Here is a 111,144-nt window from a genome sequence, read left to right as displayed (position 1 = left end):
GTATTGACCTGGTTGAAGGCGCCGACCGACATCATCAGCTCACCGAAGGTCAGGCCGCCGGAGAAATAGGCAGGGGCAGCGACGATGATCGGGATAACGATGACCAGCCAGCCATAGCCGGCAGAGACCCAGGTGAGATTGGTATTCGCCATCGTCAGCCGCTTCAGGACGGCGAGAACGGTACTGATATCGATATTGATGCGCTGGCGCTCGTTTTCCTCGCCCTTGGCAACGGTGATCGCCGGCATGTTCTCGTTTGCATGCATCAGCGAGAAACGTAGCTCGGCTTCCTTCGAGAAGCGCTCGGCATTGATCGGCACCAGCTTGCGGCCGACGATCTGGCTGAGGATCGATGCCGAGGCGGCATAGAAGACCGCCGCCCAGACCATGTAGCCGGGGATGGCGAAGGAATAGGTGCTGAAGTGGAAGACAAAGCCGCTCGACAGTTCCCAGAGAACGCCGATGAAGCTGACGAGCAGGATGGTGGACTGGATGAGGCCAAGAACGAGGCCGGTGGTGCTTTCCGCCAGGTTGCGCGCGTCTTCATGCAGGCGCTGGTCGGGATTGACGCCGATCAGGCCGCTCGAGGCCAGCCGAAGGGCTCGCTTGCGCTTCAGCCATTGATCGACGAGATCGCGTGTCAGGCCCTCGCGCATGTAGAGCGCGGTCATCTGGTTCAGCCATGCCTGGCCGACATTGAGCAGCAGGAGAGAGCCGGCGATCAGGCCGAAGACCTGCAGCTGGCGGAAGAATTCGGTGACATCGCGCCGCTGCAGCGAATCGTAGAAGGGGGCATTCCAGCGGTTCAGGACCACCTGGCCATAGGCCGTCGCCAGGATGACGGCGAGCAGAATCGCCGCGAGCGACAGGATCTTGCCGCGCACCTTGGAGGCCCAGAAAGCCTGAAACATCAATTTAAGGCGGTAGCCGAGGCTCAGGTCATATCCGACCCGGTCTTGCCGCTGACCGCCAGCCGCGCCTTTGGCGTCGTCCGTCATCACGCATTCCCGTACAGCATCGCCCCTGATTAACATGGTAGCGCGCACTGTCCATCAACAGATTCTACCAGTCATTAATGCGTGAGTTACCTTGCGCCAAGGCGCCACATGCGAATCCTCATTGATTCGCGCCGCTGTCAGCGCTATCTAGGAGACCTCGTGGTGATTTGGCCGGCCGGCTTGCAGCCACGTTAAATAAGTCGCTAAAGGGCCGCGTGCGGACCGGTAGCGATTCTTTCGTTGCCGGTTTTTTATTTGCCGGTTGTTCTGTTCGATCGAGTGAATGCGATGCCCATCAAGATTCCTGACACGCTCCCCGCTTTCGAAACCCTCGTTCAGGAGGGGGTTCGGGTGATGACCGAAACGATGGCTATCCGCCAGGATATCCGTCCGCTGCAGATCGGGCTTCTCAATCTCATGCCGAACAAGATCAAGACCGAGGTGCAGATGGCGCGCCTCGTCGGCGCCTCGCCGCTGCAGGTCGAGTTCTCGCTGGTGCGCATCGGCAATCACAAGGCCAAGAACACCTCCGAAGACCATCTGCTCGCCTTCTACCAGACCTGGGAAGAAGTGAAGCACCGCAAATTCGACGGTTTCATCATCACCGGCGCGCCGATCGAGCTGATGCCCTATGAAGACGTCACCTATTGGAAGGAGATGCAGGACATCTTTGAATGGACGCGCACCAACGTGCATTCGACGATGAATGTCTGCTGGGGCGCCATGGCGGCGATCTATCATTTCCACGGTGTTCCGAAGCACGAGCTGACGGAAAAGGCGTTCGGCGTCTATCGCCACAAGAACCTAAAACCCTCTTCCGTCTATCTCAACGGTTTCTCCGACAATTTCGAAATCCCGGTCTCCCGCTGGACCGAGGTTCGCCGCGCCGATATCGAAAAGGCATCGGGTCTGGAAATCCTGATGGAATCGAACGAGATGGGCGTCTGCCTCGTTCAGGAAGAAGCGGCCAAGCGGCTCTATATCTTCAATCACGTCGAATATGACTCGACGTCATTGTCGGACGAGTATTTCCGCGACGTGAATGCCGGCGTGCCGATCAAGATGCCGCATAACTATTTCCCGCATAACGATCCAGCCCTTCAGCCGCAGAACCGATGGCGCAGCCACGCGCATCTGCTCTTCGGCAACTGGATCAATGAAATCTACCAGACGACGCCCTACGAGCTCAGCGAGATCGGGACGAAAATCTGAGGGCTTATCAATCTGTTGACGTTGCGCCGCTGGCCTTGATGCCGCGGCGCTTCTTTTTTGCCTTTGGCAGTTGCGGTTCGCGGAAAATGGGGGCAGGTTCGCTGCCGGAAAGCGAACAGATTTCAGGACGATGGATAGATGGCTGAACAGCTGAAGCGAGAAGTTTTCGGAACGACGAAGGATGGCGAGACCGTCTATCGCGTCGAGATCAAGGGCGGCGGTCTGACGGCCAAGATCATGACCTGGGGCGCGGTCATCCAGGATCTGCGGCTCGATGGCCATGAGGCTCCGCTGTTGCTCGGCTTCGACAATTTCGCCGACTATCCGGCCTATTCCTCCTATTTCGGCGCGACGCCCGGCCGCTGCGCCAACCGTATCGGCGGCGGCAAGTTCACGCTCGACGGCAAGGCTCACCAACTGGAACTCAACGAGAAGGGTGTATCGCATCTGCATGGCGGCAGCGACAATATCGCCAAGCGCAACTGGACGATCGTCGAGCATGATGTTGATCGCGTCGTGCTGAAGATCGTCGATCCCGATGGCCGCGCCGGCTATCCCGGTAATTGCACGATCCAGGCGACATACCGGGTCCATGGCAACGGCGAGTTCTCGATCGTCTATGAATCGACCTCGGATCAGCCGACGCTCGCCAATGTCTGCCAGCACGCCTATTTCAATCTCGATGGCCGCGACGATGCACTCGGCCACGACATCATGATCGCCGCCGACCATTATCTGCCGACCGACGAGCGGCAGATCCCGACCGGCGAGCTGCGCCCGGTCGACGGCACCGCCTTCGACTTCCGCGAAATGACCTCGATGAAGCGTTTCGAGGGCTCCGAGCAGGCGCTCTACGACCATAATTTCTGCCTGTCGAAGGATCGTGTCGCCAAGCGCTCTGTCGTGCTGGCGCGTAGCGTCAATTCCGGCGTGTCGCTGGAAGTACGCACGACCGAGCCCGGCGTGCAGTTCTATGCCGGCTTCAAGCTCAATGTCGCGGTGCCGGGTCTCGATGGCCGCAAGTATGGCCCGTTTGCCGGTTTCTGCCTGGAAACGCAGGTCTGGCCCGATGCGATCAATCACGAGGGCTTCCCCAATGCCGTGCTGCGGCCGGGTGAGGTGCTGCGTCAGGAAACGGACTACATCTTCAGCAAGAGCTAAGCCACTTCACTATCGCCGTTTTCGAAACCCTCGTGACCCCGTCACGAGGGTTTTGTGTTTTCGGCGTAGATTCATCTTGAAGAGTGGTTCTAAATAGGTTCTAATCACTTTCCATGGATAGAACCAGTCTGATAGCAGAGCTGAATGCGCGCGGACTGCGCGACGAGGCGTCCACCGGCCCGCTTTACAAGCGGCTGGCGCTGGCCTTGACCGGTCTCATTCAGGAAGGACTCCTGAAGCCCGGCGCGGCATTGCCCGGCGAACGTGATCTTGCCGAAGCGCTGAAGCTCGGCCGTGTCACCGTCAGAACCGCCTATCGCGACCTGATGTCATCGGGTGCGCTGGAATCGCGCCATGGCAGCGGCACGTTCGTCTCGGCGCGGGTCGAACGCATGGAGCAGCCGCTCTGGCGTCTCTCCTCCTTCTCGGCCGATATGCGCTCGCGCGGGCGTTCGCCCGCTGCAAAAATTCTGTCGAGACAGATCAACCAGCCCTCGCCGGAAGAATCCTTTCTCCTAGGTCTCAGTCAGGATGAGCCTGTGCTGCGGCTTGACCGACTGCGCCTGGCCGATGGCCTGCCGCTCGCGATCGAGCGCGCGGTCGTTCCGGTGAAATTCGTCGGCGAGCATGCCGGTGGCGAGGGATCGCTTTACGATGCGCTGGCTGCCAGCGGACACAAGCCGGTGCGGGCGCTGCAGCGTCTGACGGCGGTGACGCTCGACCCTTCTTCGGCCGCGATGCTGAACGTCAAGGCCGGTGCGCCTGCGCTGCTGATCGAGCGGATTTCCCGCCTGGAAGACCAGCGCGTCGTTGAATATACCCGCTCGCACTATCGTGGCGATGCATATGATTTTGTTGCAGAATTGAGAATTGGAGATGAGCTATGAGTGAGAACAAGTCGCTGATGTTGCAGGAGGCGGGTCAATCGCCGGACGTGGTGGCGACCCTCCTCGAAAAGGAAAAGCCGGCATTCGCGGAGATCGCCAAGCTGTTCTCCTCGGCCCGGCCGAGCGTGGTGACGACGGCAGCGCGCGGGTCCTCCGACCATGCCGCGACCTTCTTCAAATATCTTTTCGAGATCAGCTGCGGCGTACCGGTCGCATCGGTCGGTCCGTCGATCGCTTCGGTCTATGGCGCGCCGCTGCATCTGAAGGGTGGCATTCACTTCACGGTTTCGCAGTCGGGCGCCAGCCCTGACATCGTCGCCCTGCAGGAAGCAGCCAAGAAGGGTGGCGCAACGACGATCGCCGTCGTCAACGTCACCGACAGCCCGCTCGGCAATCAGGCCGATATCGTGCTTGGCCTGAATGCCGGACCCGAGAAGAGCGTCGCAGCGACCAAGTCGTTCATCGCTTCCGTTGCCGCACTGGCTGGTGTTACCGCTGCAATCGGCGGCAAGACCGATCTTCAGGCTGCCCTGCAGAAGCTTCCGGAGGCGCTGTCTGCGACTTCCGGCATCGATACTGCCGCTGCCGAAGACGTGCTCTTCAACGCGAGCTCGCTCTATACGGCAGGCCGCGGTCCGGCTTTCGCGATTGCGCTCGAAGCCGCGCTCAAGGCCAAGGAAACCTCCGGCCTGCATGCCGAGGCTTTCTCGCTTGCCGAGTTGATGCACGGCCCTATGCGCCTCGTGCAGCCGGGCTTCCCGATCGTTGCCTTCGCGCCTGATGATGCCGCCTATGCCAATAACGTCCAGGCGCTGGAGCGCCTGCAGAAGCTCGGCGCGACGACGGTTCCGTTCTCGGCGCAGCCGCTTGCCGGCGTCAACCTGCGTGTGCCGACGACAGGCAACGGTCTGCTCGATCCGCTCGTCTCGCTCCTCGTCTACTATCGCCTGATCGAGTCTGTTACCCGCCGCAAGGGTTTTGATCCTGACAAGCCGGCAAACCTGCTCAAGGTCACGGAGACCGTCTGATGTCCCGGAAGATTTTCACCGGCGCGCGCATCTTCGATGGCGAGCGCTTTCATGACGAGCGGGCGCTCATCGTTTCCGATGGGCGCATCGAGACGATCGCTGCGCTCAACGATCTGCCCGAAGGCGAGCGGATCGTGCTCGACGGCGGCGTTCTCTCCGCCGGGTTCATCGACGCGCAGGTGAATGGCGGCGGCGGCCGGATGCTGAATGACGAGCCTTCGGCTGGCTCGATGTATATCATCGCCGACGGTCACCGCCGTTACGGCACGACGGCGCTGCTGCCGACGCTGATCACCGATACGGCCGATGCGACCAAAGCGGCGATCGAGGCAGCCAAGGACGCCGTGAAGACCAACCGCGGCGTCGCCGGTCTGCATCTGGAAGGCCCGCATCTGGCGCCGGCCCGCAAGGGTGCGCATCTCGCCTCGCTGATGCGGCCGGTCGAAGACAGCGACGTCAAGGCGTTCATCGCGGCACGCGAGGCGATCGGTACGCTGCTGGTTACCATGGCGGCGGAGCAGGTTTCCGTGAAGCAGGTGCAGGAACTCGCCGAAGCAGGCGTCACCGTCAGCATCGGCCATTCCGACTGCACCAGCGAGCAGGCCGAAGAGCGTTTCGATGCCGGTGCCCGCGGCGTCACGCATCTCTTCAACGCCATGAGCCAGATGGGCCATCGCGCACCTGGCCTCGTCGGCGCGGCGATCGATCATCCGGCGACCTGGTGCGGCGTGATTGCCGACGGTCACCATGTCGATCCGAAGGCCCTGCGCACGGCGCTTCGTGCCAAGCGCGGCGAGGGCAAGCTGTTTCTGGTCAGCGATGCGATGTCGCTTGTCGGTTCCGACAAGGATAGCTTCACGCTGAATGGCCGCACGGTCCATCGCGAGAGCGGCAGCTTCTGCTCCAAGGTGGTTCTGGCCGACGGCACGCTGGCCGGCTCGGACGTCGATATGGCCTCCAGCATCCGCTACTGCACGACCTATCTCGACCTGACGCTGGCGGAAGCGCTGAGGATGGCGACACTCTATCCGGCCCGCTTCCTGCGCCTCGAAGGCTATGGACAGCTTCTGCCGGGATACCGCGCCGATGTGGTCCACCTCAACGACAAGACCGAAGTGACGGCGGCCTGGATCTTGGGCGAGAGGAAGTAGCGATGACGGCGATTACCGACGCCTATTTCTCCAACCTGATCGCCCGTCTCGGCAAGCTGCAGTCCGCTCTTGACGATCCGATGCAACAGGCTGCGGCGGCTATTCTGGACGCGGCACGCCATGACCGGCGCGTCTATGTCTTCGGCACCGGCCATTCGCATATGCTGGCCGAAGAGGTCCATTACCGCGCAGGTGGTCTCGCCTTTACCGTGCCCGTTCTCGTCGGTTCGGCAATGCTGCATGAGGGGGCTGTCATCAGCTCGGTCTACGAGCGGACGCAGGGTCTGGTGCGGCCGGTTCTGGAGCGATACGGCATGCAATCCGGCGACGTGATCATCATCGCGTCAAACTCGGGCGTGAATGCCGCACCGATAGAGGCGGCGGATTATGGCCATGAGATCGGCGCCAAGGTGATCGCCATCACCTCGGTCGAGTATTCGAGCGCCATTGCCAATGGCCGCCGCCGCCTGGCCGACGTCGCCGATATCGTCCTCGACAACGGCTTGCCACCCGGCGATGCGGTGATCGAGATCGAAGGCAGCGGCCTGAAGGTCGGCCCGGTTTCGACGGCGATCGGTGTGACGGTTCTCAATGCCATCTTCGCCGAGGTCGCCTCGGAGCTCGCGAAAGCCGGCGATGCGCCTGTCTATCTCAGCGCCAACATGCCAGGTGCCGCCGATGTCAATCAGCGGCTGGTCAAGCGCTACCGGCCGCGCAATCCGCATCTCTGAAACGAAAAAAGCCGGCGTCTTCGCCGGCTTTTTTGTTCGGTCCCTGAGGGCCAATCAGTTCTTGGCGCGCTCGACGTAGGAATTGTCTTCCGTCGCGATGACGACGCGGGTGCCGGCATCGATATGCGGCGGAACCATCGTGCGAACGCCGTTCGAGAGCATTGCCGGCTTGTAGGACGAAGAGGCCGTCTGACCCTTGACGACTGGCTCGGTCTCGGTGATTTCCAGCGTGACGTGACGCGGCAGCTCGAGCGCCAGCGGGATCCCTTCGTGAATCGACAGGATGCAGGTCATGCCTTCCTGCAGATAGGCCTTCTGGTCACCCATCGTTTCGACATCGACGACGACCTGGTCATAGGTCTGCGGGTTCATGAAGTGGAAGCCTTCGCCGTCTTCATAGAGGAACTGGAAGTTGACGTCTTCGACGAAAGCGCGCTCGACCTGTTCGGTCGTGCGCCAGCGCTCGGACACCTTCACGCCATCGACGATGCGGCGCATGTCAACCTGCGTGACCGGCGTGCCCTTGCCCGGGTGGAAGTTGTTGGCAGTGAGAACGACGTAGAGCTTGCCTTCCACTTCGAGAACGTTGCCCTTGCGGACGGAGGAGGCGATGACCTTGACCATAAGACTTCCTTGTAACTCAGGCTTCGGCGTCGTAGAGGACTGTCGCAATAGCCCCGGAGACGCGATTGATTTTCCTTTGGGGCGGCAACTAACGTAAAATCCGGTGAAAAGCCAGCCCTCGCGTTGGTCCTTGCAGTGAAGAAGCGGAGAATGACCCTGACGAGCGCCAAAGCCTCGCCCTGGTGGACGCCTGATGTTCATGCGGATCGCCGCCCGTTCCTGATCGGGCGCAATGCGATCCAGGCGGCTCTGCGTCTTTACTTCGCCAAAGAAGACTTCATCGAAGTCGATACATCGGCTCTACAGGTCTCCCCCGGCAACGAGGCGCATCTTCATGCCTTCGCGACGGAAGCGCTGACGACCGACGGGCAGCCCGCACCTTTCTATCTGCACACGTCGCCGGAATTTGCCTGCAAGAAGCTGCTCTCGGCCGGCGAGCAGCGCATTGCCTGCTTCGCGCATGTCTATCGCAACCGCGAGCGCGGGCCGCTGCACCACCCTGAATTCACCATGCTGGAATGGTACCGGGCGGGCGAGAGCTACGAGACGCTGATGATGGACTGCGTGCGGATGGCCGCGCTCGCTGCCGAGACCGTCAAGGCATCCAAGCTCACCTATCGCGGCGCCGAGGCCGATCCCTTTGCCGGGCCGGAACGGATTTCCGTTGCCGAGGCTTTCGATCGCTACGCCGGCATCGATCTGCTCGCCTCCGTCGCCACCGATGGTTCGACCGATCGCGAGCATCTGGCGGCCGAGTTGCGCCGCAACGGCCTGCGCGTTGCAGAGGACGATGGCTGGGCCGATCTCTTCAGCCGGGCGCTGGTCGAAAAGATCGAGCCGCATCTCGGCTTCGGCCGCATCACCATTCTCGACGAATATCCGGTTTCGGAAGCTGCATTGGCGCGACCCTCGGCCGGCGATCCCAGGGTTGCCGAGCGCTTCGAGGTCTATGCCTGCGGAGTCGAGCTCGCCAATGGTTTCGGCGAACTGACCAACGCTGCCGAGCAGCGCCGCCGTTTCGAGATCGAGATGGCCGAGAAGGCGCGCATCTATGGCGAGCGCTATCCGCTGGACGAGGATTTTCTCGACGCGTTGCAGATCATGCCGGAGGCAAGCGGTATCGCGCTCGGCTTCGACCGGCTGGTGATGCTGGCGACGGGTGCCACGCGCATTGATCAGGTGCTCTGGGCGCCTGTCGCGGAGTATGGCCGATGAATATCGTCCGGCCGATCAAGAGCGTCGATGACCTGTCGAACGCCGGCCTGATCGCCGAGGGCGACCGGTTGGCCCTCGAAGAGGTCGCGGCCCGCTATGCGATCGCGCTGACGCCTTCAGTCGCGGCGTTGATCGATCGCGATGATCCGGCCGATCCGATCGCGCGCCAGTTCGTACCTGTCGGCGACGAATTGCGGATTCTGCCGGAAGAGCGCGCCGACCCGATCGGCGATATCGCGCATAGCCCTGTCGAGGGCATCGTCCATCGCTATCCGGATCGCGTGCTGCTGAAGGCCGTGCATGTCTGCCCGGTCTATTGCCGCTTCTGCTTCCGCCGCGAAATGGTCGGCCCTCAGGGACTGGGCACGCTGGAGCCGGAGGCGATGAAGGCCGCCTTCGATTATATCCGCCAGCACGATGAAATCTGGGAAGTCATTCTGACGGGTGGCGATCCGCTGATCCTGTCGCCGCGGCGCCTCGAAGAGATCATGCGGGAACTGGCGACGATCGATTACGTCAAGATCGTCCGTTTCCATACCCGCGTTCCGGTCGTCGAGCCGCGCAAGATCGATGCGGCGCTGATTGCGGCGCTGAAGGCGAGTGGCAAGACCGTCTATGTCGCGCTGCATGCGAACCATCCGCGTGAATTCACCGACGAGGCCCGCGCTGCCTGCGCCCGCCTCGTCGATGCCGGGATCGTCATGATCAGCCAGTCGGTGCTGCTGAAGGGTGTCAACGACGATCCGGCCGTGCTTGCCGACCTGATGAAGCGGTTCGTCGAGAACCGCATCAAGCCCTATTACCTGCATCATCCCGATCTCGCGCCGGGCACCAGCCATTTCCGGCTCTCGATCGAAGAGGGCCAAAAGATCGTCGCCGCCTTGCGCGGGCGCATCTCCGGGCTCTGCCAGCCGGCCTATATTCTCGATATCCCCGGCGGCCACGGCAAGACGGTGATCTCGGAGAGCGGGTTGCGCAAGACGGCGGACGGCTGCTTTTCGGTCTCGGATTATCGCGGCGGCGAACACGTCTATCCGCCGGTGGGTTGACGGTTTTGCGTTTCATTTCTGCACTGCAGGCTTGAACGCCAATTTCGGGTATTTCGGCAGATCGTTACCGCAAACCGCTGAAATCAAATATAAAACATCGACCGCTTTCGAATATCCGATAAAACTTTAAGTATGAACCTTGCTCATATTTAACCAGACCAATTAGCGGAATGTTGTTTTTTCCGGCCTAAAAGAACGCTCATGATTTAGGCGATGACTGCCTGCTCAGGATCATGACAATCTTGGAGATGCTAGGATGAACACGACAATCCGCGACCTTATAGCCAAGTTCGGCAAGCTTCCGGTGGCGGTCGACCAGATCGCCGATGATGCCGATCTCTATGCGGCGGGTCTTACGTCCTTCGCCTCCGTGCAGCTGATGCTGGGCATCGAAGAAGCCTTCGACATCGAGTTCCCCGACAATCTGCTCAACCGCAAATCCTTCGCCAGCATTTCGGCGATCGAGAAGACCGTCGATCAGATCAAGGATAGCCGGAAGGTCGCCTGATGAACTTCCAGGTCAAGATTGCCGAAGAGAGTTTTGCGGCACGGGCCGCGCGCGTCGCCGAGATCGCTGCCAAGCACGCCGATACGGTCGATGCGGAAGGCCGCTTCCCGCGCGAAGCTGTCGATGCGATGAAGGCTGAGCGGTTGCTCGGCATCCAGGTCCCCCGCCATCTCGGTGGCGAGGGTGCGACGACGACCGAAATCGCCGAACTCTGCTCCATTCTTGGCCAGGCCTGTGCCGCAAGCGCCATGGTCTTCGCCATGCATCACATCAAGCTTTCGAGCCTGGTGGAACACGGCACCGAAAGCGAATGGCATGCGGGCTTCATGCAGCGGCTTGCTGCCGAACAGCTGCTGATCGCCTCGGCGACGACGGAAGGCGGCATCGGCGGCAACCTGCGCAACAGCATCTGCGCCATCGAGGTCTGCGACGGTATCTGCCGCCTCGAAAAGGACGCGACCGTCATCTCTTACGGCTCGCATGCCGATGCGATCCTGATTACCTCGCGCAGCAATCCGGAAGCCGCCTCCTCCGACCAGGTTCTGACGGCTTTCACCAAGGATCAGTACACGATCGAGCGGACCCACGTCTGGAACACGCTCGGCATGCGCGGCACCTGCTCGGACGGTTTCCTGTTCAAGGGCGAGGCGCCGGCGGTCCAGATCCTGCCGAAGCCGTTTGCCGAGATCGCGGCGCAGTCGATGCTTGCCTCCTCGCACCTCCTCTGGAGCGGCGTCTGGTATGGTATCGCCGTCGATGCTGTCTCGCGCGCTCAATCTTTCGTGCGCGCTGCTGCGCGCAAATCTCCAGGCGCCCCGCCCCCAGGCGCGCTGCGGCTCGCGGAAGTTTCCAACCTTCTGCAGATGGTCAAGTCCAATGTCGTTGCGGGCCTCAAGGCCTATGAGGACGCCAAGGCCGATCCCGACAAGCTGTCGTCGATGGGCTTTGCCGTCGCCATGAACAACGTGAAGATCGCCTCGTCGGAAACGATCCTGGAGATCGTCAACCACGTCATGCTGATCTGCGGCATCATGGGCTACAAGAACGGCACGCCCTTCAGCGTCGGCCGCCATCTGCGAGACGCGCATTCCGCGCAGCTCATGATCTCGAATGACCGCATCCTCGGCAACACGTCGAGCATGCTTCTCGTCCACAAGCAGGACACTAGCCTACTGGGGTGACTCACATGGATATGCAGACCTCGTTTCTGGACCGGCTTTTCGAATCCGGCCTGCTGATCGATACCGGCGTTGATGGTCTTTACGGCCGCAGCGGCCAGTTCGAAGACGTGATCACCGCCTTCGAGCGGCTGATCGACAAGTTCGGTGGCGCCGATGGCGCGGAGGCGATGCGCTTTCCGCCGGGCATGAACCGGGCGATCTTTGAAAAGAGCGGCTACATGAAGAGCTTCCCGCAGCTGGCCGGTACCGTGCACAGCTTCTGCGGCGCCGAGCTCGACCACATGAACCTGCTGCAATGCATGGAAGTCGGTGACGACTGGACCAAGGGCCAGGAAGCGACCGAAATCGTGCTGACGCCGGCAGCCTGCTATCCGCTTTATCCGACGATCGCCAAGCGCGGCAATCTGCCGGCCAATGGCGGTCTCTACGATCTGCAGTCCTACTGCTTCCGACACGAGCCTTCCAAGGATCCGGCACGCCAGCAGCTGTTTCGCATGCGCGAATATGTCTGCATGGGCACGGAAGCCAACGTGACGGAATTCCGCCAGCGCTGGATGGATCGCGGCGTTGAGATGATGAAGCAGGTCGGCCTCGACGTCGTCATCGATGTCGCCAACGACCCGTTCTTCGGCCGCGCCGGCAAGATGATGGTCAACAACCAGCGTGACCAGAATCTTAAGTTCGAGCTGCTGATCCCGATCACCTCGACCGCCAATCCAACGGCCTGCATGAGCTTCAACTACCATCAGGACTCGTTTGGTCTGAAGTGGGGCCTGAACCTCGAAGACGGCAGCGTCGCGCATACGGCCTGCGTCGGCTTCGGTCTTGAACGCATCGCGCTCGCGCTCTTCCATCACCACGGTCTCGACGTGAAGGAATGGCCTGAAAACGTTCGCAAGGCGCTCTGGGGCTGAGATCTCGGATGAACGCCGTCTTTCCAGCCATCCGTCCCGATGGCTACGCCAGGCATGCGCTCCATTCCAGTGAGCGCATGTGGCCTGAAACCAATTGCTACATCGATCTCTGGATCGAGGTGCTGAACGCGCTTCGCCTGCCGCCGGAAGCCATGCTCGGCTTCACGATGACGCAGGATTTCGAAGGCGACCAGTTCACCTTCTTCAAGGTGCCGCTCGAGGATCTCGAAGCGCTGTTCGGCATCCGCGTCAGCGAGCTGGCGATTTTCGATGCGGTGGAAAGCCATATCCAGACGCAGATCGGCCGGGGCCGTCTCTGCCTGATCGAGATGGATTCCTATTTCATGCCCGATACCCAGGGCACCGCCTATCGCACCGAACACGGCAAGACGACCGTAGCGATCAACCGCTTGGACATGGCGGCAAAGCGCGTCGAATACTTCCACAATGCCGGCTTCTTCTCGCTCGAAGGCGAGGATTTCGACGGGCTGTTCCAGCTGCATCTGACGGAAGCCGATGCGCCGTTCCTGCCCTATACGGAATTTGCGAAATTTCCGGCGATGCTTCCCGGCGATGCCGATATCCGCAAGGTTTCCGGCGAGCTATTCCGCAAGCATTTTGCGCGCCGCCCTTCCACAAATCCGATACGGGCCTTCGCTTCGGTTTTCCCGCAGCAGGTCGAGGCGGTTGCCGAGCGTCCCTTCGGCTTCTTCCACAAATATGCGTTCAACACGCTGCGCCAGTTCGGCGCCAATTTCGAGCTCGCAGCCGATCATCTTGCCTGGCTGGCACCCGGCCGCTTCGCCGATGCCGAAACTAGCGCGAGGCAAATTTCCGAGACTGCAAAATCGGTGCAGTTCCAGCTGGCACGCGCCGTCACCCGCAAGAAATTCGAGCCGTTGCAGACCGCGCTTGATCCGGCTGCCGATGCATGGGATTCCATGATGGCTTCGATTTCCGAGCGGTTGTGACACCGGAGAGTTGAGCATGCGGGGGAGGTTGGCAAGCGTCGCGGCAGAGGAAGTTCTGCTTTCGGAAGGATGGAACCTCGTCCTGACCGAGCCGGATGCCTATGCGACGCCGCACGATATTCCGCCGACATCGCAGTTCATCGCCGCACCGGTGCCCGGTACGGTCGCGGCTGCACTCGAAAAGGCCGGACTGTTCGACCGCGAAAATCCGCAGCCGCTGAACACCCGCGATGCCTGGTATGTCTGCCGCCTGTTCGATGCAGAGCCGGGCGACTGGATACTTCGGCTCGAAGGGCTGGCGACGCTCTGCCATGTGTTCGTCAACGGCAAGGAGATGCTGTTTTCGGAGAGCATGTTCACCGCGCACGAGATTCCGGTGACACTCTCTGGCGGCGACGAGCTCGCGCTTTGCTTCCGCGCCCTTGCGCCGAAGCTTACCGAGCCCGGACCGCGGGCCCGCTGGCGCCCGCAGATGATCACGCCCGCCGGCCTCAAGAATGTCCGTACTACCGTTCTCGGCCACATGCCCGGCTGGTGCCCGGAAATTCACGCCGTCGGCCCCTGGCGGGCGATTTCGTTGGTGCGCGGCGGCCCGGTCTCGATCGACAATGTCTCGATCCGCACGGTTCTTGACGAGGATGGCGCCGGGCGCCTCAGCGTGTCGCTATACTGCGATGCCGAGGAGCCGGTGCTGCAGCTGCGCTGCGGCGAGCATGAAGCGTCCTTCGAGAAGGTTGGCGCCAACCATTATTCGGCGATCCTGAAGATCCCCGACGTGACGGCCTGGTGGCCGCATACGCATGGCACGCCGCATCTCTATGAGCTGGCGCTTGTCTCCGACGGGATCGCATATCCGCTCGACAAGACCGGTTTCCGGCGGATCGAGCTGGATCGGGGTGTCGATGGCGATGGTTTTGGTCTTGTCATCAACGGCGAGCGGGTGTTCTGCCGCGGGGCGGTCTGGACGACGGCCGATATCGTGCGGCTTCCTGGAGATCGCAGCGCCTACGAGCCGTTCCTGCGGCTTGCGGCGGAAGCCGGTATGAACATGATCCGCATCGGCGGCACGATGGCCTACGAGACGCCGGAGTTTTTCGCGCTATGCGACGAGCTCGGCCTGCTCGTCTGGCAGGATTTCATGTTCGCCAATTTCGACTATCCGCGAAACGACAAGGCTTTTGCCGGTCATGTCCATACCGAGGTTGAAGGATTCCTGCATGGCGTCCAGGCATCGCCGTCGCTCGCCATCCTCTGCGGCGGCAGCGAAGTGCACCAGCAGGCGGCGATGCTCGGCCTGCCGCGCGAATTCTGGGGTGGCCCGGTGACTGACGAGGTGATCCCGGCGATTGCCTCGCGCCTGCGGCCCGATGTTCCCTATGTGCCGAATTCGCCCTATGGCGGTGCGATGCCGTTTTCGCCGAATGCAGGGGTGACCCACTATTACGGTGTCGGCGCCTATATGCGCCCGCTTGAGGACGCGCGCCGGGCGGATGTGCGTTTTGCCGCCGAGAGCCTCGCCTTCGCACATGTTCCGCAGCAATCGACGCTGCAGCGGCATCTCGATGTTCCCGCCGTCCACAGCCCGCTCTGGAAGGCGCGAGTGCCCCGTGATCGCGGCGCTTCCTGGGATTTCGAGGATGTGCGCGATTTCTATCTCGGCCTTCTCTACGACACCGATCCGGCCAAACTTCGCCGCGAGAACCCGGAGCGCTATCTCGAGCTCTCCCGCGCCGTCACCGGAGAGGTGCTGACCGAGACCTTTGCCGAATGGCGCCGCACCGGTTCGCGCTGCGACGGTGCGCTTGTCTGGACACTGCAGGACCTGCTCCCCGGCCCGGGCTGGGGCGTGATCGATTCCACCGGTGAGCCCAAGCCGGTCTGGCATGCGATGCGCCGTGCCTTCCAACCGCTGCAGGTGCTGCTGACCGACGAAGGCACCAACGGGCTCGACATTCACGTCATCAACGAGACCGCAGCCGATCTTGCGGCCGAACTCGAGATCATCAGCTTCCGTGACGGCCGGCAGCAGGCGGCGAGCGGTAGCCACAGCCTGGCGCTTACAGCACGAAGCAAGCAGAAGATCGCCGCGACCGAGCTTTTCGGCGCTTTCTTCGACACGACCTACGCCTTCCGCTTTGGGCCGCCGTCGCATGACGTCACGGTCGCGCGGCTTCGCTCCGTCGATGGCGAATTGCTGGGCGAAGCGTTTCATTTCCCGCTCGGTCGCGCCAAGGCCTGCCATGACGCCAGCATCGACGTCAGGCTCGTCGAGGACGCGGGCCATTGGGCGGTCGATCTGACGACCGATCGCTTTGCGCAGTCGGTGCATGTCGAAGCCGCAGCTTACCGTCCGTCGGACGACTGGTTTCATCTCGCGCCGGGCATCCAGCGGCGCATTCGTTTGACGCCGATGACGGCAGACGCGGGCGAGCCTCAGGGCGAGGTGCTCTGCGCTGGAAACATGCGCCGGTTTGCCTTCAGCGCCGGTGGTTAAGGACAAGATGTCGATCCGATCGCTTTACCGTGCCTTTCGCTCCCATGTTCTGCAGCGGCTGATCCCGAAATCGCGTGTTGCGTTCGATCCGGCGCGTCCGGTCGAAGTCGCCGGCTATCTCTCGATGATGGCAGGTGTGGGTGAGTCGGCGCGGCTCTGTGCCGACGCCCTGGTCTCGGCGGGACGGACGATTTCGCTGCGCGATGTCAGCACTCATGCTGGCGAGGGCTCGTCGGTCGAGTGGACGGCGGTTGCGCAGTCTTCGGCGAAGCCCGGCACCCGCATCTGGCACCTCAATCCGCCGATGCTGCCGCGCGCCGTGCTCAGCACCGGTCTCGGCGAATTCGCGCGTGCTTACAATATCGGCTACTGGGCCTGGGAACTGGAAGTCGTTCCTGCCGAATGGCGCAATGGTGCGCGCTATGTGAATGCCGTCTTCGTACCCTCCGAATTCACCCGCAAGGCGATCGCGCCGTTGACGTCGGCGCCCGTCATCGTCGTGCCGCATCCGGTGACAGAGAAGCCCGCTGCCGACGGCATGCGCGCAAAGTTCGGGATCGAGGACGATGCCTTCCTCGTCAGCTTCATCTTCAGCGCGGGATCGTCGATCAACCGGAAGAACCCGCAGGCGGTGATCGACGCCTTCAAGCTTTTCCAGGCGCGATGCCCGAAGGCATTCCTGCTGATGAAGGGCAGCGGCGATCCGGCGAAGGATGCCGGATTGGCAGCCCTTTATCGCTCCGCCGAGGGCAATAGCCGGATTCGGATCGTTACCGACAAGCTGGCGAGCAGTCAGATCAACGGGCTGATCCGAGATTCGGATGCCTATATCTCGCTGCACCGTTCGGAAGGCTTCGGTCTCACCGTTGCCGAGGCGATCATCCACAATACGCCTGTCGTGAGCACGGGCTGGTCGGGCACAGTGGATTTCTGCGATCCTGATAATACCTGGAACGTCGCGCCTTCGCTCATCCCGGTCGTCGATACGCATCCGGAGTTTGCGGCACTTGACGGTGCTGTCTGGGCCGATCCACCGCCTGAAATCGCTGCCGGATATCTTGAACAGATTTATGCCGATCCGGAAACCGCCAAGGCGAAAGCGGCGCGGGCGAAGCGCTTCCTGATCGCTTATCTTGAGGCCAATACCTACGAGAAAGCGCTGCAAACACTGGCGAGCGCTGCCCGTTAACCGAAAACTTCGGGCCTTATTTAACGGTTTCACTTTAGGAATGGCTGAGAAAGCAACGGAACGGGACTGATGTCGAACGGGATCATAGCAAATTCGGTGATGAACGCTGCGGCCGGCATGCTGCTGCTTGCCACCGGCTTCGCCTCGTCGATCATCACCGCGCGCCTGCTCGGCCCCGAGGCGAACGGCATCGTTGCCTTCTCGCTGTGGCTCGTCGTCACCGGCGCTTCGATTGCCGAACTCGGCTCCAGCATCACGCTGCTGAAAACCCTGCCGCAGCTCAGCACCCAGGGTTATGACAGCAGGAGGCGCATGGGCTTTGCGTCGATCCTCGTGACCTTCATGGTATTCTCGACGGTGGTGCTGCTTGGGCTCTATGCGATCTTCTTCCTGTCGTCGGAGGAGATGCATTGGGCCGAGACCGCGCCGTCAGTGGCACTCGTTACCGGCGCGCTGTTCTTCATCCAGGCGATCGGCTCCTTCGTCAAATTCTACCTGATCGGCGAAAAGCGGCTCGGAGACTTCTTCAAGCTGACGGTCGGCGTCTCGATCCTGCAGCTCGGCGGCGTTGCCATTGGTGCCGTCCTGCATGGCGTCGAGGGGGTGCTGATCGGTTATGCGCTCGGCCAGCTGGTGTTCTTCGTCGCGACTATGCCGATCCTCTTCGCCAAGCGGGACAAATGCGGCATCGCCTTCGGCGCGCTGGCCTCGTCCTCGGTGATCATCTCGACGCAGTTCCTGATCGATTCCGTCTTCATCAACCGCCTCGAACTGCTGTTCCTGCAGCAGTTTTGGTCGGTCGAGATGGTCGGCTACTATGCGATCGGCCTGTCGGTCGCCAATATCGCCCTGCAGCTGCCGATCCAGATGACCGGCAGCCTGCTGCCCTATTATTCCGAGCAGCGCCACAGCAGCAAGGATGCCACGCTTCCCGTCGAAGTCTTCGCCGCCGTCACCCGCAGCATGGCCTATATCATCCTGCCGATGAGCTTCGGGCTTGCCGCCATCTCGGGCGTGCTCGTTGTCAGCGTCTTCGGTGAGGCCTTCCGCCCGAGCGGTCCCGTCGTCATGCTGCTGGCGCTCGCCGCACCCGCCTACACCTTCATGCAGATCCTCAGCCTCTACCTCCTGTCGATGGACCGGGTGCGCGATCGCCTGAAGACCAGTGTGATTGGTGGCCTTGTGATGGTAGGCGGTTGTTTACTCCTGGTGCCTAGTTTTGCGGCGGAAGGTGCGGCGCTCGTTCGCATCGGCGTTTTTGTCGTGATGTGCGTGATCATGATCAAACAGACCGGATTTGGCAGTCAGCTGTCGACCCTCTATGTCAGCCTCGCGAAGGTGACGGCCGCCGCAGTCCTCTGCGCGATGGCAGCGCTTGCCGTGCTTGAAGTCTTCCATAATCCGGTTGGGCTCGTCCTCGCGATAATCGCCGGTGGCATTGCCTACCTGCTGGCGCTGAAGTTCCTCAAGGTCATTCCGCGGCAGGATGCGCTGGTCATCCGCTCGATCCTCGGCAAGGTTCCCTCGGCGTTGCGTGGCCACGCGCTGAAGGCCGCACAGTTCATCGCGCCGCTGCCACCTGAAAAGGACGGCGAAGCTTCTGCCGCAGCGGTTCAGGAGCCCGCGGAAGGTGCCGGCCGTAGCGCTGCATTTCCGGTTGCCTTCGACGGAACGATCGGGCTGTTCATGCCCGAGAATCCTGCCGTCACCAAGCGTTCCTCGGCTGTGCTCTTCGTCAGCCCCTGGGGCTTCGAGGAAATGTGCAGCCGCAAGTTCTATCGCGTGGCCGCCGAGCATCTTTCGGATATCGGCGTTCCCAGCCTGCGTTTCGACTATCTCGGCACCGGCGATGCGCTCGATTTCGGCAGCGAGCCGGCGACGCTGGCAAGCTGGGAGAAATCGATCCGCGCAGCGGCAGAGGAGCTGAAGTCGCTCAGCGGCTGCGACCAGATCATTCTGGCAGCTCAGGGCATCGGCGCAGCACTCGTGCAGCGCATCGGCGCGACGATACCCGGTGTCAGCGGCGTCGCGCTTCTTGCTCCCGTATTGAGCGGCCGCGGGTATCTCCGCGAACTCAACATGTGGGCGAAGATCATTCACGCCGATCTCGGCCTCAGCAAGGAACACGCGCCCGCCGATCAGGTGACGATCGCCGGTCTGTTCATGCCGGAAGCGATCGCCGCCGAAATCCGCAAGCTCAATCTGACCACTCCGGAAAGCATTGCCGCGGCCAAGTATGTTCTCTTCGAGCATCCATCGCGCGCCGGTGATTCCGCCTTTGCCGAAGCCTTGAGAGCCCTTGGCGCCAGCGTCGATGAGAAGGTGTTCGAAGGCTACGAGGAACTGGCGACCAATCCACTGTTTGCCAAGACGCCGATGGCCGTCGTCGCGGAGCTTGCCCGCTGGATCGAAGCGAACACCGTTCCCGATGCCACTGCCGCCAACTCGGTCGTTCCAGCCGAAAACCAGATCCTGCGCGGTGACGGTTTCGAGGAGATACCGGTTCGCTTCGGCGATCATCATCATCTCGTCGGCGTTCTCAGCCGCCCGATCGGTGAGTCCCAGGGCAATTCGGTGATGTTCCTGACCACCGCCTATGACCGTCATGCCGGCTGGGGCCGGACGATCGTCGATATGGCGCGTGATCTCGCCCGCCAGGGTGTCACGTCGCTGCGCTTCGATTCAGCCAATGTCGGCGACAGCGTTCCGCGCCCGGATGCGCCCGATCAGATTCTCTATTCAGCCACCCAGATCGAAGACGCCGTCTCGGCGCTCGATCTTCTGGAGGCGCATGTGCCGGGGCCGGTCATGGTCGCCGGGCGCTGCAGCGGCGGCTATGTCGCTTTCCGCGCCGGGATTGCCGACGAGCGCCTGAAGGCCGTCGTCTCGATCAATCCCTTCGTCTATTACTGGGATCCGGCGGTCCAGGTTGCCAAGGAGCACGTCGTTTCGGTGCCGCGCAGCGTCGATGACTACAGCCAGCGCCTGATGAATATCGAAACGCTGAAACGGCTGTTCCGCGGCCAGGTCGACGTGAAGGCCGCGTTCCAGAATTTCTTCATCGCCGTCGGCCGCCGCGTCTCCTACCGCTTCGCGCCGCTGATCGAGCTTCTGCCGCACAAGGGTCATGTCGCCCGCGAGGTGAAGCATGCCTTTGCCTCCTTCGGTAAGCGTAATGTGCCGCTGACGCTGATCTACAGCGAAGCCGATGTCGGCCTCGATCACATGTATTTCCACTTCGGCCCGGGTGGCCGCAAGCTGCAGCGCTATCCGAATGTGCGCCTCGTTATGCTTCAGGACGCCGACCATAACCTGACGCCGCTGGAATCGCGCCGGATCGTTCTGGAAGAGATCGCCAAGCTGGCGAAAGCTTAAGCGCTAGCTTTGAAAGCCGGGATGCCGAGCGACCGGTAGAGCTCGATATAGAGCCCGGCGACATGATCCCAGGAATAGGGGCGAGCTGCAGCTATCAGCGCTTCACGCATGGCAGATGGATTTGCAGAGATCGCATCGAATGCCGCGCCGATCGCATCGGCTGCTTTCCCGGCATCGCTGAAATCCGTGATCGTTACCGGTGCCTGACGTTCTGCGAGGGCGCGGTAGGCGGCATTACCGTTTAGAACGGGATAGAGCCCGGCGCTCATGGCCTCTAGTGCGACGAGGCCGAAGCCTTCGTATTCCGAGGCGGAGGCGAAGAGCGAGGCGCCCGAGACCAGTGCCCGGATGGCCTCGTTGTCGATGCCGACATGCAGGCCGACCGATTGGTCGAGATTGCGCGCGATGATTTCGGCGCGCAGATCGCCGGCCTTGAGATCGGATTCGGAGCCGACGATATCCAGATGCCAGCCGGGGTCGCGAGCTGTCAGCACTTGCATCGCGTCGAGGAGATGATCCAGACGCTTGTTTACCGAGAAGCGGCCGATGGTGACGATCCGGCGAAGCGGTACGCGCGACGCGCTATCGGCGAACTTGCCGATATCGACGCCGTTCTCGATCAGCACCGTATTCGGGGCGATCTGCGAGAACTGGGCGATATCCGAGGTGCTGCAGCCAATGACGCGGCGATAGTTCATGGCCGAGAGGCGCGTCAGTGTCTGGAACCAGACCTTCTTCAGTGCGGCATATTTCTGCGTATGGAAGAAGCCGCCATGGGTGGTCACCACCATCGGCTTGCGATGGAGAATCCGGCCGACCGCCAGCGCATCGAAGAAGAAGTCGATGGCGTGAACATGCACGAGATCGGCATCGCCGAGATGGCTGAAGACCTGTGGGGCGATCGGGTAGCGCGTGCTGCCGGACCAGGGAATGCGGACGACCTCGATACCGTCGATGGTTTCGCGCGGTGGCAGCTTGCGGTCGCGGGCCGTGAAGAGCGTATCGAGCGTTACTACGCGGACGCGGAAGCCGCGTCTTGCGGTTTCACGCGCCAGATTGGCGACGACGTCTTCGAGGCCGCCGCGGTTCGGCAGGAACTGGCGCACGACATGGACGATCAGCGGCGCGTTTGTCCTCTGCGCATTCGTGGTCATGCCTGCCGTTGCTTCCAAAGCGATACTCCTGACCCCGCGCGGCCATATAGCCGGACGAAATACCCGATCGCCTTAAGGCCGGGTTTACGGTGCGGCGCGCGGCTGGAAATCTTGCGAAGACGGTTAATCGCCAGATGGCTCAGAAAGCCTTGAAGGTCAGTGTCGTCAGCGAGCGGACGATGCCCGGGATATTGGCGATGTTGTCGTTGATGAACTTGCCGATATCCTGGCCTTCTTCGATATAGACCTTCAGCAGCAGATCGTAATCGCCGCTGGTCGAATAGAGCTCAGAAACACGTTCCGTCTGGTAGATGGCGTCGGCGACTTCGTAGGTCTTGCCGGGGGCGCACTGGAGCTGGACGAAAATGGGCTTCATGGGACTTTCCTGCGGATCGGATGCTGTTGGCGCGCATAATGCGCGAAAGCTCTCCCTGGATGCAAGCTCAAGACTTGGCTTCTGCCTCTATCCACTCGCGAAAGGCAGCAAGCGGGGCGTAATCGGCGCGTTCGGAGGGGTAGGCGAGATAGTAGGAGTCGCGGCTTTCGATCTCCCGGTCGATCGCGGCGACGAGATCTCCGCGCTTCAGTTCGTCCTGGATCAGGAAGGTCGGCAGCAAGGCGACGCCGAGGCCGGCGACGGCAGCCTGTGCTGCGGTGGCGAACTGGTCGAACAGCATGCCGTGAAGGCTCTGGAAGGCGACGCCGTTTTCGGCAAACCAGATCTCCCAGGCGTCCGGCCGTGTCGTCAGATGCAGCAGCGGCAGGTCCAGCAGGTCCTCGGGCTTGCTGATCGCATGCTCCCTCAGAAACTGCGGGCTGCAGGCCGGAACCGTCTTCTCCGACATCAGAAAGGTCAGCTCGGCACCCGGCCAGTGCGGGTGGCCGAAATGGATCGCGGCATCGATGGCATCGAGACGGAAATCGAAGGAGGAGAGCCGGGTAACGAGATTGATCGTGACGCCCGGGTTGTTGCGCAGGAAGCCCCCCAGCCGCGGCGCCAGCCAGCGTGTGCCGAAAGTTGGCAGGATCGCCAGATTGAGAGTGCCGCCATGCGGGTTGGCCCGCAGGTTCAAAGAGGCGCTGGAAATGCGGCGCAACGCTTCCCGGATTTCTCGCGCGTAGCTGTCTCCCGCCAATGTCAGTCTGACGGTCTGGCGTTCGCGCAGGAACAGTTCGACGCCGAGCTGTTCTTCGAGTGCCTTGATCTGCCGGCTGACGGCGCTCTGGGTGAGGTCCAACTCGCGAGCTGCAGCGGTGACGCTGCCGGTGCGGGCTACCGCTTCGAAGGCGGCAAGCAGGGAGATCGATGGCAGAAAACGGCGTGATGCGAGCATATCTCATTCCATTTCAGAATGACCTGTTTCCGAAACGTCGATATTCACTCCAATAAGCGCTTTGTAAAGAATGGTTTGCCGCAAATTTGGAATGAACTGGCGCTGCGAAAGCCCCACCGTCAGACGCTTTCGCAGGCCGTCCGGTAGCGGTAGATTAACGGCGATTTTGCCTTGGGATGGAACAACCGATGTTGAATGATCCGCGCTCGCACGGGCTCTGGGAAAAGACCGCTCCGCAACCGCCTGTCACCGCGCCGCTTCAGGGCGCAGTCGAGGCTGATGTGGTGATCGTCGGCGGCGGCTATACCGGCATCTCCTCCGGCCTGCATCTGGCGGAAGCCGGGACGAAGGTCGTTCTGCTCGAAGCCAAGGAGATCGGCTTCGGCGGTGCCGGCCGCAATGTCGGCCTGATCAATGCCGGCATGTGGGTGATGCCCGATGATCTTCCCGGCGTTCTCGGCGAGGTCTATGGCGAGCGGCTGCTCGATATGCTCGGCAATGCGCCGCGTCTGGTCATGGAGCTGATCGACAAGCATGGGATCGCCTGCGAGCTCGAAAAGAACGGCACGCTGCATTGCGCCGTCGGCGCCGAAGGCCTCAAGGAGATCGAGGACCGGGCGGAGCAATGGGGCAGGCGCGGCGCGCCGGTGACCTTGCTCGACGCGGCGGAAACCGCCCGCCGAATCGGCAGCGACGCCTATGCGGGAGCGCTGCTCGACATGCGCGCCGGCACGCTGCATCCGCTCGCCTATGCGCGCGGGCTGGCGCATGCTGCCGTCAAGGCCGGCGTCTCGCTGCACACGGCAAGTCCGGTGACCGCCACCGAGCGCAAGGGCGCCAAATGGTTGGTGAAGACGGAAAGGGGGTCTGTTACCGCCGACTGGATCATCGTCGCCACCGACGCTTACAGCACCGGCCCCTGGGCGCAGGTGCGCACCGAGCAGGTCCATCTTCCCTATTTCAATCTCGCCACCACGCCACTCAGCGACAATCTGCGCAAGTCGATCCTGCCCGGTCGCGAAGGTGTCTGGGATACCAAGGAGATCCTGTCGTCCTTCCGCATGGACCAGGCCGGCCGCCTCGTCTTCGGCAGCGTCGGTGCGCTGCGCAATACCGGTATTTCGGTCCACAAAAACTGGGCGAAGCGCTCGCTGCGGAAACTCTTCCCGCAGATCGGCGAGGTCGAGTTCGAATGCGAGTGGTACGGCAAGATCGGGATGACCGACAATGCCCTGCCGCGCTTTCACAAGTTTGCCGAAAACGTCGTCGGCTTTTCCGGCTATAATGGCCGCGGCATTGCGCCGGGCACGGTCTTCGGGCGTACGCTGGCGCAGCATATTCTCGGCCAGATCAGCGAGGCCGAGCTGCCGCTGCCGCTGACCGACCCACGCGAGCCGGGGTTCCGGGCAATCAAGGAAATGTGGTACGAAGCCGGCGCCCAGGTTGCCCACTTCGCCGATGCACGTTTTTAAGAACAAGAAGGTTGGAAACACATGACCATCGCTAGCCTCGATCTCGCAGCCGAAACGAAGAAGCTGCTTTCCGAACTCGGCGTTGACGCCGCCCGCTATATCGGTGGCACGCTGCGCGTCACCTCGCCCGTCACCGGCAAGGAAATCGGTGCACTGAAGGAAGATAGCGTTGCCGACGCCAAGAAGGCGATCGATGCGGCGCACAAGGCCTTTGCCGAATGGCGCGCCATTCCGGCACCGAAGCGCGGCGAGCTCGTCCGCTTGCTCGGAGAAGAGCTGCGCGCCGCCAAGGGCGCGCTGGGCCGTCTCGTCTCGATCGAAGTCGGCAAGATCACGTCCGAAGGTCTCGGCGAAGTTCAGGAAATGATCGATATCTGCGATTTCGCCGTCGGACTTTCCCGTCAGCTTTACGGCCTGACGATTGCCACCGAGCGCTCTGAGCACCGCATGATGGAAAGCTGGCATCCGCTCGGCGTCGTCGGCATCATCTCGGCCTTCAACTTCCCGGTTGCCGTCTGGTCGTGGAATGCCGCGCTGGCGCTGGTCTGCGGCAATGCAACGGTCTGGAAGCCGTCCGAAAAGACGCCGCTGACGGCGCTTGCGACGCAGGCACTGTTCGAGCGGGCGCTGAAGCGCTTCGTCGCTGAAGGCGGCAAGGCGCCGGCAAATCTCTCGACGCTGCTGATCGGCGGCCGCGATGTCGGCGAAGTCCTCGTTGACCATCCCAAGGTGCCACTCGTTTCGGCAACCGGCTCGACCGCCATGGGCCGCGCCGTCGGTCCGCGCCTGTCACAGCGTTTCGCCCGCGCCATCCTCGAACTCGGCGGCAACAATGCCGCAATCATCTGCCCGACGGCCGATCTCGACCTGACGCTGCGCGGTGTCGCCTTCTCGGCAATGGGTACGGCCGGCCAGCGCTGCACGACGCTGCGCCGCCTCTTCGTGCATGACAGCGTCTACGACAAGCTCGTTCCGCGTCTGCAGAAAGCCTACGGCTCGGTCACCATCGGCAACCCGCTGGAAAACGGCACGCTGGTCGGTCCGCTGATCGACAAGGCGGCCTTCGACAAGATGCAGTCGGCACTTTCTGCAGCCAAGTCGGAGGGCGGCAAGGTCACCGGTGGCGAGCGCGTCGAAAACGGTGCCGGCGAAGCCTTCTACGTTCGCCCGGCCCTGGTCGAGATGCCGTCGCAGACGGGTCCTGTCGTTGACGAGACCTTCGCGCCGATCCTCTATGTCATGAAGTACAGCGATTTCGACGATGTGCTCGAGCTGCACAATGCCGTGCCGCAGGGTCTCTCCTCGTCGATCTTCACCAACGACATGCGCGAAGCGGAAACCTTCGTCTCCGCCCGCGGTTCGGATTGCGGCATCGCCAACGTCAATCTCGGCCCGTCCGGTGCCGAAATCGGCGGTGCTTTCGGTGGCGAGAAGGAAACCGGCGGCGGCCGTGAATCCGGTTCGGATGCATGGAGGGCCTATATGCGCCGCGCGACCAACACCATCAATTACGGCAAGACCCTGCCGCTCGCACAGGGCGTCAAGTTCGACGTCGAATAAGGGCGCTTGCATTGCAGCATCGGGGGCGATGACGTAACACCGTCATCGCCCCTTTTGTTTATTCCAAGGTCCTTCCCATGCATCTGACGCTTGCCGCCGCCGAAACGCTCGTTCTCGACGCGTTGAAACGCAATGGCGTCGAGGAGGGCAATGCGCAGTCCGTGGCGCGGGCGCTTGTTGCGGCGGAAGCTGCCGGGCAAAGCGGGCACGGGCTTCGCCGCGCCGTGGCCTACGCCATGCAGGCGAAATCCGGGAAGGTCGATGGCGTCGCCAAGCCGATCCTCTACCAACCCTATCCGTCCGTTATCCAGATCGATGCCTGCCATGGATATGCCTATCCGGCGCTCGATCTCGCCGTTCCTGCCCTGACCGAAATGGCCCGGTCGCAGGGTATCGCCATGGCAGCGATCCGGCGCTCGCATCATGCCGGCGTTCTGGCGCTGACGGTCGAGCGTTTTGCTGAGGCTGGCCTCGTTGCGATCATGGTTGCCAATGCTACGGCGGCGATGGCGGCCTGGGGTGGGCGCAAGCCGCTGTTCGGCACCAACCCGATTGCCTTTGCTGCGCCTGTAACGGGACAGGACCCTGTGGTCATCGACCTTGCGCTGTCGCGCGTGGCGCGCGGCAAGATCATGGCGGCGCGGCAGAAGGGTGTGCCGATCCCCGCCGACTGGGCCTTCGACCGCGATGGCCAGCCGACGACGGATGCGGTTGCGGCACTCGATGGCACGATGGTGCCCTCGGGCGAGGCCAAAGGCGCTGCCCTTGCGATGATGGTCGAAATCCTGGCTGCGCCGCTGACGGGCGCCAACTTCTCCTATGAATCGACTTCGCTGTTCGACGACAAAGGTGCTGCTCCCGGCCTCGGGCAGATGATCATCGTCATCAATCCGGAAGCGGGTGGTGGTGCCTTTGCGGCGGCCCGGCTGACCGAACTTGCCAATGAAATTTCCTCGGATCCGGGGGTGCGGTTGCCCGGCAGGCGCGGGCTGACGGCGCGGCGCGCTGCGATCGAAAACGGCATCGATGTCGAGGATGATGTCGTCGATGCGATCCTCGCGGTATAGAATCGTTCTAAACCTGATGAAGAATTTCAAGTATTTGTGATCATCCCGCGGTGAAGCAAACTTGAAAATTGGAGTCAGGAAAAATATAGGGGGCGCGCATCACCCCACCCCCAGGGGAGATATTGCCATGGAGGGCATCATGAAGAATTCCATTACGCGCCGTTCCGCGTTCGCGCTGGCTGCGTCTCTTCTCGCTGCAACATCGCTCGCATCAGGCGCCAGCGCGCAGGACGAAGGCATCGTCGTCTATAACGCCCAGCACGAAAGCCTCGGCCGCGAGTGGATCGATGCCTTCACCAAGGAGACCGGCATCAAGGTCACCATTCGCCAGGGCAGCGACATGCAGTTCGCCAACCAGATCATCCAGGAAGGCGACGCCTCCCCGGCAGACGTATTCCTGACGGAAAATTCCCCGGCCATGACGCTGGTCGACGGCGCAGGCCTCTTCGCACCCGTCGATAAGGAAACGCTCAATCAGGTTCCGGCCGAGTACCGCCCGTCCGACGGCATGTGGACCGGCATTGCGGCCCGCTCGACCGTCTTTGCTTATGACAAGCGCAAGCTGACCGAAGACAAGCTGCCGAAGTCGATGCTCGATCTCGCCGATCCGGCCTGGAAGGGCCGTTGGGGCGCTGCTCCTGCCGGTGCCGACTTCCAGGCCATCGTCAGCGCGCTGCTGCAGCTGAAGGGCGAGGAAGCAACCGCGGCCTGGCTCAAGGGCCTCAAGGACAACGCGACGCCTTACAAGGGCAACAGCGTTGCGATGAAGGCGGTCAATGCTGGCGAAGTCGAAGGCGCGATCATCTACCACTACTACTGGTTCGGCGATCAGGCGAAGACGGCTGAAAACAGCGCCAATGTCGGCCTGCACTATTTCAAGAACCAGGATCCGGGCGCATTCGTCTCGATCTCCGGCGGCGGCGTTCTGAAGTCGACGCAGCACATGAAGGAAGCCCAGGCATTCCTGAAGTTCATCGCCGGCAAGGCCGGTCAGGCGATCCTGAAGAACGGCACCTCCTATGAATATGCCGTCAGCGGCGATTCCAACGACAAGCTCGTTCCGCTCAAGGATCTGAACGCACCGAAGGTCGAAGCCTCGGAACTGAACAGCAAGAAGGTCGTCGAAATGATGACCGCTGCGGGCCTGATCTAAGCCCATCTGCCGCAGGCGGATGGAGTCAAAACTATTGCTTTTGGCTCAAGAAAACCTTAGGGCATGACCAATCATGGCAACCGCTTCCTGACGAGGCGGTTGCCTTCCTTTTTCAGCGTCACAAAGGCGTCGGCCTTGCTGCAAGACAACAGATCGCTCGTGACCGGCCTTGCCGGCAATGAAGCGCCGGTCAGCACAATTGGTTCCCTGCGCGGGCGCATGCCGCACGCTTCCGTCGTCGTCTTCGCAACCATCGTCGCGCTCTTCAGCCTCGTGCCGCTCGGCTTCATCGCCTGGATCACCTACGATGTCGGCTGGGAAACGGTGAAGGCGCTCGTCTTCCGCCCGCGCGTCGGCGAGCTGATGATCAACACGGTGTTCCTGGAAGCGCTGACGGTTCCGCTGTCGATCGTGCTTGCGGTAACGCTGGCCTGGCTGACGGAACGGACCGACATCCCCTTTGCGCGCCTCTGGTCGTGGCTTGCGGTCGCGCCGCTCGCCGTTCCCGCCTTCGTTCACAGCTATGCCTGGATCAGCCTGGTGCCCGGCATGCGCGGGCTGCAGAGCGGCGTTTTCGTCTCGGTGCTTGCCTATTATCCCTTCCTATATCTGCCGGTCGCAGCGGCGCTTCGCCGTCTCGATCCGGCGATCGAGGATGCCGCCGCTTCGCTCGGGCTCGGCCCCTGGCGGGTATTCTTCCGCACGATCCTGCCGCAGCTCAGGCTGGCGATCTGCGGCGGTTCGCTGCTGATCGCGCTGCATCTGCTGTCGGAATACGGGCTCTATGTGATGATCCGCTTCGACACGTTTGCAACGGCGATCGTCGACCAGTTCCAGTCCGCCTATAACAGCCCGGCCGCCAATATGCTCGGCGGCGTGCTCGTTGCCTGCTGCCTGTTTCTGCTCGGGCTGGAAATTCTCGTTCGTGGCAACGAGCGCTATGCCCGCGTCGGCTCCGGTTCGGCGCGCCCGGCAGACCGGCGCAGGCTCGGATGGTTCACCATTCCGGCGGTGCTGCTGCCCATCGCGGTTGCAGTGCTGACGCTCGGCGTTCCCCTGGTGACGCTCGGGCGCTGGCTCTATCTCGGCGGCGCCGAGATCTGGCGGCTGGATACGGTTGGCAATGCGTTCATTCAGACCATCATTCTTGCCGTCGCAGGCGGTGTGCTGACGACGATTGCCGCGGTGCCGATGGCCTGGCTCTCGGTGCGCGCGCCGGGCCGCTTCCAGCGCTTCCTTGAAGCCTGCCACTATTATGTCGGCTCGCTGCCTGGCGTCGTCGTGGCGCTGGCGCTGGTGACGATCACCGTGCGGCTGGTGCTGCCGCTCTACCAGACCTTCGCGACGCTGACCGTCGCCTATGTTCTGCTATTCCTGCCGCGCGCCATGGTCGGCCTGCGCGCCAGCATTGCGCAGGCGCCGGTCGAGCTCGAACGTGCCGCCATGGGCCTTGGCCGGACGCCCTCGCAGGCCGTGCGCCAGATCACCATGCGGCTTGCAGCACCCGGTTTTGCCGCCAGCGTGGCGCTCGTGGCGCTCGGGATCACCAACGAGCTGACGGCAACGCTGATGCTCTCGCCGAATGGCGTCGAAACGCTGTCGACGAAATTCTGGTCGCTGACCAGCGAGATCGATTACGTGTCGGCGGCGCCTTACGCGGTGATGATGATCATCCTGTCGCTGCCGTTGACGCTGCTTCTTTATTCCCAATCGAAACGGACTGCCGGACAATGACGCTGCTCACGATTCAATCCGCAAGCAAGCGCTATGGTCCGGTCACCGCGCTGGATAATGTGTCGCTGGATGTGCCTGCCGGGAGCCGCACCGCCGTCGTCGGACCATCGGGCTCCGGCAAGACGACGCTGCTGCGGCTGATTGCCGGCTTCGAGCGGCCGGATCAGGGCAGGGTCGTGCTGAATGGCGAGACGCTTGCCGATGGCCCGGCAATTGTTCCCGCCCACAAGCGCGGCATTGGCATCGTCTCACAGGACGGAGCGCTGTTTCCGCATCTGAGCGTCGCCGAGAATATCGGCTTCGGTTTCGAGCGCGGCGCAATGGACCGCGAGAAGCGGATCGTCGAGCTTCTCGATATGGTTGAGCTCGATCGCAACATGCTGACGCGCCGTCCGCATCAGCTCTCCGGCGGCCAGCAGCAGCGCGTGGCGCTTGCCCGGGCGCTTGGCCGCAAGCCGCGGCTGATGCTGCTCGACGAGCCGTTCTCGGCGCTTGATACAGGTCTTCGCGAAAACATGCGCAAGGCCGTGTCGCGCGTTCTGCAGGCCGCCGGTATCACCACGATCCTCGTGACCCACGATCAGGGCGAGGCGCTCTCTTTCGCCGATCAGGTCGCAGTGCTGCGGGATGGGAAGCTGGTGCAGTCAGGTTCGCCGCAGAAGCTCTATCTGCAGCCGAAGGATCGCGAGACTGCGCTGTTCCTCGGCGATGCCGTGATGCTGCCTGCGGTCATCCGCAACGGTTTTGCGGATTGTGCGCTTGGCCGGGTCGCCGTCGATGGCGATCATCAGGGCAAGGCCGAGATCATGCTGCGGCCGGAACAGATCCGCGTCGTTCCTGACGACAGCAAGCCCGCCTATCATGGCCGGGTGGTTGAGGTGGAATTCGGGGGCGCGACCTGCACCGTTGCCGTCTCGCTGGAGGGCGTGCAGCTGCCGCCGATCCTGATCAAGACTTCGAGCGTCGCGCTGCCGGAAACTGGCGACCGTGTCCGCCTGGACATCGCCGGCCGCGCGCATGTCTTCTCGGCGCGCTAGGCCGTCTTGCGATCGGCTTCTTCGCCCTGCTCCAGCCAGCCGCCGGTGAAGCCGGCGCGTTCGAGGCCAAGGCGAATGACCGGCGATTGCCGCATCAGGCTCCAGATAAAATCCGAACGGTCGTTCTCAATGGTCATCACCAGCAGACCCTGATCGATGCCGACGCAGCGGTCGTCCACCCAGCCTTCGGGACGTCTGGTCTTCACCGTCGGATTGAAGCCACCGGGGAAGCGTCCCTCGTAGGTGAGGTCAGGATAGGTCTCGAGTAGCGCCTTTGTGCCATCAAGTGCTGCCTGCCGGTCAAAGGGGAGCGATGCCAGGGCAGCCCAGGGCGCGATCGTTCCATCATCGGGGCCGAGCGGGGCGCCGCGGGCCGCATAGCCCAACACCTTCGGATGGCGTCCGCCGCGCATATGGCGGCTCGGCGGTGGGCCGTCGGAGGCGGAGAGGCCCCAGACATCCTTGTTATAGCCGACGAAATGACCGGGATTGCGCACGGCGTAATCGCGCTGGACGGCGATCGAGACCTGCGTATTGCGGAAATAGTCCCAGTCGCGGGCTGCCATCGGGCGGTCCTGGATGCCGCGGAAATCGATCCAGGCATGCGAGAAGAAATGGATGAAGAGCGGGCCGGCATAGAGATAGGCCTGTTCCCCAAAGAGCATCCATGAATAGCTCGAGGTAAAGGCGTCGTAGCTCGACTGCGGGATCGGGTGCGTCGGCGAGGCGAGCGCCAGCGTATAGAGCAGTACGGCCTCGTCGTAACCCTGCCAGCGCCAGTGCAGGAAGCCGCTGGCGGGCTTCCAGCCCATGCAGATTGTCTCGCCCTTGTTGAGAGCCCAGTGCCAGTCGATACGCTCGTAGATGACCTTAACGAGGTCGCGGATTTCCTGCTCGTCGCCATCGGCGCGATCGAAATAGGCCGAAGCCGTCAGCATGCCGGCGACGAGCAGGGTCGTATCGATGGTCGACAGCTCGCTGTTCCAGGCGCGGTGGCCGGTATCCATGTGCAGGAAGTGATAATAGAAGCCGCGATAGCCGCTTGCGTGCCGCTCCCGGCCTTGATGGCTTCCGGCAAAGAAGCGAAGCGTCGTCAGAGTGCGTTCGATGGCGCCCGCCCGAGTCATCCAGCCACGCTCGACGCCTACGGTATAGGACGACAGCGCAAAGCCGACGGCGGCGATGCTGCAAGGTACGCCCTCGATCGAGGTGTCGGCAACAAGCCCGTTATCGGGATTGGTATGTTTCAGGAAGTAGTTGAAGGCGGATTCTTGCAGCCTGTCGATCAGCGCAGCATCCGTGTCGTCGAGTCGTTGCAGCATGCTCAAACCATTCGTTTTCGCCCCTGCTTCAACATGGCTATGCGTTGCGTGCAAATCAAACCTTTTTGAAAAGCGCGCAAATTCGATGATACTGCGGCCGGAAAGGCGGAAACGACAAAACACAGGCCGGAGCGTGCTGTCTGTATTCTAGATCTCTAGGGAGAAACTGGAGCGGGCGAAGGGGTTCGAACCCTCGACCCCAACCTTGGCAAGGTTGTGCTCTACCACTGAGCTACACCCGCTCATAATCCCGTCGGCCTGTGGTAGTTGTGAGGACCGTGGGCGCCACCTTGCGGCGACGGGCGCTATATCGCCCAAACGATTTTCAAATGCAACAGGGAAATGACGGAAAGCCGAAGAAAAATTCCAAGCTGTTGAAATGATTTCCGAAAACGCCGCAAATCTGCGCGAAAGCGTCGATCATGCGCATTGCCAAAGCCGACGTCCGGACTTAATCAAAGCGCCTGCCCGCAATTTTCATGAGATGGATGCCGCGATGACCGATACCAAACCGAAGACCCGCGACGAACTTTTCGCCTTTCTGGACAGCCTCGGCATCAAACATTCCACCAAGGATCATGCACCCGTCTTCACGGTCGCCGAATCGGTGTCGCTGCGTGATGAAATTCCGGGCGGGCACACGAAGAATCTTTTCGTGAAGGACAAGAAGGACCAGTTTTTCCTGCTGACCGTCGAGGAGCATGCCTCTGTCGATCTCAAGACGGTGCACATGCTGATCGGTGCGGCGAGCAAGGTCTCCTTCGGCAAGCCCGAGAAGCTGATGGAATATCTCGGCGTCATTCCCGGCTCGGTTACGGCCTTCGGCGCGATCAACGATACCGGCCACAACGTGACCTTCGTTCTCGATGCGGATCTGATGAACGACGAGATCATCAACTGCCATCCGCTGTCGAACGACGCGACGACCTCTATATCAAGTGCCGATCTCGTCCGTTTCATGGAAGCGACGGGTCACAAGCCGCTTGTCTTGAAAGTCACGGCCTGACATACGATTTTAACGCTAGAAAAAAGGCCGGGCACGACCGGCGTGGCGGGAGATACCTATGAGCGGCAACGACAACCCCTACAGCACGTCCTACGGCACGATGTCGGCAACGGCGACCTATGGCGGCGCACAGCAGCCTGCGGCGGCTCCGGCAGCAGCCGGTAGCTATATCAAGGACACGACGACGGCGAATTTCACCAAGGATGTCATCGAGGATTCGCGCAACCAGCCGGTTCTCGTCGATTTCTGGGCGCCCTGGTGCGGTCCGTGCAAGCAGCTGACGCCGGTGCTCGAAAAGGTCGTCAACGAGGCCCAGGGCCGCGTCAAGCTCGTGAAGATGAACATCGACGATCATCCGTCGATCGCTGGCCAGCTCGGCATCCAGTCGATCCCCGCCGTCATCGCCTTTGTCGGCGGCCGTCCGGCTGATGGTTTCATGGGCGCCGTTCCGGAAAGCCAGGTTCGCCAGTTCATCGATCGGCTCGCCGGTCCGGCAGGCGCCGATCAGGCAGCCGAGATTGAAGCCGTTCTCGAAGAGGCCGCCGGGCTTCTGGTGTCGGGCGACGTCAATGGCGCCGCGCAGCTCTATGGCGCCGTCATGCAGGCCGATCCGGAGAATGCCAAGGCGCTCGCCGGCATGGCTGAATGCATGATCGCCGCCAATCAGCACGAGCGTGCCCGCGAAGCGCTCATCGATCTGCCGGAAGAGCTTTCGAAGGATGCCGCCATCCAGGCCGTTCTCAAGAAGCTCGACCAGATCGAAGAAGCCCGCAAGCTTGGCGATCCCTTTGCGCTGGAACAGCAGCTTTCGGGCAATCCTGACGACCACGAAGCGCGGATGAAGCTTGCCAAGATCCGCAATGTCGAGGGACGCCGCGACGAAGCTGCTGAACATCTCCTGACCATCATGCGCAAGGACCGCACCTTCGACGACGACGGCGCTCGCCGCCAGTTGCTGCAGTTCTTTGAGGTCTGGGGCTTCAAGGATCCGGCCACCGTTGCCGCACGCCGCAAGCTTTCGGCGATGCTGTTCTCGTAACTTGATGCGGGTGCCCTTGCGTTTTTGAGCGGGGGCACCACATTCAGTTGAATGGCAGGGGCTCCGATTTTTCCTGCTTGAAGAATGCGGGACGAAATTTCATGCAAGTCGGGAATGCGAGATATTTGAAACCCGGTGATCTGCCGGACACGATCGCTGTTTTCCCCCTGACCGGCGCTCTCCTCCTGCCGACCGGGCAGCTTCCCTTAAACATTTTCGAGCCGCGCTATTTGGCGATGTTCGATGCCGCCATGGCTGGAAACCGGCTGATTGGCATGGTGCAGCCGGCCCTTGGCGATAGCGACGAAAAGATGCCGGATTGCAATCTGGCGCCCGTCGGCTGCCTTGGCCGCATCACCTCTTTCGCCGAAACGGGCGATGGCCGCTATATCGTATCGCTGACGGGCATCTGCCGTTTCAGGCTGATCGGCGAGAAGGTGAGCCACGACCCGTTCCGCACCTTCCGTATCGCTCCGTTCATTTCCGATCTTTCGGCACGTGATGAGGAAGACGCGGTCGATCGCGCCGCCCTGCTTTCGGCTTTCCGCGCCTATCTCGATGCGAACAAGCTGGAGGCGGATTGGGAGAGTGTCGAGCGGGCAAGCAACCTGACGCTCGTCAATTCGCTCGCCATGATGTCGCCCTTCGGCCCTGCGGAAAAGCAGGCTCTGCTGGAAGCGCCCGATCTCAAGACACGCGCTGAGACGCTGATCGCCATTACCGAAATCGTGCTGGCGCGCGTCTTCGGTGACTCTGATACGGTTTTGCAGTAAGTCCTGAGAGATGGACGAAAAACTCAGCCGCGTTGATCCGAAGCTCCTGGAACTCCTCGTCTGCCCCCTGACCAAGGGGCGGCTGACCTATGACCGCGACCATAACGAGCTCGTCTCCGAGAAAGGGCGGCTCGCCTACCCGATCCGTGACGGTATTCCGATCATGCTGGTGTCTGAGGCTAGGCGGCTGGACGACTAGATCGCCTCGCCCGCCAATAGCCGCGGATTGCCCTTTGCCGTCGTTCCGGCGGCCTGGCCGATGAAGAAGGACTTCAGGCCCGGCAGACGATCGACGATGCCGAGGCCGACGTCGCGGGCGATGCGGATCGGCGTCACGTCGTTCGAAAACAGACGGTTCAGCACGTCGGTCGTAACACCCATGCGGAACGTGTCAAAACGGCGCCATGTCTGGTAGCGCTCCAGGATATTGATCGAGCCGATATCGAGGCCGAGACGGTCGGCTTCGACGATGGTTTCGGCGAGCGCCGCCACATCCTTGAAGCCGAGATTGAGGCCCTGGCCCGAGATCGGGTGAATGCCGTGGGCAGCGTCGCCGGCAAGCGCGAGGCGCGGGGCGACGAAGGAGCGCGCCAATGTCAGGCCGAGCGGGAAGGCGCGCTTGGCGCCGATCACCTTGAGGGCGCCGAGCTTGTGGCCGAAGCGGCGTTCCAGTTCCTCTTCGAAAATCAGATCGTCACCGGCAACCAGCCGGTTTGCATCGCTGGTGCGTTCGGTCCAGACCAGCGACGAACGGTTGTTGGTGAGCGGCAGGATGGCAAACGGGCCGGAGGGCAGGAAATGCTCCTCGGCGCAGCCATTGTGCGGCCGCTCGTGCTCGACGGTGGCGACAATGCCGGACTGGCCGTAATCCCAGCTGACCGTCTTGATACCGGCAAAGTCGCGCAGCTTGGAGCGCACGCCGTCGCACGCGACCACGAGACGTGCTTCGATGGCACTGCCATCGGAGAGTTCGGCGGTCGCGTGGTTTTCACCGCTGCTCAGTCCCGTTGCGCTCAGGCCATGGCGGATTTCGATGCCCAGCCGCTCGCAGACGCCGCGCAATTCGCGTACCATGACGGCGTTCGGGATCATGTGGGCGAAGGGGCGGCCTTCCTCGATCTCGCCGTCGAAGGTTAGGAAAACGGGGCGTACCGGATCCGATGTCTTGGAATCGGTGACGATCATCTTGGTGATCGGCTGCGCCTCGGTGCGGATATTCTCCCAGATGCCGAAGACTTCCAGCATCTTGGCCGCGGCGGCGATGATGGCCGAAGCGCGCATGTCCTTTTGCCAGACGTGCTCGGGTGCGGCCTCGACGACGGCGACATCAAGATGCGGCGCAGCCTGCTTGACCGCCACCGCCGCGGAAAGGCCCACATAGCCTCCGCCAACAACCAGCATATCAAGCATCGCTTACTCCTCAGCCTTGTGAATACAATCGTGATCTATATAGATCATCGCTCCCTTACTTCCTACTGCCGGGGGCAAGCAAATGACCGGAGCTGCGGCAAAACTGACCGCCATGGAAACCCTTCTTGCGACGCTCGACCTCGAACCGATCGAGATCGACATTTTTCGCGGCCGCAGTCCCCAAGTCGGCTGGCAGCGGGTGTTCGGCGGCCAGGTGATCGGGCAGGCGCTGATGGCGGCGCAGCGGACGATCGAGGCGGGGCGGATCGTGCATTCGCTGCATGCCTATTTCATGCGTCCTGGCGATCCCTCGGTGCCGATCATCTATCAGGTCGAGCGTATCCGCGACGGCTCCAGCTTCAATACCCGCCGTGTCGTCGCCATCCAGCATGGCAAGGCTATCTTTGCGCTATCCTGCTCATTCCAGATCGAGGAACCCGGTTTCGACCATCAAGCCGCGATGCCGGATGTGCCGCCTCCGGAGAAGCTTCTCGGCGAGCAGCAGATCAAGGACCAGTATCTGGCGCACGCACCGGCGGCGATCCGCAAATACTGGGAGCGTGAACGGCCGATCGAAATCCGGCCGGTATCGCTGAAGCACTATTTCTCCAACGAGAAGCTGGAGCCGCGCCAGGATGTCTGGGTGCGCGCCACGGGTCCCGTTCCCGATGACCGGCTCTATCAGGCGGCGGTGCTTGCCTATCTCTCGGATATGACGCTGCTCGATACCTCGCTCTATGCGCATGGCACGTCGATTTTCGATCAGACCCTGCAGGTCGCCAGCCTCGACCATTCGATGTGGTTCCACAGGCCGGACAAACTGGACGATTGGCTGCTCTATACCCAGGATAGCCCGTCTGCTTCGGGTGCTCGCGGGCTGACGCGCGGTAGCCTGTTTACGCGCTCGGGTGTTCTGATTGCGTCGGTCGCCCAGGAGGGTTTGATTCGGAAAAAGGCAGATGAATAAATAATGTGCATATTTGTGTTTTTGCGCATTTTTTAAGCTGCAATTGCTTCGTTAGATGCCTCATAATTGGCATCCTCTGATATCATCTTTACTTTTCAATAACTTATAACGCGCCTCGAATCTGGCACGCCCCTTGAATGTATATCCCCGGTCGCTGGTCGTGAACGTCAGCGGCAAGGAGAGTCGGCTCCGTGCCGAGGATAACGAAGGATGGGAAACCAGATGAAAATTGTGATGGCCATTATCAAGCCGTTCAAGCTCGATGAGGTGCGCGAAGCCCTCACCGCGATCGGCATCCAGGGCCTGACCGTGACCGAAGTTAAGGGCTACGGGCGCCAAAAGGGACATACCGAAATCTATCGCGGCACTGAATATGCGGTCAGCTTCCTGCCGAAGCTCAAGATCGAAATCGCTGTTGCCACCGAGATCGTCGACAAGGCGGTCGAAGCCATCGCGTCGTCGGCCAAGACCGGCCAGATCGGCGACGGCAAGATCTTTGTCTACTCGATCGACCATGCCGTCCGCATCCGCACCGGCGAAACCGATACCGAAGCGCTCTAAGAACCGCTGAGCAAGGAGCTTTATACCAATGTCAATTTCGAAGTTTTCCTCCACTTTTGCGCGGCTCGGCGCTGCGTCGGCTGCGCTTCTCGCGCCGGTCGCCGCTTTCGCACAGGATGCGGCAACGACGGCCGCTCCGGCAGCTGCCGCTGCAGCACCGGTTGCTGACAAGGGCGATACCGCCTTCATGTTCATTTCTACGCTGCTGGTTCTCTTCATGATCCTACCGGGTCTCGCCCTGTTCTACGGCGGTCTCGTTCGCGCCAAGAACATGCTCTCGGTTCTCATGCAGTGCACGATGGTTGCTGCAGTTCTGATGCTCATCTGGGTCATCTATGGCTATTCCTTCGCCTTCGGCGGCTCGGACAGCCCGTATTGGGGCGGCACGGCGAAGATGTTCTTTGCCGGCGTCACCAAGGATTCGACGGCTGCGACCTTCTCGCAGGGCGTTGTCATTCCTGAGTTCATCTTCGCGATGTTCCAGATGACCTTCGCAGCCATCACGCCTGCCCTGATCGTCGGCGCCTTCGCCGAACGCATCAAGTTCTCGGCAGTCGTTCTCTTCTGCGCGCTCTGGGCAACCTTCGTCTACTTCCCGATCGCTCACATGGTCTGGGATGCCAACGGCATGCTCTTCAAGATGGGCGCGCTCGACTTCGCAGGCGGCACGGTCGTTCACATCAACGCCGGCGTTGCCGGTCTGATCGGCGCGATCATGGTCGGCAAGCGTACCGGCTACGGCAAGGACATGATGGCTCCGCATTCGATGACGCTGACCATGGTCGGTGCATCCATGCTCTGGTTCGGCTGGTTCGGTTTCAACGCCGGCTCCAACCTGGAAGCTTCCGGTGGCGCCATGCTCGCAACGGTCAACACCTTCGTTGCAACCGCTGCTGCCGTCATCTCCTGGGCGATCGTTGAAAGCCTGACGCGCGGCAAGGCATCCATGCTCGGCGGCGCTTCCGGTATGGTCGCTGGTCTCGTTGCCATCACGCCTGCTGCCGGCATCGTCGGCCCGATGGGAGCGATCGTCATGGGTCTGATCGTTTCGCCGCTTTGCTACTTCTTCGTCTCCGTCGTGAAGAACAAGTTCGGCTACGACGATACGGCTGACGTGTTCGGCGTTCACGGCGTCGGCGGCATGTTCGGTGCCGTTGCTACCGGCATCTTCGCCAGCGCTTCGCTCGGCGGCGTCGGTTACGCAGAAGGCGTAACGATGGGCGGTCAGGTCATGACCCAGATCACGGCTATTGCCACCACCATCGTATGGTGCGGCGTCGGCTCGGCGATCCTCTACAAGGTCGTCGACCTCATCGTCGGCCTGCGTGTTGCAGTCGAAGCCGAACGCGAAGGTCTCGACCTCGCAACCCACGGCGAAGCTGCTTACCACTCGTAATCAAGGGATTGCGGCGCCCGGAAACAAAGGGCGCCGCTGAATGGCCCGTCGCGGCCTAGCGAAACGCCTAGACCGCATTTTGGCCCGGACCTTCCAAGGTTCGGGCCCTTTTATTTTGAAGCTGCTAATCCTGCCTGTCATGGTTAACACCGCTTTAACCGTCCTCTGATTAGGTGGAGCGGACGCATTCTGCGTGGATGGCGCGAGGGCGATTCGCGCCGCAGCAAATGGACGGGTAGGTTACATGGCAAGAAGCACGTCGCCGGCGATCGATAGCCGGCCGGACCGTTTCTCCCTTTCGGGGTTCCTGTTCAGGCAGGCGCAGGCTCTTCTGGGCTTTGCGATCTTCCTGATGCTGGCGCTTGCCGTCGCAGCGCTGGCAACCTGGAATGTCGCCGATCCGAGCTATTCCTATGCCACCGGCAATGCCCCCACCAACATACTCGGCTATAGCGGCGCCGCCTTCGCCGATATCGCCATGCAGTTCTTCGGCCTCGCCAGCGTCATCGCCCTGCTGCCGGTCGTCGCCTGGGCGCTCTCCCTGATCTCCGGCCGCCATATCAGCCGCATTCCGGCCCGTGGCGGTGCATGGGCCCTGGGTTCCGTGCTGTCCTCCGCGGTTGTCGGCTGTTTCCCGCCGCCGCTCACCTGGCCGATCCCGAACGGTATCGGCGGCGTCGTCGGCGACATGATCCTGCGCTTTCCGGCGCTCTTCGTCGGCGCCTATCCGACGGGCACCTTCGCAACCGCTGTCGGCTGCGTCTTCGCCATTCCGACGGTCTGGATGATGTTGTTTGCTGCCGGTCTCGTCGGCCGTACCGAAGAGGATGAGGACTTCGCCGAAGAATACGCTGCCGCGACGCCTTCGAAGGCGCGCTCGGTCGGCGAAGCCGATGAGGACGATGGCGACGACGAGGGTGGCTGGCTTGCCTTTGGAGCGCTGACGCATGCCTGGTACATGAGCCAGGCGCGCATGCGCCGCATCTTCGGCATGGGTCCGCGCAAGCGCCGCCAGAGCGATTTCGAATCGCCTTACGATTTCAACGACGACGAGTTCGGCAAGCTCAACGAACCGGTTCGCGCCAAGGCGCCCGCCGGCCGCGGCGAGCGCATGGACCCGTCGATGGAGATGGGTGCAGGCTCGCAGCGCCGCGTCGTTTCCGCGCCGTCGATCTCGCTCAACGATGACGATGATGACGCGCCGTTTGATACGGACATGCCGCCGCGTCCCGCCGACATCCTGCCTGACGATGATGAAGATGCCTGGATGATGCGCGCTCCGGCGCGCTCCAACGGTGGTAAGCCGGAGCCGCGCGTCACTCCCGCTGCGTCCCGCCCCAAGCCGGGTGCCCGCGTCGATCGTGAATCGCAGGGCAGCTTCATTCGCCCCGAAGGCTTCCAGCTGCCGCCGATGCATCTTTTGGCGGAGCCGAAGAATGTCGTGCGCGACTCCTCGCTCTCGGCCGATGCGCTGGAGCAGAATGCCCGCATGCTGGAAGGCGTGCTCGAAGATTTCGGCGTCAAGGGCGAGATCATCCATGTTCGCCCCGGTCCGGTCGTCACGCTGTACGAGCTGGAGCCGGCTCCCGGCATCAAGTCGTCGCGCGTCATCGGTCTTGCCGACGATATCGCCCGCTCGATGAGTGCGATCGCCGCCCGCGTCGCCGTCGTTCCCGGCCGCAACGCGATCGGCATCGAACTGCCGAACTCGACCCGCGAAACCGTTTACCTGCGCGAGCTCATCGCATCGCGCGACTTCGAGGGATCCAAGGCGAAGCTCGCCATGGCGCTCGGCAAGACGATCGGCGGCGAAGCCGTCATCGCCGACCTCGCGAAGATGCCGCATCTGCTTGTTGCCGGTACCACCGGTTCGGGTAAGTCGGTCGCCATCAATACGATGATCCTGTCGCTGCTCTATCGGATGACTCCGGAGCAGTGCCGCCTGATCATGATCGACCCGAAGATGCTCGAACTCTCCGTCTACGACGGCATTCCGCATCTGCTCTCGCCTGTCGTCACCGATCCGAAGAAGGCCGTCGTGGCGCTCAAGTGGACCGTCCGCGAGATGGAGGAGCGCTACAAGAAGATGTCGAAGATCGGCGTGCGCAACATCGACGGCTTCAACGCCCGCGTCGAGCAGGCGCTTGCCAAGGGCGAGCAGATTTCGCGCACCGTCCAGACCGGTTTCGACCGCCACACCGGCGAGGCGATGTACGAGACGGAAGAATTCGATCTGCAGCCGATGCCCTATATCGTCGTCATCATCGACGAAATGGCCGACCTGATGATGGTTGCCGGCAAGGATATCGAAGGCGCCGTTCAGCGTCTGGCGCAGATGGCGCGTGCCGCAGGTATCCACGTCATCATGGCAACGCAGCGTCCGTCGGTCGACGTCATCACCGGTACGATCAAGGCAAACTTCCCGACCCGCATCTCGTTCCAGGTCACCTCGAAGATCGACAGCCGCACGATCCTTGGCGAACAGGGCGCCGAGCAGCTGCTCGGTATGGGCGACATGCTCTACATGGCCGGTGGTGGCCGTATCCAGCGCGTCCATGGTCCGTTCGTGGCCGATATGGAAGTCGAAGAGATCGTCTCCTTCCTGAAGACCCAGGGCGCGCCGCAATATCTCGACGCCATTACTGCTGACGACGATGAAGACGACGATTACGGCGGCGGCCCGGCCGGCACCTCCAATCTTGCCGATTCCGACGATCCCTATGATCAGGCGGTGGCCGTCGTCCTCCGTGATGGCAAGGCCTCGACCTCCTATATCCAGCGCCGTCTCGGCATTGGCTATAACCGTGCCGCATCGCTGATCGAGCGCATGGAGAAGGAAGGGGTTGTCGGTCCGGCCAACCATGCCGGTAAACGCGAGATTCTCGTTCCGACCGAAGGTGATATACTCGATCGCTAGAGGCCGAAAAAAATCTTTCGAGGCAACAACTTCACGGAAACCTGATCGCCTCGAAAACGTTACCTGCTTCAGCCATGCTTCTGCGCCATGAAGACGCCGCCTTTCGGCAGCAAGCAGGTCGCATAAAGGAGACTTAGATGAACAACTCCGATTCCTTCCTCGAAGGCTTTTCGCTGACGCGCCGCCATATGCTGGGCGCGATGGCGCTGGTGGCTGCGTCTGCGGCCCTGCCGGTCAATGTCTTCGCTCAGGCTGCTGCCGGAGGTTCGGCGACGGCTCAGGCGATTGCCGACCACTTCTCGAGCGTCGGCACCATGCAGGGCGAGTTCGTGCAGTTCGGACCGCGGGGCGAACAGACCGGCGGCAAGTTCTTCATCCAGCGCCCGGGCAAGCTGCGCTTCAACTACGACGACCCGTCGCCGATCCGCGTGATCGCTGATGGAAAGAACGTTGCCGTGGGCAACCTGAAGCTCAAGACCTGGAACCTCTATCCGCTGTCGAAGACGCCTCTTAGCCTGCTGCTGGCACAGAAGATCAATCTGAACGACGGCTCGGTAAAGAGCGTCAAGGAAGAGTCCGACCTGACGACGATCGCGCTCGGCAACAACACGGTGTTCGGCAATTCGACGATCACCATGATGTTCGATCCGAAGACCTACGATCTGCGTCAGTGGACGATCACCGACAATCAGGGCAAGGACACCTCCGTCATGGTGTTCAACGTCAAGACCGGCGTGCAGTTCGACGACAAGGTCTTCAAGGTGCCCTACGAGAGCATCCCGGGCACTGCCGCCTATCGCGACTGATCCTGCCTTCCGCGGTTTCTGGAAACGCCCGGCTTCGTCCGGGCGTTTTTGTTTGCGGCCCGTTTCCTATGGCGCCGCTTTGCTCTAAAGCCTCTGCGACCCCCCTGATGAAAGGCATTGGCATGAGCTTCTCGATCACGACCTGGAACATCAATTCCGTGCGGCTGCGCATGCCGATCGTCGAGAAGTTCCTGATGAAGCATCAGCCGGATATTCTCTGCCTGCAGGAAACCAAGGTTCCGAACGAGCTCTTCCCGCTCGCGCCTCTGCGTGCGATGGGCTACGAGCACATCATCATCCACGGGCAGAAGGGCTATCATGGGGTGGCGATCGCCTCGCGCATTCCGCTGACCGAGGATCACAGTTTCGATTACGGCAGCGTCGGCCATGCCCGCCACATCTCGGCAATCTTCGAGCGCGGCGGCCGCCGTGTGCGCCTGCATAACTTCTACGTTCCGGCAGGTGGTGACGAGCCGGATCCGGCGATCAATCCGAAATTCGAGCACAAGCTGAATTTCATCGAGGAGATGAAGCTCTTGAAGGCGGAAGCCGAGGTGAATACTTCGGCCATCCTCGTCGGCGATCTCAACATCGCGCCGCTGGAGCACGATGTCTGGTCGCACAAGCAGCTCTTGAAGATCGTCAGTCATACGCCCGTTGAAACAGAGGGGCTGCTCGAAGTCATCAAGCGGGGCGCCTGGCTCGATCTCATGCGCCAGCATGTGCCTGCCAACGAGAAGCTCTACACGTGGTGGAGCTACCGCGCCAAGGATTGGGAAGCGGCCGACAAGGGCCGCCGCCTCGACCATATCTGGTCGTCCTCCGATCTCGGTCCGCTGCTGCAGCGCGTCGAGATTCTCAAGGAAGCGCGCGGGTGGGAGAAGCCCTCCGACCACGTGCCCGTCACGGCGTATTTCAATCTCTGATCAGGAGAAGCGATGCAGCTGTGCCGCCGCCCGGGCGGCAAGCTCCGAGATGTTGTCGCGGATGCGGTTTTCGATCAGCTTGGCGGCTTCCGGATATTCCTCGATGAGGCGATGGAACAGCGCGCGGGTGATGCGGATGATGCCGGTATCCTCGCGCGCGACAGCCGTATATTTGCGCTCGACGAGCGTCACAAGCGCAAGTTCGGACAAGAGCGTGCCCGGTCCGGCGACACGCTGCACCCGGTGGTGCCCATCCTTGTCCATCACCGTCAGCTCAAGCGCACCGCTGGTGACGACATAGGCGCTCTCCGCCGGAGAGCCCTCGCGGAACAGCATCTGGCCGGTCGAGATGATGCGGCGGTCGGCGCCGAAGGCCACCAACCGCAGCTGGTCGTCGGACATGCCGTTGAACAGCGGCAGCTGCGAGAGCGTGTGAATGTCGTCGGTCAGCGCCATCTGCGCATCTGCCTCACGGTATGATCTTGTAGCCGCCGTTCTCGGTGACGAGGATTTCGGCGTTGGAGGGGTCGCGCTCGATCTTCTGGCGCAGACGGTAGACGTGGGTTTCGAGCGTATGCGTCGTCACGCCGGAATTGTAGCCCCAGACCTCCTCGAGCAGCACGTCGCGGGTCACGACCTTCTGTTCGGCGCGGTAGAGATAGCGGATGATCGCCGCTTCCTTTTCCGTCAGGCGGATCTTCTGGCCGTTTTCGGCAGTCAGCAGCTTCTGGCTCGGCTTGAAGAGATAGGGGCCGACCGTGAAGGTCGCGTCTTCGCTCTGCTCGTGCTGACGCAGCTGCACGCGGATGCGGGCGAGCAGGACGGCGAAGCGGAAGGGCTTGGTGACATAGTCGTTGGCGCCGGCCTCAAGGCCGAGGATCGTATCGGAATCCGTATCGTGACCGGTCAGCATGATGATCGGCGCCTTGAAGCCGCCCTTGCGGAGCAGCTTGACGGCCTCGCGGCCATCCATGTCGGGCAGGCCCACGTCCATGATCAGGAGGTCCACAGGCGCGCTGCGCGCCGCCTGCACACCCTTGCCAGCGGTCGATTCCTGGAGAACCGTGAACTCCTCATAGAGCGACAGCTGCTCCGTCAGGGTTTCGCGGAGGTCGTCATCGTCATCCACCAGTAGAATGGTGCGTGCAGTCATGCGGGTCTGTTCCTCAGGTTCCGTCTTACAAGTCCTACGCCAAATTCGACGATTGGCAAAGAGCACAAGACGCGCGGTTGCGGGGCTCGGATCGATATGATTTCATCGAACATCCAAGCAAAACAAAAACATGTGAGAATAATGGAAAAAACAAGGCAGAGAGCGCCGAAGCGCATCTCCACCATCCTTGTAAGGCCTCAACCGGGAAAAAAGAGCCGGGCGCTGGTGCAATGCGGGCCTATCGTCGTGCCTGCGGCGATCGGCCGGACGGGCCGCAGCATCCTCAAGCGCGAGGGCGATGGGGCAACACCTGTCGCGGCGATGAAGCTACTTTACGGCTTCCGGCGAGGCGAGCGCCCGCAGCGGCTCACAACGCCGCTTGCGCTTTCGCGGATCCGTAGCGGTATGCTCTGGTGCGACCAAGCTGAGAACGCCAACTATAACCGGCTGGTCAAGGCGCCCTTCAAGCCGAGCCACGAGGAGCTGAAGCGCAAGGACGGGCTCTACGATGTCTGCCTGGTCATGGACTGGAATGTCTCGTCCCGGGCGCGTCATCGCGGCTCGGCGATCTTCTTCCACCTGATCCGCCCGGGCTACCAGCCGACGGATGGCTGTGTCGCCGTCAAACCGCAGGACATGCGCCGGATGCTTCCCCACATGCGCAAGGGGACGGTCGTCCGGGTTCTCTGAATCTCAAGGGGTGATAATTTTTCGCCGCCGTCCTATATGGCTTGTCGACGTCGCGCTGCCTGGCGCGCCGGCTTTCAAACTGACGGAGACATATTGTGGCCAATCAACCCATCATTACTTTCCATGACGGACATTCCATCCCGCAGGTCGGCCTCGGCGTCTGGCAGACGCCGCAGGATATCGCCGCGCCGACAGTGCTGAAGGCGCTGGAAGCCGGCTACCGCCACATCGATACGGCATCCGGATACGACAACGAGCAGGGTGTCGGCGAAGGCTTCCGTTCCTCCGGTCTCGACCGCAAGGACGTGTTCATCACCACCAAGCTGCGCAACACCGATCAGGGCTACGACAATACGCTGCGCGCCTTCGACGGCAGCCTGAAGAAGCTCGGCATGGACTATGTCGATCTCTACCTCGTGCACTGGCCCTCGCCGCATCGCGGCCTCTACCGCGAGACCTGGAAGGCTTTCGTGAAGATCAAGGAAGAGGGCCGGGCGCGCTCGATCGGCGTTTCGAACTTCTATCCCGATCATCTGGAGCACATCATCGGCGATACCGGCGTCGTACCGGTGATCAACCAGATCGAGCTGCATCCCGACTTCCAGCAGAAGGCGGCGCAGGAAGCGCACCAGAAGCTCAATATCGTCACCGAATCCTGGAGCCCGCTCGGCCAGGGCAAGTTCATCGCCAACCCGGTGATCGGCACCATCGCCAAGAAGCATGGCAAGACGCCGGCGCAGGTGATCATCCGCTGGCATATCGATACCGGCCTCGTGGTCATCCCGAAGTCGGTGACTCCCTCGCGCATCGAAGAAAACTTCGAGGTCTTCGATTTCAAGCTGGATGCGGACGATATGGCCGCGATTGCCAAGCTCGACGACAAGGGTGCGCGTATGGGTCCGGATCCATATACGGCGACGTTCTGATCAAAATAAAAAGGGCGGCTCGAGGCCGCCCTTTTCATATCTTGACGCTAGACGCTCAGTTCCATTCGCGGATATCGACGAAGTGGCCGGCAATCGCCGCAGCAGCGGCCATGGCGGGCGACACGAGGTGCGTGCGGCCCTTGAAGCCCTGGCGGCCCTCGAAGTTGCGGTTCGAGGTCGAGGCGCAGCGCTCGCCCGGCTTCAGGCGGTCGTCGTTCATGGCGAGGCACATCGAGCAACCCGGCTCACGCCAGTCGAAGCCGGCGGCCTTGAAGATCTTGTCCAGGCCTTCCTTCTCGGCCTGTTCCTTCACGAGGCCGGAGCCCGGAACGATCATGGCGTTGACGGTGGAAGCAACAGTCTTGCCTTCGACGACCTTGGCGACTTCACGCAGGTCTTCGATGCGGCCGTTGGTGCAGGAGCCGATGAAGACACGATCGATGCTGATATCGGTGATCGGCGTACCGGGCTTCAGGCCCATATAGTCGAGCGCGCGCCACTTGGAGGTGCGCTTGGTCTCGTCCTGAATATCATCAGGGTTCGGAACGATACCCTGAACCGAGATGACGTCCTCGGGCGAGGAGCCCCAGGAGACGATCGGCGGCAGTTCGGCGGCGTTGAGCTTGACGATGCGGTCGTAATGCGCGCCTTCGTCGGTCTTCAGCGTCTTCCAGTAGGCGATCGCCTGTTCCAGCGCTTCGCCCTTCGGCGCGCGCGGCTTGTCCTTCAGATATTCGAAGGTGATCTCGTCAGGCGCGATCAGGCCGGCGCGGGCGCCGCCTTCGATCGACATGTTGCAGATCGTCATGCGGCCTTCCATCGACAGCGCGCGGATCGCTTCGCCGGCATATTCGATGACGTAGCCGGTGCCGCCTGCGGTGCCGATTTCGCCGATGATGGCGAGAACGATGTCCTTGGCGGTGACGCCTGCCGGAAGCTGGCCATCGACCTGCACCAGCATGTTCTTTGCCTTCTTCTGGATCAGGGTCTGGGTGGCGAGAACGTGCTCGACTTCAGACGTGCCGATACCATGGGCGAGCGAACCGAAGGCGCCATGCGTCGAGGTGTGGCTGTCGCCGCATACGATCGTCATGCCCGGCAGGGTGAAGCCCTGCTCCGGTCCGATGATGTGGACGATGCCCTGACGCTTGTCGTTCTCGGAGTAATACTCGACGCCGAATTCGGCAGCGTTGATGGCGAGCTGCTCGACCTGGATACGGCTTTCCTCGTTCTTGATGCCGAGGTGGCGATCCGGCGAGGTCGGAACGTTGTGGTCGACCACCGCCAGCGTCTTCTCTGGCGCGCGAACCTTGCGGTTCGTCATGCGCAGGCCTTCGAAAGCCTGCGGAGAGGTGACTTCGTGGACCAGATGGCGGTCGATGTAGAGAAGACAGGTGCCGTCAGCCTGTTCGTCAACCAGGTGATCGTCCCAGATCTTGTCGTAAAGGGTACGCGGTGCGCTCATGGCAGTTCAATCCGTGTTTGGATGCAATGGAAAAAGGGAAATGGCGGCAAGGCCCGCCGGCCGGCGTCGATCAGCGAAGTCGGCTGTTGAGCGCACCGGAAACGGACGCAAAGAAGCGTGCGGGCAGGCGGTAATGGTCCTGCAGCACGAAGATATGCGCGCCAATGCACTTGAACTTGCTTTCCATGGCGCTGGATATAGCGATTTTTCCGCGTGTCGGCAATTCGAATCGTGAGGCGGCCTAGCGGCCCCTTGTCCGGCGCATGCGCATCTCCACCCGCCGCAGCGCCAGAGAAAGGCCGATCGTCAGGATCAGGTAGATGTAGGTGACGATCGAATAGGTCTCGAAGAAGCGGAATGAGCCTGACGCATAGACCTTGCCCATCTGCGTGATGTCGGAGACGCCGAGCACGGAAACCAGCGAACTGTCCTTCACCATAGAGACGAAATCGTTGGAGAGCGGCGGGAAGATCACCTTGATCGCCTGCGGGAAGACGACCAGCCGGAAGCGGTGGTAGCGCGACAGGCCGAGCGCCTTGGCGGCCTCGATCTGGCCGTGATCGACCGACTGGATGCCTGCCCTGAAGACCTCGGCGATGAACGAGGAATAGCCGATCATCAGCGCAATGATCGCCCGCCACATCAGCGACAGGTCACGCACGAGAATAGGCTCGGCGGCGCCGGCTTTGACGAGCGGCGTGATCAGGAAATTATAGGCGGCAACGATTCCAGGCGCGCCGACGAAGGCGACGTAGAAGAGCAGCACCAGCATCGGGATGCCGCGGATGACCTCGATATAAAAGCGCGAGATCTGCCTGAGGACGACGCTGTCCGACAGCCCGAGGAGGGCGATGCCGAGGCCGAGCGCCGTCGCCAGCGCGAAGGCGACGACGGTGACGAAGACCGTTACCCAGACGCCGTTGACGACGGTCTGGAAGACCTGCGCATAGATGCCGTTGGTGACGATGACGATGGCGAGAACGATGCCGATAACGGCAAGGGCGACCAGCCACCAGGGATAGTCGCCCTTCTCGGATCGCGGGGATGGGTGTGGCGCCATCTGCGATGATCCGGAATTACTGACCCATCTTGTAGTCGAGGAACCACTTCTTGTTCAGGGCGTCGAGCGTGCCGTCGGCCTTCAGGCTGGCAATTGCCGCATTGACGGGCGCAACGAGATCGGAACCCTTCGGGAAGATGAAGCCGAAATCCTCCGTGCCGAGCGGGCCACCGATGACCTTCAGCGTGCCGTTCGAGGCATCGACATAGCCCTTTGCAGCAACGCCATCGGTCAGGACGGTGTCGACGTCGCCGGTCTTCAGGGCCTGGACGGTGGCGCCGAAGGTTTCGAACAGCTTGATGCGCGGGTTCTGTTCGTTGCCGTCGAGGATTTCGTAGACGGCGGTGTAGAAGGGTGAGGTGCCGGGCTGGGCGCCGACCAGGCCGTCCTTGAAGGCGCCAAAGGTCTTGCCGTCGCTGAAGCGGCTCTCATCGGCGCGAACCAGCATGAACTGCTGCGAGCGCATATAGGGGTCGGAGAAGTCGACCTTGGCCTTGCGGTCGTCCTTGATGGTGATGCCGGTCATGCCGATGTTATACTGATTGTCGGAGACGGCCTGGATCATCGCGTCCCAGCTGGTGTTCTGGTACTCGACCTTGAAGTTCAGCCGCTTGGCGATCTCGTTCATCGCATCATATTCCCAGCCGATCTGCTTGCCGGACTTCGGGTCGACGAACTGCAGCGGCGGATAGGCGTTCTCGGTGACGACGACGACGGTCTTGCCGCCGAGATCGGGCAGGGTGTCGGCGACGGCCGCGAGCGGCGAGAGCGTAAGAGCGGCAAAGCCTGCGAGAATGGTGCGGCGGAAAAGCATGCTGAAAAGTCCCCGGAAAAATGTAGCTGGCGAAAACTGTCATAGAAGAGAAGGCGATGGCAAGAGCGGTGAACTTGCAGTTGCTGCCTTAAAACAGAAAAGGCGGCCCGAAGACCGCCTTTTCATGCAATGATTTTGCTTCGCAGAACTTATTCTGCTGCCGGCTCAGCGGCGGCTGCTGCTTCTGCGGCTGCCTTTGCTTCAGCGGCTTCTGCTGCTGCCTTTTCGGCGGCGAGAGCCTGTGCTGCTGCAATCTTTTCAGCTTCGATGCGTGCCTTTTCCTCGGCAACTGCAGCGCGCTCGGCTTCGTTCAGCTTGCGGGCGCGGGTGCCGGTGTTCTCGACGATACGAGCCGACTTACCGCGACGATCGCGCAGGTAGTAAAGCTTGGCGCGACGGACCTTACCGCGGCGAACGATTTCAACGCTTTCGACAGCCGGGGAGTAAACCGGGAATACGCGCTCGACGCCTTCGCCGTAGGAGATCTTGCGAACCGTGAAGTTCTCCTGGAGGCCGCCGCCGGAGCGAGCGATGCAAACGCCTTCGTAGGCCTGTACGCGGGTACGGTTGCCTTCCTTGACGCGGACGTTAACGCGGACGGTGTCGCCCGGGGAAAATTCCGGGAGCGTGCGCTGGGCTTCGATCTTGGCGACCTGTTCGGCCTCAAGCTGCTGGATGATGTTCATGACTCAACCTCATTGTTGGTTCAACAGCCAGAGCGCTCTGAACGATCTATCCTTGGTCGAGCCTCAGATATATGCCGGTGAAGGCAGGAGCGAATTCGTCTGTTTTTCTTTGCTTGGCTGATGGGAGTTTTCCCATTCCGGGCGTGCGCATACCCTATTACGCAGACCTTGTCACCCCTCTCCGCCGGAAAATCCGCAATGCCGGGCGGTTCGCTGCGCTTCTCCGCGCGATCATGGCTGCGACTTCAGCGATTAATTATTTGTCGAATGCCTAATTTAGGAGCAGATTCTGATTCGGGCCAAATCATGACCCGTGGGAATTTGGAGGGGAATGAATGTCGATAAGCAATCCATCGCCTTCGTTGTATAACGAGGACCTGGCGCCTGCAGAGGAGAGGAAGTGGGGCGCCTTCAGTATCTTCAACGTCTGGACGTCCGACGTCCATAGTCTTTGGGGTTATTATCTCGCCGCCAGTCTGTTCCTGCTCTGCGGCAGTTTCATCAACTTCGTGATTGCGATCGGCATCGGCTCGCTGGTCATCTTCTTCCTCATGAGCCTTGTCGGCAATGCCGGCGTCAAGACGGGCGTGCCTTTCCCGGTTCTCGCGCGCGCCTCCTTCGGCACGTTCGGCGCCAACCTCCCGGCGCTGGTGCGCGCGGTCGTCGCCTGCTTCTGGTACGGCGCGCAGACGGCGGCGGCATCCGGCGCCATCGTTGCGCTTCTCATCCGCAACGACAGCATCCTCGCCTTCCACCAGAACAGTCATATGCTCGGCCACTCGACGCTCGAGGTGATCTGCTACGTGATCATCTGGGGGCTGCAGCTGCTGATCATCCAGCGCGGCATGGAAACCGTACGCAAGTTCCAGGATTGGGCAGGCCCTGCCGTCTGGATCATGATGCTCATTCTTGCCGTCTATCTCGTCACCAAGGCCGGCACCTTCTCCTTCGGCAGCGAAATCCCGCGCGACGTGCTGATCGAAAAGACCAAGGACGCAGGCATTTCCTATGAGCCCGGATCTTTCCCGGCGCTTGCCGCGGTAGCTGCGACTTGGATCACCTATTTCGCAGCGCTCTATCTGAACTTCTGCGACTTCTCGCGCTATGCCAAGGACACGAAGACCTTGCGCAAGGGCAATCTTTGGGGCTTGCCGATCAACCTTCTCGCCTTCTGCCTCGTCGCAGGCGTCACGACCACGGCTGCCTTCACCGTTTACGGCGAAGTGCTGCTGCATCCGGAAGCGATCTCGGCGAAGTTCGACAGCTGGTTCCTGGCGCTGCTTGCTGCTCTGACGTTCGCCGTCGCAACGCTCGGCATCAATGTCGTGGCCAATTTCGTTTCGCCGGCCTTCGATTTCTCGAATGTCTTCCCGCGGCAGATCAGCTTCAAGCGAGGCGGCTATATCGCGGCTCTGATCGCGTTGGTACTTTATCCGTTCGCGCCGTGGGAGACCGGCGCGGCGCATTTCGTCAACTTCATCGGTTCGACGATGGGGCCGATCTTCGGGATCATGATGGTCGACTACTATCTGATCCGGAAGGGCGAGCTTGATGTTGCTGCGCTCTACCAGGAGAACGGCGAGTTCCGGTTCCAGAACGGCTGGCACACGAACGCCTTCATCGCCTTCATTGTCGGTATGGTGTTCTCGTCGATCCTGCCGACCTTCACCTCGATCCTGCCGGATTGGTGGGGAACCTATGGCTGGTTCTTCGGCGTCGGCATCGGCGGCCTGGTCTATTATGTGCTGCGCATGAGCACGCGCGGTTCGGCCGTCGGCGCCGCCACCTGACATATGATGCGCCCGGTTCTGCGGGCGCCTATTCTTCCAAGAGGTCGGGCCGTCGTTTCCTGGTCAGGGCGACGGCCTGTTCATGCCGCCACTTCTCGATGGCGCCGTGATTGCCTGAGGTCAGAACCCCGGGGATTTCCCGGCCTTCCCATTCCTGCGGACGGGTATAATGCGGATGCTCCAGCAGGCCGCCCTCGAAGCTTTCATGCAGGCCGGAGAGATCGTTACCCATGACGCCGGGCAGGATGCGGACGATCGCGTCCAGGACGGTCAGCGCAGCGGGTTCGCCGCCTGATAGCACGTAATCGCCGATCGAGACCTCTTCCAGTTCACGCGCATCGATGACGCGCTGATCGACGCCTTCGAAGCGGCCGCAGACGATGATGACGCCGTCGCCCCCAGCGAGTTCGCGAACGCGCTTCTGCGTCAGCGGCTTGCCGCGCGGGCTCATCAGCAGGCGGGGGCGATTGTCGTTTTCCGAGACCGTATCGATGGCGCGTGCGAGAACATCGGGCTTCAGCACCATGCCTGCGCCGCCGCCGGCCGGAGTATCGTCGACGGTGCGATGCTTGTCGGTGGTGAAATCGCGGATCTGCACGGCGTCCAGCGACCACTGCCCGCGCTCCATCGCCTTGCCTGACAGCGAGAAGCCGAGATGGCCCGGAAACATCTCCGGATAGAGGGTGAGCACGGTTGCCCGGAAGGCCATGACTTACTTCTTTTTCTTCGGCTTGCCGGAGGCGAGCTTGGAGATGTCCTCGGGATCGTCGACGAGACCCGCAGCCATCGGATCGATGCGGATCGTGCCGCCTTCAAGATCGATCTCAAGTACCGATGCCTCGGAGAACGGAATCAGCACGGGACGCTTGCCCGGACCCTTGAGCTCCAGAAGATCGCCGGCACCGAAATCGAAGACGCCGGTGATCGTGCCATAGCTGACGCCCTTGTCGTCGAGCGCTTCCAGCCCCTCGAGATCGGCATAGAAGAATTCGTCTTCCTCGAGCTCGTCGTCGGGGAGATTGTCGCGCTCGATATAGAGTTCGAGACCGTTCAGCGCTTCGGCGGCATTGCGGTCGTTGACGCCGCGGAAGCGGACGACGACCATATTCTTCATTTCGCGCAATTCGAGGACCTCGAAGACGCGGCCATCGAGGCTGTGCAGGTGGCCGTAATCGCCGAGCGCGGTCGCATCAGCGGTGTAGGGCTTGACGCGGACTTCGCCGCGGATGCCCTGCGCGCCGCCGATCGTGCCCATCAGCACCGGGTTTTCAAGCTTTATCATGGTGTCCTTCGTCCGAATGCCGGCATCGATCCGAGTTCACGCTTCTCATAAACGAAGTGCACCGGATTGAAAACGAAAACGGGCGGCATGTCGCCATGCCGCCCGCCCCATAAGGAAATTCTTCTGGGATTATTCTGCGGAAGCTGCAGCTTCAGCGGCGTCGGCAGCCTTCTGAGCCTTTTCAGCAGCGCGCTCCTGAGCCTTCTTGCCCGGCTTTGCCTTTTCCGGGTTGCTCTTGGCGTCGCGCTTTGCGAGGCCGGCTTCGTTGAGGAAGCGGAGAACGCGGTCGGTCGGCTGTGCGCCCTGCTCAAGCCAATGCTTGATACGGTCGTTGTTCAGCTTGATGCGGCCGTCGTTGTCCTTGGCCAGCATCGGGTTCCAGGAACCGAGGTTCTCGAGGAAACGGCCATCGCGCGGCGAACGGGCGTCGGCGAGAACGATGTGGTAGTACGGGCGCTTCTTGGAACCACCGCGTGCGAGACGAATTTTCAGTGCCATGTTCTTTACTCCTTAGGCTTTCTTAGACCGCTTCGTGAGGCGGTTTGTTCACTTTGCTGCGGCGTGGTCCGCAGCGATCTGCTCATGATGCCGGATGACTTCCGTGATGACGAAGTTCAGGAACTTCTCGGCGAAATCCGGATCCAGATTGGCATCCTTCGCCAGGCGGCGAAGGCGTTCGATCTGGTATTCTTCGCGCGCCGGATCGGCCGGCGGCAGCTGGTACTTGGCCTTGAGCACGCCGACCTCTTTGGTGCAGCGGAAGCGTTCGGCCAGGATATGGACGAGTGCCGCGTCGATATTGTCGATCGACTGGCGGTAACCCGAAAGCTGGGCTTTGACGTCTGGATCAATCATGGGGCAGGCGATCCTCTCACTTCTTCTTCGGCAAACCGGGAAGGCCCGGGAAACCACCGCCGAGTCCCGGCAGCTTGGCGCCACCGAGCCCGGGCAAACCACCCGGCATTCCGCCGAGACCGGGCATGCCCCCGCCCGGCTTTCCAAGACCCGCAGCTTCGGCCTGCTTCTGGAGCGCTTCCAGCTGCTTCGGGTCGATGTTCGAGAGGTCGGGCATGCCGCCCATTCCGCCCATGCCGCCAAGACCCATCTTGCCGGCAAGGCCGCCCATCATCTGCTTCATCAGGCCGCCCTTACCCTTGCCGCCCATCATCTTCATCATGTCCGCCATCTGGCGGTGCATTTTCAGAAGCTTGTTGATGTCGGAGGCGTCGGTGCCGGAGCCGGCGGCGATGCGCTTCTTGCGGGAATGCTTGAGCATGTCGGGGTTGGCGCGCTCGGCCTTGGTCATCGAGGAGATGATCGCCAGCTGGCGGCCGAACAGGCTGTCGTTCAGACCGGCCGACGCCATCTTGTCCTTCATGCCGGCCATGCCGGGCATCATGCTCATGATGCCGCCCATGCCGCCCATCTTCTGCATCTGGCGCAGCTGATCGGCGAGGTCGTTCAGGTCGAACTTGCCCTTGGCCATCTTGGCGGCCATGGCAGCCGCCTTCTCGGCGTCGATGTTTTCGGCGGCTCGCTCAACCAGCGAAACGATGTCGCCCATGCCGAGGATGCGGTCGGCGATACGGCGGGGATGGAATTCCTCGAGCTCGCCCATGCGTTCGCCGACACCGATGAGCTTGATCGGCTTGCCGGTGACGGCGCGCATCGAGAGCGCTGCGCCGCCGCGGCCATCGCCGTCCATGCGGGTCAGAACGAGGCCGGTGATGCCGACGCGTTCGTCGAAGTTGCGCGCCAGATTGACGGCGTCCTGACCGGTCAAGCTATCCGCGACCAGCAGGATTTCATGCGGGTTCGACTTCTTCTTGATGTCGGCCATTTCGACCATCAAGGGCTCGTCGATATGCGTACGGCCGGCCGTGTCGAGAATGACGACGTCATGGCCGCCGAGCTTGGCAGCCTGAACGGCGCGTGCGGCAATATCGGTCGGCGACTGGCCGGCGATGACAGGCAGCGTATCGACGCCGGTCTGGACGCCGAGCTGGCGCAATTGTTCCTGGGCTGCCGGGCGGCGCGTATCCAGCGACGCCATCAGCACCTTTTTCTTCTCGCGGTCGGTGAGCCGCTTGGCGATCTTTGCCGAAGTCGTCGTCTTACCGGAGCCCTGTAGACCGACCATCATGATGACGACGGGCGCTACGGCATGAAGATCGACGCCCACGCCTTCGCCGCCGAGCATCTCGATCAGCTCGTCATGGACGATCTTGACGACCATCTGGCCGGGCTTGATCGACTTCAGGATCTCGGCGCCGACGGCCTTTTCGCGAACACGGTCGGTGAAGCCACGGACGACTTCGAGCGAAACGTCGGCTTCCAGAAGAGCACGGCGAACCTCGCGCAGCGCAGCGGAAACATCGGCTTCCGAAAGCGCGCCACGGCCTGTCAGTCCATTGAGAATGGATCCAAGACGGTCCTGGAGGTTTTCAAACATCGGCTCTTCCTTGTGATTTCCGGGATGACGGAAACCTTGTGCTTTTCCTTGACGAAAACAAGACGCAAAGCCAAAAAGCACCCGAGGGCGCATCGCGCTGTCGGGTGTGGACCTCCGGGATCAGGGTCCCGGTCGGCGGCTCGGAGTCATGTCGCTCGTCGCAGAATTGAGGCGCGGTAAACAGGAAAGCGGCCTGAAAGTCAAGCCGGAGCGGGCAAATTCGCGCTTCCGGTCCTTCTCAAGCCACGCGTCCGATCCCAAATGCATCATCCCGCCACGAGAGTCCATTCGCTCATGCCCGACGCCAAGATGCCCAATCCCTATTATCAGGGGCCGGTTTCAGATCATTTCGACGGTACCCACTTCTTCAATCCCAATGGGATTGAACCGCTTGGCTTTCGTGAACTGATGCGCTGGCAGTTCGGCGGCGGGCGGTTTCGCTGGCCGAAGGTGGTGCAGAGCCCGTTTCCGTCCGCCAAGCCTTCAGGACGTCTCAGCGGCGAGGATTTGCGGGTGACCATGGTTGGCCACGCGACGATGCTGATCCAGGTCGCGGGCCTCAATATACTGACGGATCCTGTCTGGTCGGATCGCGCCAGCCCATTCTCCTTCGCCGGGCCGCGGCGGGTTTCGCCGCCGGGCATCCGTTTCGAGGATTTGCCGCCGATCGATATCGTGCTCGTCTCGCACAATCACTACGACCATCTCGATATCAGGACGCTGAAGAGGCTGTTCGAGGAGCATGGTCCGCATTTCATAACCCCGCTCGGCAACGATACGATCATTCATCGCGCCATTCCCGATGCGAAAATCTCGGATATGGATTGGGGCGACCAGCTTTCCTATTGGGACGGCGTAGCTATCAATGCCGAGCCTTGCCATCACTGGTCGGCGCGCGGCACGCGTGACCGGCGCATGGCGCTCTGGGCCGCTTTCGTCATCTCGACGCCCGCAGGCAAGATCTATCATGTCGGCGATACCGGCTTTCACGAAGGCATCAACTACAAGGCGGCGCGGGAAAAGCATGGCGGCTTACGCCTCGCGATCCTGCCGTTCGGCGCCTACGAGCCGCGCTGGTTCATGAAAGGGCAGCACCAGAACCCGGAAGAGGCGGTGGCGGGCATGGAACTCTGTAATGCCGACTATGTTGCCGGGCACCATTTCGCCACCTTCCAGCTGACCAACGAGGCGATCGATGCGCCGGTTGCGGCGCTGCAGGGGGCGCTTTCGGCCCGCGGTATCGAACCCGGCCGCTTCCGGCCGTTGCGCGCAGGCGAAGTGTTTGACGTGCCGGTTGCGTGAGCAGCCGGTAAACCACTGGTAATTCGCCCGCGTTTCCGCCATATACAGCCCGAAAGCAATGGAAGTGGCAGCAATGAGCGCAACGGTCGAATTCGCGAAGATGAACGGGCTTGGCAACAAGATCCTGGTTGTCGACATGCGCGGCCGCGGCGACAAGGTGACGCCCGATGCCGCGATCGCGCTGAATGCCGATCCGGATACCGCCTTCGACCAGATCATGGCGATCCATGATCCCCGGGCCGACGGCACCGATGCGTGGATCGACATCCTGAATTCCGACGGCTCAAAGGCGCAGGCCTGCGGCAACGGCACACGCTGCGTCGTGCAGGCGCTGTCTGCCGAAACCGGCAAGAAGATCTTCACCTTCCAGACGGTCGCCGGCATTTTGAATGCCGTCGAGCATGAGGACGGGACGATCTCCGTCGACATGGGCAAGCCGGTATTCGCCTGGGACAAGATCCCGCTCGCCGAAGAATTCTATGACACCAGCCGCATCGAGCTGCAGATCGGGCCGATCGACAATCCGGTGCTGCATTCGCCGTCTGCGATGTCGATGGGCAATCCGCATGCGATCTTCTGGGTCGATAAGGATGTGATGTCCTTCGATCTCGCTCGCTTCGGGCCGCTGCTCGAAAACCATCCGATGTTTCCGGAGCGCGCCAATATCACGCTGGCGCAGGTCACCTCGCCCACCTCGATCACGACGCGCACCTGGGAGCGCGGCGCCGGCCTGACGCTTGCCTGCGGTTCCGCTGCCTGCGCCACTGCCGTTTCGGCGGCGCGCACCGGGCGCACCGGCCGCAAGGTCGAAATCAAGGTTGCGAGCAGCCCGAATGCCGGTTCGCTGTCGATCGAATGGCGCGAGCGCGACGATCACGTCATCATGACGGGGCCTGCCGAATGGGAATGGTCCGGCATGGTCGACCCGACGACCGGCAGCTGGTCGCGCGACGCGGAGCAGGGAGCCGAGGCGCGGTGAGCGGCGTCGAGGTCATTACCTTCGGCTGCCGTCTCAATACCTACGAATCCGAAGTGATGCGGGCGGAGGCCGAGAAGGCCGGGCTCAACAATGCCATCCTCGTCAATACCTGTGCCGTCACAGGCGAGGCCGTACGCCAGGCCCGCCAGGCGATCCGCCGCGCGCGCCGGGAAAATCCGCATGCCCGCATCATCGTCACCGGCTGTGCGGCGCAGACCGAAAGCCAAGTCTTTGCAGAAATGGCCGAAGTCGATGCCGTGCTGGGCAACGAGGAGAAGCTGAAGAGCGCCTCCTATCGCGCGCTGCCGGATTTCGGCGTTTCGGCGGAAGAGAAACTGCGCGTCAACGACATCATGAGCGTCAAGGCGACGGCGCCACAGATGGTCAAGCATATCGACGGGCATGTGCGCGCCTTTATCCAGGTGCAGAACGGCTGCGACCACCGTTGCACCTTCTGCATCATCCCCTATGGCCGCGGCAATTCGCGCTCGGTACCGATGGGCGCTGTGGTCAATCAGGCCCGAAATCTGGTCGAGGGCGGCTATAGCGAGATCGTGCTGACGGGTGTCGATGCCACCAGCTATGGTGCCGATCTGCCGGGTCAGCCGACGCTGGGGCTGCTTGCCAAGACGCTGCTGAAGCAGATCCCCGAAATCCGGCGCCTCAGGCTTTCTTCGATCGACAGCATCGAGGCCGACCAGCATCTTTTCGATCTGATCGGCGACGAGCCGCGCTTCATGCCGCATCTGCATCTGTCGCTGCAGCATGGCGACGACATGATCCTGAAGCGCATGAAGCGGCGGCATAGCCGCGCCGATGCGCTCGATTTTGTCGCGCAGGTGCGCCGTTTGCGGCCCGAGATCAGCCTCGGCGCCGATATGATCGCCGGCTTTCCGACCGAGACCGAGGAGATGTTTGCCAATGCCGTCAGTCTCGCCGAAGAGGCCGGTATCGCGCATCTGCATGTCTTCCCCTACAGCCCGCGTCCGGGCACGCCGGCGGCCCGCATGCCACAGCTCGACCGCTCGCTGATCAAGGATCGCGCCGCCAGGCTGCGAGCCACTGGACAGACGCTCTATCAATCCCATCTCGACAGGATGGTTGGAACGCGGCAATGGCTGCTGGTCGAAAACAACGGCCTGGCGCATACCGAAAACTTCACGCTCGTTGCCGCCCCCGGCCTTCGCCCGCGCTCCATGCTGCAGGCCGAAATCACCGGTCACAACGGCAAGCACCTCGACATGCAATTGACGGCCGCAGAGGCCGCCTGACTTTCACGGAATTCTTATGGCCCTCAGTTTCATCAAAAAGGTCTTCACCTTCGGCAAGCCGCTCGAAGAGGCAAAGCCGCAAGAGGCCGTGCCCGCCATCGAGCCGGTGAAGGAAGAGCTGCCGGTTGCCGCCGATCCGGTGCTGCCGGAAGAGGTGGAGACGGCTGGCGGGCCTGTTGCTGATGTCGTCGAGCCTGAAGTGGTTGAGGAAGCGGAAGAGCCGGCGATCCTGCCTGATGTCGCGCAGATGAGCGATGTGGGTGTGGTGCCGTTGTCTTTGCTGGAGGCGGAAGCTGAGGCTGAGGTTGCGCTTGAGGCGCCGGCTGAAGATTCCAGCGTGATCCCTGCGGAAACACCCCCCTCTGTCCCTACGGGACATCTCCCCCACACGGGGGGAGATCAGGCCGAAGATGCGGTTGCCGATCGCGAAGAAGGCCGCGTTGAGCCGACCGAAACCTTCCCGGAAGAAATCCTCTCGAAGGAAGACGAAAGCCTTCTCGACGCCGAAGTGGCGCAAGACCTCCCCACTCAGCCAATCTCCCCCCCTGTGGGGGAGATGCCCGGCAGGGCAGAGGGGGGTATCGCACCCGCGGACATCGAAGAAGCGCAGGCTGAACAAGTATCGGACGCGGAAGACGTGCCGTCCGAACAAGCACCCATCCTCCCGAAAGGTTTCGCCACAGGCGCCGCCGCCCCGGAACCCGAACCCGCCGTCATCCAGCCGAAACTCAGCTGGTTCCAGCGTCTCCGTGCCGGTCTCGCGCGCACCTCGTCGCAGCTGACCGGCCAGATCACCGCGCTCTTCACAAAGCGCAAGCTCGATGACGAGACGCTGCAGGATCTGGAAGACCTGCTGATCCAGGCCGACCTCGGCGTCGAGACGGCGATGCGGGTCACCGATACACTGGCCTCGGAGCGGTACGGCAAGGATGTGACGGGCGAAGATGTCACGCGCATTATGGCCTCCGAAATCGTCAAGGCCCTGAAGCCGGTCGCCAAGCCGCTGCAGCTCGATCTCAGCCACAAGCCGCATGTCATCCTCGTCGTCGGTGTCAACGGCACCGGCAAGACGACGACGATTGGCAAGCTGGCCGCCAAGCTCTCGGGCGCCGGGCTGAAGGTGATGGTCGCCGCCGGTGACACCTTCCGCGCCGCCGCGATCGAGCAGCTGAAGATCTGGGCCGACCGCACCAAATCCGAATTCATCGGCACCAAGCTCGGCGCCGATGCCGCCGGTCTCGCCTATGACGCCTTCGAGCAGGCGAAGGCGAAGAAATGCGACGTGCTGATCATCGATACCGCCGGGCGCCTGCAGAACAAGGCGGAGCTGATGGCCGAGCTCGAGAAGATCGTGCGCGTGCTCGGCAAGCTCGATCCCGATGCGCCGCATACCGTGCTGCAGACGCTCGACGCGACGACCGGCCAGAACGCCATGAACCAGGTGGAAATCTTCCGCAACGTCGCCGGCGTCAACGGGTTGATCATGACCAAGCTCGACGGCACGGCGCGCGGTGGTATCCTCGTTGCCATCTCCGCCAAGCACAAGCTGCCGGTCTATTTCATTGGCGTCGGCGAAGGCGTGGACGATCTGGAGCCTTTTGAGGCCGAGGATTTCGCACATGCCATTGCCGGTATCGGTCAATGATGCCACAGATAAGCCGCCAAGAGCGCGCAAGCCGCGGCCGGTTGAGACAGGCCCGAAACTGACAGGTTTTACGAAAAGCATGACCACCGAAAGCGATATCACGCCCTCCGCCGCAGACCGGCACCATCCGCTGCTGAAGCTGGCGCTGGAGCTCGGACCGCTGCTGATCTTCTTCTTTGCCAACCTGCGCGGCCAGTGGCTGGTCGACCGTTTCCCGGCTCTTGCCGAGCTCGGCGGCCCGCTCTTCGTCGCTACAGGCCTGTTCATGGCCGCGACTATCATTTCGCTGGTTGCCTCGAAGATCATCCTCGGCCATCTGCCGATCATGCCCTTCGTATCGGGCATCGTGGTGCTGATCTTCGGCTCGCTGTCGATCTATCTGCAGAACGAGACCTTCATCAAGATGAAGCCGACGATCGTCAATGCGCTGTTCGGCGTGGCGCTGCTCGGCGGCCTCGCCTTCGGCAAGTCGCTGCTCGGCTATGTCTTTAATGCCGCCTTCCAGCTCGATGCCGAGGGATGGCGGAAGCTGACGCTCCGCTGGGGCATCTTCTTCCTGTTCCTCGCCGTGCTGAACGAGGTCATCTGGCGGAATTTCTCCGATGATTTCTGGGTCGCTTTCAAGGTCTGGGGCACCATGCCGATCACTATCCTGTTCACGATGGCGCAGATGCCGCTGATCCTGAAGCACACGATCCAGCCTGCGGGAGAAACCGAGAAGTGAGCTTCGACAGTACGGCCGAGCGCACGAAACATCAGACCTTCTGGGTTCTCGCCTGCTTTGCCGTGCTTCTTGTGCAGGTCGTGGCTGAATATTTCATGGGCCGCACGGTCATCTGCACCTGCGGATATGTGAAGCTCTGGGAAGGCACGGTCAATTCCAGCGGCAATTCCCAGCACCTCTCGGACTGGTACACGCCCTCGCACATCATCCACGGCTTCCTGTTCTATGGGCTGGCGCATCTTGTGCTGCGCGGCAAGCCGTTTGCGGCTCGCCTGCTCCTGGCGCTGGTGATCGAATCCGGCTGGGAGCTGCTAGAGAATTCGCCCATCATCATCGACCGCTACCGCGCGGCGACGATCTCGCTCGATTATTACGGCGACAGCATCATCAATTCGGCGATGGACGCCGTGTTCATGGTGATCGGCTTCTTCTTCGCGGCCCGGGCACCGGTCGCGCTGACCGTCGCGATCGCCATCTTCTTCGAGCTGTTCACCGGCTACATGATCCGGGACAACCTGACGCTCAATGTGCTGATGCTGATCTGGCCAGTCGAGGCGATCAAGACCTGGCAGAGTGCGATTTAGCGGACGTTTTGCCGTGCAGCCCCCTCATCCGCCTGCCGGCACCTTCTCCCCGCCGGGGAGAAGGGAAGATGCCGCGACGTCGCCGATCCCTTCTACCCAGCGGGGAGAAGGTGGCCCGATAGGGCCGGATGAGGGGGCCGCACGGTCAAGCGCCGGTCATAGAATGCGACGTTTTAGGACGCCGGCTTCCCCAGCACTTTCTCCATCGCCGGGAAGAGCCCTTCCTTCATGCTGATCTCGTCGAAGGGGCCGACGCGCTTGTAGATGATCGTTCCATCAGGGGCGACGAGATAGCTTTCGGGAACGCCATAGACGCCCCAGTCGATCGCCGCTTTGCCGTTCGGATCGACGCCGATTGCCTTGAACGGGTTGCCGAGTTCGCTCAGGAACTGCAGCGCGTTCTCGGTCTTGTCCTTGTAGTTGATGGCAACGATGTTGAGCCTGCCGTCGGCGGCGAGCTGCTTTAGGATCGGATGTTCCTGCCGGCATGGGATGCACCAGGAGGCGAAGACGTTGACGAGCGTCAGCTTACCCTTGACCGCAGCGTCCGTCAGTGCCGGCAGGTTGGAGCCTTCGAGCGGTGCGAGGTTCAGCGAGGGCGCCTTGGTGCCGAGCAGCGCGGAGGGGATTTCCGAGATGTCCTTGCCGTGGAAGTCCTGGTCGTAGAGCATCTTGGCCGCAGTCGCAGCGATGCCGCCGAAGACGAGGAGCGGGATCAGGGCGACGGCATAGCGGCTGAGGCCACGCGCCTTGGTCTCTTGCGTCTCGGGCGCGCTCATTCGTCATCCTTCTTTCGGGCCGACCGGCGGCGGATGCCGGAGGCTTCGAGGGCAGCGAGCTCCTTCTGGCGGGCGCGGCCGTCGGCCCAGATCCAGAGTGTGACGGCAATGGTCACGAAAGCTGCGAAGCCATAGGCGCTGTAGACGTAGAAAGCATGCGTCATCGATCAGTCCTCGCGGCTTGCCATGCGGGCGGCAAGACGGCGCTGAGCGGCGACGCGGCGGCGCCAGATCTCGTTGCGCATCGCCATGATGTGCAGCGTGAAGAACAGTAGCGTGAAGCCGACAGCCATGACGAGCAGCGGACGCAGGAATTCGGGATCGATCGTCGGGCCATCGAGGCGCATGACGCTTGCCGGCTGATGCAGCGTGTTCCACCACTCGACGGAGAACTTGATGATCGGGATGTTGACGAAGCCGACGAGGATCAGGACGGCGACGACGCGGGCGGCCTTGGAGGGATCGTCGATGGCGCGATTGAGGGCGATCAGGCCGAGATACATCAGGAAGAGCACGAAAACCGAGGTCAGGCGCGCATCCCAGACCCACCAGGTGCCCCACATCGGCTTGCCCCAGAGCGAGCCAGTGACGAGAGCGAGAAGCGTGAAGGCGGCGCCGAGCGGTGCGGCGGCCTTGGCGGACACATCGGCCAGCGGATGGCGCCAGACCAGCGTGCCGATCGCCGAGATGCTCATGACCGTGTAGCACATCATCGCCAGCCAGGCCGAGGGCACATGGATATACATGATGCGGACGGTCTCGCCCTGCTGGTAGTCGCCTTCGGTCGCGAAGCTCAGATAGAGCCCCACGGCGAGACAGAGGGCAGTGATGCCCGCCATCCAGGGAATGATACGGCTTGCAAGCGCCAGAAACCGGGTCGGGTTTGCGAGGTCGCTGAATTTGCTGATGGCCAGGCTGGTTTCGCTCATGAGCGGTTCTTTACCTTGAACGGGGTTCTCCCGCAATTGATGCCGGTCAACGGCACGATCAATCCGACGTGTTTCTGAGCGCGAGCGCCGCCGCTGCCGGACCGATGACGGCGAAGAACAGCGTCAGCGCGATCAGCACGAGGAAGGGCGGCATGAACGGTGCGGGGTCCTCGACGGCCGCGTAGGTGGCGCTGACGCCGAAGATCAGCACCGGGATCGTCAGCGGTAGGACGAGGATCGAGACGAGCAGGCCGCCGCGCGGCAGGGCGACGGCGACCGCCGCGCCGACGGCACCGATGAAGGTGATCGCGGGCGAGCCGACCAGCAGCGTCAGCATCGTCGCGCCGATCGCCGTCTCGCTCATGTTCATGAAGAGCCCTAGCAGGGGCGAGGCGATAACGAGCGGCAGGCTGGTTGCCGTCCAGTGCGCCAGGCATTTCATGAAGATCGTGAGCACCAACGGCGTTTCCTGCATCAGCAGGATATCGAGCGATCCATCGTCGCGCTCCGCCTGGAACAGGCGGTCGAGGCCGAGGAGGGCGGCAAGCAGCGCGCCGATCCAGACGATCGCCGGGCCGATGCGGGAGAGCAGATTGAGATCGGGGCCGACGCCGAAGGGGATGACGGCGACGACGGTTAGGAAGAACAGGACGCCGATCAGCGCGCCGCCGCCGGAGCGGATGGAGAGCCTGAGGTCTCGGAGGAAGAGGGCTTTCATGGGGTTTGGCCCTCTATGAATGAAAACCCCTCCCCAACCCCTCCCCACAGGGGGGAGGGATTTAGCCCGCTGCCCTCGTAGTGGAGAATGGCCAACATCTGCTTGGGGGATCGCAAACGTTGGGGAGGGGCCTTTGATGCAGCGGAAAATGAATACTTCATCCCCACACCCCCTGATCCACACCCGCAAATCCCGTCATCCGCAATTCCCGCGCATTCTCCAACCCCAGCGGCTGATGCGTCGCCGCCAGCACGATGCCGCCCTTTCTCTGATGCGCGCCGATCAGCTCCGCAAACAGCCTGTCGGCGCTGGCATCAAGCGCCGCCGTCGGCTCGTCGAGGATCCAGATCGGGCGGTAGGCGACGAGCAGCTTGGCGAAGGCGAAGCGGCGTTGCTGGCCGGCAGAGAGATAGCCGAAGGGGAGGTGGGTAATGCCGGAGAGGCCGACAGCGTCGGCGGCATCGGCGATCGACATGCCGGAGACGCCGAGAACGTCGCCCAGGAAGTCCTGCCAGAAGGCGAGATTTTCCTCGACCGTGAGCTCGCTTTTCATCGCGTTCCGGTGGCCGAGATAATGGCTGACTTCGCTGGCGCGATGCTCGTCCGAACCGTGCGAATCAGTGAAGCGAACGGCACCCTTTTCGGAGCGAAGAAGACCGGCAACGACACGCAGTAAAGTGGACTTTCCCGATCCATTTTTACCAGTCAAAACCAATGCTTCGCCGCTTTCGAGGTGGAAGGACATGTCCTCGAAAATCAGGTCTTCGCCCCGGCGCGCAGCGAGTTTCTCGGCAGTCAGGTGCACGGCATTTCCGTTGTTTAAGATTTTAGTCATTGCGTCGCAAAAAATGTCCGAAATGGGCCACGCACTATCTGGCACCCTTCTTAGAAATTATCTATAAGACCCGCAACCACGCCAGCGGTCGGCGTGAACTTCATCCTTGCGCCGAACATGGAATATTCTTTCCACGTGCGGACAGCGGAAATGGCCGTACCCGCATCCTGATGTGCATTAAGTGCATAGGCGTTCGCACGACTGTGTTGGCTATCAGAAACGGGGTATCTCGTGTCTAAATCTCTTGACAGCTTCAATTGTCGCTCCACCCTCACCGTCAATGGTAAGGACTACGTCTATTACAGCCTTCCGAAGGCTGAGGCGAATGGCCTGGCTGGCGTATCGAAGCTTCCCTATTCGATGAAGGTCCTGCTCGAAAACCTGCTGCGCTTCGAAGACGGCCAGTCGGTTACGAAGGAGCACATCCAGGCAGTTGCCGAATGGCTCGTCAACAAGGGCTCGGTCGAAAACGAAATCGCATACCGCCCCGCTCGCGTGCTGATGCAGGACTTCACCGGCGTTCCGGCTGTCGTCGATCTGGCCGCAATGCGCGATGCGATGGTTTCGCTCGGTGGCGACCCCGAGAAGATCAACCCGCTGGTTCCCGTCGATTTGGTCATCGACCACTCCGTCATCGTCGATGAATTCGGCACGCCGCAGGCTTTCGCCAAGAACGTCGAGCTGGAATACCAGCGCAACGGCGAGCGCTACCGCTTCCTGAAGTGGGGCCAGCAGGCATTCCAGAACTTCCGCGTCGTTCCTCCGGGCACCGGCATCTGTCACCAGGTCAATCTCGAATATCTCGGCCAGACCGTCTGGACGAAGGAAGAGGACGGCGAGACGATCGCCTATCCGGATACCTGCGTCGGCACCGACTCGCATACCACGATGATCAACGGTCTCGGCGTTCTCGGCTGGGGCGTTGGCGGTATCGAAGCCGAAGCTGCGATGCTCGGTCAGCCTGTTTCCATGCTGCTGCCTGAAGTCATCGGCTTCAAGCTCACCGGGAAGCTCAAGGAAGGCGTCACCGCGACCGACCTCGTGCTCATGGTCGTTCAGATGCTGCGCAAGAAGGGCGTCGTTTCGAAGTTCGTCGAATTCTTCGGCTCGGGCCTCGACAACATGCCGCTCGCCGACCGCGCCACCATCGGTAACATGGGTCCGGAATACGGCGCGACCTGCGGCTTCTTCCCGGTCGATGGCGAAACCGTCAACTACCTCAACATGTCGGGCCGCACCAAGGACCGCATCGCCCTCGTCGAAGCCTATTCCAAGGCTCAGGGCATGTGGCGTGAAGGCGATGGTTCCGACCTCGTATTCACCGATACGCTCGAACTCGACCTCGGCGACGTCGTGCCTGCCATGGCCGGCCCGAAGCGTCCGGAAGGCCGCATCCCGCTCGAGAACATCGCGTCCGGCTTTGCCGGCTCGCTCGAAGGCGAATACAAGAAGCCCGGCCAGCTTTCGAACCGCTATGCGGTTGAAGGCACCGACTTCGATCTCGGCCATGGCGACGTTGCCATCGCTGCCATCACCTCCTGCACCAACACGTCCAACCCGTCGGTTCTGATCGCTGCCGGCCTTCTCGCCCGCAACGCCGTTGCCAAGGGCCTGAAGACCAAGCCGTGGGTCAAGACCTCGCTGGCTCCGGGATCGCAGGTCGTCGGCGAATATCTGGCCAAGTCCGGCCTGCAGGCCGATCTCGACAAGCTCGGCTTCAACCTCGTCGGCTTCGGCTGCACGACCTGCATCGGTAACTCCGGCCCGCTGCCGGCGCCGATCTCGAAGACGATCAACGACAAGGGCCTGATCGTTTCGGGCGTGCTCTCGGGCAACCGTAACTTCGAAGGCCGCATCTCGCCAGACGTTCAGGCGAATTACCTCGCCTCCCCGCCGCTCGTCGTCGCCTACGCGCTTGCCGGTACGGTCCAGAAGGACCTGACCAAGGAGCCGATCGGCGAAGACCAGAACGGCAACCCTGTCTACCTCAAGGACATCTGGCCGACCTCGCACGAAGTGCAGGAATTCATCCAGAAGTACGTCACGCGCGAACTCTATGAGTCCAAGTATGCCGACGTCTTCAAGGGCGATGAAAACTGGCAGGCCGTTCAGGTTCCTCCGGGCCAGACCTACGCCTGGGACGACCAGTCGACCTACGTCCAGAACCCGCCTTACTTCGTCGGCATGGGCAAGACCGGTAGCGGCATTTCCGATATCAAGGGTGCTCGCGTCCTCGGTCTCTTCGGCGACAAGATCACCACCGACCACATTTCCCCGGCCGGTTCGATCAAGGCGGCTTCGCCGGCTGGTGCATATCTCACCGGTCACGGCGTCGGCGTTGCCGACTTCAACCAGTACGGCACGCGCCGCGGCAACCATGAAGTCATGATGCGCGGCACCTTCGCCAACATCCGTATCCGCAACCACATGCTGGGTGCGAACGGCAAGGAAGGCGGCTTCACGATCCACTATCCGTCGAAGGAAGAGGAATCGATCTACGACGCGGCCATGCAGTATAAGGCCGAGGGCGTTCCGCTGGTCATCTTCGCCGGTGTCGAATACGGCAACGGCTCTTCGCGTGACTGGGCTGCAAAGGGCACCAACCTGCTCGGCGTCAAGGCTGTCGTCGCGCAGAGCTTCGAGCGTATCCACCGCTCGAACCTGGTCGGCATGGGCGTCATCCCCTTCGTCTTCGAAGAGGGCACGACCTGGCAGAGCCTCGGCCTGAAGGGCGACGAAATCGTCACCATCGAAGGTCTCGAGAACATCAAGCCGCGTGAGAAGAAGATTGCCAAGATCACCTACGGCGACGGCACCGTGAAGGAAGTTCCGCTTCTGTCGCGCGTCGACACGCTGGATGAGGTCATCTACCTCAACAACGGCGGCATCCTGCAGACGGTTCTGCGTGATCTCGCTGCTTAATTCTTAAGACAAGCGCATGATAATCGCCGCCGGAGAGCAATCTCCGGCGGTTTTTCTTTGCGGGACGAGGCTCACGGCGATGTGTTCCGGCTGCGATGGCGGGTGGGCCTGTCTCACCCGTTCGTTACTTCCCGTTTTGAGCCGGAAGGATTATCTCTACGGTCGTAATCGGGGCCTGCGGTATCGGTCCGCCGCATGTTCTGGAAAAGAGGTTGCAATGTCGCCGCGTTTTTTGATTTCGATGATTGCCGGTCTGGTGCTCGCGGCACCGCTTCATGCCGAAGACGGCAAGCCGAAGGGCGTCGTCGAACTCTTCACCTCCCAGGGCTGCGGCTCCTGTCCGCCGGCTGATGCGGCGTTTCGCAAGATCGTCGGCCAGGGCGATGTCATCGCGCTTGCTTATCATGTCGATTACTGGAACTATCTCGGCTGGACCGACACGCTGAGCTCGAAACAGAATACCGACCGGCAGTATGGCTATGCCCGGATGCTCGGCCGCAGCAACGTCTATACGCCGCAGGTGGTGGTCAACGGCCGCGACCATATGGCGGGATCCGACATCTCGGCGATCAACGGCAAGATCAATGGCTTCTCCACCGAGGGCAAGGGTCTCTCCGTGCCCGTCGATGCGCAGATGCGTGGCGACGAGCTGGAGATCAAGATCGGTGCCGGGCAGGGCAAGGCCAGCGTCGTCATGGTCTATTTCGACAAGGAAAAGACCATCGACGTCGAAAAGGGCGAGAACAGCGGCCAGAAGATTTCCTACATCAACAGCGTCAGCGACATCGAAACCGTGGGCATGTGGGACGGAAAGGCAACAAGCCTGACCTTACCTGCAACGGTGCTGCAGAAGGCCGACCTCGAGGGCTGTGCAATTCTGCTGCAGGCTGCTACGGCTGATGGTGACCCGGCCGCGATCCTGGGAGCAACCGTCATCATGGCGGGCAAGAATATCTGAGGGTTTCATCTGCTGCGGCAGATGGAAAACGGGGCGGCCCGGCTGATCGTATTCGGGGCTGGGGTTAAGGTCGATACGCTCAGCCGGGCCCTTTGGCGCGCTGGCGCCAAATCGGTGAGCGGAACTTCCCCTGCAAATGAGGCGCTGTTTTGACTGAATTGCGGCGCTCAGGAGATTGCATAGCATATGATTAATGTGATGACTGGCCGCACTTGCAATTTGGCGCGGCTCGGGCAAACTGTCACTCTCCTGTCACAAGCGGAGGCACAGGGAGACTGATGACAGATCAGCCGGATTTGCGGCATGGCGATCACCGTTCCGCCGACAATAGTTCCTCAGTCGTCGTCGATCTTAAAGAATACAAGCAGAGCAAGGATCCGTTGCCGGTGACGTTTCACCGGCGAGAGCTGGATGCAATCCTGTGGATTTACGGCCGCATGGTCGGCGAGGGCGAGTGGAAAGACTACGCAATCGACCACATGAAGGACAAGGCGGTGTTCTCCGTCTTCAAGCGCTCCGGCGAAATGCCCCTCTTCACCATCGAGAAAGATCCCAAGCTTGCCAACAAGCAGGGCGCCTATTCCGTGGTGAATACCAACGGCATGATCCTGAAGCGTGGCCACGAGCTGCAGCAGGTCCTGAAGGTCTTCGACAAGGTTCTGAAGCTCGTCGACAAGTAGGCGTTCAGCCCTTGAACAGCGTGCCGGGATAGATCGACGGGTCGGGATCGCTGTTCTTTCCTTCGCCAAGCGCGCGCTGCATCAGCATCGTATCCAGCCAGCGGCCGTGCTTGTATCCGGTGCCCTTGAGCAGACCGGTTTCCTCGAAACCCAACGAACGGTGCAGTGCGATCGATGCCGGATGTGCTCCGCCGATTACCGCTACCATCTGCCGGAAGCCGAGGGTGGTGCAACGCGATATCAGTTCCGACAACAGCGCCGTGCCGATGCCCTTTCCACGGGCCTCTGGCGCCAGATAAATCGAATCCTCGACCATCCACCTGTAGGCTGGGCGCGTGCGGAACGCCGAAGCGTAGGCATAGCCAAGCAGCAGACCGTTTTCGTCGGCCGCGGCGATATAGGGGTAGCCTTGGCCTGTTATGGAAGATAGCCGCGTGGCCATCTCCTGGCGCTCTGGCGGGACGATCTCGTAGCTGGCGGTCCCTGACAGAACGGCCTCGCGGTAGATCTCGGTGATGGCATCAAGGTCGGAAGCGGAGATATCGCGGAGATAGACGGTCATTCGGCAGCCGATGTCCTGAAGTGTGGTTCAGGCTGAAAACCATCCGGTGCGTGATTTGGCAACAGGAAAAGCATAAAGGTATCGCCGGGTGGAGCGCTGTTGCTTGTTGCTATTGTCTTCGCTCCGCCGCTGACAGCTGCATGGTGGCCAAGCCGGCGAGTTGACCGAGCCCGCCGCAGCTTCTAGAGAACGGCTTTCGCGGAACAGGCCCGTTGTGCCAGGCGGCACACCGGCCGCATGCGTCAACTTTGGAGAAATACCATTATCAAGATCCTGGTTTTGCTGCACGCCGCTGACGGCATCGACTGGCAGTCTCCCCCTGCCGGCACCAGCCTGAAGACCTTGAACGAGGCCGAGGAGCAGGGCTTCATCGAGATTCGCGGCGAGTTCCAGAAGCGGCAATTCCGCCTGACGAAGCGCGGCTCCGATCATGTTGCGCTCGACCGGCGGCGCCTGGCAGCGCGCAAGCTCTGAGACGCAAAGCCGACTGTCACATGCTGGCCGCGCAGAGCTAAGTGCAGCATCCACACTTCGCAAAATAAAACCGCCCGCAACATTCTCTGTTGCAGGCGGTTCGGTTGTCTCTGATCCAGCCAGGGTGGCGTTCAGGTCGCCCCGCTGTCACCCGTTCCGTCTTATTTGCGGTTACCCATGAACTGCAGAAGGAACATGAACAGGTTGATGAAGTCGAGGTAGAGCGTCAGAGCGCCCATGATCGCCTTGCGGCCCATGACCTCAGCACCGTCTGCTTCATAGTACAGTTCCTTGATGCGCTGGGTATCGTAGGCCGTGAGGCCTGCGAAGATCAGGACGCCGATCACGGAGATCGCGAACTGCAGGGCAGACGAGCCCAGGAAGATGTTCACGATCGACGCGATGATCAGGCCGAAGAGACCCATGATCAGGAACGAGCCCATGGCCGAGAGATCACGCTTGGTCGTGTAGCCGTAGAGCGACAGGGCGCCAAACGAAGCGGCGGTCACGAAGAAGGTCTGCGTGATGCTCGACTGCGTGTAGACCAGGAAGATCGACGAGAGCGACAGGCCGACCAGCGCGGCATAGACCCAGAAGGTCGTCTGCGCGGCGGCAACGCTCATGCGGTTGATCCGGAAGCTCAGGAAGAAGACCGCAGCCAACGGAGCAAGGATCACGACCCAGCGAAGCGGCGACTGGAAAAGCAGTACGCCGAACTGCGTCAGCTGATTGTCCTGGACCGCCAAATTGAAGCCGAGATAGGCCGCAACACCCGTGATCGCCAGACCCAGCGCCATCAGGTTGTAGACCTTGAGCATATAGGAGCGCAGCCCCTGGTCGATCATCTCGCCAGTCTGTGCCCGGCTTTGGTAGTTACGAAGGTCAGCCATTGTTTCCTCTATACAAGCTCCGATGTGAATACGGTGTCGGGCTTTACGACCCGGGCGCCGCTGCGGAGCTCCAGCATGCCTGCAGACAATATGAGGCTTTCGCCCCTAGCAAACAAGGCCCTTGCAACCAGCGGCGGGGTTAAATCGCCGTAAGGTGAAGCTATTTCGTCAAACGATCATTCTAGAGCTCGCGCAGAACGGGTGCTGCCTTCTGGCCGAGAATGCGCCATGTGCCGATCAGGCCGATACCAACGGTCAGCACAAGTGCCGTCACCAGCGTCAGTCCGGCGACATCTGGCAGGAAGGCCGAGGGCAGCTTCATGATACGGCTGACGACGAACCAGGCGGCCGTTCCGCCGGCAAGCAGCGCGAAGATCGCGGTGGCGACACCGAGGATGAGATATTCGTAGCTGAAGGCGCGGATCAGCATGGAGCGGGTGGCACCCAGCGTCTTCAGGACGACGGCGTCATGCGTGCGCGCCCTGTTTCCGGCGGCGAGGGCGCCCGCGAGAACGAGGATCGAGGCGATCAGGGCGACGGAGGCTGCGGCGCGGATGGCGGTCGCAAGCTGGCCGACCAGCTCGTTGACGATATCGAGCGCGTCCTTCACGCGGACGCTGGTGATCGTCGGATAGGTGTTGGTGACGGTCTTCAGGAGCGCCGCTTCCTCGGCCGGCGTGGCAGAGGGATCGGTCAGTGTGGCGAGCCAGGCATGCGGGGCGCCGCGGAAGGTGTTGGGCGAGAAGACCATCACGAAGTTGATCGATAACGATTCCCATTCGACCTTGCGCAGGTTGGCGATGCGCGCGGTGATGTTGCGGCCCAGCACGTTGACGGTGACGGTATCGCCGATCTTGAGGCCGAGCTCTCCCGCCTCTTCGGCGGAGAAGGAGACCTGCGGTTCGCCGCTGTAATCCTTCGGCCACCAGCTGCCTTCTGTCAGCGAGGCATTCTCCGGCATGTTTTCGGAGTATGTGATGCCGCGGTCACCGCGGAGCACCCATTGGCCGGCGGGCGGAACCTTGCGCTTGGTGACGTCCTCGCCGTTAAAGGCGAGGATCCGGCCGCGCAGCATCGGCACTTCGACAAGCTTGCCTTCCGGCGCCTGCTGTTTGACGAGACTGCGGAAGTCTTCGACCTGGGCGCTCTGGATATCGACGAAGAAGAAGTTCGGCGCTCCTTCGGCCATCCGTCCGGTCAGCTGCTGGCGCAGATTGCCGTCGATCAACGTCAGGGTGACCAAGAGAGCGAGGCCGAGGCCGAGCGAGAGGACGACCGAGGGGGTCAGGGCGCCGGGGCGGTGGATATTGCCGATTGCGAGGCGCAGCGCCGGGGAATTGACGCGCGGACTGCGCTTCGCAAGCCAGGCGATGACAGCCGCGACGACGCGCAGGATGACGAAGGCGAAGATGATGGCGCCGACGAAGACGACGGCGATGAAGCGGTCATAGGCGGTGACGATCGCCAGGCCCGCAAGCGCGGCCATGAAGAGGGCGGCGAGCAGGATATAGGGCCAGGAGGGGAGCTTGCGGGCTTCGAAGCCTTGCTCGCGGAAGAGCGCCGTTGCCGGAACCTCGCGGGCATGGCCGAGCGGCAGGATGGCGAAGGCGAGCGTCGTCAGGATGCCGAAGAGCGTGGCGAGCAGCAGTGCGCCCGGATAGAGCGCCGGCTCGGTCGAGACCGGTAGGAACTGCGCCAGGAACTGCGCGGCGATGACGGGCGATATGGCGCCCAGTATGAGGCCGATCAGGATGCCGGCGAAGGCGATGATGGCGATCTGGAAAAGATAGATCAGCACGACGACCGAGGCAGGTGCACCCAGGCACTTGAACGTGGCGATTGTCGTGCGCTTGGAATCGAGGAAAGCACGCACCGCATTGGCGACGCCGACACCGCCGACGATCAGCGCGGTCAGACCGACCAGCGTCAGGAACTGCGAGAAGCGGGTGATGTTTTCGGTGAGCGAGGGGGCTGCGCGGTCGCTGGTGCGGATCGACCAGCCGGCGGAGGGAAACTCCTTGGCAGCGCGATCGCGGACGGTGCCGATTTCTCCGGGATCATCGAGCTTGATCTTGTAGGCATGCTCGACGAGGCTGCCGGTCTGGATCAGGCCGGATGCCTGCAACGCCTCGCGGCTGACGATCAGGCGGGGCGCGAAGCCGAAGCCTTCGGAGAGTGCATCCGGTTCAGTCTTCACGGTGCCTGTTATGTTGAGCGTCGCATTGCCGAGGAGGATCTCGTCACCGATCGATAGCCCGAGACGTTCGAGCAGCAATGGGGCGGCGACGGCGCCGTAGGTGCCGCTCTGGGTGGAGAGCAGCGCGGCAAGCGGATAGTCCGGTTCGGACTGGAAGGTGCCGTAGAGCGGATAAGCATCGTCGACAGCCTTGACCTCGACCAGCGCCTGATCCGAGCCATCGGGCTTTCGGGCCATCGAGCGCAAGCCGGTCGAGGTCGAGACCTTGCCGAAGCCGCGCAGGAAATTCATCTCGTCCTGCGTCGCCTCACGATTGTTGAGCTCGAAGCGCACGTCGCCGGCCAGCAGTTCCTGCCCCTGTGAGGCGATCGTATCTGTGATCGAGGTCGAGACCGAATTGACGGCGGCAATGGCGCCGGTGCCGAGCGCGATACAGGCGAGGAATATGTAGAAGCCTCTGAGGCCGCCGCGCAGTTCGCGAAGGGCAAGGCGGAAGGCGAGCGAAACGCGCGGGGTGATCAGCGTCATGCGATGGCTGCCGCAGACTGGCGGACCGCGCTGTCGCCTTCGATCTTGCCGGAGCGCACGCGGATCTGCCGCGAGCAGCGGTTGGCGAGCGCATTGTCGTGGGTGACGAGCAGCAGCGTCATGCCGCGCTCGGTCTGTTTGGAGAACAGGAGATCGGCGATCTGGCGGCCGGTATCGGTATCGAGATTGCCGGTCGGTTCATCGGCGATCAGCAGGGCAGGCGAGGGGGCGAGAGCGCGGGCAATGGCGACACGCTGCTGCTCGCCGCCGGAGAGCTGGCCCGGATAGTGGTTGAGGCGTTCGCCGAGGCCGACGGAGCGGAGCTCGCGCTGGGCGATCTCGAAGGGGTTCGGGACGTTGGCGAGTTCGAGGGGAACGGCGACGTTTTCGAGCGCCGTCATGTTGGCGATCAGATGGAAAGACTGGAAGACGATGCCGATATTGCGGCCGCGGAAATCGGCGACCTGATCCTCGCTCATCGCGTGGAGCGGCGTTTCGTTGATGTGGATCTCACCGCTATCGAGCCGTTCAAGGCCAGCCAGCACCATCAGCAGCGTCGACTTGCCGGATCCGGAGGGGCCGACGATGCCGACCGATTCGCCGGCGTCGATCGTCAGGTCGATGCCCTTCAGCACATGCACGGATGCGGCGGCATTGCCCAAGGTCAAATCCGCGTGCTTCAGCTCGATGATGGTTTTTGCCAAAGAAAATAGCCCTATATAAATCTCAAAGACTTCGACAATTTAGGGAAAGCGGAATGAGATTTAAAGTTGGCCTGCTTCACATCGCTGTCATTGCAGGCTCTCTGCTCGCAAGTTCCATGGCTCAGGCCGCGACGCTCAATCTCGTCGGCTTCGGCGACAGTCTGATGGCGGGCTACCAGCTGCCACCCGGCGACGGCTTTCCGGAAAAGCTACAGGCGGCGCTGAAGGCCAAGGGTGAAGACGTTGCGATCACCAATGCCGGGGTTTCCGGCGACACGTCGACGGGCGGACTGGCGCGAATCGACTGGTCGGTTCCCGACGGCACGAATGGTGTGATTCTCGAACTCGGCGCCAATGATGCACTGCGGGGAATTCCACCCGAAGAAACCGAGAAGAATCTCGACGCCATGATTACCCGGCTAAAGGAGCGGGGCATTCCGGTGCTGCTTGCCGGTATGATGGCGCCGCCGAACATGGGTGCGGATTATGCCGCGCGGTTCAATCCGATCTACGAGAAACTGGCGCAAAAACACCAAGTTCCGCTCTACGCCTTCTTTCTCGATGGCGTCGTCATGGATGCCAGCCTGAAGCTGGAGGACGGCATGCACCCCAATTCGAAGGGTGTAGACGTCATGGTCCAGAAGATGGAGCCGGCTGTCACAAATTTCATCCGGACGATTTCTACTGTGAAGAAATAGGGGCTTGCGCGGCTCACCAATGCGTGATTCCGTGTTAGCACCTGCAAAAGATTCGGGGAGTGCTCGTTATGCCGAGACTATTTACCGCCCTCGAAATTCCGCGCAATGCGGCGATGAGCCTCTCTTTGCTGCGCGGTGGTCTTCCCGGTGCCAGATGGATCGATGTGGAGAATTACCACATCACGCTTCGCTTCATAGGCGATGTCGATGGCCGCACGGCAGACGAGATCGTCGACCGGCTCGACCGGATCGACAGGCCCGAATTCCAGATCAGGCTTGATGGCATCGGGGCCTTTGGCTCCAAGAAGCCGCATTCGGTCTGGGCCGGTGTCACGCCATCGCCGGAGATGTACGCGCTTCAAGCCGAAATCGAACGCATTTGCCAGCGCATCGGCCTGCCGCCGGATCCCCGCAAGTTTACCCCGCATGTCACGCTCGCCCGCCTCAAGTCGTCGCGGGTAGACGATGTGGTGCACTACCTCTCGGGCCGCGGCAATTTCCAGACTTCGGCTTTCATCGTACCCCGCTTCGTACTGCTGTCATCGCGGGAATCGGTCGGCGGCGGTCCTTACCTGACCGAGGAAGTGTTCCCGCTCCACGAAGCGCTTTCGGCGCCGAGCATGCCTGCGAGCTTCATGCAGCCGGTGTGAAGCTTGGCATAGACCGCTTCGAAACCTTCCGGGCCGCCGTAATAGGGGTCCGGAATGTCCTCGCCGGTGCCGAGCGCGATGTCTCCGAACAGGTGGATGTTTCCGGCATCCGGCGCCTTGCGCCTCAGCTCCGCCACGTTGCTGCGATCCATTGCGACAATCAGGTCGAATGCTGCAAAATCCGACGAGCGGATGCGGCGCGCACTCTGACCGGTAATGTCGATGCCATGGCTTCTCGCCGTTGCGATCGAGCGAGGGTCGGGCTGATCTCCTTCATGCCAGCCGCCGATGCCGGCTGAATCGATCGAGACGATTTCGGCAAGCCCGCTTTCGGCCGCGGCATGGCGAAAGATACCTTCCGCAAGTGGCGACCGGCAGATATTGCCCATGCAAACAAACAGGATGCTGATGCGTTTCATGAAAAGCCTGTTCTGAAAACGATGGGAGAACCATGACATGAAGATGGAGAAACTGGAACGCCGGGCGATCGACGAGCAGCTTACAGGTGTGAGCGGCTGGGCGCTTGCCGATGACGGACAATCGATCTCGAAGACCTTCAAGTTCGCGAGCTTCGTCGAGGCTTTCGGCTTCATGACGAAGGCGGCGCTGACGGCGGAGAAGCTCAACCACCATCCGGAATGGTTCAATGTCTATTCCAAGGTGGAGGTGAAACTGAACACGCATGATGCTGGCGGTCTCACAGAGCTCGACTTCAAACTCGCCAAGGCGATGGACAAGGCGGCGGGTTCGAACACGAACAATTGAATCGGCGTGTTCAATCCCCATATCAGCGCATGCCTTTTGAGGAGATCGGAATGGACGACGTCAAATATGGTGAGATCCTGCTGCCCGGCGATGAGGAAACCCAGAGCCGCCGGGAGAAAACCGTGCGCAAGAAGTTCTGGCCGACCTTCAAGCGTGCCGTCCGGCAGATCCCGTTCTCGCGCGACGTCGTTGCCGCTTTCTACTGCGCGCTCGACCCGCAGACGCCGACGCGCGTGCGCGGCATCCTGCTTGCCGCGCTCGCCTATTTCGTCCTGCCGTTCGACCTGATCCCCGATGTCTTCGCGGTCATCGGCTTTTCCGACGACGTCGCCGTCTTGTCGGCGGCCTTTGCCATGGTCAGCGGCCATATGAAGCCGAAGCACTACGAAGCGGCTGATCGCGCGCTTGCCGACCAGCCCGAGGGCATGAAGACGATCTAGGCCGATCGCTCCTAGGCGGTCTGCGCCTCCAGAACCTTCTTGAGCTTGCCGAAGGCGAGCCTGATGCGCGACTTCACCGTGCCGAGCGGAAGTCCTGTGGCCTCGGCGATCTCCGAATGCGACTGCCCCAGGAAGAAGGCTGCCTTCAGCATTTCGCGCTGTTCTTCCGGCAGCTGGCTGACGGCCGCACGCACATGCGCATCGCGGTCATCGTTGGCGACAGCCTCGTCGGCGCCGATCTCGGCGGGCGGCTGCAGCGTCGGATCGTCCTCGTCGAGAACCCGCGCACGGGCGCGGCGTTGCAGATCGATGCGGCGGTTTCTGGCGATGCGGAAGAGCCAGGTCGAGAGCGATGAGCGTGCCGGATCATAGAGATCTGCCTTGTGCCAGAGCACGATCATCACTTCCTGAACCAGCTCTTCGGCTTCGGTTGCAGGCATGCGCTGACGTAGCAGCCAGGATTTCAGCCTCGGCGCGAAATAATCGAACAGGACGGAGAAGGCCTGCTGATCGCGCCGTTCTGCGACTGCTTTTGCGAGGGCAGCGAAACGCTGTTTTTCCTCAGCATCCATGTCCGGTTACGGGCCCCCTGGCTCAGGCAATTCTTCGACGGATTTCCAATACCTTAATGAGGTACAACGGATTTTCGAAAGGTCAAACTCTTGCCTGAATCTTTATGTCTTAAATTGCCCTCGAAGGGATGACGCGCCGTCATCAATGCAAGGACATCACACAGGCATCCGCACCAAGCCGAACGTTGACACTCGGGCCTAAATGACACAGGTGGAGACATATCACGGTCTCCGTTGACGCTTTGGTAACCTGAATTAAGTCAAAATAAAGCAGATCGTGACGAAAGCGCAGCCCGCTCGACCGGGCGCTGAATCGCAAGAACCGGCAGGAAATCTATGTTTGTAAAAAGTATCGCACCCGCTCTCGCTCTCGTTCTCATCACGGCCGGAGTCGCAGGAGCACAGCAGGGCGGAGCTTCGGCGCCGACCCGCATCCAGCAGTTCCAGGCTTGGGGCGCCTATTCCTACAAGCAGGGTAACAGCACCGTTTGCTACGTTCTGTCCGTTCCGACGACGAAGCAGCCGGCAAGCGTCGATCACGGCGACAACTTCTTCATCGTGTCGCAGCGCCCGGGCCAGAACATCTCCTACGAGCCGCAGGCGATGATGGGCTACACGGTCAAGGAAAACTCCAAGATCAACGTTGTCATCGACAACAAGACCTTCGTCATGTTCACCAAGGACAAGGCTGGCTGGGTCGAGAATGCCGCGCAGGAGCCGGCGCTGGTCGCCGCCATGAAGGGCGGGCACTCGATGACGGTCACCGCCGTTTCGCGCAAGGGCACCGGTACCTCCTACGCCTATTCGCTGTCGGGCATCTCGGCGGCGCTGAAGCAGATCGAAAGCTGCAAGTAAGCTTCTCCGCTTCCCTTCAAATTCAAAGGCCGGCCTTGCGCCGGCCTTTGCCGTTTCCATCTATAGTGACGTGCGGGGAAAATGATGATAAAGCCCGGCGCAACAGCGGAACGAATGCGGCCTTGATCGCAGCTCCGCATTCAACTTTCTGCGAACTGCCGATGCCGCCCGCCAAGTCTTCCGGCTTTCCGGGACGCGTCCAGTTTTGATTTCGGGATCGAAGAACTATGTCCGTCATGGATGCTATGGCCGTTACCAAGCCGCAGGCGCCGCGCGCTCCGATCGGCGATGAGAAGCCCTCGCTGATCGGCCTTTCGCGCGAGCAGATGGCCGAGGCGCTGCGCGAAAAGGGCGTGCCGGAAAAGCAGATCAAGATGCGCGTCAGCCAGTTGTGGAACTGGATCTATGTGCGCGGCGTCTCCGATTTCGATCACATGGCGAATATCTCCAAGGATATGCGCGAGACGCTGAAGCAGCATTTCACCATCGCGCGCCCGGAGATCGTCGAAGAGCAGGTTTCGAACGACGGCACCCGCAAGTGGCTGCTGCGCTTTCCGCCGCGTGGGGCTGGCCGCCCGGTCGAGATCGAGGCCGTCTATATTCCCGAAGAAGGTCGCGGCACGCTTTGCATTTCCAGCCAGGTCGGCTGCACGCTCACTTGTTCTTTCTGTCACACCGGCACGCAGCGTCTGGTACGCAACCTGACGGCAGAAGAGATCCTGTCGCAGCTGCTGCTGGCGCGTGACCGGCTGGGCGATTTCCCGGACCGCGAGGCGCCGCAGGGCACGATCATGCCGGCCGAGGGCCGCAAGGTCTCCAACATCGTGATGATGGGCATGGGCGAGCCGCTCTACAATTTCGATAGCGTCAAGCAGGCGTTGCTGATTGCTACCGATGGCGACGGCCTGTCGCTCTCCAAGCGCCGTGTCACGCTGTCCACATCCGGCGTCGTGCCTGAGATCTTCCGCACCGGCGATGAGATCGGCGTCATGCTGGCGATCTCGCTGCATGCGGTGCGCGACGACCTGCGCGACATCCTCGTGCCGGTCAACAAGAAGTATCCGCTGAAGGAACTGATCGACGCCTGCCGGAAATATCCGGGTCTGTCGAATGCCCGCCGCATCACCTTCGAATATGTGATGCTGAAGGACGTCAACGACAGCCTGGAGGATGCCAAGGGGCTGATCCAGCTTCTGAAGGGCGTGCCGGCGAAGATCAACCTGATCCCGTTCAATCCGTGGCCGGGTACTAACTACCAGTGTTCCGATTGGGCGCAGATCGAGAAATTCGCCGATTTCATCAATTCGGCCGGCTATGCCTCGCCGATCCGCACGCCGCGCGGCCGCGACATTCTCGCCGCCTGCGGTCAGCTGAAGTCCGAATCCGAGCGTATGCGCAAGACCGAGCGTCTCGCCTTCGAGGCGATGATGATCGCCAATCACGGCGCGGACGACTGATCAGCAAGTTTGATCCTTGTAACAGTTCTTTGCGATTGATCGGGCGCTTCTCTTTTTCTAGAAGCGCCTTGATCATTTGATGGAGGACAAATATGCGTTCGATCTTGCTCGCCGTTGCGGCGACCCTCGCCCTTAACCTGCCTGCCAAGGCTGCAGACGTGACTGTTGCCGTGACGGCGATCGTCGAACATCCGGCGCTCGATGCCGTGCGCAAGGGCGTTCAGGACACGCTGGCGGCTGCCGGCTACAAGGAAGGCGAGAACCTCAAGTTCCTCTTCGAATCCGCGCAGGGCAACCCGGCGACCGCCGCGCAGATCGCCCGCCAGTTCGCTGGTGAGGATCCGAGCGTCATCGTTCCGATCTCCACGCCGTCGGCTCAGGCCGTGGTTTCCGCGACGCGCGACATTCCCGTCGTCTTCACCGCCGTTTCCGATCCGCTCGGCGCGCAGCTCGTCAAGAACATGGACAAGCCTGGCGGCAACGTCACCGGCCTTTCCGACATGTCGCCGGTTGCTGAGCATATTGCGCTCATCAAGGAAATCCTGCCGAACGTGAAGTCGATCGGCTATCTCTACAATTCGGGCGAGGCCAATTCCGTTTCGCTGCTCGCCGTTCTGAAGACGGAAGCCGAGAAGGCCGGCCTGACGGTCGTCGAGTCGGCTGCGACCAAGTCTGCCGAAGTTCAGGGTGCCGCCCGCGCGCTCGTCGGCCGTGCCGACGTCATCTACGTGCCGACCGACAATACGATCATCTCGGCTCTCGAAGGCGCGGTTGCCGTTGCCGAAGAAGCAAAGCTGCCGCTCTTCACCGCCGATACGGATTCCGTCAATCGCGGCTCGATCGCAGCCCTCGGCTTCAACTACTACGATGTCGGCAAGCAGACCGGCGATATCGTCGTTCGCATCCTGAAGGGTGAGAACCCCGGCGATATCGCGGTGAAGGTTGCTGCCGGCAGCGACCTCGTCGTCAACAAGAAGGCCGCGGAAAAGATGGGCGTAACGCTGCCGGAAAGCGTGCTGAAGCGCGCCAACCGCATCGTCGAATAACGCTTATTCCACGCATCTGATATTGCGTTAAGCCGCCCCTGTTTCTAAACGGGGGCGGTTTGATATTTTAAGACCCGAGAAAACACGGGCACAAAGAAAGGCGGGGGCCTTGAGTCAGATTGCATTTTGGGGAGCGGTGGAGCTCGGGCTGGTCTACGCCTTTGTCGCTCTCGGCGTCTATCTCGCGTTTCGCGTTCTCGATTTCCCGGACCTGACGGTCGACGGTTCCTTTCCGCTCGGCGCTGCCGTCACGGCCGTGCTGATCACCGCCGGCGTCAATCCCTGGCTTGCCGCACTGGTCGCGATGATTGCGGGTTCGGCCGCCGGCATGGTGACGGCGCTGCTCAACGTCCGCTTCAAGATCCTCAATCTGCTCGCCTCGATCCTGACGATGATCGCGCTGTTCTCGGTCAACCTGCGCGTCATGGGCAAGCCGAATGTCGCGCTGATCAACGCCGATACGATGATCAGCCCGTTCTTCGGCCATGGACTTCGCGATTTCTACGTCCGGCCGCTCTTCGTCGGCGTGCTTGTCATTGTCGCCGTCATCGTCGTCTGGCGCTTCCTTGAGAGTGATGCGGGACTGGCGATGCGCGCAACGGGCGCCAACGCCCGCATGGCCCGCGCCCAGGGCGTCGATACCAATCGGCAGATCTACCTCGGCATGGCGATTTCCAATGCGCTTGTCGCCTTTGGCGGTGCGCTGTTTGCACAGACCAACGGCTTCGCTGATGTCACCTCCGGTGTCGGCACCATCGTCGTCGGCCTTGCGGCCGTCATCATCGGCGAGACGCTGCTCGGACGGCGCGGTCTGCTGATCGCGCTGATCGGCTGCGTGCTGGGATCGATCCTCTACCGCATCGCCATCCAGCTGGCGCTGTCGACCGATTTCATCGGCCTGCAGGCTTCGGACCTCAATTTCGTGACGGCGGTTCTTGTGACCTTCGCGCTCATCCTTCCCCGTCTTCGCCGTGGAGGAGCCGCATCGTGATCAGCGTCAAGGATATCAGGGTCGTCTTCGGCAAGGGGACGCCGCTCGAAAAGAAGGCGCTGAACGGCGTCAACCTGACGATCGAGCAGGGTTCGTTCGTCACCGTCATCGGCTCCAACGGCGCCGGCAAATCGACGCTGCTCGGCGTGCTCGCCGGCGATGTGCTGGCGAGCGAAGGCAAGGTGATGATCGGTACCACGGATGTGACGCGCAAGCAGACGGCGGCGCGCGCCGGTCTCGTTGCCCGTGTCTTCCAGGATCCGCTGACTGGCAGCTGCGGCTCGCTTTCGATCGAAGAGAACCTCGCGCTTGCCGCCCGTCGCGGTGAACGCCGCGGTCTCGTTGCGGCACTTGGTCCACGCCGCCGCGAACATTTTCGCGAGCGCATCAGCGAGCTCAATCTCGGGCTCGAGAACCGCATGGCCGACCGCATGGACCTGCTTTCGGGCGGCCAGCGTCAGGCGGTCTCGCTCGTCATGGCGACGCTTGCCGGTTCCGAGGTGCTCTTGCTCGACGAGCATACGGCAGCGCTCGACCCCGGCATGGCGGAATTCGTCATGGGGCTGACCGACAAGATCGTCTCCGAGCGCAAGCTGACGACGCTGATGGTGACGCATTCGATGCGCCAGGCGCTCGACTACGGTCATCGCACGATCATGCTGCACGGCGGCGAGATCGTGCTGGATGTCAGCGGCGACAGCCGCAAGGATCTCCAGGTCGAGGATCTGATCGCGATGTTCCGCAAGATGCGCGGCCAGACGCTCGACGATGATGCGCTGCTGATCGGCTGATCGCGGCGTCAGCGTCTTCCGAGAAATATTTCTGCGGCGATGTCGATCCGCTTGCATCGCGTTCGTTATCCGTCACCATCGCAATGGAGCGATGGAGATCTGAGGAGACGGACGATGAAATATATGGCGCTGATCTACATGGACCCGAGCACCCGCATGCCGCCGGATTCTCCGGAATTCGGCAAGATGATGAGCGGCTATGCGACGGCGACCGAGACCTACAAGAGCGATGGCGTCTGGGTTGCCGGCGATGCGCTGCAGCCGGTGACGACGGCGACAACGGTGCGCGTGCGCAACGGCAGAACCGAGACAATGGACGGTCCCTTCGCCGACACCAAGGAGCAGCTCGGCGGCTTCTACATCTTCGACTGCGACAATCTCGATGACGCCATCAAATATGCGGCGATGATCCCGCATGCGGCGATGGGCTGCGTCGAGGTGCGGCCGGTCATGGTCTTCGACCGCTGATGAGCGAGGTTCCGGCCGCCGCTCCGATAGCCGAAGCGATCGACAGGATCGCCCGGCGCGACGGTGGCCGTCTCCTTTCCAGTCTGGTGGGCTCTTTGAGGGATTTCCAGCTGGCCGAGGACAGTTTCCAGGATGCGCTGGAATCGGCGCTCATCCACTGGAACCGGAACGGCCTGCCGGCCTCGCCGAACGCCTGGCTGGTGCAGGTGGCCCGCCGCAAGGCGATTGACCGGCTGCGGCGCTCGGCCAATTTCCGGCAGAAGTCGGCGGAGATCGCGCATCTGATCGAGCTTGAAAACGCGCCCGCCGTAGCGGATGAGACTGATCCGATCGGCGACGAGCGGCTGAAGCTGATCTTCGCTTGCTGCCATCCGGCGATCGACCGGAAGACCTGCGTGGCGCTGACATTGCGCTCCGTCTGCGGGCTGAAGACCGAAGAGATCGCCGATGCCTTTCTCGACCGGCACGATGCGATGGCGCAGCGGCTGGTGCGCGCCCGCGACAAGATCGCCAAGGCGGGCATCGCCTATGAGGTGCCGGGACCGGATGGCTGGGCGGCGCGGCTCGAAAGCGTGCTCGCCGTCGTCTACCTGATCTTCAACGAGGGCTATGCCTCCGGCAGCGGCAGTCATATCCGCGCCGATCTCTGCGACGAGGCGATCCGCCTCGGGCGGTTGCTGACGGCGCTGCGGCCGGATGAGCCGGAGATCGAGGGGCTGCTATCGCTGATGCTCCTGCATCATGCCCGCCGTGCGGCACGTATTGGCGAGGGTGGTGGGATACTCACACTCGAAATGCAGGATCGCAGCTTGTGGGATCGCGCGGTCATAGACGAAGGCGTGGCGTTGATCGAGCGGGCGCTCAAGCGGGGCTGTCCGGGACCCTATCAGCTGCAGGCAGCGGTTATCGCCGTGCATGCGGAGGCGCGGAGTTTCGCAGACACGGATTGGCGGCAGATCGCCCTGCTCTACGGCGAGCTGGCCCGCACCGCCGATAACCCGGTCTATGAACTGAACCGGATCGTCGCGCTTTCCTATGTCGAGGGGGCGGGTGCCGCCCTCGGGCGCCTGAAGCCGATCGCCATGGCGCTGGTGCAATATCAGCCATTCTATGCCGTACAGGCCGACCTACTGGCGCGCGATGGCCAGATCGATCAAGCGAGGCTCGCTTATGCGCGGGCCATCGAGCTCTCGCAGTCGGATGCGGAAAAGCTGTTCCTGAAACAGCGACTGAGCGAGATCGTCTAGCGGCCCTGCGTCATGAAGATCTTCACGGCGAAGATCGAGAACACGCCGGCGAAGGTATAATCCATGCCGCGCAGCACCTTTCTGTTGTTCTGCAGCCAGCTCGCCAGCCCGTCGGATGCGAGCACGACGAGCGCGTTCACCGGCATGCCGATCAGGATGAAAAAGAAGCCGAGGAAGAGCAGCTTGTGGGTGACTGCGGGGTCGCCGGCGGTGACGAACTGCGGCAGAAAGGTCATGAAGAAGATGATGACCTTCGGGTTCAGCAGGTTCACCCAGAAGCCGCTGGAGATGTTGGAGAGCGGTGTGCCCTTGGCTTCATCGACCTTGCCGACGGTCAGCTTCGAGCCGAAACGGATCGCCTGGACGGCAAGCCAGAGAAGGTAGGCGGCACCGCCGGTCTTGAGGATCAGGAAGGCGGTGGGCGAAGCGGTGATCAGCGCCGAGATGCCGAAGGCGACGAGCATGGTGTGGACGACAATGCCGAGGCTGGTGCCGAGGACGACGTAGAGCGCCGGCTTCTTGCCCTGCGACAGCGCGCGGCTGATCGAGAGCGTCATGTCAGGCCCCGGCGTTGCCGCCAGAAGCAGGCTCGCAGCGGAAAAGGCAAGAAGCGTCGGCAGGGTCGGAAGGAAGTCCATGGCACACTCTGAAAGCCGGAAAGGGAATTGCCTTTCTCTTATCCGGCTTTCAGGAAATTACCAATCAAACCTTCTGATGCGGCGATCGCTTCGGCTTACTTGCCTTCGAGATAGGCCTTGAACTTGTCGGCATAGTCCTTGTGCCAGCGCGACAGCGGCGGGCGGTTCTCGATGACGTCGCCGATCGCCCAGGCCATGCGCCGCTCGTCGACGGGGCGGGCAACGTCGTTGTCGGGGCAGAGGATGTAGAAGTCGCCCTTCTCAAGGCTTTCGACCATGAACTCGACCGTCTGCTCCGGCGTCCAGGCAGCGGTCGGCTTTTCGGCGCGGTCGCCCTTGGTGAGGCCGGTGAAGACGAAGCCGGGGATCAGGAGGTGGGCCGAGATCTGCGAGCCTTCGGTGTTGCGCAGCTCGTGTTCCAGTGCTTCGGTGAAGACCTTCACGGCGGCTTTCGAGACGTTGTAGGCCGGATTTCCGGGCGGCGTGGTGATGCCCTGTTTCGAGCCAGTATTGATGATCAGCCCGGGTTCGCCGTGCTTGGCCATGGCAGCGCCGAAAGCGCGGGTACCGTTGATCACGCCCATCATGTTGACGCCCAGGATGTTGTCCCAACCGGCGTCGGCGCTGAAGATCGAGGTTTCCGGCCCGATGCCGGCATTGTTCATCAGAACGTGGACACGGCCGAAGCGCTGGATGACAGTCCGCTCCAAGGCTTCGAGAGCCGCCTTGTCGGAAACGTCGGTCTCCGAGGCAAGCACATGTTCCTCACCGGCGATGGCTTCAAGCTCGGCACGCGCCTTGGCCAGTTTCTCCTGGCCGAGATCGGCGATCACGACGCTCATGCCCGCCTTGGCAAAATGCTTTGCGGCCGCCAGTCCGATACCGGAGGCGCCGCCGGTAATCACGGCGACATTCGACTTCTTGAAAATCTCTTGAATATTGGCCACGGGATAGCTCCTCCTCGGGCGGTGTCTGGACGCAGGCAGATATGGGGGTGTATTTCTTCCTGTCAAACACTACCCGCGACACGCGGGCGGCGCTGCTTGCCCTTGCGTCGTGTGACAATCTCGCTAAAAGTGCCCGCGACAACGGGCTTTGCGGGTATGCCGCCGCCCATATGCAACGGACCTCATCATCATGGCATCTAAGAAAGACGTGAAGAAAGTCGTGCTTGCCTATTCGGGCGGCCTCGACACCTCGATCATCCTGAAGTGGCTGCAGACCGAGCTCGGCGCCGAAGTCGTGACCTTCACGGCCGATCTTGGCCAGGGCGAAGAGCTGGAGCCGGCGCGCAAGAAGGCCGAGATGCTCGGCATCAAGGAAATCTACATCGAGGACGTCCGCGAAGAGTTCGTGAAGGACTTCGTCTTCCCGATGTTCCGCGCCAATGCCGTCTATGAAGGCGTCTATCTGCTCGGTACCTCGATCGCCCGTCCGCTGATCTCCAAGCACCTGATCGACATTGCCCGCAAGACCGGCGCCGATGCGATCGCTCATGGCGCGACCGGCAAGGGCAATGACCAGGTTCGTTTCGAGCTCTCGGCCTATGCGCTGAACCCCGACATCAAGATCATCGCTCCCTGGCGCGACTGGAATTTCAAGAGCCGTACCGATCTGCTGGCCTTTGCCGAGCAGCATCAGATCCCGGTTGCCAAGGACAAGAAGGGCGAAGCACCGTTCTCCGTCGATGCCAACCTTCTGCACTCCTCGTCCGAGGGCAAGGTTCTGGAAGATCCGGCTCAGGAAGCGCCTGAATACGTGCACATGCGCACGATCTCGCCGGAAGCCGCCCCTGACAAGGCGACCGTCATCAAGGTCGGCTTCAAGAAGGGCGATGCCGTCTCGATCAACGGCGTTGCCATGTCGCCGGCGACCCTGCTCGCCGCTCTCAACAACTATGGCCGTGACAACGGCATCGGCCGTCTCGACCTCGTCGAAAACCGCTATGTCGGCATGAAGTCGCGGGGCGTTTATGAGACACCCGGCGGCACGATCCTGCTGGCTGCGCACCGCGCGATCGAGTCGATCACGCTCGACCGTGGTGCTGCGCATCTCAAAGACGAGATCATGCCGCGCTATGCCGAGCTGATCTATTACGGCTTCTGGTTCTCGCCGGAGCGTGAAATGCTGCAGGCTCTGATCGACAAGAGCCAGGAGCATGTCGAGGGCGAAGTGACGCTGAAGCTCTACAAGGGCAATGTCATGGTCATCGGCCGCGAGAGCGACAAGTCGCTCTATTCCGACAAGCTGGTCACCTTCGAGGACGACCAGGGCGCCTACGACCAGAAGGACGCGGCCGGCTTCATCAAGCTCAACGCGCTGCGCCTGCGCACGCTCGGCAAGCGCAATCTGAAGGGCTGATTGCAGCTCTACCGCTTTTCGAAAGGCCCGCCTTGTGCGGGCCTTTTTCGTTGGCGCGCCGGGCCCTTGACGGCATTGCGCTTTGGCATAGTCTGCGCACACCATCCGCGGAGCATTTCATGACGCAGTCGCTACTTCTCGGCGCCTTTCTGGCAGCCCTCTTCTATGTGCTCATTCCCGGTCCCGCGTTTCTGCAGCTGCTCGGCATCGGTGCCGGGCAGGGACGCAAGGCAGGCGCGTTTTTCCTGATGGGCCATCTGGTCGGCGACACGATCTGGTCTGCCCTGGCGCTGATCGCGATTGTCGGCGCGAAGATCATCGGCACCTTCGTTTTCGATCTTCTTGGCCTGCTCTGCGGCTTCTATCTCGCCTGGATCGGCTGGAGCGCCGTCAGTGCCAAGCCCAAGGCCGACGGTCAAGCGCTTGTCGTGGTCGAGCGTCCGTTCCGGCGTGGCCTGATTTTTGGCGTCACCAACCCGAAGGGTTATCCGGTTGCGCTGGCGACGTTCACCGCCCTTGTCGCGGGTTCGTCTGGCGCGCTGGATTTCGCCGCCCTGCCGCTGATGCTCTGTGTGTCCTTCGTCGGCTTTGTCACTGCCGACATCATCTTGGTGACGATCATCGGCGCCGGTGCGGTGCGACGGTTCTATCGCGCCCACGAGCGTCTGATCGTCCGTTGCTCGGGCGTGCTGTTCATGGGCTTTGCGGTGCAGGCCCTATGGCATGCGACGCCTGGCCTGCTCGGCTGGCGGAAGGCCTGATCAATCAGCTTCCGATGAAATCGACGATCGACTGCAGCGTCTTCGCGCCATTGGAATCGCCGAGCGATTTCGCGATCTGCAGCTGATTGTCGTAATAGTCACGGAAATTGAAAGCGGTGCCGTCGGTGACGCCCGTCAGATCCAGAATATTGCCCTGTGCATCGATAGCGTGCATCGGCAAGGGTTCGGAGATGGCCGCGTAGGTCTGCTGATCGAGCGCGCCCGAATCGTAGCTCTGGCGCGCATAGCTGCGCAACTCACCCGGGCTGACCGATGTGAAGTCAGGGCTATCTGCAGGTTTATCGTCCTCCAGCCTGAAGCCGGTTTGTGCAGACGTACCAGTATCGAATTCAATATCAGAGGTCTTCGAAGACTTTGCGTTATTATCGCTGTTTTTAAAAAGCAAACTCTGAGAAGACCGCATAGAAAATATTTCCATGACCCATGTCCCCTTACGAAAAGAGTAAGAGGAAACTAGCCTTTGGGCCGCGGCGGTGCAATCGTTAACAATTAGTTAATTTTCGTCTATCAGTTCTTGTGGATCAATTCTTTGGTGACCGGCAAAAGACGAATTTGATCAGCAACATACCAATGCCGCGATGGGTCACCTATATTGCCTTTCACCTGCCTTGCGTAAAAGGATCTCAGCATGCCTTCCACACCAGAATTCAATCCGGCGCTCGTCAACTGGAACGGGCATCACGGCCTGCCGCGCTTCGATGCGCTCAATGACGGCGATTTCGCCGCCGCCTTCGATGCGGCGCTTGCGTCTCATGAGAAGGAGATCGGTGCGATCGCCGGGAATCCGGATGCGCCGACTTTCGAGAACACCATCGTGGCGCTGGAAATTGCCGGCGATGAGCTTTCGCGGGTCTCGGCACTGTTCTGGAACCGGGCGGGTGCTCATACCAATGAGGTCATCCAGGCGCTGGAGCGGGAAATATCGCCGAAGATGTCGCGGCACTATTCGAAGATCGGCATGAATGCCGCGCTTTTCGCCCGCATCGATACACTCTGGGAAAAGCGCGAAGAGCTCGGCCTGTCGCTGGAACAGACGCGGGTGCTGGAGCGGCATTGGAAGGGCTTCGTCAAGTCCGGTGCCAAGCTGCCGAAGCCGGAGCAGGAGAAGCTCGCCGGCATCAACGAAAAGCTGGCCGGCCTCGGCACCAATTTTGGTCAAAACGTGCTCGCCGACGAGAAGAGCTGGTCGCTCCTTCTCTCCGATGGCCCGGAGCTCGAGGGCCTGCCCGAATTCCTCAAGGATGCGATGGCGGCTGCAGCGCGCGAGCGCGGCGAGGAGGGCAAATTTGCCGTCACGCTGTCGCGCTCGATCATCGAACCGTTCCTGACCTTCTCTGAGAAGCGCGATCTGCGCGAGCAGGCCTTCAAGGCCTGGGTCGCCCGTGGCGAGAATGCCGGCGCCACCGATAATCGCGGCATCATCAAGGAGACGCTGGCGCTTCGCAAGGAAATGGCCGCGCTTCTCGGCTACGGCAATTTCGCCGAGCTGAAGCTCGACAACACGATGGCGAAGAAGCCTGAAGCCGTCGACGAGTTGCTGCGCGCCGTCTGGACGAAGGCTGTGGGGCGTGCCCGAGAGGAAGAGGCCGATATCGCCAAGCTGATTGCCGAAGATGGCAAGAACCATGAGGTGATGCCCTGGGACTGGCGCTTCTATGCGGAAAAGATCCGGGCGCAGAAGTTCAATTTCTCCGAGACCGAGCTGAAGCCCTATCTGCAGCTGGAGAAGATCATCGAAGCCTGCTTCGATGTCGCGAACCGCCTGTTCGGCATCCGTGCCGTCGAGAAGAAGGGTATCGCTGCCTATCATCCGGATGTGCGCGTTTTCGAGATCCGCGATGCCAGCGACAAGCTGGTGGCGCTGTTCCTCGGCGATTATTTTGCCCGCGGCTCCAAGCGCTCGGGCGCCTGGATGAGCTCGTTCCAGTCGCAGCACAAGCTGACGCTGAAGAACGGCAACAAGGGCGAATTGCCGATCATCTACAATGTCTGCAATTTCGCAAAGCCCGCCGAAGGCAAGCCCGCGCTGCTGTCGCTCGATGATGCGCGCACGCTGTTCCACGAGTTCGGCCATGCGCTGCATGGCATGCTGTCCAACGTGACCTATCCGTCGGTCTCGGGTACGGGCGTCTCGCGCGATTTCGTCGAGCTTCCGTCGCAGCTTTACGAGCACTGGCTGACGGTGCCCGCGATCCTCAGGCAGTATGCGGTGCATTTCGAAACGGGCGAGCCGATGCCGCAGGCGCTGCTCGACAAGGTTCTGGCGGCGCGCACCTTCAATGCCGGCTTCAACACGGTAGAGTTCACCTCCTCGGCGATCGTCGACATGGAATTCCATACGCGCGATGCGGTCGATGATCCGATGGCGGTCCAGGCCGAGGTGCTTGCCGAGCTCGGCATGCCGAAGTCGCTGGTCATGCGTCATGCCTCGCCGCATTTCCAGCATATCTTTTCGGGCGGTTATTCGGCCGGCTACTATTCCTACATGTGGTCGGAAGTGCTCGATGCGGATGCCTTTTCCGCCTTCGAGGAAACCGGCGATGCCTTCAATCGCGAGATGGCTGCGAAGCTGAAGGACAACATCTATTCGACCGGCGGCTCGATCGATCCCGAGGATGCCTACAAGGGCTTCCGCGGCAAGTTGCCGAGCCCGGATGCGATGCTGATCAAGAAGGGGCTTTCGACCTTCAAGGAATTGTCCGGCAGCGACGCGTAACAAAACTGTCGCCGAAGTTTCGGCAAACCGTCATGCGGCTTTCAAGAGACTGACATGACGGGTGTCCAAGGCTGGGGCGGGACGATTCGATCCCGCTCCTGAAGGGCCTTGGAATGATCTTGAAGGAAACGACGCGCCGCCGGTTCCTGACGTCGGTGGGTGCAGTCGGCGGCTTTGCGGCGGCAAGCCTGGCAATGCCCTATTACGCCCGCGGCTCGTCGAGCCGGCCGGTCTTTACCTCGGGCGTGCAATCGGGCGATGTCGATGCGGCCTCGGGTGTCGTCTGGACGCGGGTCGACCGCCCGTCGCGGCTGTTCGTCGAATATTCCACGACAGACAAGTTTGCCAACGCTGTGCGGCTCGCGCCCTTCGACGTGACGCCGGAGACCGATTTGGCCGGCAAGCTGCTGGTGACCGGTCTGCCGCCGGACCAGGAAATCTTCTATCGCTTCGTCGCGGCCGATCTGCAGGACATCAACAGCCGTTCCGAGCCCATTCGAGGCGAGTTCCGCACCGCGCCGGTCTCCAGACGCAATATCCGCTTCGTGTGGTCGGGCGATACGGCGGGGCAGGGATGGGGTATCGATGACGAGGGGATGCGGACCTATCAGACGATCGCCTATCACCGGCCTGATTTCATGATCCATTCCGGCGATACCATCTATGCCGATAACCCGATCCCCGATGAGATCGCGCTCCGCGGCGGCGGCGTCTGGAAGAACCGGATCGTCACCGAGGAAAAGCGGACGATCGCCCAGACGCTTCCCGAGTTCCGCGGCCAATGGAAATACAATCTTCTCGACGAGCATGTGACGGCGCTCAATGCAATCTGCCCGGTCTTCCACCAGTGGGACGACCACGAGGTTCTCAACAATTGGTCGCCATCGACCGATCTCAGCGCCGATGCCCGCTACAGAGAAAAGTCGGTCGCTGTGCTCGCGGCGCGCGCCAGCCGCGCCTTCCATGAAATGACGCCGATCCGCTATGTCGCCGCGGATCCCGGCCGTATCTACCGCAAGGTCTCCTATGGCCCGCTGCTCGATGTGTTCTTCGTCGATCTCCGCTCCTATCGCGGACCCAACGCGCATGGTCTCGATGAAGAACTGATGCCGCAGTCGCGGATTTTCGGCGAGGCGCAGGTCGCGTGGCTGAAGCGCGAGCTGGCGCGATCGACAGCGACATGGAAGGTGATTTCCTGCGATCTGCCCATCGGCCTGGTGATCTGGGACGATTACGGCAAACGCCGGGGCAGCGAATCCATCTCGAATGGCGACAATGACGCGCCGCTCGGCCGCGAGTTGGAATTTGCCGATCTGCTGCGTTTCATCCGCGACGCGGCGATCGGCAATATCGTCTGGCTCACCGCGGATGTGCACTACACCGCGGCGCATTATTACGATCCGGGCAAGGCGAAGTTCCAGGATTTCCTGCCATTTTGGGAGTTCGTATCCGGACCGCTCCACTCCGGCACATACGGGCCTCAGGAGCTCGATGGCACGTTCGGGCCGGAAGTGCGCTTCATCAAGGCGGCACCCGGCGGCATCGAGTCCAACCTGCCGCCATCATCAGGCATGCAGTTCTTCGGCGTCGTCGATATCGATGGGCAAAGCGAGCAGATGACGGTGCGGCTGATGGACCGCGACGACAACGAATTGTGGCGGACGGTGATCGACCCGCAACGTACGAGTTAACCTTGGAATGGCGCTTCGGACCTCTTACCCCTTTCGCAATCGCGAAAAACACTGTATGAGCGCGCCAAACGTAATAGGCGCCTCCCTCCGACGTAGCGCCCCAGCCTCAGAGATTTGACACAATGGCACTTCGCAACATCGCGATTATCGCGCACGTTGACCATGGCAAGACGACACTGGTGGACGAGCTGCTCAAGCAGTCCGGCTCCTTCCGTGAGAACCAGCGCGTTGCAGAACGCGTCATGGACTCCAACGACCTCGAAAAAGAGCGTGGCATCACCATTCTCGCCAAGGCGACCTCGGTCGAGTGGAAGGGTGTCCGCATCAACATCGTCGACACCCCCGGCCACGCCGACTTCGGCGGTGAAGTCGAGCGTATTCTCTCGATGGTGGATGGCGCGATCGTTCTCGTCGACGCTTCCGAAGGCCCGATGCCGCAGACGAAGTTCGTCGTCGGCAAGGCGCTGAAGGTCGGCCTTCGCCCGATCGTCGCGATCAACAAGATCGACCGTCCTGATGGACGCCACGAAGAAGTCATCAACGAAGTGTTCGACCTCTTTGCGAACCTCGACGCAACCGACGAGCAGCTCGATTTCCCGATCCTCTACGGTTCGGGCCGCGATGGCTGGATGAACGTCAATCCGGAAGGTCCGAAGGACCAGGGTCTCGCACCGCTTCTCGACCTCGTGCTCGAGCATGTTCCGGAGCCGACGGTTCACGAAGGCCCGTTCACGATGATCGGCACGATCCTCGAAGCCAACCCCTTCCTCGGCCGTATCATCACCGGCCGCGTCAATTCCGGCTCGATCAAGCCGAACCAGGCCGTCAAGGTTCTGCATGCCGATGGCAAGACCATCGAAACCGGCCGTATCTCCAAGATCCTCGCATTCCGCGGTATCGAGCGTCAGCCGATCGAAGAAGCGCATGCAGGTGACATCGTCGCGATCGCCGGCCTCTCCAAGGGCACCGTCGCCGACACGTTCTGCGACCCGTCCGTCAGCCAGCCGCTGCAGGCTCAGCCGATCGACCCGCCGACCGTCACCATGTCCTTCATCGTCAACGACAGCCCCTATGCAGGCACCGAAGGCGACAAGGTCACCTCGCGCGTCATCCGCGACCGTCTGTTCAAGGAAGCCGAAGGCAACGTTGCGCTGAAGATCGAAGAGTCCTCCGAAAAGGATTCGTTCTTCGTTTCCGGCCGCGGCGAACTGCAGCTGGCCGTTCTCATCGAAACCATGCGCCGTGAAGGCTTCGAGCTTGCCGTATCGCGTCCGCGCGTCGTCATGCACAAGGACGAAGCGACCGGCCAGATGCTCGAGCCGATCGAAGAAGTCGTCATCGACGTCGATGAAGAACATTCCGGCGTCGTCGTTCAGAAGATGTCTGAGCGCAAGGCTGAAATGACCGAGCTGCGTCCGTCGGGCGGCAACCGTATCCGTCTGAAGTTTCTGGCGCCGACGCGCGGCCTGATCGGCTACCAGTCGGAACTGCTGACCGACACGCGCGGTACGGCCGTCATGAACCGCCTGTTCCACGACTATCAGCCGTACAAGGGCGAAATTGGCGGCCGCGTTAACGGCGTTCTGCTCGCCAACGAAGCCGGCGAAGCCGTTGCCTACGCCCTGTTCAACCTGGAAGATCGCGGCCCGATGATCATCGACGCCGGTGAGAAGGTCTACATGGGTATGATCATCGGTATCCACAGCCGTGACAACGACCTCGAAGTCAACGTTCTCAAGGGCAAGAAGCTGACCAACATCCGCGCCGCCGGCAAGGATGAAGCCGTCAAGCTGACGCCGCCGATCCGCATGACGCTGGACCGCGCTCTCTCCTGGATCCAGGACGACGAGCTGGTCGAAGTGACGCCGAAGTCGATCCGTCTGCGCAAGATGTATCTCGACGCCAACGACCGCAAGCGGTTCGAAAAGTCGAAGGCAGCGCTCTAAGCCGTGCTCAAACAGATCAAACCCCGGCCTTGCGCCGGGGTTTTTTATGTGTGGTCCGCCGATTCCGGCTTGTGACAATGGTTAAAAAAGCGTTAAATTTTTTCCATCGTCCACATGTTAAGTCTGTGGGCAATCAGCCAGGCCGCGTGATGGCATATGGTTAATTGTCCGCTGAAGGACCAGAGTAGCGTTATGAAGACGTTGTCGATCGATGTTCGGCGGGCTGAGCCGCATGATGCCCGCGCCATATCGGAGGCGCATCGCCTTGCGTGGCAGCACACATATGCCGGCATCATTCCTCACCGTGCTCTGACACAAATGATCGAACGCCGCGGCGAAGGCTGGTGGCGCAAGGCCACCCGAGGGCCGGCAACGCTGCTGGTTCTGGATGTGGCCGGTACGGTCGCCGGTTATGCGACGCTCGGCCTCAACCGTGCCCGTGCCCTTCCGCAGGAAGGCGAAATCTACGAGCTTTATCTCCGCCCGGAATATCAGGGCATCGGTCTCGGCCGGATGCTGTTCGGAGAAGCGCGCCGGTTGCTGAAGTCGCTCGGCTGCAATGGCTTGGTCGTCTGGTGCCTGGAAGATAACGAGAATGCCAGCCGCTTCTATCGCGGCCATGGCGGGCTCGATTTCTGCGAAGGCATGGAAAACTTCGACCACAAGCAGCTAAAGAAGATCGGCTTCATCTGGAACTAGCGGCGCTGCCGCTTATGGCAGCCTCGCTGCCTGGCCACGGATCATTCCGTCGGCATCGATCAATTGCCATACCGTCACGTTTGCGATCGGAAAGCGTTTGCCCGATTTGCTGATCCTGATCCCCTCGTAATTGTCGACATAGCCCTTCTCGGCAACCTGCCGCAGGAAGTTCTCCCGTGCGGCGCGTTCGGGCGCTTCGGCGGACAGTCTCGACGGCAGCGCGGTCAGTTCGTCCCAGCTATATTCGAAGCTTCGCTGAGCGTTCTTGTTGCCATAGACGAAGACAGGATCGGGTGCGGTGTCATGTGCCAGCAGGCCGAACGGCGCGTCCTCGTAGAGCCAGCGGATGCCTTCCTGTCTGGTCAGTTCCGGCGGCACGAGATCCTTGCCAGTGATGCGGCGGTAGCTGCCGGTAAGGAGATCGAAAAAGTCGTCGCTTTCGTAAAGATACATGGCCATCTGCTTGCAATATGAGATCTGAAAAGCCCAACTAATCCGGACAATGCGACCGGTTTGTGGCCTCGCCGGTCATTGCCCCTGGTGATCCCCGAACTTCGCTGTTGGTGGCGAACTCTATTAGCCAAAACGACGGAAGATGCGGCCTGACATGTTGCGTTGCGAAGAGATTCTGATTATCTGGCAGCCGGAAACCATCCTATATTAGGGGACACTGATGCGCATCGACGCCATTTCCATCGGCAACAACCCACCGGAAGATGTCAACGTTATCGTTGAGGTTCCGGTCGGCGGCCATCCCATCAAGTACGAAATGGACAAGGACGCCGGCACCCTCGTCGTCGACCGCTTCTTGTACACGCCGATGACCTATCCGGGTAACTACGGCTTCGTGCCGCACACACTGTCGGAAGACGGCGACCCGATTGACGTGCTGATCGCCAGCACCCGTCCACTGGTTCCGGGCTGTGTCATCAACGTGCGCCCGATCGGCGTTCTGATGATGGAAGACAATTCTGGCAAGGACGAGAAGATCATTGCCGTTCCGTCGCCGAAGCTGACGCTGCGCTACGAGAAGGTGAAGGAATATACAGATCTTCCCGACATCACGCTGAAGCAGATCGAGCACTTCTTCGAGCACTACAAGGATCTCGAGCCCGGCAAGTGGGTGAAGATCTTCGGCTGGAAGGGTTCGAAGGAAGCCGGCGAACTCATTCTCGAAGCCGTCGAGCGCGCCAAGAAGGCAAAGTAAGCTCAGGCTTTCGTAAAGGCTTTTAGCTTTTCGATCAGATCCTCCGTATCGCCTTCGATGCGGAGGATTTTTTTGCGCGATGTTTCACCGGAAATGAAGGCGACGGCGGATTTCGGCACGCGCAGAGATTTGGCGAGAAGGGCGATCAGCGCCTTATTCGCCTTGCCGTCTTCGGGCACGGCGCTGACGCGCGCCTTCAGCTGTCCCTCGCCGTCCAATCCATCGATCGCGTCGCGGCCGCCATTCGGGGTCAGCCGCACCGTCAGCCTGACATGACCGTCATGAACGGTCCAGGGGGAGCTCACGCCACCAGCGGGAAAATGGTGTTCCACATGAAGGAGCGCAGGAAGAAGATAATCAGTAGCAGGATGATCGGCGAGATGTCGATGCCGCCAAGATTCGGCAGCACGCGGCGGATCGGGCGCAGCACCGGTTCGGTGACATTGTAAAGGAACATCCCGACCGAGTTGACGAACTGGTTGCTGGAATTGATGACGTTGAAGGCGTAGAGCCAGGAGAAAATGGCACTCGCAATCAGCACCCAGGTGTAAAGATTCAAAGCCAAATCAATGGTTTGAAAGAGGGCAATCATCGTCGTCTCCAGTTCGTTGTTGACAGACATGTAGCTATTGGCGACTAAACGGGCAAGTGCCGTGTCTTAACGCGCGGTGAATCATGTTTAATGGGCGCGTTTGAACTGTACCGCGCGGCCCGATTTCCTTGGTTGCCCCCAATGTCTTTCTCGTCCACCGGAGACCGTTTTGCCGCGTTCCGGCATTCTTCCTACACCCGGTTCTTCTTCGCGAAGTTTCTGCTTTCCTTTTCACAGCAGATCCTCAGCGTCGCGGTCGGCTGGCAGATGTATGACCAGACGCGGAGCGCCATCTATCTCGGCCTGATCGGCCTGGTGCAGTTCCTGCCGTCGCTGCTGTTTATCCTGGTCACGGGATCGGTCGCCGACCGCTACAATCGTCGTGCCATCGCTTCGATCTGCTCGCTGGTCAGCGCTCTATGCACGCTGGCGCTGCTGATCATGACGGTGACGGGCACCTTCTCGCCGATCCCGGTTTTCATCGTGCTGTTGGTTTTCGGCATCGAGCGCGCCTTTGCAGCACCTGCCGTGCAGTCGCTGGCGCCGAACCTGGTGCCGGAGAAGGATCTCTCCAACGCGATTGCCTGGAATTCCTCCTCCTGGCAGCTGGCGGCAATCACCGGCCCGGTGCTCGGCGGTCTCCTCTACGGCGTCGGCGCGACGACGGCTTACACGGTCTCGGTCATCTTCGCGGTGCTCGGCGCCATCCTGCTCTTCATGATCCCGAAGCCCGCACAGCACAGCGTCGGCGAAGCAAAGAGCTGGGACATGATCCTCGGCGGCTTCCGCTTCATCAAGGCGGACAAGGTGGTGCTCGGCGCGATCTCGCTCGACCTGTTTGCCGTGCTGCTCGGCGGCGCTACGGCACTGATGCCGATCTATGCGCGCGATATCCTGACGCTCGGTCCCTGGGGGCTCGGTCTTCTGCGCTCGGCGCCCGGCGTCGGCGCGATCGTGATGGCGCTGTTCCTGGCCGCCTATCCGATGAAACACCGCGCCGGCTTCTACATGTTCACCGGTGTCGGCCTGTTCGGTATCGCGACGATCGTCTTTGGCGTCTCGACCCATACCTGGACCTCGATCGCCGCGCTGGCGATCATGGGGGCCGCAGACATGATCTCGGTCTATGTGCGCGAGAGCCTGATCGCCCTCTGGACGCCGGACGAGCTGCGTGGCCGCGTCAACGCCGTCAACATGGTCTTCGTCGGTGCATCGAACGAGCTCGGCGAGTTCCGGGCAGGCACGATGGCGCATACCTTCGGCGCGGTGCCTGCCGTCGTCATTGGCGGTCTTGGGACACTTGCCGTTTCGGTGATCTGGGCGATGAGCTTCCGCCAGCTGCGGCAGATCGATACGCTCGATGCGCCTATGCGCTCAGCGTCGCCGGCATAGAGAGCGGCGCGCCTTTCGCCGTCTTGCCCTCGAAGACGATATCGAGGAACTCGTTCAGCCACGCCTTCAGCGGCGCATCGAAGAGCATGCGTCCCTCAAGGTGCTCGCGGCCCTGCTGGGCGTTCGGCAGGATAAAGCGGTGGGCGCCGTGGACGACCCAGCGGTGCATCATCACCCGCGTCAGCTCGGCATGGAACTGCAGCGCCCAGGCATTCTTGTTGTAGCGGAAAGCCTGGTTCGGATAGGCATCGCCTTCTGCCAGCAACTCGGCGCCGCGCGGCAGATCGAAGCCTTCGCGGTGGAAGTGATAGACCATCTTCGGCCAGTGCATCAGAAGCCGGCCCTTTTCCGTCGGGCGCAGCGGATACCAGCCGATTTCCGTCGAGCCATCGGGGTTTGACTGGACCTTGCCGCCGAGATGGCGCACCAGCATCTGGGCGCCGAGGCAGATGCCGAGGAACGGACGGTTTTCCTTGAGCGGCACGTCGAGCCAGTTGATCTCCGCCTTGACGAAATCTTCCGGATCATTGGCGCTCATCGGGCCGCCGAAGACGACGGCGCCGGCATGTCCGTCAAGCGTCGACGGCAGCTTGTCGCCCAGCACCGGACGGCGCATGTCGAGGCTGTAGCCCTTTTCGACCAGCAGCTGGCCGACGCGGCCGGGGCTGGATTGTTCCTGATGCAGGACGATCAGGACGGGCCGCTTGTCGCGTTTTACCGGGCGCTCAATCTGCATCGTCTTGAACCACGACCGTATCGGTCACCCGGGCGGCGGCCTCCTGGCGCTTCTGGATGCGCTCGCGGGAGGAGACGCCGAGCAGATCGGCGATCCGCCAGATGACGTGATCCTCCATCTCGCTGCGCTCGCCATCGGCATAGACGATGTCCCAGAGGATGCCGATCAGCTCGAGCCGCTGCTCGGTGTTCAGATGGCGCTTGAGATCGGAGGTGAAGCGATAGTAGTCGACGGCGCTGCTTTCGGCCTCGAGCCCGGCGGCGATCACGGCATCGAGCTGCTTGCCGTCGAGCCCGTACTGCTCCTTCAGCAGCTTGCGCAGCCGCTTCTTCTCGCTGTCCTTGATCTGGCCGTCGGCTTCCATGACCTGCATGCAGAGCGCGGCAACGGCAATGCGCGGGTCATCGGGATCGAAACCCTTCCTGCTCCCGTCTGCCGTGAGGTTGTGGAAGAATGCCTGAAAGCGTTCGAACATGCGGTTTTCGTTCCATCTCAGAAAAGGCGGAGCCGTGTCTTGGGTTCCGTATCCACCTTGGTGTCGCGAACGCCTGGATCATCAGGCATTCCATAATATGGTTTCGGTTCGGGCGGGCGTGAAGGGGAGGCCGCTTCGGCAGGCTTGGGCGCCGGAGCGGGCTTCGGAGGGGCCGCGGGTGCCGGGGCCGGGCGAACGGATTCGGCGATCGTTGCGGCGCGTTCCAGCTCGATGATGCGGTGATCGCTCGCCGGTGCTTCCTGGCGATGTTCGCGAACTGGCGGCAATGTTTTGAGTGCCGTGTCGATCGACGTGGCAGAGCCTTCCTCGACCGGGCCTTCCAGCTGGCCGAATGGCGCCTTCCACTCGAAGGCGTCGAGACGGCCGGTGACCGGCGAGAGCGGCAGCCACTTGTCGGAAACGAAGCCATCGGCCACCCAGGCCGGATCACGCGGCGCCTTCAGCGCCTGCGCCAGCCAATGGCGCACACGGCCCTGATCGCCAGTCTCGGCCTCCTCGATATCGGCAAGCAGCAGGAAAGCGGCTTCGCGTGGCTGCATGCGGGCGGCTGCTTCCGCCTTGGCGCGGGCCTTGGCGAAGTTTTGCGCGTCGAGAGCGGCTTGCGCGACGACGAGCAGCGACTCCACATTGTTCGGGCGGATGGCTTCCAGCTTGTCAGCACGTTTCAGCCGGTCGATGACGGAATCACCGCTGCGGGCCAGCACATAGACGCGGCCGATCTCGGGATGCGGATTGGTCTTCCACGCCTGTTCAAGGATCGAGGCCGCCTTGCGCAGCTTGTCTTCGCGGAAAAGCGCCTTTGCGGCAATGATCGCGGCCGGTTCGAAATCGGCGATCAACTTCAGCGCATGCAGGGCATCGTCGCGGGCGCCTGCCGGATCGCGGTCCAGCTTGTCGCCGGCGCGCGCCGTAAGCAGCACGGCGCGCAGGCGGTCGCCGTCATGCTTGTCGACGACGCGGGCGGCTTTCTGCTGGTCGAGCAGGCGGATCGCATCGTCCCAGCGTCCGGCCTGGCTGCGGGATTCCAGGGTCGCCTGAGCGGCCCAGGGGAGATAGGGCGCGTTGTCAGCAGCCTTCTCGGCATATTGGCGTGCGGCCTCATTGGCGCCAAGACGCTTGGCTTCGAGATAGAGGCCACGCAGGCCGAGCTCGCGGGTCTCGGGATCGTTGGCCATGGCTTCGAACTTGGCGCGGGCCTCGTCGTGGCGGCCTTCGATCAATGCTGCCTGTGCTTCCAGGAGGTTGATAAGCGGTTCCTGATCGGCGCGGATGAGACCGCGCGAACGGGCCGCCATCTTGCGGGCGAGAAGCGCATTGCCGGCGCCGGCTGCGATCAGTCCGGTCGAGAGCGCCTGGTAGCCGCGGTCACGCTTGCGGGCGCGGAAATAGCGGGTGACGGAATGCGGCGAGGTCCAGATCGTGCGGATCAGCCACCAGCCGATCATCACGAGAGCAATGAGCGCGATCAGGCCGCTGGCGGCAACGATCAGCTTGGTCTGGTAGAGCTGGCCTTCCCAGATCAGCGACAGGTCGCCGGGACGATCGGCAAGCCAGGAGAAGCCGTAGCCAAGGACGAGAACGAGCAGGGCGAAGATGACGAGCTTGATCATCGGTCAGCCCTCCTTGCCTGCGCCGGATACGGCCTTCGAGAGCGCTCCGCTGACGAGGTCTTCGACACGGATGCGGGCTTCGAGCGACTGCTTGAAGGCGGCCGATGCCTGCTTGGCTGCGGGCGGCAGGTCGTTCCATTCGTTGGCGGCGCCCGGCAGGTCACCGTTCTTCACCTTGTCTTCCATGCGGGCGGCGATCGCCTCGACGCTTTCGCCCTCGATGTTGCCGACGGGGCGGACGCTGACCAGCGACTTGGCACTCGACATCAGCCGGTCGGACCAGCTCTGATCCGGGTTCGCCTGGTTTACGGCCTCAACAGCCGACGTAGCGACATCGGGAACCTGGCGGATCAGCTCGGCACGCGAGGGAACGCCTGTCTGCGCGAAGTTGCGCAGATCCTTGACGGCGGGATCGTCAGGCGCGACGCCCGCGAATGTATCGAGTTCGGCGGTGAACGGTCCGCCACGATCGATCGCCGCTTTCAACGCTGCTGCGGCGATTGCCTGCGCGACGGCCACATCCTGGCGCGGTTCGTTGAGCTTCTTCTCGGCTTCGTCGAGACGCTTGGTAATGTCGGCGCCGTTTGACGCCTGCTGTTCGGAGGCCTGGGTGAGCGAGCTCTGGAGCTTAGCCACCTCAGCGGTGAGATCGGCGATCTTCTGGTTGAGAGCCTCGGTCGCAGCCGGGTCGCCGGGCTGGGCAGCCGCGGGCGTCTTGGCGGCGGCCTCCAGGGCGGCGATGCGCTTGTCGAGAGCGTCGTCATCAGGATTGGGCGCGGCTGCGAGATTGGCGATCGACTGCTTCAGGCCGTCGATCTCGGCCGAAAGCTCGCTGTTCTGTTCCGTCTGCGCCGGTTGCTGCGCGGAGCCGGGGAGATAACCTGCATATTGGATGGCGCCGGCTCCCGCGAGCGCAACGAGGCCGCCGAAAATGCCGGCGGCGATCAGGCCCGAGGTGTTGCCGCCGCGCTGCTGCTGGGGCGGCGGAGACATGGTCGATTCGGTGTGGCGAGGCGCCGGTTCTTCGGCCGGAGCTTCGGGTGCCGATGGCTCTTCGGTGTGTACCGGTTCTTCTACCGCAGCTGCGGCCGATGCGTCTTCCGAAGGCGTCGCTTCCAGCGTTTCCTTCAGCTCATTTGCCGCCTGCTCTTCGGTATCGGCTGCGGCATCGGCAGGGGTGGAGGCGGTATCCTCCTGCTTGGCAAATTCCTGCGCTTCCAGATCGATGGTGACCGGCTTGTCGGTTCTCTTCGAATGGCGTGGCGGGTTTCCCGATACCATGAGGCCCTCATATTTCCTGCATTGCAACGAAACTAGTCAGTGATCCCAGTTAAGGAAAGAGGTTAGATCAAATTTGGGCGGCTAACGCCTTCAAAGAAGCGACAAAAGACTTTGTTCATCCGGCATTGCCGCAATGCGAAGATTTTTCTGCAGCCCGGCCGGAACGGCGGCTGCAACGGCCTCACTGAGGCAGAGAATGCGGGCGGCGCTCAGCCACTCCGGTAAAGGATTGAAAAATCGGAACAAGGCGATTGCCGTCTCGCGGGAATAGAGGAGGATGGCATCTGGCGGCGATTGCTGCAGCGCCTCGCTGGCATCGCGGCCCGGAGCAATCTGCTCCATGCGGTAGCATTCGACGGCGGTCAGCTCGAGGCCGAGCTCGGTGGCGCGCTTTTCGAAGGTTTCCGCCCGCGGTCTTCCGGCGAGATAGGTGACGGCGCCGGTGGTCTCGGCCGCGATCAATTCTGCGAGATCGCCGCCATCGCCGGAGGCTGCCTTGACCGTGACGAAGCCTGCGGCGATTGCCGCTTGGGCGGTCGCGTTGCCGACGGCATAGAGAGGGCGATCGAGGTGGGGTGCCAGCGATGCGGCTTGATCCGAGAGCGCCCCGATGGCTTCGGCACTGGTGATGGCAATCGGGCCTGCGGTTTGCGCAAGGGCGGCCATTGCCGTCGCGCCGTCATGTACCGGTTCGGAGAGCGGCATCATCACGGCGTCATGTCCGCGTTCGCGCAATCGCTGTGCCGTTCGTTCCCCCTGACGCTGCGGGCGAGTGACGAGCACGCGCATGGAAGACTAGCTCCAGTCGTCGAAGAAGGTGGTTCCGGCGCGGGCGCGGACGTCCTGCCCGGCGCGGGTGCCGAGTGCTGCAGCATCGCGGCGGTTGCCGTCGATCGAGATCGCATGCTGGTGGCGGCCGTCCGGGGTGATGATCAGGCCGGAGAACTTGATCTGATCGCCTTCGCAGATCGCGTAGCCGCCGATCGGCGTCCGGCAGGAGCCGTCGAGGGCGCCGAGGAAGGCGCGCTCGCAGGAGACGGCGTCGAAGGTCGCGGGGTCGTTGATCGCTGCCAGCAGATTATCGATGCGCTCGTCGCCGATGCGGCTTTCGATCGCGATTGCGCCCTGTGCGGGTGCGGGCGGAAAGGTGTCCGGATCGAGAATGTCGGTGAGCACGTCGACCTTGCCAAGGCGCTTGAGACCGGCCAGCGCCAAAAGCGTTGCATCGACCTGGCCTTCGGCGAGCTTGCGCAAGCGGGTATCGACGAGGCCGCGGAAAGTGATGACGTTGATATCGGGCCGCATGCGGCGGATCAGCGCCTGGCGGCGCAGCGACGAGGAGCCGACGGTGGCGCCATGCGGCAGGTCGATCAGCTTCGGCGCGGTGCGGCCGACGACAGCATCGCGGATGTCTTCGCGCGGCAGGTAGGCGGAGAGGTAGAGGCCTTCGGGCAGAACGGTCGGCATGTCCTTGGCGGAGTGGACGGCGAAATCCAGTTCGCCGAGTGCCAGCTTCTCTTCCAGTTCCTGGGTGAAAAGCCCCTTGCCGCCGATCTCGGCGAGAGAGCGGTCGGTGATGCGGTCGCCTGTCGTCGTCAGCACGACGATCTCGAACATTTCCTCCGGCAGGCCATGCGCAGCCATCAGCCGATCGCGGGCTTCATGGGCCTGGGCAAGCGCCAGCGGGCTGCCCCGCGTGCCGATCCGGAAAGGTTTTGTTTGCATCCGCTTTGATCCGTTGTTACCGGAAGTCTCGTAACCGGGTTTCTTACCCATCGCAATCAACGATCAGGTTTCATGGCTTCCTTTCTACGCATCCTCGGCATCGAAACAAGCTGCGACGAGACCGCAGCAGCGGTGGTCGAACGCGATGCGGACGGCCGCTCGAATGTGCTTTCCGACGTTGTGCTGAGCCAGCTTGACGAGCATAGCGCCTATGGCGGCGTGGTGCCGGAGATTGCGGCGCGCGCCCATGTCGAGGCGCTCGATACGTTGATCGAGGAAGCGCTGCAGCGCGCCAATGTGTCGCTGGCCGATGTCGATGCCATCGCGGCAACATCGGGGCCAGGGCTGATCGGCGGCCTCCTGGTAGGCCTGATGACCGGCAAGGCGATTGCCAGGGCAGCGGGCAAGCCGCTCTACGCGGTCAACCATCTCGAGGGCCATGCGCTGACGGCGCGGCTGACGGATGGGCTTTCCTTTCCCTATCTGATGCTGCTCGTCTCCGGCGGCCATACGCAGCTCATTCTGGTGCGTGGCATCGGCGAGTATGAGCGTTGGGGCACGACGATCGACGATGCGCTCGGTGAGGCCTTCGACAAGACCGCCAAGCTTCTCGGCCTTCCCTATCCCGGCGGTCCGGAGGTGGAGAAGGCTGCTGCGAAGGGCAATCCGGATCGCTTCAATTTTCCGCGCCCGCTGGTCGGCGAGGCGCGGCTCGACTTTTCCTTCTCCGGCCTAAAGACGGCGGTGCGTCAGGCGGCGACAGAGATCGCGCCGGTTTCCCAGCAGGATATCGCCGATATCTGCGCCTCGTTCCAGAAGGCCATTTCACGCACGTTGAAGGATCGCATCGGCCGCGGGCTGCAGCGCTTCAAGGCGGAATTCCCGGATGTAGAAGGCCCGCCGGCGCTGGTCGTGGCAGGCGGCGTTGCAGCCAACCAGGAGGTTCGCGGCACTTTGCAGGCGCTCTGCGACAAGCACGGCTTCCGCTTCATCGCGCCGCCGCTGAGGCTTTGCACCGACAATGCGGTGATGATTGCTTGGGCGGGGCTGGAGCGCATGGCGCTCGGTGTCGCGCCTGATGATCTCGATGTGCAGCCACGCTCACGCTGGCCGCTGGATTCCAATGCCGAGGCGCTAATTAACTACGGAAAGCGAGGAGCCAAGGCGTGAGCGAGCGGATTGCAGTCATCGGTGCCGGTGCGTTCGGAACGGCGCTTGCCGCGGTCATCGCGCTCGCCGGGCGCAGCACCGTGACGCTGATCGGCCGCGATCCGGCTCTGATGGCCGATCTTGCTTCAGAGCGGCTTCATAACGCCGTGCTGCCGGGCATTGCCCTGCCTGAGGCGCTGGAATTCTCCGCCGAGCCCGATGCGATCCGCCGGGCAGGCATCGTGCTGTTCGCCATGCCGTCGCAGGCGCAGGCGGATGCGGCGCGACACTATGGTCCTTACCTGGCTCACGATGCCGTGGTCGTCACCTGCGCCAAGGGGATCGAGCGCTCTACCGGTACGCTCTTGACGGATATGCTGGAACGCGAGCTGCCCAATCATCATGTGGCAGTGCTTTCCGGTCCAGGCTTTGCCGCCGATATCGCCAAGGGGCTACCGACGGCGATGGCGATTGCGGCTGCCGATATGGATGTTGCCGAGCGGCTGGCGCAGGCAATTTCGGGCCGCACGTTCCGGCTCTATGCGTCCGATGACCGCACCGGCGTCCAGCTGGGAGGTGCCTTGAAGAATGTTCTCGCGATTGCCTGCGGCATCGTCGAAGGCTGCGGCATAGGCGATTCCGCCCGTGCAGCGCTGATTGCCCGTGGCCTGGCCGAAATGTCCCGGCTCGTTGCGGCAAAGGGCGGGCAGGCGGATACGGTGCGGGGGCTTTCCGGCCTTGGCGATCTGGTGCTGACGGCAACCAGCCATCAGTCGCGCAATCTGCGCTTCGGCATCGCGCTCGGGCGCGGAGATAAGGCTGATCCCTCGCATGGCGAGCTGGTCGAGGGCGCTTTCGCGGCCGCCGTCGCGTCGCGGCTCGCGAGAGAGCTCGGCATCGAGATGCCGATCACCGATGCCGTCTCGGCGATCATCGAGGGCAAGCTCGGTATTGCCGAGGCAATCGAACAATTGATGACACGTCCGATCACCACCGAATAGGAGACTGACATGCTTTTCGCCCTTCTCTGCAAGGACAAGCCGGGACATCTGAACGTGCGCATGGAAACGCGCCCAACGCATGTCGAGTATCTCAACAAGCTCAATGCCGAAGGCAAGCTGGCGATCGCTGGCCCGTTCCTTGACGCTGACGGCAAGCCGAATGGCAGCCTGGTGATCGTCAAGGCCGACAGCATTGAAGCCGCCAAGGCACTCGGCGAGGCCGATCCCTATGCAAAGGCCGGCCTGTTCGAGAGCGTCGAGGTGAAGCCCTACAACTGGGTCTTCAACAATCCGGAGGCCTGAGATGGCGCATTGGCTTTACAAGTCCGAGCCTGAGGCATGGTCGTGGGAGCAGCAGAAGGCTGCCGGCGAAAAGGGCACGGAATGGACCGGCGTTCGCAACTACCTGGCGCGCAACAACATGCGGGCCATGCAGATCGGCGACAAGGGCTTCTTTTACCATTCGAATGAGGGGTTGGAGATCGTCGGTATCGTCGAAGTCTGCGCTCTCTCGCATCCCGATTCCAGCGCCAAAGGCGATCCCAAATGGGATTGCGTCGATATCCGCGCCGTGATGGACATGCCGAAGCCGGTGACGCTGAAGGATGTCAAGGCGAGCGAAAAGCTCTCGAAGATGTCGCTGGTCACCTCCATGCGCCTCTCCGTGCAGCCCGTGACCGATGACGAGTGGCTGGAAGTCTGCCGCATGGGCGGGCTCGACAACCCGCCGCGCTGACAGCCTTTGAAGAGCGATCCCGAACTCTTCATCCGCGCCAATACCAGCTTGATGGCGCCGCCGCATGTGCCGGAGATCCGGCTGCATCTGGCGAGCGAAGCCCATGAGCTCTGGCTGAAGACGGAAGAGGAGCTTGCCGAGATCGGTCTGCCGCCGCCATTCTGGGCTTTCGCTTGGGCGGGCGGGCAGGGGCTGGCGCGTTACGTGCTCGATCATCCGGAGCATCTGCGCGGCAAGAGCGTTCTGGATTTTGCGACGGGATCCGGTCTCGTGGCGATCGCCGCCCGCATGGCGGGTGCGGCGAAGGTCCTGGCGGCAGATATCGATCCGTGGACGGAAACTGCAGTCCGGCTGAACGCTGCGGCGAATGGCGTCTCGATCGAATTCGAGGGTGCGGACTTGATCGGCTCGATGATCGCTGCCGACGTGCTGCTTGCCGGCGACGTCTTCTATGATCGCGGCTTTGCCGATGCGCTGCTGCCGTGGTTTCAGCGCCTGGCGGCCGGAGGCAAGGATATTCTGGTCGGCGATCCAGGCCGCGCCTATCTGCCGAAAGACAGCCTGGAATTCTGCGCGGTCTATGAAGTGCCAGTCACCCGGGCGCTCGAGGATAGCGAAGTCAAGAAGACGACCGTCTGGCGCTTCAGGGCCTGATCACGCAGACATTGGCCTCGTATTCGCAAGGGTCGTCCTGCACGGCGACGTCGATGATCTTTGCCTTGGGAGCGACGGTCGTGGTTTGCGGCGCGCCATAGATCGTATAACCGCTGGCGCCGATATAGGTGCCGCCATCGACGTCATAGGCGTAGGAACCGGCATAGGTGCCGTTGTATGCAGGGCCTGCCACCTGCGGGGCGGCCGCATTGACGCTGCGGATGCTGTAGCCGTTGGCAACCGGGGAGAACTGGCGAAGGCGGACATAGCGGTTGTGGCCATGGCGGCGATCGCGATCGCCATACCATTGATTGCCACCCGTCCAGTGAACCATGCCGCGATCACGATGCGGGAAGCGTTCACCGGCGGCGGCCGGCAGCGCCATCAGGGCGCCGAGCATGAGCGGAATGACTTTCGAAAAACGCGTGACCATCGGATGTCTTCCTCGCAAAATGCGATCGTTAACAAATCGTTAACGGCAGCTTGCGTCAAAACTTTCTGCATGTCCACTTGAGCGATGAAAAATCAGGATAAAATCTGAGCGGCGCGGGCCAGTTTTGCTCTGCAGCAACTTCCCGGTAACGCGAATCGATTAAATTAAAAAGCGGACAGCAATTGTGCTTGTCGTCCGGGGTTTCGGTGATTAAACGTCGCCATTGATGCAACGCACACAGACAATTTTGTCATTCCTGTGGTTGCCTTGATATGCTCCGAATTCCGGAAGCGCAGAGAAGACGCCGCGAGGTTCTGATGGCGAATGTGACAAATAACCGGCCCCTGTCGCCGCATTTGCAAATTTACAAACCAATCCCCACCATGGTCATGTCGATCGTTCACCGCATTACCGGTGGCGCTCTCTATGTCGGCACGCTGCTGATCGCCTGGTGGCTGATTGCGGCCGCGACCGGCCAGTCGAATTACGACTGGGCCAACTGGGTGCTCGGCAGCATCATCGGCAAGCTGGTCCTGCTCGGCTACACCTGGGCGCTGATCCACCACATGCTCGGCGGCTTCCGCCACTTCATGTGGGACCTCGGCCACGGCTTCGGCAAGGAATTCTCCACCAAGCTCGCCATCGCCAATCTGATCGGATCGCTCTGTCTGACCGCGCTGGTCTGGGTGATCGGCTTCGTCATTCGTTAAAAGGTCGCTCTCATGGATATGCGTACCCCCCTGGGTAAGGTTCGCGGCCTCGGCTCCGCCAAGGAAGGCACCGATCACTTCTGGCGCCAGCGTGTGACCGCGGTCGCCAACGTGCCGCTGTTTCTGTTCTTCATCATCTTCATGCTGATTCACGCCGGCCAGCCCTATGCGGAGGTGGTTCACGCCCTGTCGAACCCGTTCGTCGCCGTCATCATGGGCCTGATGATCATCTCGGGCGTCATTCACATGAAGCTCGGCATGCAGGTCATCATCGAGGACTATGTTCAT

At 61.8% G+C, this 111,144-nt stretch carries 112 protein-coding genes, 1 tRNA gene and 1 riboswitch (2 of these 114 cut by a window edge); of the genes, 70 read left to right on the top strand and 43 right to left on the bottom strand.

What is annotated here, in order from left to right; translation table 11 throughout:
* Positions 1–998: the 5' portion of an ABC transporter ATP-binding protein/permease gene (locus ACODR6_RS09830; protein ID WP_489022424.1), read on the bottom strand. The gene continues 838 nt to the left of window position 1, outside the view; 998 of the gene's 1,836 nt are visible here — the first part of the coding sequence; the start codon lies at positions 996–998; its stop codon lies off the left edge, out of view.
* 149 nt (positions 999–1,147) lie between these two features.
* Positions 1,148–1,225, top strand: a riboswitch (SAM riboswitch).
* Between the two features lie 61 nt (positions 1,226–1,286).
* On the opposite strand from ACODR6_RS09830, the gene metA reads away from it, so the two are divergent.
* The 6 genes from metA (at position 1,287) to ACODR6_RS09800 (ending at position 7,168) form a co-directional block, all read left to right on the top strand.
* On the top strand, positions 1,287–2,210 hold the full coding sequence (gene metA, locus ACODR6_RS09825) for a homoserine O-acetyltransferase MetA (protein ID WP_413710516.1): 924 nt from the start codon (positions 1,287–1,289) through the stop codon (positions 2,208–2,210).
* Between the two features lie 138 nt (positions 2,211–2,348).
* Complete coding sequence (locus tag ACODR6_RS09820; RefSeq protein WP_489022423.1) at positions 2,349–3,371, top strand: aldose epimerase family protein; 1,023 nt, start codon at positions 2,349–2,351, stop codon at positions 3,369–3,371.
* A gap of 113 nt (positions 3,372–3,484) precedes the next feature.
* Positions 3,485–4,258 (top strand): GntR family transcriptional regulator, encoded by a 774-nt coding sequence (locus ACODR6_RS09815; protein ID WP_112718277.1) that lies wholly within the window; start codon positions 3,485–3,487, stop codon positions 4,256–4,258.
* Positions 4,255–5,286 (top strand): SIS domain-containing protein, encoded by a 1,032-nt coding sequence (locus tag ACODR6_RS09810; RefSeq protein ID WP_413710514.1) that lies wholly within the window; start codon positions 4,255–4,257, stop codon positions 5,284–5,286. The genes ACODR6_RS09815 and ACODR6_RS09810 overlap by 4 nt, the downstream gene beginning before the upstream one ends.
* Entirely contained in the window at positions 5,286–6,437 is a 1,152-nt protein-coding gene (gene nagA / locus ACODR6_RS09805) for an N-acetylglucosamine-6-phosphate deacetylase (RefSeq protein WP_489022422.1), read from the top strand. The genes ACODR6_RS09810 and nagA overlap by 1 nt, the downstream gene beginning before the upstream one ends.
* 2 nt (positions 6,438–6,439) lie before the next feature.
* Positions 6,440–7,168: an SIS domain-containing protein gene (locus ACODR6_RS09800; RefSeq protein ID WP_489022421.1), complete on the top strand. Its 729-nt coding sequence runs from the start codon at positions 6,440–6,442 to the stop codon at positions 7,166–7,168.
* Between the two features lie 54 nt (positions 7,169–7,222).
* On the opposite strand, the gene efp is transcribed toward ACODR6_RS09800, so the two are convergent.
* Positions 7,223–7,792, bottom strand: coding sequence for an elongation factor P (gene efp, locus ACODR6_RS09795; protein WP_112718285.1), 570 nt, complete (start codon positions 7,790–7,792; stop codon positions 7,223–7,225).
* A 150-nt stretch (positions 7,793–7,942) separates the two neighbouring features.
* Between efp and epmA the strand changes: the two genes are divergently transcribed.
* From epmA to ACODR6_RS09750, 9 genes are all read left to right on the top strand, one after another.
* The gene (epmA, locus tag ACODR6_RS09790) at positions 7,943–9,007 is read left to right on the top strand and encodes an EF-P lysine aminoacylase EpmA (RefSeq protein ID WP_489022420.1); all 1,065 of its coding nucleotides are present in this window, start codon (positions 7,943–7,945) and stop codon (positions 9,005–9,007) included.
* A complete protein-coding gene (locus tag ACODR6_RS09785; protein ID WP_489022419.1) occupies positions 9,004–10,056 on the top strand; it encodes a lysine-2,3-aminomutase-like protein in 1,053 nt (350 codons plus the stop codon). Before epmA ends, ACODR6_RS09785 begins: the two co-directional genes overlap by 4 nt.
* Positions 10,057–10,312: 256 nt before the next feature.
* Complete coding sequence (locus ACODR6_RS09780) at positions 10,313–10,564, top strand: acyl carrier protein (RefSeq protein ID WP_112718291.1); 252 nt, start codon at positions 10,313–10,315, stop codon at positions 10,562–10,564.
* A complete protein-coding gene (locus tag ACODR6_RS09775; protein WP_489022418.1) occupies positions 10,564–11,745 on the top strand; it encodes an acyl-CoA dehydrogenase family protein in 1,182 nt (393 codons plus the stop codon). The genes ACODR6_RS09780 and ACODR6_RS09775 overlap by 1 nt, the downstream gene beginning before the upstream one ends.
* 5 nt (positions 11,746–11,750) lie before the next feature.
* Positions 11,751–12,659, top strand: coding sequence for an amino acid--[acyl-carrier-protein] ligase (locus ACODR6_RS09770; protein WP_199627932.1), 909 nt, complete (start codon positions 11,751–11,753; stop codon positions 12,657–12,659).
* 8 nt (positions 12,660–12,667) lie between these two features.
* Positions 12,668–13,630, top strand: a complete 963-nt coding sequence (locus tag ACODR6_RS09765; protein ID WP_489022417.1) for a DUF1839 family protein — start codon at positions 12,668–12,670, stop codon at positions 13,628–13,630.
* A gap of 16 nt (positions 13,631–13,646) precedes the next feature.
* A complete protein-coding gene (locus ACODR6_RS09760; protein ID WP_489022416.1) occupies positions 13,647–16,124 on the top strand; it encodes a glycoside hydrolase family 2 protein in 2,478 nt (825 codons plus the stop codon).
* Positions 16,125–16,137: 13 nt separating this feature from the next.
* A complete protein-coding gene (locus ACODR6_RS09755; protein ID WP_489022513.1) occupies positions 16,138–17,313 on the top strand; it encodes a glycosyltransferase family 4 protein in 1,176 nt (391 codons plus the stop codon).
* 69 nt (positions 17,314–17,382) lie between these two features.
* Complete coding sequence (locus ACODR6_RS09750) at positions 17,383–20,688, top strand: hypothetical protein (protein ID WP_489022415.1); 3,306 nt, start codon at positions 17,383–17,385, stop codon at positions 20,686–20,688.
* Here the strand turns inward: ACODR6_RS09750 and ACODR6_RS09745 are convergent.
* The 3 genes from ACODR6_RS09745 to ACODR6_RS09735 all read right to left on the bottom strand — a co-directional run bounded on the left by ACODR6_RS09745 (position 20,685) and on the right by ACODR6_RS09735 (position 23,176).
* Positions 20,685–21,842 (bottom strand): glycosyltransferase family 4 protein, encoded by a 1,158-nt coding sequence (locus ACODR6_RS09745; protein ID WP_489022414.1) that lies wholly within the window; start codon positions 21,840–21,842, stop codon positions 20,685–20,687. The genes ACODR6_RS09750 and ACODR6_RS09745 overlap by 4 nt on opposite strands.
* Before the next feature lie 139 nt (positions 21,843–21,981).
* Positions 21,982–22,218, bottom strand: a complete 237-nt coding sequence (locus tag ACODR6_RS09740) for an Lrp/AsnC ligand binding domain-containing protein (RefSeq protein ID WP_016556708.1) — start codon at positions 22,216–22,218, stop codon at positions 21,982–21,984.
* Between the two features lie 67 nt (positions 22,219–22,285).
* Complete coding sequence (locus ACODR6_RS09735) at positions 22,286–23,176, bottom strand: LysR family transcriptional regulator (protein ID WP_489022413.1); 891 nt, start codon at positions 23,174–23,176, stop codon at positions 22,286–22,288.
* Positions 23,177–23,364: 188 nt separating this feature from the next.
* On the opposite strand from ACODR6_RS09735, the gene ACODR6_RS09730 reads away from it, so the two are divergent.
* The 6 genes from ACODR6_RS09730 (at position 23,365) to ACODR6_RS09705 (ending at position 31,199) form a co-directional block, all read left to right on the top strand.
* Positions 23,365–24,648, top strand: a complete 1,284-nt coding sequence (locus tag ACODR6_RS09730) for an NAD(P)/FAD-dependent oxidoreductase (protein WP_489022412.1) — start codon at positions 23,365–23,367, stop codon at positions 24,646–24,648.
* A 21-nt stretch (positions 24,649–24,669) separates the two neighbouring features.
* Positions 24,670–26,208, top strand: coding sequence for an L-piperidine-6-carboxylate dehydrogenase (gene amaB, locus ACODR6_RS09725; protein ID WP_489022411.1), 1,539 nt, complete (start codon positions 24,670–24,672; stop codon positions 26,206–26,208).
* 77 nt (positions 26,209–26,285) lie between these two features.
* A complete protein-coding gene (locus ACODR6_RS09720) occupies positions 26,286–27,275 on the top strand; it encodes an Ldh family oxidoreductase (RefSeq protein WP_489022410.1) in 990 nt (329 codons plus the stop codon).
* A gap of 139 nt (positions 27,276–27,414) precedes the next feature.
* On the top strand, positions 27,415–28,428 hold the full coding sequence (locus ACODR6_RS09715; protein WP_489022409.1) for an iron ABC transporter substrate-binding protein: 1,014 nt from the start codon (positions 27,415–27,417) through the stop codon (positions 28,426–28,428).
* 63 nt (positions 28,429–28,491) lie between these two features.
* Positions 28,492–30,162, top strand: coding sequence for an ABC transporter permease (locus tag ACODR6_RS09710; protein WP_489022408.1), 1,671 nt, complete (start codon positions 28,492–28,494; stop codon positions 30,160–30,162).
* Positions 30,159–31,199 carry an ABC transporter ATP-binding protein gene (locus ACODR6_RS09705; protein WP_130283164.1) on the top strand — a complete coding sequence of 347 codons (1,041 nt, stop codon included), beginning with the start codon at positions 30,159–30,161 and terminating at the stop codon, positions 31,197–31,199. Before ACODR6_RS09710 ends, ACODR6_RS09705 begins: the two co-directional genes overlap by 4 nt.
* Here ACODR6_RS09705 and ACODR6_RS09700 read toward each other — a convergent pair.
* Positions 31,196–32,521, bottom strand: coding sequence for a glucoamylase family protein (locus ACODR6_RS09700; RefSeq protein ID WP_489022407.1), 1,326 nt, complete (start codon positions 32,519–32,521; stop codon positions 31,196–31,198). The two genes, ACODR6_RS09705 and ACODR6_RS09700, sit on opposite strands and share 4 nt — an antisense overlap.
* A gap of 167 nt (positions 32,522–32,688) precedes the next feature.
* Positions 32,689–32,763, bottom strand: a tRNA-Gly gene (locus tag ACODR6_RS09695).
* 254 nt (positions 32,764–33,017) lie between these two features.
* On the opposite strand from ACODR6_RS09695, the gene ACODR6_RS09690 reads away from it, so the two are divergent.
* From ACODR6_RS09690 to ACODR6_RS09675, 4 genes are all read left to right on the top strand, one after another.
* Entirely contained in the window at positions 33,018–33,527 is a 510-nt protein-coding gene (locus tag ACODR6_RS09690) for a prolyl-tRNA synthetase associated domain-containing protein (protein ID WP_489022406.1), read from the top strand.
* A 58-nt stretch (positions 33,528–33,585) separates the two neighbouring features.
* On the top strand, positions 33,586–34,566 hold the full coding sequence (trxA, locus tag ACODR6_RS09685) for a thioredoxin (RefSeq protein WP_489022405.1): 981 nt from the start codon (positions 33,586–33,588) through the stop codon (positions 34,564–34,566).
* Positions 34,567–34,667: 101 nt separating this feature from the next.
* On the top strand, positions 34,668–35,339 hold the full coding sequence (locus ACODR6_RS09680) for an LON peptidase substrate-binding domain-containing protein (RefSeq protein WP_112718319.1): 672 nt from the start codon (positions 34,668–34,670) through the stop codon (positions 35,337–35,339).
* 10 nt (positions 35,340–35,349) lie between these two features.
* Positions 35,350–35,538: a Trm112 family protein gene (locus ACODR6_RS09675; RefSeq protein WP_112718321.1), complete on the top strand. Its 189-nt coding sequence runs from the start codon at positions 35,350–35,352 to the stop codon at positions 35,536–35,538.
* On the opposite strand, the gene ACODR6_RS09670 is transcribed toward ACODR6_RS09675, so the two are convergent.
* Entirely contained in the window at positions 35,535–36,749 is a 1,215-nt protein-coding gene (locus tag ACODR6_RS09670; RefSeq protein WP_489022404.1) for a ubiquinone biosynthesis hydroxylase, read from the bottom strand. The two genes, ACODR6_RS09675 and ACODR6_RS09670, sit on opposite strands and share 4 nt — an antisense overlap.
* 82 nt (positions 36,750–36,831) lie before the next feature.
* On the opposite strand from ACODR6_RS09670, the gene tesB reads away from it, so the two are divergent.
* The 6 genes from tesB to xth all read left to right on the top strand — a co-directional run bounded on the left by tesB (position 36,832) and on the right by xth (position 44,322).
* Positions 36,832–37,716: an acyl-CoA thioesterase II gene (gene tesB / locus ACODR6_RS09665; protein WP_489022403.1), complete on the top strand. Its 885-nt coding sequence runs from the start codon at positions 36,832–36,834 to the stop codon at positions 37,714–37,716.
* Between the two features lie 210 nt (positions 37,717–37,926).
* Entirely contained in the window at positions 37,927–38,277 is a 351-nt protein-coding gene (locus ACODR6_RS09660) for a P-II family nitrogen regulator (RefSeq protein WP_162698828.1), read from the top strand.
* A gap of 28 nt (positions 38,278–38,305) precedes the next feature.
* A complete protein-coding gene (locus tag ACODR6_RS09655) occupies positions 38,306–39,673 on the top strand; it encodes an ammonium transporter (RefSeq protein WP_112718327.1) in 1,368 nt (455 codons plus the stop codon).
* Positions 39,674–39,917: 244 nt separating this feature from the next.
* Entirely contained in the window at positions 39,918–42,590 is a 2,673-nt protein-coding gene (locus tag ACODR6_RS09650) for an FtsK/SpoIIIE family DNA translocase (RefSeq protein ID WP_489022402.1), read from the top strand.
* Between the two features lie 137 nt (positions 42,591–42,727).
* Entirely contained in the window at positions 42,728–43,396 is a 669-nt protein-coding gene (locus ACODR6_RS09645; protein WP_112718331.1) for an outer membrane lipoprotein carrier protein LolA, read from the top strand.
* A 122-nt stretch (positions 43,397–43,518) separates the two neighbouring features.
* Positions 43,519–44,322, top strand: a complete 804-nt coding sequence (gene xth / locus ACODR6_RS09640; RefSeq protein ID WP_489022401.1) for an exodeoxyribonuclease III — start codon at positions 43,519–43,521, stop codon at positions 44,320–44,322.
* Here xth and ACODR6_RS09635 read toward each other — a convergent pair whose 3' ends face one another.
* Together ACODR6_RS09635 and ACODR6_RS09630 are read right to left on the bottom strand one after the other, a co-directional pair.
* Positions 44,323–44,778, bottom strand: a complete 456-nt coding sequence (locus ACODR6_RS09635; RefSeq protein ID WP_489022400.1) for a cyclic nucleotide-binding domain-containing protein — start codon at positions 44,776–44,778, stop codon at positions 44,323–44,325.
* Positions 44,779–44,791: 13 nt separating this feature from the next.
* Entirely contained in the window at positions 44,792–45,475 is a 684-nt protein-coding gene (locus ACODR6_RS09630) for a response regulator transcription factor (RefSeq protein ID WP_112718335.1), read from the bottom strand.
* A 141-nt stretch (positions 45,476–45,616) separates the two neighbouring features.
* Here ACODR6_RS09630 and ACODR6_RS09625 point away from each other — a divergent pair, with 141 nt between their 5' ends.
* Together ACODR6_RS09625 and ACODR6_RS09620 are read left to right on the top strand one after the other, a co-directional pair.
* Positions 45,617–46,165, top strand: a complete 549-nt coding sequence (locus ACODR6_RS09625) for a L,D-transpeptidase family protein (protein WP_112718337.1) — start codon at positions 45,617–45,619, stop codon at positions 46,163–46,165.
* A 95-nt stretch (positions 46,166–46,260) separates the two neighbouring features.
* On the top strand, positions 46,261–47,091 hold the full coding sequence (locus ACODR6_RS09620; RefSeq protein ID WP_489022399.1) for an aldo/keto reductase: 831 nt from the start codon (positions 46,261–46,263) through the stop codon (positions 47,089–47,091).
* A gap of 55 nt (positions 47,092–47,146) precedes the next feature.
* Here the strand turns inward: ACODR6_RS09620 and leuC are convergent, their stop codons facing one another.
* From leuC to rplS, 4 genes are all read right to left on the bottom strand, one after another.
* Entirely contained in the window at positions 47,147–48,556 is a 1,410-nt protein-coding gene (gene leuC, locus ACODR6_RS09615; protein ID WP_112718341.1) for a 3-isopropylmalate dehydratase large subunit, read from the bottom strand.
* Between the two features lie 241 nt (positions 48,557–48,797).
* Positions 48,798–49,616, bottom strand: a complete 819-nt coding sequence (locus tag ACODR6_RS09610) for an amino acid ABC transporter permease (protein WP_489022398.1) — start codon at positions 49,614–49,616, stop codon at positions 48,798–48,800.
* Positions 49,617–49,632: 16 nt separating this feature from the next.
* Positions 49,633–50,430, bottom strand: coding sequence for a transporter substrate-binding domain-containing protein (locus ACODR6_RS09605; protein WP_489022397.1), 798 nt, complete (start codon positions 50,428–50,430; stop codon positions 49,633–49,635).
* Positions 50,431–50,579: 149 nt separating this feature from the next.
* On the bottom strand, positions 50,580–51,116 hold the full coding sequence (rplS, locus tag ACODR6_RS09600) for a 50S ribosomal protein L19 (RefSeq protein WP_112718353.1): 537 nt from the start codon (positions 51,114–51,116) through the stop codon (positions 50,580–50,582).
* A gap of 335 nt (positions 51,117–51,451) precedes the next feature.
* Between rplS and ACODR6_RS09595 the strand changes: the two genes are divergently transcribed.
* The gene (locus ACODR6_RS09595; RefSeq protein ID WP_112718355.1) at positions 51,452–52,906 is read left to right on the top strand and encodes an NCS1 family nucleobase:cation symporter-1; all 1,455 of its coding nucleotides are present in this window, start codon (positions 51,452–51,454) and stop codon (positions 52,904–52,906) included.
* Positions 52,907–52,934: 28 nt separating this feature from the next.
* Here the strand turns inward: ACODR6_RS09595 and trmD are convergent, their stop codons facing one another.
* The 5 genes from trmD to ffh form a co-directional block, all read right to left on the bottom strand.
* A complete protein-coding gene (gene trmD / locus ACODR6_RS09590) occupies positions 52,935–53,615 on the bottom strand; it encodes a tRNA (guanosine(37)-N1)-methyltransferase TrmD (protein WP_489022396.1) in 681 nt (226 codons plus the stop codon).
* 3 nt (positions 53,616–53,618) lie between these two features.
* Positions 53,619–54,188 carry a ribosome maturation factor RimM gene (rimM, locus tag ACODR6_RS09585; RefSeq protein WP_489022395.1) on the bottom strand — a complete coding sequence of 190 codons (570 nt, stop codon included), beginning with the start codon at positions 54,186–54,188 and terminating at the stop codon, positions 53,619–53,621.
* A 129-nt stretch (positions 54,189–54,317) separates the two neighbouring features.
* Complete coding sequence (gene rpsP, locus ACODR6_RS09580; RefSeq protein WP_112718361.1) at positions 54,318–54,686, bottom strand: 30S ribosomal protein S16; 369 nt, start codon at positions 54,684–54,686, stop codon at positions 54,318–54,320.
* A 48-nt stretch (positions 54,687–54,734) separates the two neighbouring features.
* Positions 54,735–55,043 (bottom strand): chorismate mutase, encoded by a 309-nt coding sequence (locus ACODR6_RS09575; RefSeq protein ID WP_112718363.1) that lies wholly within the window; start codon positions 55,041–55,043, stop codon positions 54,735–54,737.
* 16 nt (positions 55,044–55,059) lie between these two features.
* Positions 55,060–56,640 (bottom strand): signal recognition particle protein, encoded by a 1,581-nt coding sequence (ffh, locus tag ACODR6_RS09570; RefSeq protein ID WP_199627911.1) that lies wholly within the window; start codon positions 56,638–56,640, stop codon positions 55,060–55,062.
* A gap of 294 nt (positions 56,641–56,934) precedes the next feature.
* Here ffh and ACODR6_RS09565 point away from each other — a divergent pair, with 294 nt between their 5' ends.
* From ACODR6_RS09565 to ACODR6_RS09540, 6 genes are all read left to right on the top strand, one after another.
* On the top strand, positions 56,935–57,942 hold the full coding sequence (locus ACODR6_RS09565) for an MBL fold metallo-hydrolase (protein WP_489022394.1): 1,008 nt from the start codon (positions 56,935–56,937) through the stop codon (positions 57,940–57,942).
* Between the two features lie 73 nt (positions 57,943–58,015).
* On the top strand, positions 58,016–58,921 hold the full coding sequence (dapF, locus tag ACODR6_RS09560) for a diaminopimelate epimerase (protein WP_203427757.1): 906 nt from the start codon (positions 58,016–58,018) through the stop codon (positions 58,919–58,921).
* Positions 58,918–60,192, top strand: coding sequence for a tRNA (N(6)-L-threonylcarbamoyladenosine(37)-C(2))-methylthiotransferase MtaB (gene mtaB, locus ACODR6_RS09555; RefSeq protein ID WP_489022393.1), 1,275 nt, complete (start codon positions 58,918–58,920; stop codon positions 60,190–60,192). Before dapF ends, mtaB begins: the two co-directional genes overlap by 4 nt.
* A 16-nt stretch (positions 60,193–60,208) precedes the next feature.
* Complete coding sequence (gene ftsY / locus ACODR6_RS09550) at positions 60,209–61,837, top strand: signal recognition particle-docking protein FtsY (protein ID WP_489022392.1); 1,629 nt, start codon at positions 60,209–60,211, stop codon at positions 61,835–61,837.
* 79 nt (positions 61,838–61,916) lie between these two features.
* Positions 61,917–62,561: a septation protein A gene (locus tag ACODR6_RS09545; protein WP_489022391.1), complete on the top strand. Its 645-nt coding sequence runs from the start codon at positions 61,917–61,919 to the stop codon at positions 62,559–62,561.
* Positions 62,558–63,145: a DUF2585 domain-containing protein gene (locus ACODR6_RS09540; RefSeq protein ID WP_489022390.1), complete on the top strand. Its 588-nt coding sequence runs from the start codon at positions 62,558–62,560 to the stop codon at positions 63,143–63,145. The genes ACODR6_RS09545 and ACODR6_RS09540 overlap by 4 nt, the downstream gene beginning before the upstream one ends.
* A gap of 173 nt (positions 63,146–63,318) precedes the next feature.
* Here the strand turns inward: ACODR6_RS09540 and ACODR6_RS09535 are convergent, their stop codons facing one another.
* The 5 genes from ACODR6_RS09535 to ccmA form a co-directional block, all read right to left on the bottom strand.
* The gene (locus ACODR6_RS09535) at positions 63,319–63,924 is read right to left on the bottom strand and encodes a DsbE family thiol:disulfide interchange protein (protein ID WP_489022389.1); all 606 of its coding nucleotides are present in this window, start codon (positions 63,922–63,924) and stop codon (positions 63,319–63,321) included.
* Entirely contained in the window at positions 63,921–64,088 is a 168-nt protein-coding gene (gene ccmD / locus ACODR6_RS09530; protein ID WP_413710479.1) for a heme exporter protein CcmD, read from the bottom strand. The genes ACODR6_RS09535 and ccmD overlap by 4 nt, the downstream gene beginning before the upstream one ends.
* Before the next feature lie 3 nt (positions 64,089–64,091).
* Entirely contained in the window at positions 64,092–64,853 is a 762-nt protein-coding gene (locus ACODR6_RS09525) for a heme ABC transporter permease (protein ID WP_449098939.1), read from the bottom strand.
* Positions 64,854–64,911: 58 nt separating this feature from the next.
* Positions 64,912–65,571 (bottom strand): heme exporter protein CcmB, encoded by a 660-nt coding sequence (ccmB, locus tag ACODR6_RS09520; protein ID WP_489022388.1) that lies wholly within the window; start codon positions 65,569–65,571, stop codon positions 64,912–64,914.
* 157 nt (positions 65,572–65,728) lie between these two features.
* Entirely contained in the window at positions 65,729–66,376 is a 648-nt protein-coding gene (ccmA, locus tag ACODR6_RS09515) for a heme ABC exporter ATP-binding protein CcmA (RefSeq protein ID WP_489022387.1), read from the bottom strand.
* 261 nt (positions 66,377–66,637) lie between these two features.
* Between ccmA and acnA the strand changes: the two genes are divergently transcribed.
* The 3 genes from acnA to ACODR6_RS09500 all read left to right on the top strand — a co-directional run bounded on the left by acnA (position 66,638) and on the right by ACODR6_RS09500 (position 70,966).
* Positions 66,638–69,328 (top strand): aconitate hydratase AcnA, encoded by a 2,691-nt coding sequence (gene acnA / locus ACODR6_RS09510; RefSeq protein ID WP_112718389.1) that lies wholly within the window; start codon positions 66,638–66,640, stop codon positions 69,326–69,328.
* A 217-nt stretch (positions 69,329–69,545) separates the two neighbouring features.
* Positions 69,546–70,286: a DUF1223 domain-containing protein gene (locus tag ACODR6_RS09505; RefSeq protein WP_112718391.1), complete on the top strand. Its 741-nt coding sequence runs from the start codon at positions 69,546–69,548 to the stop codon at positions 70,284–70,286.
* 278 nt (positions 70,287–70,564) lie between these two features.
* Positions 70,565–70,966: a DUF2794 domain-containing protein gene (locus ACODR6_RS09500; protein ID WP_112718393.1), complete on the top strand. Its 402-nt coding sequence runs from the start codon at positions 70,565–70,567 to the stop codon at positions 70,964–70,966.
* Between the two features lie 4 nt (positions 70,967–70,970).
* On the opposite strand, the gene ACODR6_RS09495 is transcribed toward ACODR6_RS09500, so the two are convergent.
* Positions 70,971–71,528, bottom strand: a complete 558-nt coding sequence (locus ACODR6_RS09495; RefSeq protein ID WP_489022386.1) for a GNAT family N-acetyltransferase — start codon at positions 71,526–71,528, stop codon at positions 70,971–70,973.
* A 237-nt stretch (positions 71,529–71,765) separates the two neighbouring features.
* On the opposite strand from ACODR6_RS09495, the gene ACODR6_RS09490 reads away from it, so the two are divergent.
* Complete coding sequence (locus ACODR6_RS09490; RefSeq protein WP_489022385.1) at positions 71,766–72,002, top strand: hypothetical protein; 237 nt, start codon at positions 71,766–71,768, stop codon at positions 72,000–72,002.
* Between the two features lie 161 nt (positions 72,003–72,163).
* Here ACODR6_RS09490 and ACODR6_RS09485 read toward each other — a convergent pair whose 3' ends face one another.
* The 3 genes from ACODR6_RS09485 to ACODR6_RS09475 all read right to left on the bottom strand — a co-directional run bounded on the left by ACODR6_RS09485 (position 72,164) and on the right by ACODR6_RS09475 (position 76,321).
* Positions 72,164–72,892 carry a Bax inhibitor-1/YccA family protein gene (locus ACODR6_RS09485; RefSeq protein WP_489022384.1) on the bottom strand — a complete coding sequence of 243 codons (729 nt, stop codon included), beginning with the start codon at positions 72,890–72,892 and terminating at the stop codon, positions 72,164–72,166.
* 181 nt (positions 72,893–73,073) lie between these two features.
* Positions 73,074–75,617: an ABC transporter permease gene (locus ACODR6_RS09480; protein ID WP_489022383.1), complete on the bottom strand. Its 2,544-nt coding sequence runs from the start codon at positions 75,615–75,617 to the stop codon at positions 73,074–73,076.
* Positions 75,614–76,321, bottom strand: coding sequence for an ABC transporter ATP-binding protein (locus ACODR6_RS09475; protein ID WP_489022382.1), 708 nt, complete (start codon positions 76,319–76,321; stop codon positions 75,614–75,616). Before ACODR6_RS09475 ends, ACODR6_RS09480 begins: the two co-directional genes overlap by 4 nt.
* A 53-nt stretch (positions 76,322–76,374) precedes the next feature.
* On the opposite strand from ACODR6_RS09475, the gene ACODR6_RS09470 reads away from it, so the two are divergent.
* Entirely contained in the window at positions 76,375–77,019 is a 645-nt protein-coding gene (locus tag ACODR6_RS09470) for an arylesterase (protein ID WP_112718401.1), read from the top strand.
* 68 nt (positions 77,020–77,087) lie between these two features.
* Positions 77,088–77,669, top strand: coding sequence for an RNA 2',3'-cyclic phosphodiesterase (thpR, locus tag ACODR6_RS09465; RefSeq protein WP_489022381.1), 582 nt, complete (start codon positions 77,088–77,090; stop codon positions 77,667–77,669).
* Here thpR and ACODR6_RS09460 read toward each other — a convergent pair.
* Entirely contained in the window at positions 77,588–78,088 is a 501-nt protein-coding gene (locus tag ACODR6_RS09460) for a low molecular weight protein-tyrosine-phosphatase (RefSeq protein WP_489022380.1), read from the bottom strand. The two genes, thpR and ACODR6_RS09460, sit on opposite strands and share 82 nt — an antisense overlap.
* 37 nt (positions 78,089–78,125) lie before the next feature.
* Here ACODR6_RS09460 and ACODR6_RS09455 point away from each other — a divergent pair, with 37 nt between their 5' ends.
* A complete protein-coding gene (locus ACODR6_RS09455) occupies positions 78,126–78,434 on the top strand; it encodes a 4a-hydroxytetrahydrobiopterin dehydratase (protein WP_489022379.1) in 309 nt (102 codons plus the stop codon).
* Between the two features lie 50 nt (positions 78,435–78,484).
* The gene (locus ACODR6_RS09450; protein WP_413710472.1) at positions 78,485–78,874 is read left to right on the top strand and encodes a YkvA family protein; all 390 of its coding nucleotides are present in this window, start codon (positions 78,485–78,487) and stop codon (positions 78,872–78,874) included.
* A gap of 11 nt (positions 78,875–78,885) precedes the next feature.
* On the opposite strand, the gene ACODR6_RS09445 is transcribed toward ACODR6_RS09450, so the two are convergent.
* The gene (locus ACODR6_RS09445; protein ID WP_112718411.1) at positions 78,886–79,446 is read right to left on the bottom strand and encodes a sigma-70 family RNA polymerase sigma factor; all 561 of its coding nucleotides are present in this window, start codon (positions 79,444–79,446) and stop codon (positions 78,886–78,888) included.
* Between the two features lie 336 nt (positions 79,447–79,782).
* On the opposite strand from ACODR6_RS09445, the gene ACODR6_RS09440 reads away from it, so the two are divergent.
* The 7 genes from ACODR6_RS09440 (at position 79,783) to ACODR6_RS09410 (ending at position 86,301) form a co-directional block, all read left to right on the top strand.
* Positions 79,783–80,301: an invasion associated locus B family protein gene (locus tag ACODR6_RS09440; protein ID WP_112385816.1), complete on the top strand. Its 519-nt coding sequence runs from the start codon at positions 79,783–79,785 to the stop codon at positions 80,299–80,301.
* Between the two features lie 227 nt (positions 80,302–80,528).
* A complete protein-coding gene (gene rlmN / locus ACODR6_RS09435; protein WP_489022378.1) occupies positions 80,529–81,758 on the top strand; it encodes a dual-specificity RNA methyltransferase RlmN in 1,230 nt (409 codons plus the stop codon).
* Positions 81,759–81,850: 92 nt separating this feature from the next.
* Positions 81,851–82,804 (top strand): ABC transporter substrate-binding protein, encoded by a 954-nt coding sequence (locus tag ACODR6_RS09430; protein ID WP_489022377.1) that lies wholly within the window; start codon positions 81,851–81,853, stop codon positions 82,802–82,804.
* 109 nt (positions 82,805–82,913) lie between these two features.
* On the top strand, positions 82,914–83,795 hold the full coding sequence (locus ACODR6_RS09425) for an ABC transporter permease (RefSeq protein WP_449098948.1): 882 nt from the start codon (positions 82,914–82,916) through the stop codon (positions 83,793–83,795).
* The gene (locus ACODR6_RS09420; protein ID WP_489022376.1) at positions 83,792–84,586 is read left to right on the top strand and encodes an ABC transporter ATP-binding protein; all 795 of its coding nucleotides are present in this window, start codon (positions 83,792–83,794) and stop codon (positions 84,584–84,586) included. Before ACODR6_RS09425 ends, ACODR6_RS09420 begins: the two co-directional genes overlap by 4 nt.
* A 114-nt stretch (positions 84,587–84,700) precedes the next feature.
* Complete coding sequence (locus tag ACODR6_RS09415; protein ID WP_489022375.1) at positions 84,701–85,054, top strand: YciI family protein; 354 nt, start codon at positions 84,701–84,703, stop codon at positions 85,052–85,054.
* Positions 85,054–86,301, top strand: coding sequence for an RNA polymerase sigma factor (locus ACODR6_RS09410; RefSeq protein ID WP_489022374.1), 1,248 nt, complete (start codon positions 85,054–85,056; stop codon positions 86,299–86,301). The genes ACODR6_RS09415 and ACODR6_RS09410 overlap by 1 nt, the downstream gene beginning before the upstream one ends.
* Here the strand turns inward: ACODR6_RS09410 and ACODR6_RS09405 are convergent.
* Together ACODR6_RS09405 and ACODR6_RS09400 are read right to left on the bottom strand one after the other, a co-directional pair.
* Entirely contained in the window at positions 86,298–86,939 is a 642-nt protein-coding gene (locus tag ACODR6_RS09405; RefSeq protein WP_199627889.1) for a LysE family translocator, read from the bottom strand. The genes ACODR6_RS09410 and ACODR6_RS09405 overlap by 4 nt on opposite strands.
* A gap of 95 nt (positions 86,940–87,034) precedes the next feature.
* On the bottom strand, positions 87,035–87,886 hold the full coding sequence (locus ACODR6_RS09400; RefSeq protein WP_489022373.1) for an SDR family NAD(P)-dependent oxidoreductase: 852 nt from the start codon (positions 87,884–87,886) through the stop codon (positions 87,035–87,037).
* Positions 87,887–88,076: 190 nt separating this feature from the next.
* On the opposite strand from ACODR6_RS09400, the gene ACODR6_RS09395 reads away from it, so the two are divergent.
* Positions 88,077–89,300 carry an argininosuccinate synthase gene (locus ACODR6_RS09395; protein WP_489022372.1) on the top strand — a complete coding sequence of 408 codons (1,224 nt, stop codon included), beginning with the start codon at positions 88,077–88,079 and terminating at the stop codon, positions 89,298–89,300.
* A gap of 119 nt (positions 89,301–89,419) precedes the next feature.
* Positions 89,420–90,061, top strand: coding sequence for a LysE family translocator (locus tag ACODR6_RS09390; protein WP_112718431.1), 642 nt, complete (start codon positions 89,420–89,422; stop codon positions 90,059–90,061).
* 4 nt (positions 90,062–90,065) lie between these two features.
* Here ACODR6_RS09390 and ACODR6_RS09385 read toward each other — a convergent pair whose 3' ends face one another.
* A complete protein-coding gene (locus tag ACODR6_RS09385) occupies positions 90,066–90,500 on the bottom strand; it encodes a hypothetical protein (protein ID WP_130283249.1) in 435 nt (144 codons plus the stop codon).
* A gap of 210 nt (positions 90,501–90,710) precedes the next feature.
* On the opposite strand from ACODR6_RS09385, the gene ACODR6_RS09380 reads away from it, so the two are divergent.
* The 4 genes from ACODR6_RS09380 to ACODR6_RS09365 all read left to right on the top strand — a co-directional run bounded on the left by ACODR6_RS09380 (position 90,711) and on the right by ACODR6_RS09365 (position 97,134).
* Positions 90,711–92,798, top strand: coding sequence for a M3 family metallopeptidase (locus ACODR6_RS09380; RefSeq protein ID WP_489022371.1), 2,088 nt, complete (start codon positions 90,711–90,713; stop codon positions 92,796–92,798).
* Positions 92,799–92,911: 113 nt separating this feature from the next.
* The gene (locus ACODR6_RS09375; RefSeq protein WP_489022370.1) at positions 92,912–94,489 is read left to right on the top strand and encodes an alkaline phosphatase D family protein; all 1,578 of its coding nucleotides are present in this window, start codon (positions 92,912–92,914) and stop codon (positions 94,487–94,489) included.
* Between the two features lie 122 nt (positions 94,490–94,611).
* Entirely contained in the window at positions 94,612–96,435 is a 1,824-nt protein-coding gene (typA, locus tag ACODR6_RS09370; protein WP_112718439.1) for a translational GTPase TypA, read from the top strand.
* A gap of 192 nt (positions 96,436–96,627) precedes the next feature.
* Positions 96,628–97,134 carry a GNAT family N-acetyltransferase gene (locus ACODR6_RS09365; protein WP_112718441.1) on the top strand — a complete coding sequence of 169 codons (507 nt, stop codon included), beginning with the start codon at positions 96,628–96,630 and terminating at the stop codon, positions 97,132–97,134.
* 12 nt (positions 97,135–97,146) lie between these two features.
* On the opposite strand, the gene ACODR6_RS09360 is transcribed toward ACODR6_RS09365, so the two are convergent.
* Positions 97,147–97,587 (bottom strand): MEKHLA domain-containing protein, encoded by a 441-nt coding sequence (locus ACODR6_RS09360; protein WP_489022369.1) that lies wholly within the window; start codon positions 97,585–97,587, stop codon positions 97,147–97,149.
* Positions 97,588–97,807: 220 nt separating this feature from the next.
* On the opposite strand from ACODR6_RS09360, the gene ppa reads away from it, so the two are divergent.
* Positions 97,808–98,341: an inorganic diphosphatase gene (gene ppa / locus ACODR6_RS09355; protein ID WP_112718445.1), complete on the top strand. Its 534-nt coding sequence runs from the start codon at positions 97,808–97,810 to the stop codon at positions 98,339–98,341.
* A gap of 2 nt (positions 98,342–98,343) precedes the next feature.
* On the opposite strand, the gene ACODR6_RS09350 is transcribed toward ppa, so the two are convergent.
* Together ACODR6_RS09350 and ACODR6_RS09345 are read right to left on the bottom strand one after the other, a co-directional pair.
* Positions 98,344–98,646 (bottom strand): DUF167 domain-containing protein, encoded by a 303-nt coding sequence (locus ACODR6_RS09350; RefSeq protein ID WP_489022368.1) that lies wholly within the window; start codon positions 98,644–98,646, stop codon positions 98,344–98,346.
* A complete protein-coding gene (locus ACODR6_RS09345) occupies positions 98,643–98,933 on the bottom strand; it encodes a YggT family protein (RefSeq protein ID WP_112718505.1) in 291 nt (96 codons plus the stop codon). Before ACODR6_RS09345 ends, ACODR6_RS09350 begins: the two co-directional genes overlap by 4 nt.
* A 141-nt stretch (positions 98,934–99,074) precedes the next feature.
* Between ACODR6_RS09345 and ACODR6_RS09340 the strand changes: the two genes are divergently transcribed.
* Entirely contained in the window at positions 99,075–100,325 is a 1,251-nt protein-coding gene (locus ACODR6_RS09340; protein ID WP_489022367.1) for an MFS transporter, read from the top strand.
* Here ACODR6_RS09340 and ACODR6_RS09335 read toward each other — a convergent pair.
* The 6 genes from ACODR6_RS09335 to hemC all read right to left on the bottom strand — a co-directional run bounded on the left by ACODR6_RS09335 (position 100,300) and on the right by hemC (position 106,173).
* Entirely contained in the window at positions 100,300–101,061 is a 762-nt protein-coding gene (locus ACODR6_RS09335) for a glutamine amidotransferase (protein WP_112718451.1), read from the bottom strand. The two genes, ACODR6_RS09340 and ACODR6_RS09335, sit on opposite strands and share 26 nt — an antisense overlap.
* The gene (locus tag ACODR6_RS09330) at positions 101,051–101,536 is read right to left on the bottom strand and encodes a tellurite resistance TerB family protein (protein WP_112718453.1); all 486 of its coding nucleotides are present in this window, start codon (positions 101,534–101,536) and stop codon (positions 101,051–101,053) included. Before ACODR6_RS09330 ends, ACODR6_RS09335 begins: the two co-directional genes overlap by 11 nt.
* A gap of 17 nt (positions 101,537–101,553) precedes the next feature.
* Entirely contained in the window at positions 101,554–103,167 is a 1,614-nt protein-coding gene (locus tag ACODR6_RS09325) for a heme biosynthesis protein HemY (RefSeq protein WP_489022366.1), read from the bottom strand.
* A gap of 3 nt (positions 103,168–103,170) precedes the next feature.
* On the bottom strand, positions 103,171–104,448 hold the full coding sequence (locus tag ACODR6_RS09320; protein WP_489022365.1) for a COG4223 family protein: 1,278 nt from the start codon (positions 104,446–104,448) through the stop codon (positions 103,171–103,173).
* Positions 104,449–104,538: 90 nt separating this feature from the next.
* The gene (locus tag ACODR6_RS09315; RefSeq protein WP_489022364.1) at positions 104,539–105,237 is read right to left on the bottom strand and encodes a uroporphyrinogen-III synthase; all 699 of its coding nucleotides are present in this window, start codon (positions 105,235–105,237) and stop codon (positions 104,539–104,541) included.
* 6 nt (positions 105,238–105,243) lie between these two features.
* Complete coding sequence (hemC, locus tag ACODR6_RS09310; RefSeq protein ID WP_130283265.1) at positions 105,244–106,173, bottom strand: hydroxymethylbilane synthase; 930 nt, start codon at positions 106,171–106,173, stop codon at positions 105,244–105,246.
* 72 nt (positions 106,174–106,245) lie between these two features.
* Here hemC and tsaD point away from each other — a divergent pair, with 72 nt between their 5' ends.
* From tsaD to ACODR6_RS09285, 5 genes are read left to right on the top strand one after another with little or no spacing between them, the layout of a single operon-like run.
* Positions 106,246–107,343 carry a tRNA (adenosine(37)-N6)-threonylcarbamoyltransferase complex transferase subunit TsaD gene (gene tsaD / locus ACODR6_RS09305; protein ID WP_489022363.1) on the top strand — a complete coding sequence of 366 codons (1,098 nt, stop codon included), beginning with the start codon at positions 106,246–106,248 and terminating at the stop codon, positions 107,341–107,343.
* Positions 107,340–108,323 (top strand): NAD(P)H-dependent glycerol-3-phosphate dehydrogenase, encoded by a 984-nt coding sequence (locus tag ACODR6_RS09300; RefSeq protein WP_489022362.1) that lies wholly within the window; start codon positions 107,340–107,342, stop codon positions 108,321–108,323. The genes tsaD and ACODR6_RS09300 overlap by 4 nt, the downstream gene beginning before the upstream one ends.
* A 9-nt stretch (positions 108,324–108,332) precedes the next feature.
* A complete protein-coding gene (locus tag ACODR6_RS09295) occupies positions 108,333–108,626 on the top strand; it encodes a YciI-like protein (protein WP_130283271.1) in 294 nt (97 codons plus the stop codon).
* Between the two features lies 1 nt (position 108,627).
* On the top strand, positions 108,628–109,059 hold the full coding sequence (locus ACODR6_RS09290) for an EVE domain-containing protein (RefSeq protein WP_112718469.1): 432 nt from the start codon (positions 108,628–108,630) through the stop codon (positions 109,057–109,059).
* Between the two features lie 6 nt (positions 109,060–109,065).
* A complete protein-coding gene (locus ACODR6_RS09285) occupies positions 109,066–109,713 on the top strand; it encodes a class I SAM-dependent methyltransferase (RefSeq protein WP_489022361.1) in 648 nt (215 codons plus the stop codon).
* On the opposite strand, the gene ACODR6_RS09280 is transcribed toward ACODR6_RS09285, so the two are convergent.
* A complete protein-coding gene (locus ACODR6_RS09280; protein ID WP_489022360.1) occupies positions 109,703–110,146 on the bottom strand; it encodes a hypothetical protein in 444 nt (147 codons plus the stop codon). The genes ACODR6_RS09285 and ACODR6_RS09280 overlap by 11 nt on opposite strands.
* A gap of 317 nt (positions 110,147–110,463) precedes the next feature.
* Between ACODR6_RS09280 and sdhC the strand changes: the two genes are divergently transcribed.
* Complete coding sequence (gene sdhC, locus ACODR6_RS09275) at positions 110,464–110,856, top strand: succinate dehydrogenase, cytochrome b556 subunit (protein ID WP_203427789.1); 393 nt, start codon at positions 110,464–110,466, stop codon at positions 110,854–110,856.
* Between the two features lie 12 nt (positions 110,857–110,868).
* On the top strand, positions 110,869–111,144 hold the 5' portion of the coding sequence (gene sdhD / locus ACODR6_RS09270) for a succinate dehydrogenase, hydrophobic membrane anchor protein (protein ID WP_203427790.1). Its footprint extends 105 nt past the window's final position; only the first 276 of its 381 coding nucleotides appear in the window; its start codon is at positions 110,869–110,871; the stop codon falls past the right edge of the window.

This window comes from Rhizobium sp. FG96 (genome assembly GCF_057808655.1).
This window is presented reverse-complemented; position numbering and strand designations above follow the sequence as displayed.

Excerpts from the sequence above, each read along its gene's own strand:
- metA (WP_413710516.1), top strand. The coding sequence starts at position 1,287 with ATGCCCATCAAGATTCCTGACACGCTCCCCGCTTTCGAAACCCTCGTT.
- ACODR6_RS09820 (WP_489022423.1), top strand. The coding sequence starts at position 2,349 with ATGGCTGAACAGCTGAAGCGAGAAGTTTTCGGAACGACGAAGGATGGC.
- ACODR6_RS09815 (WP_112718277.1), top strand. The coding sequence starts at position 3,485 with ATGGATAGAACCAGTCTGATAGCAGAGCTGAATGCGCGCGGACTGCGC.
- ACODR6_RS09810 (WP_413710514.1), top strand. The coding sequence starts at position 4,255 with ATGAGTGAGAACAAGTCGCTGATGTTGCAGGAGGCGGGTCAATCGCCG.
- nagA (WP_489022422.1), top strand. The coding sequence starts at position 5,286 with ATGTCCCGGAAGATTTTCACCGGCGCGCGCATCTTCGATGGCGAGCGC.
- ACODR6_RS09800 (WP_489022421.1), top strand. The coding sequence starts at position 6,440 with ATGACGGCGATTACCGACGCCTATTTCTCCAACCTGATCGCCCGTCTC.
- efp (WP_112718285.1), bottom strand. The coding sequence starts at position 7,792 with ATGGTCAAGGTCATCGCCTCCTCCGTCCGCAAGGGCAACGTTCTCGAA.
- epmA (WP_489022420.1), top strand. The coding sequence starts at position 7,943 with ATGACCCTGACGAGCGCCAAAGCCTCGCCCTGGTGGACGCCTGATGTT.
- ACODR6_RS09785 (WP_489022419.1), top strand. The coding sequence starts at position 9,004 with ATGAATATCGTCCGGCCGATCAAGAGCGTCGATGACCTGTCGAACGCC.
- ACODR6_RS09780 (WP_112718291.1), top strand. The coding sequence starts at position 10,313 with ATGAACACGACAATCCGCGACCTTATAGCCAAGTTCGGCAAGCTTCCG.
- ACODR6_RS09775 (WP_489022418.1), top strand. The coding sequence starts at position 10,564 with ATGAACTTCCAGGTCAAGATTGCCGAAGAGAGTTTTGCGGCACGGGCC.
- ACODR6_RS09770 (WP_199627932.1), top strand. The coding sequence starts at position 11,751 with ATGGATATGCAGACCTCGTTTCTGGACCGGCTTTTCGAATCCGGCCTG.
- ACODR6_RS09765 (WP_489022417.1), top strand. The coding sequence starts at position 12,668 with ATGAACGCCGTCTTTCCAGCCATCCGTCCCGATGGCTACGCCAGGCAT.
- ACODR6_RS09760 (WP_489022416.1), top strand. The coding sequence starts at position 13,647 with ATGCGGGGGAGGTTGGCAAGCGTCGCGGCAGAGGAAGTTCTGCTTTCG.
- ACODR6_RS09750 (WP_489022415.1), top strand. The coding sequence starts at position 17,383 with ATGTCGAACGGGATCATAGCAAATTCGGTGATGAACGCTGCGGCCGGC.
- ACODR6_RS09745 (WP_489022414.1), bottom strand. The coding sequence starts at position 21,842 with ATGACCACGAATGCGCAGAGGACAAACGCGCCGCTGATCGTCCATGTC.
- ACODR6_RS09740 (WP_016556708.1), bottom strand. The coding sequence starts at position 22,218 with ATGAAGCCCATTTTCGTCCAGCTCCAGTGCGCCCCCGGCAAGACCTAC.
- ACODR6_RS09735 (WP_489022413.1), bottom strand. The coding sequence starts at position 23,176 with ATGCTCGCATCACGCCGTTTTCTGCCATCGATCTCCCTGCTTGCCGCC.
- ACODR6_RS09730 (WP_489022412.1), top strand. The coding sequence starts at position 23,365 with ATGTTGAATGATCCGCGCTCGCACGGGCTCTGGGAAAAGACCGCTCCG.
- amaB (WP_489022411.1), top strand. The coding sequence starts at position 24,670 with ATGACCATCGCTAGCCTCGATCTCGCAGCCGAAACGAAGAAGCTGCTT.
- ACODR6_RS09720 (WP_489022410.1), top strand. The coding sequence starts at position 26,286 with ATGCATCTGACGCTTGCCGCCGCCGAAACGCTCGTTCTCGACGCGTTG.
- ACODR6_RS09715 (WP_489022409.1), top strand. The coding sequence starts at position 27,415 with ATGAAGAATTCCATTACGCGCCGTTCCGCGTTCGCGCTGGCTGCGTCT.
- ACODR6_RS09710 (WP_489022408.1), top strand. The coding sequence starts at position 28,492 with ATGACCAATCATGGCAACCGCTTCCTGACGAGGCGGTTGCCTTCCTTT.
- ACODR6_RS09705 (WP_130283164.1), top strand. The coding sequence starts at position 30,159 with ATGACGCTGCTCACGATTCAATCCGCAAGCAAGCGCTATGGTCCGGTC.
- ACODR6_RS09700 (WP_489022407.1), bottom strand. The coding sequence starts at position 32,521 with ATGCTGCAACGACTCGACGACACGGATGCTGCGCTGATCGACAGGCTG.
- ACODR6_RS09690 (WP_489022406.1), top strand. The coding sequence starts at position 33,018 with ATGACCGATACCAAACCGAAGACCCGCGACGAACTTTTCGCCTTTCTG.
- trxA (WP_489022405.1), top strand. The coding sequence starts at position 33,586 with ATGAGCGGCAACGACAACCCCTACAGCACGTCCTACGGCACGATGTCG.
- ACODR6_RS09680 (WP_112718319.1), top strand. The coding sequence starts at position 34,668 with ATGCAAGTCGGGAATGCGAGATATTTGAAACCCGGTGATCTGCCGGAC.
- ACODR6_RS09675 (WP_112718321.1), top strand. The coding sequence starts at position 35,350 with ATGGACGAAAAACTCAGCCGCGTTGATCCGAAGCTCCTGGAACTCCTC.
- ACODR6_RS09670 (WP_489022404.1), bottom strand. The coding sequence starts at position 36,749 with ATGCTTGATATGCTGGTTGTTGGCGGAGGCTATGTGGGCCTTTCCGCG.
- tesB (WP_489022403.1), top strand. The coding sequence starts at position 36,832 with ATGACCGGAGCTGCGGCAAAACTGACCGCCATGGAAACCCTTCTTGCG.
- ACODR6_RS09660 (WP_162698828.1), top strand. The coding sequence starts at position 37,927 with ATGGGAAACCAGATGAAAATTGTGATGGCCATTATCAAGCCGTTCAAG.
- ACODR6_RS09655 (WP_112718327.1), top strand. The coding sequence starts at position 38,306 with ATGTCAATTTCGAAGTTTTCCTCCACTTTTGCGCGGCTCGGCGCTGCG.
- ACODR6_RS09650 (WP_489022402.1), top strand. The coding sequence starts at position 39,918 with ATGGCAAGAAGCACGTCGCCGGCGATCGATAGCCGGCCGGACCGTTTC.
- ACODR6_RS09645 (WP_112718331.1), top strand. The coding sequence starts at position 42,728 with ATGAACAACTCCGATTCCTTCCTCGAAGGCTTTTCGCTGACGCGCCGC.
- xth (WP_489022401.1), top strand. The coding sequence starts at position 43,519 with ATGAGCTTCTCGATCACGACCTGGAACATCAATTCCGTGCGGCTGCGC.
- ACODR6_RS09635 (WP_489022400.1), bottom strand. The coding sequence starts at position 44,778 with ATGGCGCTGACCGACGACATTCACACGCTCTCGCAGCTGCCGCTGTTC.
- ACODR6_RS09630 (WP_112718335.1), bottom strand. The coding sequence starts at position 45,475 with ATGACTGCACGCACCATTCTACTGGTGGATGACGATGACGACCTCCGC.
- ACODR6_RS09625 (WP_112718337.1), top strand. The coding sequence starts at position 45,617 with ATGGAAAAAACAAGGCAGAGAGCGCCGAAGCGCATCTCCACCATCCTT.
- leuC (WP_112718341.1), bottom strand. The coding sequence starts at position 48,556 with ATGAGCGCACCGCGTACCCTTTACGACAAGATCTGGGACGATCACCTG.
- ACODR6_RS09610 (WP_489022398.1), bottom strand. The coding sequence starts at position 49,616 with ATGGCGCCACACCCATCCCCGCGATCCGAGAAGGGCGACTATCCCTGG.
- ACODR6_RS09605 (WP_489022397.1), bottom strand. The coding sequence starts at position 50,430 with ATGCTTTTCCGCCGCACCATTCTCGCAGGCTTTGCCGCTCTTACGCTC.
- rplS (WP_112718353.1), bottom strand. The coding sequence starts at position 51,116 with ATGAACATCATCCAGCAGCTTGAGGCCGAACAGGTCGCCAAGATCGAA.
- ACODR6_RS09595 (WP_112718355.1), top strand. The coding sequence starts at position 51,452 with ATGTCGATAAGCAATCCATCGCCTTCGTTGTATAACGAGGACCTGGCG.
- trmD (WP_489022396.1), bottom strand. The coding sequence starts at position 53,615 with ATGGCCTTCCGGGCAACCGTGCTCACCCTCTATCCGGAGATGTTTCCG.
- rimM (WP_489022395.1), bottom strand. The coding sequence starts at position 54,188 with ATGATAAAGCTTGAAAACCCGGTGCTGATGGGCACGATCGGCGGCGCG.
- rpsP (WP_112718361.1), bottom strand. The coding sequence starts at position 54,686 with ATGGCACTGAAAATTCGTCTCGCACGCGGTGGTTCCAAGAAGCGCCCG.
- ACODR6_RS09575 (WP_112718363.1), bottom strand. The coding sequence starts at position 55,043 with ATGATTGATCCAGACGTCAAAGCCCAGCTTTCGGGTTACCGCCAGTCG.
- ffh (WP_199627911.1), bottom strand. The coding sequence starts at position 56,640 with ATGTTTGAAAACCTCCAGGACCGTCTTGGATCCATTCTCAATGGACTG.
- ACODR6_RS09565 (WP_489022394.1), top strand. The coding sequence starts at position 56,935 with ATGCCCGACGCCAAGATGCCCAATCCCTATTATCAGGGGCCGGTTTCA.
- dapF (WP_203427757.1), top strand. The coding sequence starts at position 58,016 with ATGAGCGCAACGGTCGAATTCGCGAAGATGAACGGGCTTGGCAACAAG.
- ftsY (WP_489022392.1), top strand. The coding sequence starts at position 60,209 with ATGGCCCTCAGTTTCATCAAAAAGGTCTTCACCTTCGGCAAGCCGCTC.
- ACODR6_RS09545 (WP_489022391.1), top strand. The coding sequence starts at position 61,917 with ATGACCACCGAAAGCGATATCACGCCCTCCGCCGCAGACCGGCACCAT.
- ACODR6_RS09535 (WP_489022389.1), bottom strand. The coding sequence starts at position 63,924 with ATGAGCGCGCCCGAGACGCAAGAGACCAAGGCGCGTGGCCTCAGCCGC.
- ccmD (WP_413710479.1), bottom strand. The coding sequence starts at position 64,088 with ATGACGCATGCTTTCTACGTCTACAGCGCCTATGGCTTCGCAGCTTTC.
- ACODR6_RS09525 (WP_449098939.1), bottom strand. The coding sequence starts at position 64,853 with ATGAGCGAAACCAGCCTGGCCATCAGCAAATTCAGCGACCTCGCAAAC.
- ccmB (WP_489022388.1), bottom strand. The coding sequence starts at position 65,571 with ATGAAAGCCCTCTTCCTCCGAGACCTCAGGCTCTCCATCCGCTCCGGC.
- ACODR6_RS09505 (WP_112718391.1), top strand. The coding sequence starts at position 69,546 with ATGTCGCCGCGTTTTTTGATTTCGATGATTGCCGGTCTGGTGCTCGCG.
- ACODR6_RS09500 (WP_112718393.1), top strand. The coding sequence starts at position 70,565 with ATGACAGATCAGCCGGATTTGCGGCATGGCGATCACCGTTCCGCCGAC.
- ACODR6_RS09495 (WP_489022386.1), bottom strand. The coding sequence starts at position 71,528 with ATGACCGTCTATCTCCGCGATATCTCCGCTTCCGACCTTGATGCCATC.
- ACODR6_RS09490 (WP_489022385.1), top strand. The coding sequence starts at position 71,766 with ATGCGTCAACTTTGGAGAAATACCATTATCAAGATCCTGGTTTTGCTG.
- ACODR6_RS09485 (WP_489022384.1), bottom strand. The coding sequence starts at position 72,892 with ATGGCTGACCTTCGTAACTACCAAAGCCGGGCACAGACTGGCGAGATG.
- ACODR6_RS09480 (WP_489022383.1), bottom strand. The coding sequence starts at position 75,617 with ATGACGCTGATCACCCCGCGCGTTTCGCTCGCCTTCCGCCTTGCCCTT.
- ACODR6_RS09470 (WP_112718401.1), top strand. The coding sequence starts at position 76,375 with ATGAGATTTAAAGTTGGCCTGCTTCACATCGCTGTCATTGCAGGCTCT.
- thpR (WP_489022381.1), top strand. The coding sequence starts at position 77,088 with ATGCCGAGACTATTTACCGCCCTCGAAATTCCGCGCAATGCGGCGATG.
- ACODR6_RS09460 (WP_489022380.1), bottom strand. The coding sequence starts at position 78,088 with ATGAAACGCATCAGCATCCTGTTTGTTTGCATGGGCAATATCTGCCGG.
- ACODR6_RS09455 (WP_489022379.1), top strand. The coding sequence starts at position 78,126 with ATGAAGATGGAGAAACTGGAACGCCGGGCGATCGACGAGCAGCTTACA.
- ACODR6_RS09450 (WP_413710472.1), top strand. The coding sequence starts at position 78,485 with ATGGACGACGTCAAATATGGTGAGATCCTGCTGCCCGGCGATGAGGAA.
- ACODR6_RS09445 (WP_112718411.1), bottom strand. The coding sequence starts at position 79,446 with ATGGATGCTGAGGAAAAACAGCGTTTCGCTGCCCTCGCAAAAGCAGTC.
- ACODR6_RS09440 (WP_112385816.1), top strand. The coding sequence starts at position 79,783 with ATGTTTGTAAAAAGTATCGCACCCGCTCTCGCTCTCGTTCTCATCACG.
- rlmN (WP_489022378.1), top strand. The coding sequence starts at position 80,529 with ATGTCCGTCATGGATGCTATGGCCGTTACCAAGCCGCAGGCGCCGCGC.
- ACODR6_RS09430 (WP_489022377.1), top strand. The coding sequence starts at position 81,851 with ATGCGTTCGATCTTGCTCGCCGTTGCGGCGACCCTCGCCCTTAACCTG.
- ACODR6_RS09415 (WP_489022375.1), top strand. The coding sequence starts at position 84,701 with ATGAAATATATGGCGCTGATCTACATGGACCCGAGCACCCGCATGCCG.
- ACODR6_RS09410 (WP_489022374.1), top strand. The coding sequence starts at position 85,054 with ATGAGCGAGGTTCCGGCCGCCGCTCCGATAGCCGAAGCGATCGACAGG.
- ACODR6_RS09405 (WP_199627889.1), bottom strand. The coding sequence starts at position 86,939 with ATGGACTTCCTTCCGACCCTGCCGACGCTTCTTGCCTTTTCCGCTGCG.
- ACODR6_RS09395 (WP_489022372.1), top strand. The coding sequence starts at position 88,077 with ATGGCATCTAAGAAAGACGTGAAGAAAGTCGTGCTTGCCTATTCGGGC.
- ACODR6_RS09390 (WP_112718431.1), top strand. The coding sequence starts at position 89,420 with ATGACGCAGTCGCTACTTCTCGGCGCCTTTCTGGCAGCCCTCTTCTAT.
- ACODR6_RS09385 (WP_130283249.1), bottom strand. The coding sequence starts at position 90,500 with ATGGAAATATTTTCTATGCGGTCTTCTCAGAGTTTGCTTTTTAAAAAC.
- ACODR6_RS09380 (WP_489022371.1), top strand. The coding sequence starts at position 90,711 with ATGCCTTCCACACCAGAATTCAATCCGGCGCTCGTCAACTGGAACGGG.
- ACODR6_RS09375 (WP_489022370.1), top strand. The coding sequence starts at position 92,912 with ATGATCTTGAAGGAAACGACGCGCCGCCGGTTCCTGACGTCGGTGGGT.
- typA (WP_112718439.1), top strand. The coding sequence starts at position 94,612 with ATGGCACTTCGCAACATCGCGATTATCGCGCACGTTGACCATGGCAAG.
- ACODR6_RS09365 (WP_112718441.1), top strand. The coding sequence starts at position 96,628 with ATGAAGACGTTGTCGATCGATGTTCGGCGGGCTGAGCCGCATGATGCC.
- ACODR6_RS09360 (WP_489022369.1), bottom strand. The coding sequence starts at position 97,587 with ATGTATCTTTACGAAAGCGACGACTTTTTCGATCTCCTTACCGGCAGC.
- ppa (WP_112718445.1), top strand. The coding sequence starts at position 97,808 with ATGCGCATCGACGCCATTTCCATCGGCAACAACCCACCGGAAGATGTC.
- ACODR6_RS09345 (WP_112718505.1), bottom strand. The coding sequence starts at position 98,933 with ATGATTGCCCTCTTTCAAACCATTGATTTGGCTTTGAATCTTTACACC.
- ACODR6_RS09340 (WP_489022367.1), top strand. The coding sequence starts at position 99,075 with ATGTCTTTCTCGTCCACCGGAGACCGTTTTGCCGCGTTCCGGCATTCT.
- ACODR6_RS09335 (WP_112718451.1), bottom strand. The coding sequence starts at position 101,061 with ATGCAGATTGAGCGCCCGGTAAAACGCGACAAGCGGCCCGTCCTGATC.
- ACODR6_RS09330 (WP_112718453.1), bottom strand. The coding sequence starts at position 101,536 with ATGTTCGAACGCTTTCAGGCATTCTTCCACAACCTCACGGCAGACGGG.
- ACODR6_RS09325 (WP_489022366.1), bottom strand. The coding sequence starts at position 103,167 with ATGATCAAGCTCGTCATCTTCGCCCTGCTCGTTCTCGTCCTTGGCTAC.
- ACODR6_RS09320 (WP_489022365.1), bottom strand. The coding sequence starts at position 104,448 with ATGGTATCGGGAAACCCGCCACGCCATTCGAAGAGAACCGACAAGCCG.
- ACODR6_RS09315 (WP_489022364.1), bottom strand. The coding sequence starts at position 105,237 with ATGCGCGTGCTCGTCACTCGCCCGCAGCGTCAGGGGGAACGAACGGCA.
- hemC (WP_130283265.1), bottom strand. The coding sequence starts at position 106,173 with ATGCAAACAAAACCTTTCCGGATCGGCACGCGGGGCAGCCCGCTGGCG.
- tsaD (WP_489022363.1), top strand. The coding sequence starts at position 106,246 with ATGGCTTCCTTTCTACGCATCCTCGGCATCGAAACAAGCTGCGACGAG.
- ACODR6_RS09295 (WP_130283271.1), top strand. The coding sequence starts at position 108,333 with ATGCTTTTCGCCCTTCTCTGCAAGGACAAGCCGGGACATCTGAACGTG.
- ACODR6_RS09290 (WP_112718469.1), top strand. The coding sequence starts at position 108,628 with ATGGCGCATTGGCTTTACAAGTCCGAGCCTGAGGCATGGTCGTGGGAG.
- ACODR6_RS09280 (WP_489022360.1), bottom strand. The coding sequence starts at position 110,146 with ATGGTCACGCGTTTTTCGAAAGTCATTCCGCTCATGCTCGGCGCCCTG.
- sdhC (WP_203427789.1), top strand. The coding sequence starts at position 110,464 with ATGGCGAATGTGACAAATAACCGGCCCCTGTCGCCGCATTTGCAAATT.